Source organism: Chlorogloeopsis sp. ULAP01 (assembly GCF_030381805.1).
Taxonomy (GTDB): Bacteria; Cyanobacteriota; Cyanobacteriia; order Cyanobacteriales; family Nostocaceae; genus Chlorogloeopsis.
In genome coordinates this window covers 346029-447457 of record NZ_JAUDRH010000007.1, presented here as the reverse complement: position 1 = coordinate 447457, position 101429 = coordinate 346029, and the positions used below count along the sequence as shown (strand labels likewise).

Genomic DNA, 101429 nt, shown 5'->3' with positions numbered 1-101429 from the left:
TGCGGTGGTGAACCAGCACTCTTGGCGGGTTTCCAACGGACAGTTCCTACAACGGGGGAGAACCTCCGAAGTCGCCACCCTACGGGAAGCCGCCCTCCGGGCGTCTACAACGGGGGGCTTTGGGGCCCCCACGGAGTGGGGTTGGGGGAAAACCCCCGCACGGCGCTTCTGTTGGCAACGGACTGTCCTCCGCCGCAGGTGACTGGTGTAGACACGTAGACGGACGTAGTCCGGCTTCTCGCAGAGTAGTGGATAAGCGAAAGTAAGGGTTTCCCGGCATAAAGGGCGTAAGCGCCCTAGCGGGTTAAGCGCGTCGAGTGCGACTGGCGTCAAGTGGCGTCACCTGCCGTGGACTTAGATAGATTTTTTCTGGTTCCCCCCTTTTTTCAAGGGGGGTTAGGGGGGATCGAATTCTATGCAGCCTCATAAAGAATTGGTATTAGCTTGCTTACGTTTCAGGTGGTGGCTTTTTTAAGGTTATCTGTGAAAATCAAGAATTATAAGATTGTTTAATCACTACTAAGCGCTGCATAAAAATGTCCACTTTCAGCAGCACTACCAGAATTAGGCTGGTTTAATAGCATTGCGCGTGTTCGGGTTCTGGCTATACTTAGTCTGTATGAAAGCGCCTCGGAGGGATGCGAAGATTGTTTACAGTGGCTCAAGCAAACCGTTATGTTTCCTTAAATTGTTCGATAGGCTTGTCCATAGCTGATATCTTAAGTAACCAGAATAATTGAAGTAGAAGCATGAAAATACTGGTTACAGGCAACTTAGGAATGATTGGAGTAGCCGTTGAAAAAGTTTTACGCGATGATGGGCATGAAATCATCGGCTTTGATATCAAGAACGGGCAAGATATTCTTAATCAACAGCAAATTCGAGATTACATTCAAGGTTGCGAAGTAGTTGTACATCTAGCAGCATTGCTTGGGTATTCGGAGGATAGTGCCAACGATATCATGGCTGTCAATCTTCTAGGTACCTGGAATATTCTTACAGCCGCATTGGAGGCAAAAACTAAACGTATTGTATTCTTCAGTAGTGTGGATGCATTGGGAGTATTTAAAGGCGAAAAAAAACCAGACTATCTTCCACTTGATGATGCCCATCCTTGCTATCCAATGACTCCTTACGCCATCTCCAAAAGGCTTGGTGAAGAAATGTGCCGATTCTTCACAAATAGTACAGGTATTCCGACGATTTGTCTGAGACCTCCCGGTGTGTTTGACGCAGAGACTTATGAATTTATCATTTCTAACAGATCTGCTAATCCTGACTTTGAGTGGAACCCATTTTGGGAGTATGGTGCATTTCTAGATGTGCGGGATGCAGCAGAAGCGGCAAAATGTGCGTTAGAGTGTCCCAACCCTGGCCATGTTACTTTGCTGCTGTGCGCAGACGATATTTCTTCAGCGTCTCGGACAAGTCGGGAAATGGCTCAATCAATTCATCCAGATGTGGAATGGCGAGGTGGACAAGAATATGAAGAGCAGCCTTACAAAGCTCTTGTTGATACTAAACTTGCTAAAGAAGTGTTGCATTGGATTCCACGTTACAAATGGCGTTCTGATGAAGCATCACCCTTTACTGTAGAGATGGAAAGCAACAGCAGCATCAAAAGTCGATGAGGCGGACAATTGGAAAATATTGGCGAGGTTGCCAAAGTTTTCTTCTACCACTTATTTTAGCCGTTATCAAGAGTTTACCAAAACTAGGCGATCGCTTAACAAATGGAGGTCATATGATTACCGATATTCTTGATCTGGGTGAGCAAACGAAACTGCGGGGGCAGGTAGTTGTACTCGGCTCAGGGATCGCGGGTGCCGAGGTGGCAACTTACCTCGCGCGTCATGGTCGAGAGGTGGTAGTTGTGGAAAGTGGGCGCGATCAATTCGATCCATCGATTCAGGCATTGAACGATGTGATCTTTGTTGGCAAACGCCATCGCGAACTAGATCCAGATTCTTACTACCATCGATATTTGCCACCCGAACTACGCGGAGTCAGCCGCGTGCGTCAGTTTGGTGGCACAAGTAACGTCTGGACAGGTAAGTGGAAATACTTACAACCCTCAGATTTTGATGGTAGACTTTGGGTTGCCAATAGTGGCTGGCCAATAAGCTTCGCCGATCTCTTGGAGCACTACCGTTCGGCGGCAAAAGATTACGGCTTCGGTGATTTAGAGGCAGAAGCCATACGTCCTGAAATTGCGGCTCTCAGAGCAAAGCTCGCGGCAGGCGGTTTGAAGATGAGTAGCTTTTATTGGGAGAAGACACCCACGCGCACGGCGGTACGATTTGGTGAAGAGATGCGCCGCTCAAAAAACTTGCACGTGATACTGGGTGCGACCGCAACTGAGTTAAGACTCGACGATTCCTGTCAACGTGTAACCACAGTTGTTTGCCGCTCACTCGAAGGTCGAGAACTTATAGTCGAGGGTGAAGTAGTTATCCTTGCAACTGGAGCGTTTGAAACTGTGCGTCTTCTACTAGCCTCAAACCGTCAACTCCCCAATGGAATCGGTAATGAGCACGATTTAGTTGGTCGCTTTTATACTGACCATCCTAAGCACCATACCGGAACACTACAGCCAGGTTCCTTAACTCGACAGTATGCCCATGAACTTCAATATGCGCCAAAACCACGTTTCTGCATATGTTTTGCCTTGGACGACGCAACTCAGCAAGAGCAAGAACTGCTTGAGCATGTTTTATACCTGAAACCAATCTACGAAAAGCCAATGGATCGCCTGTGGCGAACCTTACGGGGTTATCCTGCTTGCCGGGACGGTAATGGTCGGGTCACCACCTACCGAGTCAAGTTTGTGACCGAGCAGGTGCCACATCAGGGCAGTCGCGTTAAGCTGGGAACAGAATACGACGCACTAGGTCAAAGAAAGCTGGAGGTAAACTGGTGCTTTACCGATCAGGATCGGCGTTCGATGGCAAAGACGCTGCAACTGTTGACACAGAGGTTTGCAGAACTGGGACTTGGAACCTTTGACTTTGGCAACGATCCACCGTGTTTGGAAACCATGACCGATGCAGCCCACCAAATGGGTACCACTCGTATGGCCAGCCGACCCGAAGAGGGTGTCGTTGACACTAATTGTCGAGTGTTCGGTACCGATAATCTCTATGTAGCCAGTTCGGCGGTGTTTCCGACTGGGCCATCGTACTCACCCACCTTCACAATCCTGGCACTCGCGCGCCGCCTCGGTCAGCATCTGCTTAAGACAACACCAATATCAACAACAAAACTTCATGTGTAACTACTGAGTTTGTAGTTCCATTGAATTTTAAGCTAGGGAAGAGACGTTGCCAAGAACGGCAATCAGAAAGGTGCCGGACTGCTGTCTTGGCCAAAATTAGCTCCTGCAAAGTTCGACATGATGATGTTCAAAAATGACGGCAAGGCGAAGATGCAAACCGACCCTTGACGAGAGTGCCTCCCCTGGTGGAGCTAGAAATTTATGCCAAGCACGATCGCTCATCATCAAGTCTAATCGCTCGATTAAAAACCCTAAGCATAAGTGCAAAGAATGCGATCGCTTCCAACTTAAATCCACCATGACAACCTTGAAACATAGCGAGTAGTTTTTGCTCGTATTGCATTCAATTTCTCGTCCCAAACCGATATTTAAAAACTCTTGATCTAGAAACACGTGTTGTATAAAAAATCGGTATTTGTTGAGAAGCAGTTATTTTTTTCTTAACTATCAAATGAGTTAAAGAAGCTTCAACCTCATCTATACCCATATCTTTTAAATAAAGCTTATTTTTGAAAAAATACAACATCTTGTTCAACCAATATAAGTTTCATCCGGATTATAGGAATAATATTTGAGGCGAATTAAATTTTGAAATACTTTCATCAACTTCTTCGCACATCTCTGCATAAATTAAGATTTAGAAAAAGTTTGTATATTTCCTTAATACAGAATGATAGGCGGAAAGTTTCTATATATTTATGTCAATTCAGGTAAATCAGTTGAACGTTTTTGTATATTTTTAATATTCCAATAATAATTTTATATCATGACTTATCAGTTCTACATTTCAATTACTGGAACACTTAGCAATTTTATATGTAGAAACTGTTAATACAATCAATATTCTGATAGTAAGAGGAGAACTTTTAATAATGGTTAGTCAAAAAACGATTGAAATAGTTAAAGCAACTGCACCGATTATTAAAGAAAAAGGTGAAGAGATTACTAGGCGGATGTATCAAATTGCATTTGAAGAGCGACCTGATTACAAACGCAGCTTTGAAACTACTTGGATGCAGCATCTAGACGGTTGTGGGCAAGCACACAAGTTAGCTGCGGCTGTTTATGCCTATGCTACCCATATTGACCGCTTAGATGAGTTAGCTGTGGCGGTAGAGACAATTGCCCATCGTCATGTAGAGACTCGCATACTTCCTGAGCAGTATCCGCTGATAGGTGAAAAGCTTTTGCAAGCTATGAAAGATGTTTTGCAAGATGCCGCAACTGATGAAGTTATCTTGGCGTGGGCTGAAGCCTATGATGCTTTAGCAAACATCTTTATTCAAAAAGAGAAGGTGATCTACAAACAAGAAGATCAAGAACTAACTGAGCGATTGGCAAGAGCTAACAACCTTGGTGCATCGGACTGACCGAAGCATACTAGCAAACTGCCTGTAATACCAATTCACTATTGGGAGCAGAAGCACAGGGTGGGGCAATGCAATATACTTGCTGGATATTCGTCTCCCACCCTATTGCCCAATCTAAAGTTGAGTTTATTCCAGCTTCAATTAACCTTTCATTAGCCAGGTATGCAAACCTGCGGGTGCTTGCACTTTGGCTAAACTTTGTTGCAACTCATCGCCTTCTAGCACTTCTTTCTCTAACAAGATTTGGGTCGTAGACTCTAGCAAGTCAAGGTTGAGTTGCAGAATTTTCAAAGCCATATCATGAGCTTTATCGATGTTCTGCTTAACTTGACGATCAATCTCTGCCGCAACTTCTGCACTAATTGAGCGTCGAGAACTGCTGCCTTGCAGGAATTGTGCTGAATTCTTTTCAAAGGCAATTGGCCCAAGGGTATTGCTCATGCCATATTGAGTGACGGCACGCTCGGCTAGATCCGTCGCTTTTTGAATGTCGTCGCTGGCTCCTGTAGAGACTTTACCGAAGACAATTTCCTCTGCCGCTCGTCCGCCAAGTAAGGTCGCAAGCTGCCCACGTAATTCATCTTCTAGCAGCAAGAAGCGATCGCCCTCTGGCATTTGCAAGGTATAGCCCAATGCTCCCAATCCACGAGGCACGATCGAAATTTTGGAGACCTTAGCGCCACTGGGCATAAGTGCGCCAACAAGAGCATGCCCAACCTCGTGATACGCTACTGTCTGCCGTTCTAGGGGAGTGAGAATCCGCGATCGCCTTTCCAATCCTGCAATCACCCGTTCGATCGCCTCTTGGAAATCACTCATGAAAACTACCTGATGATTTTTGCGGGCTGCCATCAGCGCCGCTTCATTGACAAGGTTGGCTAAATCTGCACCAGCGAAACCGGGAGTTTGGGCAGCGATCACCTCTAGCTCCACATCTTTACTAAGGGACACTGATCGCGTATGCACCCGCAGAATTTCTAATCTGCCGCTTTTGTCGGGGCGATCAACCAAAACCTGGCGGTCAAAGCGACCAGGGCGAAGTAGGGCAGGGTCAAGGATTTCAGGACGGTTCGTGGCTGCAATTACAATTACGCCATTATTACCATCAAAGCCATCCATTTCCGTCAGCAATTGGTTCAAAGTTTGTTCCCGCTCATCATTGCCACCAATAGGATTGTTGCCACGAGTTTTGCCGATCGCATCCAGTTCATCAATAAAAATAATGCAGGGAGCCTGGCGCTTTGCTTGGTTAAACAAATCACGTACCCGCGATGCACCCACACCTACGAAGACTTCAACAAATTCCGATCCAGACATACTTAGGAAAGGAACCCCCGCTTCGCCAGCAACGGCTTTTGCCAACAGAGTCTTACCTGTTCCGGGAGGCCCAACCAACAGCACACCTTTGGGGATTTTCGCCCCAATCTTGCGGTACTTTTCGCCATTGGACAGAAAGTCAACAACCTCTTGAAGTTCTTGCTTGGCTTCATCTGCACCCGCCACATCTGCAAAGGTCGTACCTGTCTTGCCCCGACTGTAAACCCGTGCATTACTTTTACCCATGCCCATGCCAACGCCTACACCACCACCTGCATTGGTGAATTTTAAAAGCCATGCAAAAATACCCACGAGCATCCCGGTAGAAAGGAGTAAGCCGATGATGCCTGCGGCGTTCGCAGAATTATCAGGGATGGTAGCAAATTCTACATTATAGCTGTGCAAAAGTCTGGAGAGATCCTCAATTTGTCCAGAGAATTCAGTGTAGTAGCGCTGGCTGCCAAATTCAGGTTTGAGAGTGTATTCAATGCGATCAGGCTTTATGGCAACCCATTGTACCTGAGAAGATTTGACCTGCTCAATAAATTTATTGTAAGCCGATTGTGAACTGGTTTCCGTCTTCATAGAACCGATTCCTAGTGGGGATGAGGAGAACATTAAGAAGTCGGAAATCTAGATTTATTTCACATTCGGACTTCTTACTATCTTGATTTTGCTGCAACTGCTTTAGAGGCAACAGATGGGATTACTCCACTGTTTTTAGGGTTTTCCGAATGCCACAAGAAAATTGTTTTTTCGCGATCGCCCAATTGAAAACCTTCACTAGTGAGAAGAATGCGATCGCCTCAGATTTCCAATCTGATCAAGATTTGAGATGTAGTTAAACGTTGTATTATGCATGAAAGTAGTTTGTAAGTCTTTACAGCAATGGAAAAAGTCCTGATTGTTACAGGCGGTAGTCGTGGTATTGGTGCTGCTACTGCCTGTCTTGCTGCCGAGCGAGGTTATGCTGTTTGCATCAATTATCTTCGCAATCAAGAGGCTGCAAATCAGATTGTCGATTCTATTAAGCACAGTGGAGGTAGAGCGATCGCAATAGCTGCTGATGTTGCTTCCGAGACGAATGTGATTCATCTATTTAATCAGGTGGATCAACAGTTAGGAAAAGTGACTGCACTTGTCAATAATGCTGGAATTCTGGAGCCGCAAACAAGAGTAGAGAATATGGATGCTGCTCGCTTGCAGCGAATTTTGACAACAAATATCATCGGAAGTTTTCTGTGTGCAAGAGAAGCCATTAAACGGATGTCTACCAAACATGGTGGTAGAGGAGGAGCAATTGTTAATGTCTCCTCAGCAGCTTCTCGTCTCGGTTCTCCTGGTGAGTATGTAGACTATGCTGCTTCCAAAGGAGCAATTGATACAATGACGATTGGGTTAGCAAAGGAAGTTGCCGATGAGGGTATTCGTGTGAATGCTGTACGTCCGGGTTTTATTTACACTGATATTCATGCAAGCGGTGGTGAACCAAATCGTGTGGAGCGAGTCAAAGAATTTGTCCCCATGAAGAGAGGTGGGCAAGCAATTGAAGTTGCAAAAGCAATTTTGTGGTTGCTTTCGGATGAGGCTTCGTACACAACAGCTTCTTTTATAGACATTAGTGGGGGTAAGTAACCGCAGCCTACAGTCCCCATGCACGCGACTAGCCGCCTTCTCATCGGTATAACGAACTTACCGATGCTGCTGGGAGAAATTCAATTAATTCGCCACCTGATTAAATATTGTTTTGAAGCCAGCGCCGAGAGGTTGTCTGCATCGGCTCAACTGCACGACGTTTAATTCGCTCTATAGGCTTTTGGTGTCATGCCTGTAAATTGCCGAAACTGTTTGCTCAAATGGCTGTGGCTGTTGAATCCACACTCTAAGGCAATGTCCATAATTGATAGATTAGTTTGTTTCAACAACTGCTTTGCGCGTTCTATCCGTTGCTGGATTAGGTATTGGTAGGGAGCCGTACCGAGCGATCGCTTAAACAGATGGCTGAAATGAAATTGGCTAATGTTCAGTAACTGAGCTAAATCTACAAGCTTAATGTCTTGATTGAGATGTTCGTTGATATATTCCAAGACTTGCAGTAGTTGGCGCTCAGATAACCCACCCTCGTATGTTTGAATATAAGGTTTAGCGGCAACATATTGTCTGAGCAGATGCACTGCCAGAACATTTGCCAGTGATTCAATGTAGAGCCTCCCGCCTAGATTTTCCTGTTGCAGTTCACACAGAAACATCATGGCGATCGCCTCGATCTGAGAATCACGAATCCGAAATTCGGGCAGTAATTCCAGCTGCTCTGGATTCATTGCTAGAGCTTCTGTGGCAACGCTCTGGATAAAACGAGACGCAATCCGAATCTGCAAGTAGTGATCATCTTTTTCCCAACGTGCAAAAAGTGGCGTCTTTGCAGGTGTTACAGAAATATCACCTTTCGTGTACAATCCTGTGTGGGTTTTGTCCCCTTGAATTTGCAGCAAGCGAATGGGATGGGGAGCAAGAGACAGATAAATCGTATGTTCATCGCTGTAATGACACCTCGCCTCACCTGGAGGTTGTTGAAATTCCTCGACGAGAATATTTTCCCAGCCCTGAGCCTGGCTAGACAAGATGGGCAAGTAGGTTGTTTCTGTCTGATCGGTGGCTGGATTTGTCATGATGCAAAACCCAATTTAGCTAATTTGAGAATAGGGGCTAGGGGCTAGAGACATGAGATTTTCACTGATTTATTGTGGGTCAAATCACATGGGTGTTTGATTTAATTGTATTTACTTTGGGAGAAATTCTGAGCTTACAGACTGAAAACTAGTAGCAAGATTTTGATAGTTGCACAGGAATTAGATAGCCCATGACAGGTAATTTATCTAAGCTGAAATAGTGATTGTTCGTGAGGAACTATGGGATATTTATTACACATTAATTCTAGTTTGCGTAGTGAGAGTTGGCGAAGTTACTTGAAACGAGAATCACGCTCTTAAAAGACTCACAAGAGAATTTATTGAGGCTTGGAAGTTGTCTAATATCATCACTTATCGAGTTCGGCAGCTTATAAAGTAGAGGGAGCAAAGAATATGAAGCTACTTATTTTTGGAGCAACAGGCAGCATAGGGCGCCAGCTTGTTAAGCAAGCTCTTGAGCAGGAATACACTGTCACGGCATTTACCCGCGATCCTGCAAAGCTCGACATCAAACACCCAAACCTGAAGATTGTTCAGGGTGATGTCATGGATCTTGCATCTGTAGAGAAGGCATTACAAGGTCAAGATGCAGTCTTATGTGCGATCGGAGCAGGTAAGAATGGGACAATCAGATCACAAGGGACACGACATATTATCCACGCCATGGAGAAAGCTGGCGTTCAGCGTTTGATCTGCCAAACGACTCTTGGGATTGGGGATAGTTGGGATAATCTCAACTTTTTTTGGAAGTACATCATGTTTGGGGTTTTCCTGCGTCAAGCATATGCAGATCATGTGAAGCAAGAGAACTACATCAAGCAAAGCCACTTGAACTGGACAATCGTTCGTCCGGGAGCCTTCATAGATGGGAATCGCACCGACACGTATCGGCATGGTTTTCCAGGCACCGACAAGACATCAAAACTCAAAATCTCTCGCGCCGATGTCGCCGATTTCATGTTAAAGCAATTGACGGATGATTCATACCTTCACAAGACGCCTAGTGTATCGTATTAAATGCTTTTGTGATGACTTTTTCTAGCCCGTCGATAGGTATTCAAAAGTCAAGTAAACTAAAGTTATCATCAGCAGGTACGATATCCATCGCGAGCCAATATGAATATTCAAGCTGCATACGATAGTTGGTCGGCTACATACGATGCTGATGAAAACCTGACGCGCGATCTGGATCAAGTAGTCACCAGAGAAACCTTAATGGGTTTAAGGTATAAATCAGTGGTTGAAATTGGCTGTGGTACAGGTAAAAATACACTTCTACTTTCACAAATAGCTGAAAAAGTCTATGCAATCGATTTTTCGGCACCAATGCTCGAAAAGGCAAAAGAGAAAATCACCTCATCCAACGTGATATTTGTTACAGGAGATATCACGAAGTCATGGGCTTGTAGCAATGAGTCTGCTGATTTGATTACCTGTAATCTCGTTCTAGAACATATCGAAGACCTCTCATTTATATTTTCAGAAGCATTTCGTGTATTAGTAAAAGGAGGATATTTCTTCATTTGTGAACTCCATCCGTTCAGACAATATCGAGGAACACAAGCTAATTTTCAAAGAAATCAAGAAGTGATTAAAATTCCAACATTTGTGCATCATATCTCAGATTTTTTTAACACAGCAAAAAATCATAATTTCATGCTAGAGGACTTCAGAGAGTGGTGGCATAAACAGGGGCAAAATAAACTACCCAGACTCGCATCATTTTTGTTCAGAAAGTGAAGGCGCTATCGAACAGTATGCACTCCAAAGCTAAATGCTTGTTGAAACTCAGACTAGACGTTTGCGCGATCACCTCATTAATTTAGCAGTTATAATTTTTGAAGTGAAAATTCATATCGAATTAATGAGGACAGTGAATGGAAGTTTTCTTAGCTAGTATTCAACATCTTGAGAGTTTGTCGATACTGTTTGATCGATATCGTGTTTTTTATCAGCAGACATCAGATGTTGAAGCTGCCAAGAAGTTTTTACAAGAGCGTTTCAATAATAATGACTCGGTTGTGTTTGCAGTTGCTAATAATGGGGAAATAGTTGGATTTACTCAGCTTTATCCTAGCTTTTCTTCGGTATCCATGAAACGGATATGGATATTAAACGATTTGTATGTGGAAGAGTCGCATCGCAGGAAAGGAATCGCAAATTTACTGATGAATGCTGTCGAAAAGTATGCAAAGGAGAGCGGTGCAGTTCGAGTCATTTTAGCTACTCAAATTTCTAATACAAATGCACAACAACTCTACGAATCGCGGGGGTACACTAAGAATAAAGAATTTTACCATTACGCTTTGCAGTTGCAGTAGTAGCAATACAACCCTGTTTTTGTAGCACTTTGTAGAAAATAGTTATAGAGTTTTATGGAGATTAAAAGACTCCAAGAAAATGATTATCCACTACTATCGTCTGCTATCCAACTTTTGATACCAGAAGTGAATCGGGTTGGTAGTATAGCTAGCAATGCGCATTTGATGCGAGCCTTGGCAGATAAAAATTGCTATTTTATTGTTTGTTTGATTGACTCATCTCCAGTTGGATATTTAAGCGCCTTTCGTTTTCCTGCTATAGAAAACGATGTATTTTACGTCTACCTTTACGACATCAGCGTAGATGAAAAACTCAGAAACAAAGGGCTAGGTTCACGAATGATAGCAGAACTAAAGAAGTATTGTAAGGAAGATGGGGTTGAGCACATATGGGTTGGAACATCATTAGAGAATGAGGCTGCACGGAAAACTTTTGAGAACACAGGCGCACAGAAAGTCAGTGAAACCTACATTGAATACATCTACAGGATTAACATCGAGGTGTGATTCACACTAGTAAAAGAATATTTACAACGCTCTGCGAGATGATGGTGTTTATCTGATGCAGGATATCCAACCCCACGATTTCATGAACGACTATTACATCATCAAAAAATAAAACAACCGTTTATGTGCAAACTCTACGCGATCGCATCACTTTCCCAAATCCGAAGCAACCGCAATTTATTACGCTCTAATAGCCAATCTCTCTCTGGCTGGGGAATACTTACTCCTCAACACGATTGCTTTGAACAGTGATTTGGATTAGATGCTCAAGCATTCACACTAAATCGAGAGGATCTCAACCAAAAACAACTCTACTTAACTATGGTGTGATCGCCAAGCAAGAATTCCCGATTATAAGATTCAGCGATTGCTAATTTTACCTGTCACAACTAGCAGTACTCATTCGTCTCATCTATGAAAGCCTATTTTATAAAGAGGTTGCCGAGATGCAGAGCCGAATGGAGCTGGGAAAAACCAATGCAGCCGCTTATCAAGCGATGTTGCACCTGGAACGGTATGTTCGAGCCAGCAGCATCGAGCCAACACTGCTGGAACTAATTAAAATTAGAGCATCACAAATTAACAGTTGTGCATTTTGCATCGATATGCACACTAAAGATGCCAGAGTTAATGGGGAAACTGAACAACGGATTTATGCTCTCAATGCGTGGCGGGAGACTCCATTTTTTACCCCAAAAGAACGGGCAGTTCTTGCCTTTACAGAAGCCGTTACTTTGATTGCAACTGACCATGTTTCAGATGAAATCTACAATGAAGTGAGCCATTATTTTGCTCAAGATGAAATAGCAAACCTGTTGATGGCGATCGTCACGATTAACGGCTGGAATCGGATTGCAATTACCACTCGTATGCTTCCTGGCAGCTATGAGCCGCAACCATTACAGGAGAGAAAAACGGCTCTTGAAACACTTTCTGCGTAAGTAACCTGGGGGAGTGAAAACCTTTTTCATTCTCCTAAAACTATTCAGTCATATCAATACACGCTCAGGGAGTAGTAAAGATGCAACGCATGATTCGATATGCCACTATCGCTGTCATTATTCATGCTATTGTCGTAGTCTTGCATGGTTTAGCCCACAAGAAAATACCCGTTCCTTTATCTGCGCTGCAAAGTCTATTTGTCGTTTCTATCATTGTGTTAGCTCCGATCGCTGCCATGATTTTACTTTGGACATCATTTCAGCAGGTTGGTAGCTGGTTGTTGCTGAGTTCAATGGTTGGAGCATTTCTATTTGGTCTCTACAATCATTTCGTTGCGATCAGTCCCGATCATATCTCCCAAATTCCATTTACTGGTTGGGGTGTCCTCTTCCATATCACTGCTATTCTTCTATTCTTGACAGAAGGACTTGGATGTGCATTAGGCGCATGGTCATTGAGTACTCTACAGCAAACAGAGCAGGTTTTATGAGTCATCTCGAAACCTTCAACCAGCATCGTCCTCTTTTATTTGGGATTGCCTACCGGATGTTGGGAACGGCTACTGATGCTGAAGACATGGTACAAGAAACCTTCCTGCGCTGGCAGCAAACAGCAGAAGACACGGTGAAATCTGCTAAAACTTATTTGTCAACAATTATCACCCGCCTGTGCATTGACCATCTGCGCTCTGCCCGTGTGCAACGAGAGCAGTACGTAGGGTCGTGGCTACCTGAACCGATTATAACTCAACAATCCGATGATCCAGCTGCTCTGTTAGAGTTGGCAGATTCCCTTTCGATGGCGTTTTTAGTGATTCTAGAACGCTTATCACCCATCGAACGAGCCGTATTTCTGCTGCGGGAAGTTTTTGAGTATGACTACGACGAAATTGCTCAGATGGTAGGGAAAAGTCCAGCCAACTGCCGCCAAATTCTGCGGCGATCGCGCCAGCATATCACTGCTCAACGTCTTCGCTTTCCGGTTTCCCATCAACAACAGGAGCAAATTACAACAAAATTCCTAGAAGCTTCAACCCAGGGTAATTTGCAAAGTTTGCTGGCACTTCTAGCAAAAGATGTCACTTATTGGTCGGATGGCGGAGGACAGGTTGCTGCTGCCTTAAAACCGCTACAGGGATCAATGAAAGTCGCCCGGTTTTTGCTGGCGATTCGCAGCAAATGGCTTGCTGAGGCGGTTAATCACATCATCGACATTAATGGACAGTCTGGCATAATCACGTTCGTTAATGGTTGCATTCACAGCGTAACGACATTTGAAATTGTGGATGGCTATATTCAATCTGTCTACACTGTCAGGAATCCAGAGAAGTTGAAGCGAATTATGGCAAATTCACCTTCATGAAACTTTACTCATAAAGTTTAAGGTTATGAGAGGCTATAGCCCCCGCCTTTTTAAAAAAGTCGGGGAGATGAACAGTACTACATTCACCGGACACGAGATGGAATTAATTATTTGGGTGCGACTGGTTGTGATTTGCTAATCGGTTCAAATTCGTAAATGCCGCCGTCTGCCATCAGCGACAAAAATAGATGACTATCCTTGATGACATACGATCGCACAAACGGCCAGTCCTTGACGATGCGATCGTGGAGAGAATCTGGTGGACACTTAGCGCGTGTGAGTGCGAGCACACCAAACTGAAGCTGATTAGCTCCTGATGATTTCCAGGTGCTGCGTCCTCGATTGCAGTCAATTCGCACACTTACACCACCGTCGGTTGCAAAGGCGATTGTGTACTTACTCTTGTCCTTTGGTGTTAGTGTTGTCCCATCACCGCTTTGAAACTTCACCAACTGCCAGGAAGCACCTACGAGACTGGTTTGATTTCCAGACGATGCAGCCCTGGCATCCATTTCCCGCTCCACCAGGGCGAGACGCTCCCGCCAAGGGTCAGGCTGCATCTTCGCCTGACCATCCATGTTGAACATCATCAGGTCAAACTTTGCAGGATCGAATTTTGGCCAAGACGGCAATCCAGCACCATTCGGATCGCCGTTCTTGGCAAAGTTCACAAAATACTGATGGAAGGTTTTTGCGATCGCGCGGTCTCGGTTGGTGAGTTCAGAGCTATAGCGTTTGTCCATCTGGTCGAACATGAAACTCAACTCACCCGCGTGAGGGGCGCTAGTCACCTTCGGGCGCAGGGAATCGACAACATAGTCGAAGCGATACAACCAAGACGGCGTTCCCCTAGCGGTCATCTGCCTAGCAACGAAGCGTGCTGGCTCGTGCATGGTCATATCAATTGCGATTCGGAATGCCAACTGGTCTGTCGGCAGCTTGCCTTCTGGATCGTAGAGTCGGCGGGCACGTTCGGCATCAGATCCAAAGAAATTGAGCGGCCGCGTTCTGTCCGGTGGATAATCTGCCGCAAGGTCATCGCCGGTGGTGCCGATCATCAGTGGCACCTTCGCAATGTTGCCGCGCAGGATATTCTGCTCTGGCTGCGCAGTTACGACATCGCCGTCGTTCACAGGGCCGCCAGCATAACTCGGCGGTAACTTCAGGAGGGCTTCCATGCTCATCTCACCGTTGACCTTCTCAGCAGGTAGCGCGCGCAGTGCTTTGAGTCCAGCCGCGCCCGTATCGCTGATGCCGACACTCTTTGCGAACTCAATACCGCTTTCTTCGGCAGACGGCAACGAACTGATCGCTTCTTTGAGCTTGCGGTGCTGAACGATGTAACTTCTGCCGCCACCCGACAGCACTGCCGCACGATGGAATAATCCGCGCGCCGCAGGCCAGGTGAGTAGGTGTACCACCGATATGCCGCCAGCCGATTCGCCAGCGATAGTCACCTGATTCGGATCGCCGCCAAAAGCCTCAATGTTTTTCTGAACCCATTTCAACGCCGCAAGCTGATCGAGTAGGGCGTAGTTGGCGAGCGGTCGATGGTTTTCGGCGCTCAACGCAGGATGTGCAAAGAAGCCCATCCGCCCAAGTCGGTAATTGATACCCACCAGTATCACACCCTGACGCGCGAACTGACTGCCGTCGAAGAACGGAACCGATGCCGCGCCATTCAGAAAGCCGCCACCGTGAATCCATACCATCACTGGAAGTTTCTGCCCAGACTTGATATTTGCTGGACGCCAAACGTTCAGAACCAGACAATCCTCACCCCGCGTCGAACCGCTAGCACCAGCATCACCGGGAATGGGCTGCTGCACGCAATCGTTGCCATATTGTATTGCCTTACGCACACCTTTCCAAGGCTGCACGGGCTGGGGCGATCGCCAACGCAGGTTCGCCACTGGGGGTGCTGCGTAGGGAATGCCCTTGAAGGAGAGGACATCACCTGATACCGCTCCCTCGATTACGCCAGGCTCAATTTTCACCCTCTTGCCGTCCATCTGAGCATTACTACCGCTACTCAAGAAGAACGACGAGGTTAATAGGGCGATCGCTGCTATTTGTATGCGGTTGTTTGACATAATATAATCTCTTTAGTTTATGCATATGTCATGGGAGGAACAAGACGAAAGCGGCTAGTCATTAAAAAATAGGTTGGTATAACCAACCACTCTTAGTTGCACTTACTTACAGCAGAAATTAGGCGGTTAATTTATATATAAGTCACCGCACTACCAAATGCTCTGAACACAGAAAATCTTAATGGTTTGATGCATATATGAATTAGTATCGATTCCCAGTAATATGCAACAATTACGACCACCCTATCGATAAATTCCTGGGCGATCGCTTGAGAATGTATGCGGATTTAACTTAACAAACAAGTAAGCTGCATTAAATGCATTAAGTATTTAGCGATCGCATTTTTCCCACTAGTGCTTAGGGTTGTCAATTGAGCGATCGCTATTCAAAGCAGGCAATTTTACCTGCCAGCCCTCAACACCTGTTCAGCCGTCAGCTTTAAATCTGGAAAAGTTGGAGAGGCAATCGCCTGATTGCCCCGAAGTTGCTGAATTTCATACTCTCCATCCACTAGCTTACAGATAGAGAGGGTGGGTTGTTTGGGCTTTCCAATGTGTCGAGTTCCACCCAAGCCTGCGTAGTCTGCAATCCAATATTCTGGAATTCCTAGAACTGCGTAGTCCTCATCCTTACGAGCATAATCATTTTGCCAGTTGCTGCTCACAACTTCTGCTACAAACTTAATTGAACTACCTAACGTCAGAATCGATGGCTCAGACCAAAGTGGTTCTTGGATAAGTTCGTCTTGATCGATAACTGCAACATCAGGTCGAAATGCTGTCATACCAGTGTTAGAAGGGCGTAACAGCCCACGCTGAAGAACAAACCAGGGTAAGTCTGTAGTGTCGATTTGGACACAGATCTCTGTGGTAATAAAAGCTGCAACCTCTTCATGCAGACCTGTAGGTTCCAAGTCGAACACCTCTCCATCAATCAGTTCGTAGCGGTTATCGCTACCGTAACGGGCAAGAAACTCTTCAAAGTTGAGCGGCTGCTGTTGTATTGGTTGGTTGATCGCAATAGTCATAAGTCAACTTAGCCCAATCAATGCCTTCAGTATTGTTGTAATTATATTTCATCAAACTGGTGCAAGCGAATCGCTGTGTTATGCTACGCCAAACGCTTCAGAAGATTTTCGACACTCGCCTTCCACTCACTGCTGCCTGAATCTTCCCAAACACTTTGCAGCTCAGAATCAACCAAAACTCGATTGACAGCACTTCTAGCTTTATTAACAACTGCGGAATGCATCTCACCTTGTCTTTCAACCCACTCCATAACTTCATCGGGAAGTGATGTTGCCGCTCTACCCATTAATGCCACAACTACTTCAGCAGCAGCGATCACATTTTTCTCATTAGTGCTTAGGTTTTAAAATCGGGCGATCGCTTCCTAGACAGTTTTCACCTCTTGTTCTTTTAAATAAATTCAACACGTCCACACATTTCTTCCACATCTAACCACTCCCAAATTAAAATCAAGCTGCGTATGATCTCACCAATTGAGCGACTACCCTGACTACAGTAGACAATGCCAGCATGATTAACACCTGCTTGATGGAAGCGGAGAAAATCTGCATCTTGAGTGAAAATTACTCTACTCTCAGCCAGTGTAAACGCTAGTTGTTGTTCATCTGAGACAGATATTAATCCTTGTTCTGGGGTAGTTGTAACATCAGTACCACGACGGCGTAATCCGTCTGCAATGACGTTACTAACATTTTCATCTAGGTGAAATCTAATCGTCCTAGACATCTCGATTGTCTAGTTTTTGCAACAAAAGCGAAGGAGTTTGCGCCTGCAACTGTTTAGCAAACTCTTCATCTTCTAGAATTTGTTGCCTTATTTCCTCAAGATGATCGTGATAATATGCCAACGCCGCATACACATCAGCCAAGGTGATACTGGGATACTGCGATACTATCTCATCTGGTGAAAGTCCTAATCGTTCGTGCCAGATGACAATATCCTGCACTCGAATCCGATGTCCAGCAATACGCGGTTTACCACCACATACACCAAGCGTGATTTCGATGTGTTCAGAAATAACTGACTCCATAAAAAAACCCGCCTTTTAGCCACGACACTTTACAAATACTCCTATTATGGCTTTTTTGGGGTGTTTATAAGGGTCGTGTGATTGAAAATTATCTCGACGCAGAATGACATGGCTACTTTCCCTTCGCTTCTGGTAAAAACCCACCTTTTTCAACGCTTTGATGCATTCTTGCCCTGAAATTCTAGGTATTCTACTCACACAACCACCAGAAACGTTTCAAACTTCTCTTCTGGAACAGTTAAGCCATCCTCCTCCAAAGCTGCAACGTAGCCTAAAATTCCTCCCTGATATTTGAAAGAGCTTCCTCCTTTGTCCTACCTTGGCTGATACACCCCTTAAGGCTTGGATACTCTACCACCCAATAGCCATCTTCGTCTTTGTAGAGAATTACTTGCCTCATTCTCTGGTTCATGCTGACAAACTATGCACAATTACTTTTAATTCTAAGTTACAAAAAAATTTCTAATGAGAGCAAAGTTGATTCCTTAGCCATGCACTGTTTTTCTGTAGTATTGTGTTCAGTCTAACGGTTGAACTCACCGGATGGGGATAATCTTTGCAACTCAACCATACTAAAACGTTCTGGTGCAGCGCGATTGTTAGATTTCAGCATTTAGCATCTATGCCTGCTTGACAATGCTAATCGATTAATCCTTCTGTTGCATATTAATTTCTCCGATGTTCACCGCATTTGAAAGCTTTAGAATCCACTCAATTGCAGAAATGATATCTGTAAGAGGGATCGGAACTTGCTGCTCAAATCTACCTTCTTCAATATCTGCCATTACTTCTTCTGTAGCGACATTTCCAGGGTTAATAACTGTAACACCAATCTTGTAATCACGTAGAGCTATCTTTAAAGCTTGTGCTGCGCCTCGCAATCCGAATTTTGATGCTGTATTAGCTACCTCGATCGATGCAGCATTATCTAGACCAGATAATGAGCCGATAAATATAGCTCTTGGATTATTCGATCTAACAAGATTTTTGGTGAGTTGTTTAGTTAGTTCAATAGGAGCAATCGTATTTACAGCTATCACATAACGAGTTTCTCGATCAGGACTTTGCATGAAGTTGTATCGCTCCGTAAACGCACCTTCTTCCCACACTCCACCCATAAATAACAGTGCATCCAAGCGAGATTCACCAACACTATCAATAACTGATCGTATCCCTTCTGCTGTGGAAATATCTGCTTGAATCCACTCTCCTGCAACAGGCTGGCTCCTTGAAACAGAAAGCACATACTCACCTTTTTGAGCAAAATGTTGAGCAACAGCTGCACCAATGCCTCGACTGGCTCCTACAACAAGAATTTGCTTTTTCTCTAATTCCATTTCGATATTTCGTAATGATGCTTTGATTAACATCTAACGGCATAGTTGAGCGGCGACCGACCAACGTGAAACGAAGAAGAAGGCTTTGTTCGCTGCTCCAACTTCAATGATCGGGTTTAGTATGGCTAAAATCGCTTCAGCGTCATCGAGTTGAGCGTCTCGAATTAGCAGATCCACTCAATCACCTCCTTGATTAAGAAAGCTTTCTTCGTCAGGAAACATGCTAAACCAAAAATCCTAAACCTTACCAATACCTCTCTGGAACAAGATATTATCGATGCTCTGAAAATCCCGTCTCCACCAACAATGCAACCTAACGACCCGGTTGAGCGGCAGCAGATCAACCTGAACGAAGACGAAAAGACTCTCAACTGTCCGCTCCAACCGGATTGTTGGGCGGCTGCTACCTACAATGAGACTACAACTTTTTTAGTTGGTTTTCGATGGCATCACAGGCTACACCCACCCCATTTTCTGCCTGCACAATTCGCCCAATTTCCGCTGCTTTGGCTGCATAACTCGGATTCTCAAGCAATTCGCTCAATTCCTTTACAACTCGTGAAGCGGAGTATTGTTCGCGGGAAATGGTACGAGATGTTCCTAATCGTTGAACTCTTGCTGCATTGTCAGGCTGATCATGACCGTACGGCATGATTAAAGTTGGACGACCTGCCCGTAATGCCTGTGCTGTCGTACCAACGCCGCCCTGGTGCACGATCGCACAAGCATCAGGAAAAATTTGAGAATATGGCGCATAGTTGACTGCTAAAACATTGGCTGGAAGGTTCTCCAGTCGCAAGTGGTTGCCAATGAGAAAAACAGCGCGACGATTGAGTTGTTTGACGGCTTGAAGACTTTCTTGGTAGAAATTTCCCGCATTCATCACCGCAGCAGAGCCAAGCGTGAAGACAATCGGAGGGTCGCCCACTTCTAAAAACTGCTTCAGTTCTGGGGCCAGTTCTGCGCCTTCCTGCGTTCCATCGTAGAAGGTGAAGCCTGCAACGATGGTGTTGTCTGCCCAGTCGGGTTGAGGTTGCCCGAACACCGAAGAAAATAAAGCAACGACTAGGTAAGGCGAAAATCGATTCTCAAGAAAGGGATTATAGTCAATCGGGGATAAGCCAAGTTCTCGGCGCAGTTGTCGAATCGGATCTGCCCAAGAGTTACTGACAATTTTGGCAAAATTAAGCACGCCTCGACTCACTAATGGTCCCAGTTTGTATAGCTTTGCTAAAGCCGGGAACGGCGCTAAAACCGGAGGATCATAGATTGAGAAAAATGAGAGGGGAACCATTGCGCTAGAAGCCCATCGCATTCCGAGTTTTTCTGCCACAAGCGGCGTTGCCATCACGCCTTCACCCGAAAAGATGAAGTCTGCACTTTTGGCAACATCGAGTATATCCGTATACATTTCGCGTAAATTCGGGTTCGCCCACTGACGCACCATGTATTCTTGTCCGGTCTTTAAATCCATCATCCGCGCCATTTCCTGCGGGTCTTTCATCGCTGTGAAATCCGGGCGCATGGCGTGAAACTCAAAGCCTAAAGCTTGCAGCTTCGATTGATACACTTCATGCGTGACAAACCCAACATCATGTCCTCGCTGCCGTAGCTCTAGCGCAATCGCGATCATGGGATGGAGATCGCCAAGCGTTCCCAGGGTTGTGACAACAATTCGACTCACTTTCTTCCCCCTCAATCAGCAGCGCTTCCGTAAATAGGACTGCTCAATCTTAACCCTTTAAGTCGCCCCACCAACAATCTCAAGATATCTGCCACCACAAGTAACTAAAAGCAGCCCAACTATTAATTATGCGGAAACTTTCCGTATATCACACTCAGGACTTAGGTAGAGAAAGGATTACAAGCATATTAGTAATAATATCAAGAAATTTTCTGGATATCGTCAATATCCAACTAGATATACAGAATTTTTCCGTATAACCACCTTATTTAGGGTGAATATCTAGAAATTTTCACCGATATTATCCTTTTTCGGATCATAGATGGAAAGATTCCGTATATTCACCTGATTTTGTACGTAAATACAGGCTTTTCAATATATTACTTGCTGATATCCAGAATTTTTCTGGTATTTCATCCTAAATTCCCCCTCTCTGTTTGCAAAGAGGGGTTAAGAGATTACGCGCTAAAGTACTTCGCTACAGGGTGATAAGCAATAATCGCAGTTGTAGACTGTTCCGGATAAAGCTGCTCACTTTCATCCATATACAAATTAATCCTGCCAGTTCCCAACAACTCCAACTGCTTGTACTGATCCTGAATATTCGGACAAGCCGGATATCCAAAACTATACCTTGAGCCACGATATCGCTGTGCCAAAATATCCCGAATATTATCGGGTTCCTCAGCACCAAAACCCAATTCTCGCCGAATTCTAGCGTGTGTCCACTCAGCCAACGCTTCCGCCACCTGCACGGCTAAACCGTGGAAATACAGATAATCTGTGTATCTATTATCTGCAAACAGCTTCTGCGCGTACTCCGTGGCAATATGTCCCACCGTCACAGCTTGCATCGGGAAGACATCAATAATTCCCGACTCCTTCGGTGTAAAGAAATCTGCAATACATAGTCTTCTCAAAGACTTCTGTCTGGGAAACTCAAACTTTGCTACTTCCTTCACGTTCTTTGCGTCTTTGTGGTTCGTTTCATAAATATACAGCGAATTCCCCTCAGCCTGACAAGGGAAATACCCGTAAATCACCTGTGGATGCAGCAACTTCTCCTCAATAATTCGCTGCTTCCACTCCTCCAAAATTGGATAAACTTTCTCATTCAAGAAAGCCTGATACTCTTCCTTAGATTGCTCCTTCGGCTTGCGGAATTGCCACTGCCCCGCAACCAGAGCTTGCAAATCCAAATACCAAAATACTTCCTCTAAAGAAATATCACTAGGCTGTAACAGTTTTGTTCCCCAGAAAGGCGGTGTGGGACGTTCTATATCTACCGCTACTGCTTCCGAACGGCGAGTATCTGCTTCCTTGGTTTCGGTAGGTGCTTTTTCCTCAACAGTTTCTGCTTCTGCCACAGGCTTTTTATGTCCATTTTCGGAAATTCCATCCTCGGCAAATTCATCCAAAAAGCCCTTGAAATCATCCCACTTACCAGAATACTTCGCTGGCATTAATTTATCCATGAAGTGTAAATCTGAGAAAGCATCTTTGCCGTATACTACCTTACCTTTGTAGGTATTTTGACAATCCTCGTGGACAAATTTGGGAGTTAGCGCCGCACCGCCCAAAATTACGGGAACGGTGATTCCCTTTTCGTTAAACACCTCCAAATTCTCTTTCATGAAGGCGGTGGACTTCACGAGCAAGCCACTCATCGCGATACAATCAGCTTTATGCTTTTCGTATGCATCAATGATGTTTTCCACTGGCTGCTTAATCCCCAGATTTATTACCTTATAGCCGTTGTTGGACAAGATAATATCCACAAGGTTTTTGCCAATATCGTGAACATCACCTTTGACTGTGGCAATTATTACTGTACCCTTAGCGTTATTACCAGCTTCAGATTTTTCCATGAACGGTTCCAAGTAAGCAACCGCCGCTTTCATAGTTTCTGCTGACTGTAACACAAATGGTAGCTGCATTTGCCCTGAACCGAACAATTCACCCACTACTTTCATTCCATCCAGCAGAAAGGTGTTGATAATGTCTAGCGGTTTGTATTTTTCTAGGGCTTTTTCCAGGTGTTTTTCTAAACCAATGCGCTCGCCGTCGATGATGTGACGTTTGAGCATTTCTTCAATGGGGAGATTTTCATCAACGCCTTTGTCGCGCTTGGTTGTCACCCCTTCAAACATTGTTGTCAGTTCCCCTAAGGGATCGTAAACGCAGACATCACCCTCAAATTTCCGTTCATCGTAAATTAGCTGACGACAAACTTCTTGGTGTTGGGGTTCTATTTTCGATAGCGGTAAAATTTTGCTGGCACTGACAATAGCTGCATCCATTCCCGCCGCGATCGCTTCATGCAAAAACATCGAATTCAATACGATTCGCGCTGCTGGGTTCAAGCCGAAGGAAACGTTGGAAACACCAAGAATAATATGGCATCCGGGCAATTCTTGGTGAATGCGGCGGATTGCTTCAATCGTAGCTTTGCCATTAGCGCGGTCTTCTTCAATACCCGTAGAAATAGGTAGTGCCAATGGATCGAAAAAGATTTCACGGGCTGAAATGCCAGATTCTAGAGCCTGGCGATAGGCGCGTTGGGCAATTTGAAATTTCTTTTCGGCTGTCCGTGCCATTCCGTCTTCGTCAATGGTGCCAACGACTACACCCGCACCGTACTTCTTCGCTAACTCCAACACTTTGAGGAAACGTGGTTCTCCATCTTCGTAGTTGGTGGAGTTCAGAATACACTTACCTCCAGCGACTTTTAAACCCGCCTCCATCTTTTCCCATTCTGTAGAGTCGAGCATCAAAGGTAGTGTGACATTATTAACTAGACGCGAGACTACTTCGTGCATATCCCGCACGCCGTCACGCCCCACATAATCCACGTTGACATCGAGAATGTGCGCGCCTTCTTTGACTTGCGATCGCGCCATCGAAACCAGTCCATCCCAGTCTTCGGCGTTGAGCAACTCCCGGCATTTTTTAGAACCACTGGCGTTTAATCGTTCGCCAATAATTAAAAAGGAGTTATCTTGCTCGTAAGGCTGAATGCTGTAAATTGACGCTGCGGCTGCTTCTATTTGCGGCTGTCTGATTTTTGGCTTTAGCTCTCTAGCAATTTCTGCTAATTGTTGAATATGTTCTGGACGTGTCCCACAGCAACCCCCTATCACTTGGACACCCAAATCTTCAACAAAGTGCATTAACGCCATTCGCAATTCCATTGGTGTCAGGCGGTAGTGTGCTTGTCCGCCGACATTTTCAGGCAAACCCGCATTCGGAATACAGGAAACCACGAAGGGAGAATGTTGAGAAAGATACTTAATGTGTGGTTTCATTAAGTCTGGGCCAGTGGCACAGTTTAGACCGAGAATGTCTATTGGATAAGGTTCTAAAATTGTTAGTACGGCGCTAATTTCCGTACCAACTAACATCGTTCCCATTGTTTCCATTGTTACAGAAACCATCAAGGGACGACGCTGACCTTTTTTAGCAAAGACTTCTTCAATGCCATTTAGTGCTGCTTTAATTTGCAGTACATCCTGGCAAGTCTCGACAATGAATAAATCAACACCGCCATCCCAAAGTGCCTCTGCTTGCTCGGCAAACGCATCTTTGATTGTATCAAAATCTATGTGTCCCAAGGTTGGCAGTTTGGTTGTTGGCCCCATCGAACCAGCAACAAACCGAGGTTTCTCAGGAGTGGAGTATTGCGCTGCAACGCGTTTTGCTAGTTCTGCGGCTGTTTTACTGAGGTAGTAGGCTTGATCTGCTAAGTCGTATTCTGCTAGAACTATCGATGTACCGCCAAAAGTATCAGTTTCAATGACATCGGCACCCGCAGCGAGAAAATCACTGTGAACCTTTGCTACAGCTTCGGGTTTAGTATGAACTAAGTACTCGTTGCAACCTTCATATTCAGCGCCACCGAAATCGTCAGCAGTAAGATTTTGCCTTTGCAGGTTGGTTCCCATCGCGCCATCGAAGACAAGAACTGGGCGATCGGGACTATGCAGGCGTTCTAAAAAGGGATGAGTCATATTTTCCAAGCAAATTGGGTAGTCTTGCGAGCTTTGACTTAATTTATTATTTTCCAAAATTTCTAGACTTTCGGACGACTTTAGTAAAAACTAAACTGTAGTAAATTTTTTAGATCGTTTGATTCCTCGCTTTTAGGCAGGCTTAATGAATTTATCTCACTCAGTTAGTGTGTGACAATCTCAATACCGATCGCGTCGCCTCACCCGAAGAAGCTTTTCCTGCTCATGTTGCCCATCGATTAGCTCGCAACTGAGAGATTTACTATACCTCTGGTAAAGATAGTTGGTTAGCCCGCATACCATTGATTGATATAGGTTTTTAACAAGACACTCCTGAAACTCTGGTATTCAGTATCCACGGTTAAATATTTAGCCATTTTTCAACATGATTTCGCTATATTCTTTCCTGTTCCCTCAACCCTGTTAAGAGTTCCCTTCTAGATAATTTATTTTGCACGACTACTTAGGTTGCAGGAGAGCCAGTGCAGTGGTTCAACAGGCTCTTTGTAACCTGGGGAAGCTAAAGAAGTCACATCTACATTTTAGGAAGACTCTTCGCAACTATTTAGGTTAGACGTAACATCACTAGGCGATCGCAATAATTGAGAGGATATGCACTTGTAGTCAGGGCTTAAAGTCTAAGAGAATCAGAACTAGCCGTAACGCACCCTACAATTTAAGATTTACTTTATAAATACTCTCTTCAAATCAGTCAAGCTATTAAACTACTATTTAATGTTTCTACTGTAAATCATATCTAATCTTTAAAGTGGAAATATTATTTTCTCCTTATAGTATTCTTACTTTTTTACGCTACTTTCTATTTTAATTGATGTATTTCACAAAAATCTAACCTGTAAAATTGCCATCATTAATGTAATCTGAGTTTCCCTGATATCCAAACTGCTAATTAGAGCCCAGCCACGTGTTGTAACTTTATCAAATAGCCTTAGTTAAGCCTATTTCAGAATTTCATCATATCAGTAACGATGAAAGTTTCAACTTTACAAGATTAGTCATATAAAGAGAAATAGGAATTACGAAACTCAAGATTTAGGGAAAACTTTAAGGTTATTTTTTGACAGTTTTTAAGTTAGATTGAAACATTTGAAATCAGGTTTTACAAGATGCTTCGTCAACAAATATCGCTGGCATCAGTATCAACCATATTAGCTTTGAGTACTGTTTCTTCTTCCTCAGCAGTCTCTTCTATTATTCGTCCTGTACTTGCCCAATCATCGGGTATTAGTACTTCTTTTCCTGTTCCACAATCTGTTCCTAATGGTACACAAGTGCAGATCAATGGCACACCCAGTATGGAAAAGATTAATCAGGCACTTGCACAACAATTTCAAGCTAAGTTTCCAGGTACAGAGGTCAATATTGGTTACGATGGAACAGATGCTTCTGTACAAGCGTTAAGAGATGGAAAGATTGATTTGGCTGCGATTGGTCGTTCGCTAACCCAAACAGAACAAGCGCGAGGACTTGCAACTGTTCCTATTACCCGTAATAAAATTGCTGTAATTATTGGAAAAGACAATCCGTTTAATAGTAGCCTAACTTCTGAACAGTTCGCCAGAATCTTTCGGGGTGAAATTACCAATTGGTCGCAAGTTGGGGGATCTCCCCAAGCAATCCGCTTGATTGATCGCCCAGAAAATAGTGACTTACGGCAAGCACTTCAAAATTATCCCGTTTTTCAGAAAGCTCCATTTCAAACGGGTGCAAATGCCGTCAAACTTACACAAGATACTACCGAAGCGGTTATCAAACAATTAGGAGTAGATGGCATTGGATATGCGATCGTCGATCAGGCTATAAACAACCCCAATGTCCAAGTTGTGCCGCTACACAATGTTCCTCCCACCGATCCCCGCTATCCATTCTCTCAACCTTTGGGATATGCTTACCAAAAAGTCGATCCTAGTCCTGCCGCTACTGCATTTTTAGGCTATGCAACTGCCCCTGAAAATCAGCAAATCATTGAACAAGCTAGAACTGGAAATTTAATCGCCGCTCCCGAAACAACTGCTTCACCTACAACTGAGGTAACTCCTTCACCTACTCCTGAAGCAACTGTTTCACCTGCAAATACCCCCGTCACCACAGCGACAACAGAATCTCAAGGTGAGTTTCCCTGGTGGTGGTTATTGCTAATTCCATTATTGGGTTTAGGTGGATTGTTGTGGTGGCTAAGTCGGCGCACCACTGCTGCTGCCACCCATACACCAGTGGCAGCACCTGTTCCTGCTGCTCCAGTCAGTCTTCCTGAGAGCCGGATAATTTTGACGCCCCGAAATTGCACAAATGCGTATGCTTACTGGGAAATTCCCAATCAGGTGAAAGCAGATTTGCAACAGCAAGGTAAACATCAATTGAAACTGCGTCTATACGATGTCACTGATATTGATATGGATCGGCAAACACCACATAGCACAAAGGAGTTTGATTGCGAGCTACAGGCGCAAGATTTGCACATACCGATTGCAACAGACAACCGTGATTATGTTGCTGAATTGGGTTATGTCACCCACAGCAATCGCTGGCTGAAAATTGCTCGTTCGGCTCCAGTGCGAGTTCCTGCCTGTAAACCTGTTGTTGGCATCCCTACTGTGGCAGCAGCTAATTCTTTAGTGAGCGATCGCCCGGTAACAACAGATGAAAGTCGTTTGATCATGGTGCCTCGCAACTCCACAGATGCTTATGCCTACTGGGAAGTTCCAGAAGCTCGCAAGGCGGAACTGCGGCAACAAGGTGGACAACAACTGGCGCTTCGTGTCTATGACACTACAGGCATAGATCTAGAACAACAGCCTGCTCATAGAGTTCGGGAAATAGAATGTGATGAACAAGCATCAGACTTGCATATCCCTATTGCTGAGAGCGATCGCGACTATGTTGCAGAATTAGGCTATGTCACCGCCGATGCACGTTGGCTAAAACTTGCTCGTTCAGCTCCTGTAAAAGTTCCATATAATTTCTCACAAGACAGTACAGCCAGATTTTCCAACGATGGAGCTATCTCTGAACGGGTTGAGAATATATCCAAAGCAACGACTAACATAGCTGGAGATATAGCGAATCAAGTCGGTGGAACAATTGCAGGAGGTACTGCCGCAGTCGCAGGCATCACAGGAGCCGCTCGATCATTTGTGGATAGAGAACAATCTAATCGTGGTGACGATGTTTGGCAACAAGCATCAGTTAATCTACGCACAGATGATGCTCAATCAGCAATGAAGAGCGACTGCCGAATTATCTTAGTTCCTCGTAACTCTAGAGATGCCTATGCCTATTGGGAAATCTCGGATGAGTATAAAGAAGCTGCGCGACAGCAGGGTGGACGCAGGTTGATGTTGCGAGTTCACGATGTGACAAATCTTGATATTGACAATCAGCAACCCCACAGCACTCAAGAGTATGAATGCGATGAGCGCGATCAAGACAAGCATATTTCTATTCCTGTTGGCGATCGCGACTACATTGCAGAAGTAGGTTACTACACTGATGACAATCGCTGGTTAAGGATTATTCGCTCCTTCCACGTTCATGTGCCATCAGAACAATAGGTGATAGGAGACAGGTGACAGGGAACAGTAAACAGTGAACAGTGAAGAATAACTGCTCACTGATAACTGCTAACTGATTATCAATCTTAAAGTGAGGAGATTAAATATGGGACTTTTCTTTGATGTTCTCAGTGCAATTAACAATCCCAATCAACAGGGAAGCGTTAGTCAACTAGAGTCAATCATAAACTCAATTCAGCAATTGGCAACAAATCGAGGTATCCAGCCATCTCAAATCCAAAGTGCGATGACAGTTTTGGGCAATATACTTCGCCCTACACTACAAAAACAGCAATCCGCTTTGGGTAGCACTCAATTACAAAATCTCATTAACCAAGCTGTCAGTGCTAATACAAGCGCATCTGGGCAACAATCTCTGCTCTCGCCTCAGTTACAGCAGCAAATAGTTCAAGCAGTTTCTCAAAAAACAGGATTAAGTCCCAATATGATTCAAGCTGCTCTGCCAAGTCTAATTTCGGCAGTATTAGGTTTTTTGAACATGGGTGCTACTAAACCTGGCATTCAAGGCTCAAATCCGATTTTGAATACTTTTCTAGATAGCGATCGCGATGGTGACACAGATTTAGGCGATGTTCTGAGATTTGCCAATCGTTTTATTAATCCACCAGCCGTTTCCTAATTGGAGGATATAACTCAGCAGACATCGTTAAATTTAAAATGTGAATTTGTAGACCGTAGACAAAAAACAGTCTTTTACCCTTTGTCAGTAAATAGGGACTAGGGATTAGGAACCGGGGAGTAGGAATGAATTTCAATCCCAAATTCTAATCCCCTTTTTTGGTGTATATGTATATTGAGTTTTAGCGGTCGCTTTTACTTTCTTCGTATAATATCGCCAAAAATATGGCGTTCTGCCTTAATTGTTAGTGTGATTTTGCCCATGTAGGCGATCGCTTGTTTCAACTTATTTAGAAGCTACTACCCTTTCTGAGCAATACATACAAAGAAGATAAGCTTTTGATTATAAAAATTTATGTAGAGTTCAACAGGTTGATCAAACACTCTGTGATAAGATTTCTTGTTAAGGCTAGGCTAACGATAATTACTTTTTCTACAAAATTTCTCCTACAATTTTAACCACCAAACTGGTGAAAAAATAGGGTTTGCTTTCAAGCAAATAGTAAAAGATGCTGAAAAAGTAGCAGAAATTAAGGGATTTTAGACACTAAGTGAATTATTCGCGAACTCAAAGTTAATAAAAAACTATTGCCAAAGTAGGTAGAGATTTATTGTGCCTTTTTGAAGAGGTATATATGAATCTTTTCATTTCTACATCTGTCTCACCAGAATTTGCTGATTTTCCACTTGAGAAATAGAAATCAACTCACATTCCTCAAGGTAAAAACTATTAAATGCAGAAAAATCTAGAAATTAAACATTTCAGAGGTTAGTAGACTAAAGTGGAAATAAAAATAAAAATTGTGGAACTTATTATAAGCATGGGTTAAATTACAGCTATTGTCTGCAATTACACTCACAATCTCCAAATGTAAATTTAAAAATGATAAAAAATCTGATGTGTTTTTTTCATTTTTAATGAGATTGCATTACAGGTAAAAGACCATACAAATATAAAAAAAAGGATTAAATATAGAGTTCAATCAGTGTCAACTAACTTAAATTTCCAGGTGAAGATAGTAAATAAAAACAACATTTCAGTGAGGTCATAATTTTGTTGCGAACTGAAGTAGCTTGAATTGTTTGTAGTTTACTCATGCCAGCCTAACTTTTCGGAGTAACTTCTTTACAAAGGCTGACTCATTTTCTACAATTTTTACTTTTATTGGTTCTCAGCTTACTCAACTTCTCTGTTGCACAACGAACGAGATTTGAAGTAATTGAGGTGTGTCTTTTACTCAATTATCAGCTGAGTTTTTGGATTGCGAATTCAGTGAATGGAGACAGTTAACCAAGTGCGACAGACGTTGTAATTAGAAGTCTGAATTTGTTAACTGTTAGTTTTTAGTGCAGCGTTGGCAAACATAGCAATTGTCATCACAGGAGATAAGCCAATGAAAAAGGTTTTATTAGTAATATCCGAATGGGGTTACTGGGGAGAAGAACTGATTGGGCCGTTGGAGGCATGCGATGCCGCCGGATATGACATAACGTTCTTGACTCCAACTGGAAAAAAACCGACTCCACTTTCGGTTAGTTATGCGCCTGGCTATACCGATCCACCTTTAGGGCGATCGGTCACATCAGAACAAATGGCAGAAAAAACACGCAAAGTCGATCAATCCAACCGACTAGATCATCCTAAGAGCCTAGCTCATTGGTTTCCACAGCGAGCCTATCCCAGTTCTGCAACTTATCTTAGAGATATGGAAGCCTATTACAAGAAAATTGACCAGATTGTCGCTGAAGAGCTATTGGAATACGACGCCTTGGTGATTGTCGGTGGCAGTGGAGCAATGATTGATTTGGCGAATAATTATCGATTGCATGAACTTATTATCGGCTTTTATAAACTCAACAAACCGATCGCAGCTGAGTGCTACGGTGTTGCCTGCCTGGCATTTGCAAGGGACTTCAGAGAGAAAAAGAGCCTGATTTGGGGCAAGCACGTCACTGGTCATCCAATTGACTATGACTACATGGATGGTACAGGATTTGAAGGCCCCCATGCGATTGATGGTACGAACAAGGGATTTGGTGATGGATACATCAATTTTGGCCCTCCATTTTACCCACTAGAATTCATTCTTCGCGATGCAGTTGGGCCTGAAGGAGCTTACATCGGCAGAGTCGGTCATGAGACTTCTGTAATGGTGGACTATCCCTTTATTACCAGCCGTTCCACAGCTTCTTCTGTAGAGTGCGGTCGCGTTTTGGTCACAGTTCTGGAAAAAGGAATGACACGCTATGGGTGGTAGCCGCTAAAAAAATACTAGAACAGCCATAATACCAAATTGGCACACGAGAGTCTTGTTTCAAAATTCTGGACTAGCCTATTAATCAATAGTTTTAATCCAAAATCCAAAATTGGTATAAGCCCCGTATGAGGCAATCAATAATGAACAAAACTGGGCGCTTTGCAATTCTGGAGCAATTTCTTGCAGATGGCATCCGTTATATATTTGGTAATCCTGGTACAGTTGAGCAGGGTTTTCTTGATGCCCTCTGGAATTACCCAGAACTTAAGTACATTCTGACGTTACAAGAGACAGTTGCAGTCATGGCAGCCGATGGCTATGCCAGAGCAACTCGCAAGCCAGCAGTAGTGCAAATACACAGCACCCCTGGTTTAGGGAATGCGATCGGTGCTCTTTATCAAGCAAAACGGGGTCACTCGCCACTGGTCGTCATCGGTGGAGATGCTGGAATTAAGTATCAGGCGATGGATGCTCAGATGGCGGGTGATTTAGTCGCTTTTGCTGAACCTGTTACCAAATGGTCAACGATGGTAATGGAGCCATCTTCTCTTTTGCGTGTTTTGCGACGAGCCATCAAAATTGCTGCTACTCCCCCAACAGGGCCAGTATATGTTTGCTTGCCCCAAGATATTTTGGACGCTCCTATAACTGAGGAAGTGAGACCAACTTCTTTCCCCTCTACCAAAGTAGTGCCAGAGGAAGAGTTGCTCAAATCCGCAGCAACTATGTTGGCAGCCGCTCAAAAGCCGATGTTTTTTGTGGGTGATGGAGTGGCTTTTTCTGGCGCGCAAGATGAATTAGTACGCGTTGCCGAAATATTGGGTGCAGAGGTATGGGAAGCAGATGCTGGTGAATTGAATATGAGCCATGTTCATCCTTTGTACCAAGGTGCGACAGGGCATATGTTTGGTTATCAAAGCCTGCCTATCACCTCTAAAGGAGATGTCAACTTAGTTTGTGGTAGCTACCTTTTACCAGAGGTTTTCCCTGAATTAGGTAATATTTTTGCTCCAGAGGCAAAAGTTATTCATATCGATTTAAATGCCTATGAAATTGCGAAAAATCATCCAGTCGATTTGGGAATAGTAAGTGATCCGAAACTCACCCTTGGCAAACTGGCAACTGCCCTAGAAAGCGTCATGACACAAGAGCAGAAGCACACAGCCCAAGCAAGAGCAACTGAAATTGCGCAAGCAAAAGCAGCCAAGCACGAGAGCGAGTTAGAGCGCGATCGCACTGATTGGGATGCTGTACCTCTGCATTTATCTCGTTTTATGGCAGAACTGGCACTGCAATTACCGGAGGATGCCATTATCTTCGATGAAGCTTTGACAAACTCTCCAGCAGTGACACGCTACAAACCGACAACTAAACCAGGACACTACTTTCTCACCCGTGGCGGCTCCTTGGGTGTGGGGATACCAGGAGCGATCGGTGCCAAAATTGCCAATCCCGACAAGACTGTGATTGGCTTTACTGGTGATGGCGGGGCGATGTACACCATTCAAGCTCTGTGGACAGCGGCTCGCCACAATGTAGATGCTAAGTTTGTTGTCTGCAATAACAGGTCTTATCGAATATTGCAGTTAAACATCCAAGCTTATTGGAAAGAACAGGGTATTCCAGAGCATGATTTTCCTCTAAGTTTTGACTTGTCCAAACCAGCAATTCGCTTTGACGAGATTGCTCGTTCGATGGGTGTTGAATCCATCCGGGTTGAAAAACCTGAAGAAATTGCTCCAGCAATTAAGCAGGCATTGTCACACAACGGGCCATTTTTAATTGACCTGGTTTTAGAGGGTAATGTTCACCCAGAAATGATTGGGATCAGGTGTGGGCAATAGTAAGGAACAACGCGATGTATCAAGACTCTAATTACCAGGGTGGGCAACAAAAAAAAGTGACGCGGCGAAGAATGTTGCTGCTTGGTGGAAGTGGACTCTCAGCATTGTTTGTTAGTGGTATTCGTCCCTCTCAAATCTTTGCTCACAGCCCTAAAGCTTCACATTCACCCAAGGATATCCCTATGCTTCCCTTTAGACTGTTTTATGTCAGTATATCAACCCCAAACATTGATAGAGCTGTCCAATGGTATCAACAGAAGCTTGGATATCAGATATTTACAAGAAAAGATTTTCCAGATTTTGGCACCCGAATTGCCGTTTTAGAGTTAGATGACTTCAGACTTGAACTCATCGAGCAAAACGGCTCAGTTCCAATATCACCACCGCGTAATGATCCCCCTGCTCACACCAACATTCATGGTATTTCGCAATTTGCTCTTTTGGTAGATAATCTTGATGCCAAGATAGCAGAACTTAAAAGCAAAGGGATTGAAACAGTCTGGGTAAAACGAGTAGATTACGATCTCAAGTTAAGTTTCCAATTTATTAAAGACTGTGATGGCAATCTGATTCAGTTTGTCGAATTGATGCCTGAAGCTATAGAACATCTAAATGAAATCAGGCGAAGGCATTAAAAGCTAAGGTTACCAAGATATTTGGTACTACCATTATCGCTTTTAAAAAGCAGGAGCAAAACTTCATTACTAACCCACCTGTGGGATCAAAAGTATTTGAGGTTATAAAGGTTATTAATCATCATGCTCCTTGCAAGTATCATAAAAGCCTTAAAGATATCAACGACGAAAAAATCCAGAAATATGCCGCTATCATTTCAAAAAATCTTGTTTATACTTGGCATTTCACAATCTTCATCAAAAAAGAATGTGATTTATCAAAACTCTAATAACCAAATTAAGCAACTAAGAAAAACAACACGGCGAAGAATATTACTTCTAGCTGGATTTGCACTCTCAATCATAGTTTTAATCAGTTTTCATCCCCTGCAAATCTCTGCCCAGTCACCTAAAAAATCACTGCCACCCAGGGATATCCTTGCAATTGGGCAGCTCAATAGCGACTATTTCTATGCCCTTGACGGTCTTTTAGAGGGTTACAACGCTGCCAAATGGGCAGATACATTCACACCTGATGGCACATTCATCCTGAAGAACGCGGATGGGACAGTTATAACCCAGGCAACAGGAACGCAGGAGTTAATCGACGTTTATAACACCTTTCCTGATGTACAAACTACTCGGCACTGGAACAATAACCTGACAATTGAACCGGATTTTGGAGGTGCGAAAGGAGGATGTTATATCATCGCTATGGATATTGGCAATATTCCCGCCTCAATCATCAGAACTGGATTATACGAAGATAGGTTAGTGAAAATTGGTGATACTTGGAAATACCAAAGCCGGAGCCTCATCCTCGATCCCAACGTTCCACCGCCAAATATGAACAATTAGTTAATCATTTTTGAAAAAAGCAGCTTTAATCATTGCAAAAACTAGTGTAAAGCTAATAAATTCATGAGGTTTTTATGATCCATCAACATATATTTGCCCATCCTAAACCAGGTATGAGTGAGAAGGAATTCCAGAATTACTGGGTCAATTTTCATGCAGTTTACTATGCCAGTAAAATTCCTCAGATTAAGCGTTACTTGATTGATACTCGTATCCCATTTGGTCAGGAACCAGAAGATCCACTTTTTAGTGGTGTAGCGGAAATATGGCTAGAGAATGAGGAAGAGCAATTAGCATCTCTTCAGTCGAAGGAACTTTTAGCAGGAGCAAGGCTAGATGAACCTAATTGGGCAGCTTTCTGGCGCACTGTAGTATTAGATACAACAGCTCATGTCCTGATGGAAGGTGAACCTTTAAAAAAAGATTCAAATATGGTTAAAGTTTTTGCTCTAGTCAAGCGTAAAGCTGGAATGCCGCTAGAGGAATTTCGCAAGTACAGTTTGGAAGTTCACGCACAAAAGGATCTAAAACTTCCAGGTCTGCGACGTTATCTTCAGTGTCATGTACGTGATAGTTTCTATGCCATTGGGGAATCAATTCTTGACTGTGTTTCCCAGCTTTGGTTTGATGACCTCCAATCACTTGAAAAAGCTCTAAATTCACCACAAGGCAAAGAAGCTGAACAGGATTTAGCTAATTTTATCGAACCCAAATATGTCCATACTTTTGTTGCAACCGAACATTGGATTATAGGGCCAGAGCCGCGTTAAGAGCATTCAGAAGGAAAACAACTATGAATGTACAAGCAATTGTAATTGGTAGCGGCTTTGGTGGGGCTGTAGCCGCATTGCGTTTAGGTGAAGCTGGAATTGAAACAGTGCTGTTAGAAAGAGGGCGTCGTTGGACAATTGAAGATCCGACTAAAAATGCTACTTTTGCAACGTTTAGAAATCCAGATGGGCGAGCAGAGTGGCTAAATACAGTCACTAAAACTCCAGGTTATGAGGGAATTGCGATCGAGAAATATACAGGAGTCCTGGAAATACTTGAAAGAGGAAATTATAAGTTTCTTGTAGGTTGTGGTGTTGGTGGTGGCTCGCTGGCTTATGGAGGTATTTTGATTCAGCCACCACGGGAACTATTTGAGCAGGTACTTCCTAGCTCGATTAGCTACGATGAGATGGATTCTGTCTATTTTCCACGAGTTCACTCTGTAATTGGCTCTGCACCTATCCCCGATGATGTTCTAGAGAGTGAATATTATCTGGGATTAAAGGTATTAGAACAACACGCACTCAAAGCAGGATTTCCCTATGTTGAGTCAACAAACACTGGCTTAACTAACGGCATTAATCGATTTCCAATGGGGGTAGATTGGGATATTGTCCGTGAGGAAATAGCTGGAAAAAGAGTCCCTTCTGTCATTGCAGCTGAGTTTTGGTTTGGCAATAACAGTGGTGGCAAGAAAACTCTGGATCAAAACTATCTGAAGTTGGCTGAACAAACGGGTTCAGTTGAAATTCGCACTCACCACGTTGTGACCAAAGTTGCTGAAAAACTAGAAGGAGGTTACGAAGTTTCGGTAGACATAATTAACGATCGCGGCGAAGTTATTGACCAGCAAACATTGACCTGCCAATACTTATTTATGGCTGCTGGTGTGATGGGAACTTGCGAACTCCTGATGAAAGCGAAAGCAAAAGGAGATTTACCGAGAATCAATGATACTCTCGGTCAGGGATTTGGCAACGATGGCGATACCTATGCCTTTCGCACCAATCTCTCAGAAAAGACTAATCCGCATTTAGGCGGCCCAGGAGCGATCGTTGTTCTCAATTATGAGAATCCCATCTATCCCTGTGTGATGATGCGAGCGCCATTACCTAGATTTGAAACGGATTTTCCCAATCATAATGTTATCGGTAGCTTTGTCTTTGCGATGACTCCTCATCGGGGTAACTTTAGTTACGATCCAGCTTCGGATACAGTTCAATTAAATTTTGAAAGTGACCCGAAAGCGAAAGAAGCCGCTAAGTATTTAGCCGAATTACTTAGTCAAAAAAATGGAGGTGACGTTCCTCCGATCGCAGCTCAAGTCACAGGTCACCAGTTGGGAGGAGCCTGCATGGGTAAAGTTTGCGATGACTACGGTCGTGTAGCTGGACATCCAAACCTGTACATTGTCGATGGGTCTTTAATTCCAGGCTCTAGTACCTGTGTTAATCCAGCATTAACAATTGCCGCGATCGCCGAGCGGTGTTTGGATCGGATTTTGGACGAGGATATCAAACCTTCATAGATTTTTTCTTTTTTCGCATTCAGGTTAACCGCCATTGAGTTATTAAGTACTGAGGTGAGCCATGAGCCAGGAAGAAACACAGAAAGTTGCCGAAAAGTGGTTTCAAGCTCTAGATCGAGCTGACTATGAAACTGCGATGAGTTGTCTGGCAGACGATATCGAGTGGGTTAATCTACAACCTGTCAAGGGCGTCAGCGATATTATTCCTTGGATTGGCACATCCCACGGTGTGGCTGAGGTGACTCAATCCTTTCAAGCCCGCGATCGCATTGCTGATGTGAAGGTTTTTAAACCACTTGATTTGGTCGTCCAAGGCGATCAGGCATTTGGCACAGTGCATGATATCACAACAGTCAAAGCGACTGGACTCACCTTTGATATCACTTTTGCCACTTGGATGCAGATTCACAATGGCAAGATTGTCAAATGGAAATCCTACTGCGATCCCTCCCCAATTATTGCTGCATTGCGGGGAGATTCAAGAGCGCGTTTGATCGAAGCTGTAGAAAATGATCATATTGAAGCAGCCGAGAGTTTGCTGCAACAGGGTGCAGATCCTAATACCCGCAATCCAGAAAATGGATTAACAGTATTAATGACCGCAGCCTGTCATGGCAATGCTGAAATGGTGAAATTGTTGTTAGATGCTGGTGCAGATGTTCTGACTGTTGATAGCAAAACCGGGGCGACTCCTTTGCACAAAGCTTGTCAGGGTGGTAGTGTCGAAGTTGCAAAGCTGCTACTCGATGCTGGAGCATTTTTTGATGCTGTTACCCCCACAATGGGGCATACCCCAATTATGGATGCTCTGTGGTACAAGTGGCCAGAATTGGTGAGGCTAATCGTTGAACGGGGAGCAAATCTGCGTTTGAGTACCCACTATGGCTTTACTTTAGACGATCATCTCAACTTTGAACTCAATGTTAACCAAGGGGAAGAAAAACAAAAATTTATCACCATTAAAGAAATCATTGACGCGGGCAGAAAAGCTGCCCAAGAAAGCATTGAGTCTCAAAAAGTCATGGCAGCAACCAATCAGGGTGATTTTGAGACAGTTAAGCAGCTAATAGAGAATAAATCTGATGTTAATACTGTTTATCCTCATATCAATTCTTTTTTAGATGGGCATACTCCCCTTTTAGTTGCCGCCCGTGATGGACACACAGAAATTGTCAGAGAACTTCTCAAGGCTGGTGCTAAAGTCAGAGTCGAAGATTGGGTGTTTAAAGGCGCTCCGATTCATAAAGCAACTTATAACGGTAATCCGGAAATTTTGAAAATGCTGGTCGAACACCCCGATATCGATTTGGATGTTCAGGGGCCAATCAACGGTTACACCCCCCTTCACGATGCGCTTTGGCATGGATATAGCGAATGTGCAGAGATCCTGATTAAAGGCGGTGCCAGATTAGATTTGAAAGGACATGACGGTAAAACACCTTGGGATATTGCTGTTGACGTATTTGGTTCAGAAGGTGAGATTCCAAAACTGATTCACTCTAAAACGACGGGAAATTCTTAAGTTCCAAATAAGGAGATTTGATAGTGTCTGTTGAAGACTACAAAACTATTGTCCGCGATCGCTTTTATCGGGATGCTGTGGATGGGGGCAATTTAGATTTAGTTGATGAACTATTTTTCCCTAATTGCACTTTCTATGCTGCCGGGAGTTCCGAGCCAGTAAATCGCGATGTATTCAAACAATATCTCGGTATGTTCCGCACTGCTTTCGGTTTCCAACACACTATTGACGATCAAATTGTTGAAGGAGAGAAAGTTGTTGCTCGCTGGACTGTACATGGAACACATCAACAGGAGTTTCGAGGCATTACACCTACTGGCAAACCGTTAACCTATTCGGGAATCTCCATCTTTCGCTTTGCTAACAGCAAAATCCAGGAAGTGTGGACTAGCATGGACGAATTGGGTTTGCTCAAACAACTCGACGCGATCGCAACAAAAACGCAGGTGTCGTAATTACAAAAGTCATTGGTAGAGCGGAGCAGTCAACCAAAGACAACTTTAAGACTGTAGGAAATAGACTATGTTAGTTTCTCATTTAGATAAATCGGGAACTCAGCATCACTTAAAGGGTGTACCTAAAAGCCAGGAAGAAACAGCAACACTGAAAGGGAAAAAAATTGGCATCCTAATTGAGAGTGACTTTTACGAACACGAAATTTGGTACTACCATTACCGCTTTGCAGAAGAAGGTGCTGAAGCTCATCTTCTCACCCGCTTGTGGGGTCAGCAGTCTATAACTTTCAAGGGACATGAATATCATGCACCGCTTGATTGTAATGAAAGCTTTGAAAATATAGATGATGACGAACTCAATACCTATGCTGCCATAATTGTACCGTCTGCTTTTGTGTCTGATCGCCTCAGGTACACAGACGATTTGAGTAAACTCCCACCAGCAACAGGATTTATTAAACAAGCTTTTGCTAATAAAAATATTCTTAAAGGCATAATTTGTCATGGGATGTGGCTAGTTGCACCTGTACCAGAACTGGTGCGTGGTCGTCACGTCACCTGCCATAACAATTTGCATGGCGATGTTGTGAATATGGGTGCAATCTACACCGATGAAGATGTGGTTGTGGATGGGGATTTAGTCACAGGACGCACCGGTGCTCATTGTCATTTGTTTGCCAAAAAGATTATTGAAATGCTGGCTTCATAAATATCAGATTACAGAGGAAGTGGGTTATGACGTTGATAGTAGATGCACCTAAAACTACATATATAACAGAGAAGGGACGGCCACATCCTCTAGGTGCAACACCGGATCGAGAAGGGGTGAACTTTGCGGTTTTTTCACAACATGCTACAGAAGTACAACTTTTGTTATTTGATAAGCATGATGCTATCGAACCAATACAGGTTATTGAGTTAGATCCGAAAGTGAATAAAACCTTTCACTTCTGGCACGTTTATGTGAGGGGTTTGAAACCAGGAATTCACTATGCTTATCGTGTAGACGGGCCGCATGACATTAATGCCGGACACCGCTTTAATAAGAACAAAGTTCTGATTGATCCTTACGCGAAAGGAAATACTGCCGATCTGTGGAACCGGGCTGATGCTTGTGGAGAGGGAGATAATCTGGCTACCTCAGCGCGAAGTGTAGTCATCGACATCTCAGATTATGACTGGGAAGGCGATCGCCCAATTAATCGCCCGATGAGTGAGACGATCGTGTATGAAATGCACGTCAGGGGATTTACCCAGTCGCCTAGCTCAGGTTGCCAACAACCTGGTACTTTTTTGGCAGTAATTGAGAAAATCCCTTATCTCAAGGAATTGGGCATCACCGCCGTGGAACTGCTGCCAATTTTTGGGTTCGATTACAAGCAAGTACTGCGGGAAGTTAATGGCAAGCCACTAACAAACTACTGGGGATATAGTACAGTTAGCTTTTTCGCCCCCCACAGTCACTATTGTGTTTATCCAGAGGTTGGCAACCAGATTCGAGAATTCCGGGATATGGTTAAGGCGCTACACAAAGCGGGCATTGAAGTAATTTTAGATGTTGTCTTCAATCACACCGATGAAGGTAATCATTTAGGGCCGACCATCAACTTCAAAGGCTTTGATAACAGTATCTATTACCATCTCGTTTCTGGAGACAAACAGTACTACATGGACTATACAGGTTGTGGTAACACGTTTAACTGCAACCATCCGATCGCAGATAAGTTCATTTTAGAATGTTTGGAATTTTGGGTGCGAGAAATGCACGTAGACGGCTTCCGGTTTGATGAAGGGTCAATACTTTCTCGCGGTGAAGACGGTGCGCCGATGGCATACCCTCCTGTGGTGTGGAATATTGAACTATCTGAAACTTTAGCCGACACAAAAATCATTGCTGAAGCCTGGGATGCTGCGGGGCTATATCAGATTGGCTACTATCCTGGATATCGGTGGGCGGAATGGAACGGGCGTTATCGGGATGATATTCGCCGCTTCCTCAAAGGAGATCCAGGGCTGGTTGGTGCCGTTGCCTCACGCATTGGTGGCAGTGCTGATATCTACCAATCAAGCGGGCATTTACCGATTAACAGTATTAATTTCATTACCTGTCACGATGGCTTCACGCTAAATGATTTAGTCTCCTACAACTATAAACACAATGAAGCCAATGGCGAAGATAATCGTGATGGCATCAATGATAATTTGAGTTGGAATTGTGGGGTTGAGGGTGAAACGGATGATCGCTGGGTTGAAGACTTGCGCGATCGCCAAGTCAAGAATTTTGCCGCTATTCTCTTACTATCCCAAGGCGTGCCGATGATCTTGGCGGGTGATGAGGTGAGGCACTCCCAACAAGGAAATAATAACGCTTACTGCCAAGATAGCGAGATTAGCTGGTTTAATTGGCAGCAGTTGCAGAAATATCCCCATATCTATCGGTTTTTTAAACTGATGATTGACTTTCGCAAGCACCATTCTATTCTGCACCGACCGCGTTTCTTTAGTGGGGAGATGAATGAGCGCGGATTAGCAGATATTTCCTGGCATGGTTGCCAACTATATAGCCCAGGTTGGAACGATCCTGAAGCTCGTGTTTTAGCCTTTACCTTGGGGGGCTTCAACGAGGAGGTAGATATTCACGTCATGCTGAATATGTACTGGGAAGGGCTTGATTTTGAAATTCCTACCGTTGCAGGCAGACAGTGGTATAGAACGGTAGACACTTCCCAGCCATCCCCCTTAGACATTGCAGAACAAGGTAAGGAAACTCTTGTCACAACTAAGACTTACTGGGTTCAGAGTCGCAGTGTTGTGGTGCTGATTTCTAAATAGTTTTGTGAATTTCTCTGTTTTTCTTTAGTTTTTACAAGTAAATCCAATGAATAAAATAGAATTTTCCTTCTCAGACTTAATTGCTGGGTATGTTACCCAATTCGACAAGACTAAAGACGCCTTTGGTTTAAAAACCTCCGATAATCGAGAGTTTTTAGTCCAATTAACCCCCACTGTCTTTGCCGAACTCATACGTAACTTGGGAGAGGCGTATCGCGATGCCACTGCCCAGATGCGAGAAATGCTGGTGCCAGGACGATTTGTATTTGTCTACGGCGTCTTCTACCCAGATGCGGAAAACAGCGAGCAAAATTTTGAAGCCAAGCACATTGTTTTTTTAGGCCGTACCGAGAACGAGTATTTATTTGAAAAGCAAAACTGGTGGATAAAACAGGTGCGGGAGTTAGCCGAATTCTACATTAAAGCCGAGTTTGGCGACGGCGAAATTGACTACTCCCAATACCGTACCAACTTGACGATCACAGGAGATAAGCAAAAATCTGGGCGTCAAGAAACGGATACGATCTCTCGTTTAGTTTATGGCTTTGCTTCTGCTTATTTACTGACTGGGGATGACCATTTCTTAGAAGCTGCCGAAAAAGGCACGAAATATTTGCGCGAACATATGCGCTTTCGTGACGAAAGCGAAGGTATTTGCTACTGGTATCATGCCGTTGACATTAAGGAGGACGGCAGCGAGCAAAAAATCTTTGCCTCTGAGTTTGGTGATGATTACGATGCTATTCCTTGCTACGAGCAGATTTACGCTTTGGCTGGCCCTACTCAAACTTACCGGATTACAGGCGATTCCCGGATAATACGTGATATTAAGGCAACAGTCAACTTATTTCACCGCTTTTTCAAAGACAAAACTCAAAAAGGTGGTTACTACTCTCACATCGATCCAATTACCCTTAGTCCCTATAGCGAGTCTTTAGGACGAAATCGGGCTAAAAAGAATTGGAACTCTGTTGGTGATCATGCTCCTGCCTATTTGATTAATCTCTGGCTTGCCACTGGCGAACAAGAATACGCTGACTTTTTGGAATATACCTTTGACACGATCGCAACTTACTTCCCCGACTATAGCAATAGTCCTTTTGTGCAAGAGAAGTTCAATGATGACTGGTCAAAAGATTACCAGACAGTACAGCAAAATCGAGCAATTGTAGGACACAACCTAAAAATTGCCTGGAATTTGACACGGATGCATAGCCTCAAGGCAAAAGAAACATATAAAGATTTTGCTGAAAAAATTGGTCATATTATCCCTAGCGTGGGTTGCGATCGCCAGCGCGGTGGTTGGTATGACATGGTAGAACGGGTATTAGCTCCAGGTCAAAAATTTCATCGCCTTGTCTGGCACGATCGCAAGGCTTGGTGGCAACAAGAGCAAGGAATTCTAGCCTACTACATCATGGCTGGTGTTTATAAAGATCCTAATTTCATCCAGTTTGCTAGAGAAGGTGCTGCTTTTTATAACGCGTACTTCTTGGATACTGATTCTGGTGGTGTCTATTTCAACGTTTTGGCCAATGGACAACCCTACGCACTTGGTACTGAACGCGGTAAGGGCAGTCACTCAATGGCAGGTTATCACTCTTTTGAGTTGTGCTACCTGGCTGCTATTTATACCAACTTGCTGATTAATAAGGAACCAATGGATTTCTTCTTCAAGCCCCAGCCCGGAGGTTTTCCAGACAATATCTTGCGTGTACAGCCAGATATTCTGCCACCCGGTAGTATTCGGATTGATGAAGTATGGATTAACGGACATAAATATATTGATTTTGATGCCGAAGCATTGACAATCAAATTACCAACCGATCAGACGGAAATAAAAATTAGGGTGCGGATAATACCTGCCGATATTGATTTCGATGCCGATCTGATGGAAGTAACTGATGGGGTTGCGAAGATTAACATGGCTGGCTCTCTAGAGCCAAGTATGTTGAAGTATCTCAAAGAAGAACTGGAAAAAGCTCATGGAGTTACAGGTGTTGTCTTAAATATGGAAGATCTCAAGTCAATTTCTGATGAGAGTTTGCGATATCTTGCTTTTTATAAACAAAAAGCAGGTGGTAATTTTAGCATTACAATTTCAGGCGCTCAAGGAGCAGTGAAAGAAGCGATCGAGCAAAGTGAACTGAATGAAGAAGTCAGTTTAGTTTGATAGTTTATTTGCCTGATTAAATACCCATAATTTCTTGTTACCATTTTTCTCGTCACCATGCTCTGCATGGTAATGAAAACTGTGAAGCTCCGTCTCCTCTTCATGAGGCGGAGCCTCAATCAATACTTTCCCAGGTTGGAGCCTGGGAGAGAGAAAAAAGAGAATTTGGAGTAATTAAATCATTTTGTGTATACACATTAGCCTTAAAAAGGGGAGTAGGGAGGCTCATTGTTTTCTAAACACTTCTAGACAATTTTAAGTTTCCTAATAAATTTCTTAATTATGGAAAAAATTTGAGTTAAAATCTATCAGTCAATCAAAATGATTATGCGTAAAAAGTCAATTGTTCTATTATCTTTGCTTTCTCTTTGTCTATCTTTGAATGTACCAAAACTAAAGGCGCAAGAACCTCCAGAAGAAACTACACGTCAAATTACCACAAGTCGTCCTGACACCAATAATCCTACTCAAGTTGCTGTAGGTGTATATCTGGTCGATTTTGATGATTTTGATGAAAAAGAAGAAGCTTTTACATTGGATGCTTACTTACTTTTAACTTGGAAAGATAAACGTTTGGTATTTAAACCAACCCAAAATGGTGTAAATTATAAAACTTACCAAATAGGAGAAATCTGGTTACCTAATGTCAAATTTTTAAATATTGAGCGCGAGCGAGAAACCGTTTATACAGAATTAAAAGTTAAACCTGATGGTACTGTATATTATAAAGAACGATTTACAGGTCGATTTAATGATGAAATCAATTTGAAAAAATTCTCTTTTGATTCTCAAAGACTAAGATTAATTCTCACAGCTCCTTTATATAATACTAAAGACATAAATTTTATTGTTGATAAGCGTACAACTGGTAAATCTCCAAACGCTTTTTTGACAGGATGGACAATTGGAGAATATAACGCATTAGTCGGCTCAAAAAAGTCGGAGTTTGAAGAAGTGTCTTATCCTGAGTTTATATATGAAATCAATATTTCGCGTTATTCTGTACCATATATTTTAAATATAATTCTGCCATTATTATTTATAATTGCTATTTCGTGGACAGTATTTTGGTCTCGCTCTTTTGAATCAAATACTGTTATAGCTACTAGTTCTTTATTATCAGCGATCGCATTTAATATTGTTATTGCAGAAGACTTGCCAAAAGTTGCTTATGTAACTTACCTTAATGGATTTATTCTAGTAGTTTATATTTTTATCACTTTAGTAATTATCTATACTGTAGTAAAACATCGGATTAATTTAGAAACACATAAAGAGCTATCATCAAAAATTGATCGCACGGCTCGTTGGCTTGTTCCATTTGCGTTTGGACTAACCAACATTGTATTGATAGGAATCTTTTTACTTTAAACTCATAATTTAATTAGCGATCGCTTCTTCTGCTAATGCCATATTTATTATCGTCATCAATCCCCTCAATGTGATGAGTTATATCATGTCTGTGAAAATGACCATAATAAAATAACCTCACACGCCTACGACACCCTCTCCTTAGTAAGGAGAGGCTTGGGGTGAGGTAACACAGCAATTAAGGGTAATTTAGCGGACATCATATTATTGAGCTTTGTAAGCAAAAGAATGATCAGGCGATCGCATTATTAGGTATAACAATCTTGTTAAAATAAGCACGTATTGAGTATTGTTTTGATATTAATACAAGAATAAATATATATTTTTGTGGGATCTCAAAGATTTTCTTGAGATTCTTTCAGTGTTTTTACGCCAGTGATTAAGTTTTCAAAAAATTATACTAGTACTTAGAAATATAAAGATTAAGTCTGATAGCCCTATATAAGTTTGAGGCTATACAGACAAAACCCGCATTGGTGGGTTGCAAAGCCTTGATTTTTTTACTGGATTACTAAATATGACATCAAAAAATACTAGTGTAAAAGCTAAAGAAGCTCAAACTCAAACTCGTCTTCTGTTAGCTTTATGGGATTTGGGAGGAACGAAGCAGGAGATTAAAAAAGGCGAACTTACTAAGCGAGTTGTACAAAAGGGCAAGAAGGCAGCAGATTATCAAGGCATCTTTAAGAACTTGGAGAAAAAAGGAGCTATTTCTATCTCAAAGAAAGGATACTCTTTGGTATCTCCTAATGGTTTAGATATATTGAGTGAAGGCTTGAAAAGCTCTGATTTTAAGTTTGAAGGGACTATTGTAGGAACTTGGGCTGCAAATGCGCTGTTGAAGTGGATAAGTCAGGTGAATGGCACGGTAGTTGGTGCAGCTGCATCGGTTAACGGTGTAAAAAGTACTGTGAAATCTTATCAGGAGTTTGAGAAAGTCACATTGGGAGTCTATGACAGATTAAACAGTGACTACAACCTGAATCATCTAGTGCCGATATATCGAATTCGTCGGGAAATAGGCGATCGTGTTAGTCGTTCCGATTTTAACGAATGGCTACTGGAAATGCAGGCTAACGATATTTGTCAGCTAATGGCAGGAGAAATGCGAGACATCACCCCAGATAAACGGGATGACTCAATTACTATCCCTGGAGGAGGATTACGTTATTATGCCAAGCGTTTAAATTCCTAAATTTCTTTGACTCCTTATGTAGTTCTTTACCTCAAATAAAATAGCTATGGACACTTCAGCAGTTTCTCCAATAGAAGCCCTTAACGCCGCTGTCAAAAGTCACAATCCATTTCTTAACGCTGGGATAGTCAAAGAACAGGATATCTGGGGTCAAGGATTCCCCGATGTGCCAACGCTAAATGCCCACGCTTCTGATGCAGTTTTTCAGGCAATTGAACTGGTGCTTACTAGTTCATCTACTCAAGAGAAGTGACATCAATTGCTATAACTGCTCAACAAGGAGTAGGTAAAACTCACATACTTAGTCGCATTCGTCATCGGTTGAAAGTCAATGGAAGTGCTTTATTTGTATATGCAGGTGTTAATAACTACACAGATTTAAATCTGGTTAAATACCAATTTCAACAAACTTTAGCTGATAGTCTCAGCAATACTGGTAGTCAAGGGGTGATGCAGTGGCAAGAAGTGGCGGCAGCGATGGCAAATGAAGGCTTTAAAGCCATCGATTCCAACTTTTCAAGTCTTTCTCCCCAACGACTGATTGAAAGATTTGATAAAGTATATACAAGTTGGTCAGCTAGGAACAAGAATTTGATGGACAGGCTGACCAAAGAAGTTCTCAAAACAAAACCAAATACAGATCCCTACATTGTTAGGGCTATTTTGTGGACGCTTTCAGAAACTCAGGTGTCTTTTGCAATTAAATGGTTATCTGGGGATGAGTTAGCAAATTCTAATGCTGATATTCTAGGATTACCTAATACTAGAAAAGAAGCTCAAGATAGAGAATCCGAAGCCCTTAAAATTGTTCAGCAAATACTAAATTTAGTAAGTTACTATAATTCTGTTGTTATTTGTTTTGACGAAATAGATGTAGAAAATAATTGTAGTAATGATGGCTTAACAACTCCACAAATAATTGCTGATTTAGTAAAGCGTCTACATGATACTCTTGAACAGTCTGAACTTGGTAAAGGTATTGTTATTCTCACAGTCATGCTACCTGATACATGGACAAATAAGGTTAATTTAATGCCTGGTGGTACGCCTGACAGAATTTCAAAATATACGCAAAGAAAACCGATAGATTTAAAAACTCTTGATGGTAATTCTATGCTTGGATTAGTCACCCTGTGGTTGAAAGATTTTTATGAGACAAGAGATTTAAAATCTCATGACCCACTCTATCCGTTTCAAGAAAGTGAACTAAGAAAATATGGTAAACATGGACTAACCGTGAGAGAAGCTTTGAAATGGTGTGCTGAGAACTTTAAGGTTGATGATGAGATACTACCAGAAGAACCATTGGAACGATTTTATCTAGCTTTAGAAAGGGAGAGTAAGGTAGACACTGGAAATTATCTAGATGAAAAATATAATTCCCTGATTGCTGATGCTTTGTCTTTTGGTTTCCAGAGCTTGAAAGGACAGAAATTAGGGGGTAAAACTTCTACAGGCGAGAAATTAGAACAAGTCACAATTGAAGATGTTGTTGATATTGAACCAAAGTCACAAAATCAAGGTTGGATAAACTTTAAAGTAATTGGTAAGGAGAAAGATAAGATTTTCAAAATAGGTGTTGCTGTTCTCCAATATTCACATGGAAGAGCGGTAGGAACTGGGATGTGGCGTTTAATTGAATATCAGACATTCGATATAACACGAGGTTGCTTAGTTCGTTCTAAAACCAATGAAAAAAGGATTCGTAAAAATTGGGATTCTTACATTTATCTCAAAAAACTTGTAGAAGAATTGGGTGGAGAACATGTGGATCTGAAAGTAGAGGAAATCCAAGAGCTGATTCACCTTTATTCTGTTTATCAAAAATGTGAGTACTATAAACTAAATGAAAAACAAGTTTTAGAGTTTTCTCAGCAATTAACTTGCGAAAATCCTTTGTTACTCGAAATTTTAAGCAATCCTTCTGGTCATATAGATGAAGAAGCTATAGAGAGAGAAGAACTATTAAAGGATTTCCTTAATCCTTCTAGTATTGAAGATGCAGATAACTTAGATGATTTAAGTGAGTTGTTGAATTAAACATGAGCGAAACTGTTTTACTTGATACTGTCTTATGTTTACCAGATGTCGATATTGAAGCATTAATAAAAGGGCGAATAATTGCTGTAATGCCAGGGAGATTCATTAATTTGGGGCGGCAATTTGCCCTTTGTCCCAATGATATATCGATTAACTCACAACCCCATGAACAGTATTATCATTCAAGTTTTTTGTCCTTTGCTCAAATAGCTTTAGCCAAATTAGACTCTGAAAAGAATTTGATTAAGGCTTGGGCTAAGTGTGAAGGTTGCAATATGTTTACTCTTGAATCCTTCGATGCCTTGTCAAAGTTGAGCATTTGGACAAAGCAAGGATTACAGCATAAACTTGGTCAGCGACCTCATATTTTTCTAGTTTACCTGCGCGTCTATTTGCTACCTAAACCAATTGAGATTTCAACGCACTCACAATATAGTTTGTTTCTACCTTTACCTGCTTCCCTAAGTGTTCCTGATACAGCACCTATTTTAAGCGATCGCATCTTTGCCCAACGCAAACATCAACTAGAAAATTTACAACCTCCACTCCATCCTGAATTAGAAGAATTACAATGTGCTTTAGCTTCCCTTGCGATTACTAATCCAACCGCTAAACTGCTAGATGAGGATATTCGAGTATTTTTAGGTTGGAGTAATAGCAAACAGATTAAACAACCTAGTACAAATTTAGCTTGGATTAATGATATTGCATTTTTAGGTAATCGTAGTAAAGAACAAGATGAAGGTAAAAGCAATTATCAAGCAGGAACAGATTTTGAAAAAATAGTTCGTAAGAGCCTAGAATATTTAGGATTTACAGTTGATGAATTTCATAGAGGTGGCGCAGGCGGTATAGATATATTTTGTTCCCAACCCTATCCTTTAGTTGGAGAATGCAAAGCGGGTAAAAAGATACCTAATGATACTGCTGTACAATTACTGAATTTAGGAACACTTCGCTTACAAAATCAAGAATTATTGAAACAAGCAATCAAATTAATTATTGGCCCTGGCGAACCGACAACGCAACTGAAAGAAGCAGCAAAAGTACACAGTATGGCTATTATTAATCCAGAAACATTAGAAAAACTTGTACAACTAGAAAGCAATTACCGTAATTCGGTAGATTTATTTAAACTCAAAACATATTTAAAAGCTGGAAGTTCCGATCAAGAAGTTGAAAAATATCTTGACCAAGTTTACAAAGAAATTAGTCTGCGATCACACTTAATTCAACTCGTGAAAAAGCATCAAGTAAATACAGGAGATGAAAATGTTGAAGTTGCTACTCTTTACGGAGCGTACGGTTATTCAAGTCCACCTCAAGCTCTCAGTCGTGAAGAAATGCACGAAATTCTCATCGAACTTTCATCACCCTTAACAGGCTACTTAGGACGAATTAAAGGTACTGATTGGAAGAGCGATCGCTTTTATTTCCTCCGCGATTTACCAATAACTAGCATTTCCTAATTTACTCCTTAAAAACTTTGGGAACATCAGTATTTGTAGCTTGAAAATATTCCTGCTTTTCAAACCCAAAAGTATTAGCTACAACCGAGTTGGGAAAACTTTGAATTTTTTGATTGTAAGCTTGCACTGCCTGGTTATAGCGCATTCGCTCTACGGCGAGGCGATTTTCAGTACCGCTTAACTCATACTGAAGATTGATAAATAATTGGCTAGATTTCAATTGGGGATTGGCAGTGGCATAATTGCGGAAGCGGTCAATAGCTTGATTAATTTGCACTGTCGCGGCGGCTTTTTCGTTGGGAGTGTCTGCTTGCAAATAAGCCTGACGCGATCGCTCTAATAAAAAGACTAATTCTTTTTCCTGTTTGGCATAAGCTTGTGTCACGTTCACAAGATTGGGGATTAAATCAGCACGGCGCTGGAGTTGATTTTCTACTTGCGCCCAAGCTGCTTCAACTCTGGAGCTACTGCTTTGGATAGAATTGTAAGTCCAACCAATCCAAACAGCCAATGCAGTTACTACTCCTGCACCAATTATCAACAATCTTTGACGCAGATGTGCTAATCGTTGTTGTTTTTCTTGCTGTTGTCGGTGCCTTGCCTGCACATCTCGGATGGCTTGCTCAATAAACTCGGCAGGAATATCCACTTCTTTTCCTGCTGCTACCAATTCAGAAGGCGAGTAACTTTGGGTGTGATTGGCATAGTAGCGCGAGGCTAACTCTAGCACTTCTGGGGCAATCTCTTCGGGAATTCTCTTTTCTTGATTATTCATAGTATTACTTACCAACTACCACCAGCACCACCGCCACCGCTACTGCCACCACCAAAACTACCACCACCGCCACCACTAAAGCCGCCGCCACTATAGCCACCCCAAGTGCTTGGAGGAGGAGGCGGAGGAGGCGGAGGCAGGCGAGGAATTATTTCCTCTTGCTGATGGTGATAAGCACAACTATGACAGTCATCAGTAATTAGTCGTCTTCCAGAATTATATTGTGTAGCTGGTCTAACAATCTGCTCAGAGCGGGTGACAGTTAATTCTTGACAGTGAGGACATTTCTTAAATCGAGAAGAATGAGACTGTTGAGCGACTATATGAAAACCACTACCAGTTAGCTTATGACTGCAATTGGGACATTTCCAACCCTCAAATCTAACACTACCTAGTTTTTGTGCTGTTTTTTCTGGTTTGCTTAAATATGATTGAACTGTGGTTTCGTCTACTTTTTCCATTGGCTTTTGGCAATCAGCACACAAAAAAGTGTAATTACCGTCAAGTTTGCGACTATGCCCTTGTGGTGCAATCAAAATTTTTTGAGGACGTCGTTTGAGATGAGCGGCACCTGCGATCGCTAATACTAATATTCCACCTCCGGCTAAAAATCCCCATAAAATCGGGGGATCTGCACTTGTTTCTACAGTTGAGCCATTTTCCCGATTTGGAGTTGTGACTTGGTTTGTGGATGATGAGCGATCGCCCTCTAAAATAAGTACTAGTGCTTTTGTTCCTGCCAGCGTACCACCTTCAAAGTCTCCTTGTTTGAAGCGGGGAATGATTTGGGTATCGATAATATTGCCCACTTTCGCATCTGGCAAAATTGCTTCCACGCCGTAACCAGTCTCAATTTCCACACGGCGATCGCCTACTGAAATCAAGAATAATACACCGTTATCTTGTCCTTTCTTGCCAATTGCCCAATCATTAAACAGTTCGGTGGCAAATTTTTTGACAGAACCACTAGGAGTTGTTTGTGGCACAGTTACCACGGCTATTTCCGTGCCATGTTTTGCTTCCAACTGAGAAATCATCTGATTAATTTCGGCTTCTGTCTGTTGGCTGAGAATTCCAGCCATATCAGTTACCCATCCACCATCCTGCTGCCGGGGATTCGGAACTTCTTTGACAGTCACAGCCAAAGTAGAAAGGGGAGAAACAAATATGGCACAGGAAAATAAACTTACCAAAAAAAAGCGTTTTGGTTTTAGTAAATTAAATTTCATTGCTTCAGCCTCCAGCCGACTAATGTCTGGAGCATATTTTGAGTGCGATCAGTGCTTGTTGTGGATTTGTCCTCTTACAGCTTTTTATATACTAAATAATTTCTCTGTATCTGACTAAGTAATCAATAAAGATTATTTCAATCTACCTCTAGTACTCCACTAAATTGATTTTGACAGATCGCAGGTGTTCAGATCCCCGACTTTTCAAAAAAGTCGGGGATCTATAACCTCACAGAGAACTCGGCAATTAAGGGCGATTTTACGTTATACAAATAGTAATGAGGAATCGTCGTCAAAAACGTAACGCCCTGCGTCAATCCCTAGCGATATTCCGCTATAGTGGGCGAGCGATCGCTTTAGTTTGGACTACTAGCCGTGTCCTAACTGTTAGTCTTGCGATTTTAACTTTAGTGGCTGGTCTTTTACCAGCAGCTGTAGCCTATATCGGCAAGTTAATTGTCGATGCAGTAATTTTCGCTTCTCAAAATCAAGTTGATAGCTATCGTCCCTTACTATATGTGGGATTGGAAGCAACTGCTGTTGCCTTACTCACAGGTAGCCAAAGAGGGCTAACAGTTTGTCAGTCACTGTTGCGGGTATTACTCGGACAACGGGTGAATGAACTTATTTTAGAAAAAGCAATGAGTCTAGAACTTACGCAGTTTGAAGACTCGGAGTTTTACGATAAAATGACCAATGCCCGGCGAGAAGCTTCCATTCGCCCTCTCTCGTTAGTAACTCGCACCTTTGGCTTGGTACAAAGCGCCCTTTCACTTCTTACCTACGGGGCTTTGTTGGTGCAATTTTCGATTTGGGCAGTAGTGGTACTAATTTTGGCAGCAATGCCCGCATTTGTTGCGGAAACAAAATTTGCGGGGGAAGCTTTTCGCTTATTTCGCTGGCGTGCGCCGGAAACTCGTCAGCAGCATTATCTAGAAACTTTGATTGCTAGAGAAGACTTCGCCAAAGAAGTTAAACTCTATCAACTCGGTGAAATGTTGCTGGAACGTTATCGCGACATCTTCTATCAACTTTATGACGAAGACCGCAATTTAACAATCCGGCGGGGGCAGTGGGGATACTTGCTGAGTTTGTTGAGTACTGCCGCTTTTTACGTAGCATATGCTTGGATTGTCATAGAAACTGTGGCGGGAAGAATTTCTTTGGGAGATATGACGATGTATCTCACCGTGTTTCGCCAAGGGCAAACTACTTTTTCTGGTATGCTGACTTCCATTGGCGGAATGTATGAGGACAATCTCTATCTTTCCAATCTCTACGAATTTCTAGAAGAGGAAGTACCAAAACCACAGGGGAAAGCAACCAAAGGCATCAATCCCAAAGATGGTATTCGCTTTGAGAATGTCACATTTACTTATCCGGGAAGTTTGCAACCTGCCTTGAAAAATATTTCTTTCCACCTCAAACGCGGAGATAAATTAGCCATTGTTGGCGAAAACGGTTCTGGTAAGACTACTTTAATTAAACTCTTGACTAGACTTTACAATCCTGATTCCGGACGCATCCGCTTTGAGGGTTTGGATTTGCAAGAATGGGATGTGGATGTATTGCGGCGTCGTATCGGTGTAATTTTCCAGAACTTTGTCCGTTACCAATTTACGGTAGGGGAGAATATCGGTGTGGGCGATGTGGAACACGTCGAAGAAAAGGATCTGTGGGAAATTGCTGCCGAAAAGGGTATGGCACAACCTTTTATTGAAAAATTGCCCGCAGGTTTTAGCACTCAGTTAGGTAAATGGTTCAAAGGAGGGCAGGAACTTTCGGGAGGACAATGGCAGAAAATTGCCTTGGCTCGTGCTTTTATGCGGACTAACGCAGATATCTTGGTTTTGGATGAACCGACATCAGCGATGGATGCGCAAGCTGAGTATGAGATTTTCAATCACTTTCGGACTTTAACGAAAAATCAGATGGTGATTTTAATTTCTCACCGTTTTTCTACAGTGCGGATGGCTGACAAAATTTTGGTGATTGAAGCTGGGGAAGTCGTAGAAGAGGGAACTCATGAGGAGTTGTTGCAGGCTAAAGGTAGGTATGCCAGGCTGTTTTATTTGCAAGCGGCGGGATATCAGTAATCATTCCAGAAACTTACTGTTTGGGCTGACGCGGAGACGGAGAGACACGGGGACACGGAGAGATTTTAATGATAAGTAGTAGGGTGGGTTAGGCACACGATAAAACTCGATTTTTAAATGCTGAAACGATGTTTGTGCCGTAACCCACCACTTCTTGTAGATGCGTTACACTACGTCGGTTGCGACAGGATAGATAATTTTCTCGTAGAAGGAGAGTAAATACTCGTTAGCGAGATTCTGATACTCATCGATGAGGTTCAAGTGCTCGTTCATCTATCTCAGATACTCGTCAGCGAAGCTCAAATACTCGCTAGCGAAGCTCAAATACTCGTCAGCGAGGCTCAAATACTCGTTCATCTATCTCAGATACTCGTCAGCGAAGCTCAAATACTCGTTCACGAGATTTTGAGACTCCTTAATAAAGCTTAAATACCCATCATAAATGACAAATTATTTGGTTGCCAGCGCACAGAAACCTTGATCTGTCTCTACCAAATGTGCCTCAGTAAAACCAGCCGTTGTGAGCATTTCGGTTAATCCTGTACTCGATTGCCCAGAATGAGAAGTAAACCCAAGTGCAATCTTGCCACCACCCTTCATCACCCGCCATATTTCCCGCAGTCCAACCATCACATCTGGCCAAACTTGCATAGAATTGATCGCTAAAGCTTTATCAAATGTGTCATCTGCAAACGGTAGTTTTTCAACTGAACCATACTCAAGTTCGACTACGCCTGTCTCAATCGCTTTTGCATTCCGCACTCTGGCTTGCTTAACCATTTCTTTTGAATAGTCAACGCCCGCAATATACCCTCTTGAAACCGTAGCTGCTAGAATCTCAATCCCCACCCCAGGGCCAAATCCAACTTCTAGCACTTTGTCATCCGGCTGAACTTCAAGGAGATTAATTGCCCACTCAGTGAAATCACGCTTTGTGTGAGCTAAAATGAAACCTCCTAACCGACCTAGTATACCTTTGGGTCGTCCAAACATTTGCATCAAAAGACTGTCTACAATACTTAAATGCTGGTGTTGCTGCTGGTTATTTTGCATAGTCTTGAGTGTCTCCTTCAATAAATTTTGTGAGCGATCATCAGTTTTTTTTGACGTAGTGCGGTGACGATCGCTAACAGCTATTGATTTTGTTCGTCTCTATCGTGATCGGGATGCGAATCAGGCTCCACTACCTTTTGATAGAGCTTGTTGATAAAGGCTAGTTCTTCTCCACACGCTTGATCACAGCAAGCGATCGCTACATTCTCTAAGTAAGGTGGGTATTACCTAACTTTCTTCAAACCCTTATTTTGACGTTGTGGACAGTTGCCCACCCTACAAAAATTGCTTATGATTACTCCATCAAATTCGGAGGGAATACTGTAACTATGGTGATTTTTTAGCAGAGCAATTAATGAGAATTGTAGCGCAAACTAGTAGTAGACTAGCAATGAAGCACTTACCAATAGGTCATTGGTGGCAAGGAGGTTTAATTCTCACCTTGGGCTTAGTTGGTATAGTTATCGGAACATTTTATACACCTATTTCAGCTAGCTTGAAATGCGATCGCCTTTCTCCTAGTCAAATTAACTGCGAACTGCGGCGATTTTATGTGCTTAGAGGTGTGGAAAAGCTGAGAATTTACGATCCTCAACAGGCAAATGTCATTACCACTGCTGGCAGTAGGCGAGGTAGAACATATAAGATAGTGATTGTAAATGAAATCAAAGAATTTGAGTTTCTACCATCTAGTAGCAGTTATAAAAATAATCAAGAAGTCGCTTCTCAAATTAATAATTTTATCTACTCTCAGCAACAATCTCTCTTCTTAAGTCAACACCAATGGCATGATTACTCGTTCTTTGTTGTCATCATTATTTTTTTTCTAGGGTTTGGTATTTTCTTAGTAACGACACCTATAGTTGACTGCACTTTCTATAAAAGTCTCAATAAAGTAATTATAGAGAGGAAAGGTTTACGTACAAGACAACTCATTGAATATCCCTTAATAAATATTTCTCGGATTGATATCCAAGAAAAAAAAGTGCGTTATGGCAAAATTTATCGCCCGATACTAGTTTTAATATCTCTCGAACAAATACCAATTCACGAAGATTATACTAACGAAAAAAATACTCAAAATTCTATTAATAGTATATGTAACTTTCTCGCTCAAGGATAAAGAGACTGAGGACGCAGATCCCCGACTTCTATGAGAAGTCGGGGATCTTGTTTTTCACGAATGATTTAGGACTGCTATCTAAGCTGCTTATTTTCATGCTTTTAGTAACAAAATTTTTGAAATTTAAAGTTTATATCTTAACATAGCATATACGAAAACAAATTTTATAAACTCATATTTTGCATCTGTGCTCTTGTCCGCCAATAAATAAATTTCAAGGGCTAAAAGCTAAAGTCAGTTTTAACTGACTAGGTAAGATTTTCAGTTCGTTTTAACAGACTTCAGCTATAAGCCTGGTAGACGCCTCCGGGTGGCTTCCCGTAGGGTACTTCAGTTCTAGGCTTTTAGGAGCGAGGTCAAGATGTGAATTACTTCTCTCTGAAGGAGTATTTATTATATTTGCATCAAGAGATTAAGACTTAATTATTGAGTATTATTACTCTCAGAATTTTAGTAAAAATACACTGCAAATTTTTATACAAATTTGCTTATACTCTGCTAAAGTAGAGACGCTAAATTTTGTGTCTCTCATTTGCCGATTTGGTTGAAAATTTGACTCAATCTTAAGGTTGTCTTAATAAAAATGATACCTCAAACACTGATCCCCGCGTAAACATATAAAAAGAAAAAATACTACTTCCAAAACATCACTATTCAGGGTAAATAGCATCCTTAAAATTGAACTTTTTCCTGAAGTAAATTTGCAACAACTTCGCTAAAGGAGGTGAGTTTAAATGCTTTGTGACGACTGTCAGCGCAAGAAAATTTGTCCGCCTGCATTAATTGCAAAAAATGATCCGCAGTTGCAGAAGATACTTGAACGTCTACGAAGATGTGAGTTGCGTACCGTAGATCAAAACTAGGTTGAAAAAGCGATCGCTAACGTTTGCTTTGTGAATCAGTTCCTAAAAAGAGGCAATTGTTTGCTCATACCCAGAAAATTAAGATGATGTTGGGATAGCAGCAATTTCATGCAAAGCTTGTAATAATCGCTGAATTTCTTCCACTGTGTTGTAATGTACTAGCCCTATCCGCAGCAAACCGCCACTAGCTTCTACTCCTAACCTCTCAGTCAGATTGATCGCATAAAAATGGCCGTGCCAAGTAAAAATACCGCGATCGCCTAATGCTTTAGCAATGGAGTAAGGAGTTTGCCCCGCAAGTGTGATTGCCACGGTTGGCGTGCGCCAGGTAAAACGTTCTGGCTGGGTAATGCCATATAAAGTTAAGCCAGGAATCTCCAACAGTCCAGAAATTAGCTGGTTGCTCAATTCTAGTTCGTATTGTTGGATTGCACTCATCGCAGTTACTAAGGCAGCACGCCGACTGGGATAGGAAGTTGATTGAGTTGGAGGACATCGGAATGCTTCCCATTTTCCTGTATCAGCCTCTAGGAGAGTAGAAAGTAACTCGCTTCCTAGTGTGGGTGAGACATGACAACCAATTTTCGCTAGATAGTTAATTGCCGCTATCATCCCCGCTAAACCTTCGTGATTGAGGGTGCCAGTTTCCCAGCGTGATGGCACTTCATCTGATGCAGGACGTACTTTGTAAGGTTGCAGGCGGGCAAGATGCTCGCGCTTGCCGTAAAGAATACCGACATGAGAGCCAAAAAATTTATACGCCGAACAGGCGAGAAAATCGCAGTCGAGCGATCGCACGTCAATTGGGGCGTGGGGTGCATAGTGAACTGCATCAACGAAAACCAAGGCTCCGACTGTGCGAGCAAGGCGTACTACCTTTGCTATGTCGTTGATCGTGCCTACGGCGTTAGAAGCATATCCAACTGCTACTAAGCGCGTGCGGGGATTAATTTGCTGTTCTAAGTCGCTCCAATCGAGTGTGCAATCTGTAAAATTGATATCTACAAAGCGGACTGTAACACCGCGCTCCGCTAGCGCACACCAAGGAGAAACATTGGCATCATGGTCGAGTCGCGTCACAATAATTTCATCACCGGGCTGGAGCTCGCGACTGATCGCTCGACTTAAAGTGAAGGTGAGGGTAGTCATGTTCGCACCGAATACCACTTCATCGCGATCGCAACCGAGAAAATCGGCGATCGCAACACGAGCGGAGTCAATCAGCACATCTGTACGCGCACTTGTCGCAAAAGCCCCGTGAGCATTGGCATTTGATCTCACCAGATAATCACCCATTGCATCTATTACCGAGCCAGGCACTTGAGTACCCCCAGGCCCGTCAAAGAAAACTGCGGGTTGTCCGTTGATTTCTTGCGTGAGTGCAGGAAACTGAGCACGTATCCATTTAATGTCAAGAGGCGTTTTCATCTGCAAACTCCTAGCTCTTGGACTAGAAATATCTTAGTGTATTATTCACAACATGGTTTCAAAAATCATATCCTCCTCGATCAGAGGCTGGTATTCTTGACTAAAAAAAGGGCGGAAGCCATCTTTGCACTGGGCGGTTATGTTACACAGTAGCCGAAACTCCCTTCTGCCATCTGCCTTCTACTTACTACGCTGGAATTTGGTTTTCAACCTGCAAAATCCAATCGCCGGAATTACTCCTAAAATAATTGCTGTAAAGACTTGTCCAGATAAATACAATATTTTAGGGCGGTTTGGTTCTGGAATCAGAAATTGTACTTGAGAAAATAACCAAACTAAGATACTAACTGAGCAATAAGAAATTGAGGGCAAAAAATTCCACCACCAAGCACCCGTCGTATATCTTTGCAGTACTAGCCATTGCAAAAAGCCTAGCCAAATTCCCGACAATATATATGAGATGGTTGATAGAAATCCAAAAAAGACTATCTCTTGAAACGATAAAGTTTTATTGAATGATGCGGCTATTGATGAAATGTGGTTAATCCATGCTCCAGAGACGCTATTGGCAGCTAACCAACCCGTGCTGGTGGCAAATATCCACAACCAAAAAGATATATAGTGGCGCAGGGCGATTGCTTGAGCAGCAGCAAAAATTACCGCAAAAACTGTACTACTGAGAAAATGCACTTGCAAAATATTTGATGGGAGCGATCGCAAGAGAGTTTTTTCGATCAAGATACTGGCAACACCACCTACAACCCATCCAAGTAGCGTCATGAAAGTAAATTTGAGTACAAAGTTCTGTCGTTGCGATCGCGCTATAAGTAGTTTTAGTACTCCATATAACTGAGATGCTTGTTCAGATGAGGTATTTACTGGCATTTGATTTGGATGTGTTTTCATCAGAAGTCAAGTGCAAAGGCTATTTAGGGGTAAATACTAGAAAATCAAATATTTTTTAAGACAAATAGGATACAAATAATCGAAAAATAAAATTTATATTTTTCAACCGCCTTCCGACTTCTGCCCTCTGCCTTTGTTTATCACTACCTATGGCAGATTGTCGGAGGAATTGTAGTTCAGATTTAATGAGATTAGCCATATCCATATAGGTATACGGGCAATAGCTCAATGAAGCGTGACAGAAGGGGTAAATTTATCCGTAATTGGGACTCTGAGCCAAAACAGGCAGTGAATTTATCGCTGACTTCAACGGCTTGGCAAGTTCTTCAGCAGCAAGCATGCGAATATGGCATTTCTCGTTCTGAATTGGTGGAACGTTATGCTCGGAGTTTGCAATCTGATTGTGGCAATGATTTTGATGAAAACGAACAAGATGAAGAAACGCTACAATTAGGCGATCGCAATTTAGAGAATAATCTAGAGGTATTAATTGCACAAAGAGATACTCTGCAAGCACAAATCGAGCAATTACAACGAACTATTGAGGTTTTACAGCAGCAAAATCAAAATCAAATAGCACCGGGCGATCGCAAAGTTGTTGACATTATTGAAAGTATTAGCGATGCATTTATTGCATTTGATCGCGAATGGCGCTATACCTACGTCAATCAGGAAGCTGTTCGACTGCTGAAAAAGAGCAAGGAAGAACTAATCGGGCAATGCATTTGGGAATTGTTTCCTGATTTATGCGGCACCAAGATGGAGCAAATGTTAAAAAAAGCGGTGGATGAACAAACCGCTTTTGTTTTTGAAGACTATTACGCTCCCTTTGACATTTGGGGAGAAGTTCATGCTTATCCTTCGACTGATGGGCTTTCCCTGTTTGTTCGGGATATAACTGAACGTAAGCGGGCTGAAGAAGCCCAAGACAATCAACGCCAATGGCTGGAAGCAGTACTCAATTTATTACCAATTCCCCTAATATTTGTTGAGCCAGAAACGGCTCGATTTACTTTCTCAAACCAAGCGGTAAAGCAAATGGCTGGCAGGGAGATGCCAAGCGATCGCTCTGCGGGGGTGTATGATGCAGAGTTTTACTGCACTGATGCCACAGGGCAACTCATACCGCCCGATCAACTTCCGGCTATTCGGGTGGCACGAGGTGAGAGGATTGACGGAGCAGAGTTGAACTGGCATACCCCAAACGGTGTTTATTCGCTACTGGTTTATGGCGATACTTTACCCGCGATGCACAATCGTCCAACAACTGGTGTGATAGTGTTTCAGGATATTCGCGATCGCAAGCAGGTGGAGTCACAACTGCAACAAAGCCACCGCTTTATTCAACAAGTCGCTGATGCCACACCTGGGCTTTTGTATGTTTATGACTTGATTGAGCAGCGTAATGTCTACGTAAATTGCCAGATTACAGAAGTATTAGGTTACACTCCAACACAAGTTCAAGCAATGGGCAGCGAGTTATTTGCCCAATTAATGCATCCAGATGATTTTGCGATTCTTCCTGCTCAAATCGAACGTTTAAATCAAGCACAAGACGGAGAAATTATCGAGCTAGAGTATCGGATGCGCCATGCCAGTGGTGAATGGCATTGGCTTTTGAGCCGGGATTTAGTTTTTACTCGTACTGATGATGGCTTACCTTCTCAAATCATAGGCATCTCCCATGATATTACTGAGCGCAAGCGAGCAGAAGCAGCCCTACGACAGGTTGAGGAACGACTGCAACTTGCTTTGTCTTCTGCCCAAATCATTGCCTGGGATGTGGATTTACAAACAAATTACGTCATGTGTTCTCCTAATGCTCTTGATGCTTGGGGGTTGCAAGAGGCTACAACAGAGGAGCTTTTGGCTATTCTCCACCCAGAGGATAAGCAAAGTGTGATCGAAGCCTATGAACGTGCGCTCTCTGGGGAAGAATCTTTTACCCAGGAATACCGAGTCATTAGTCCAGATGGGGCTGTACGATGGTTCCACGATTTAGGACGAGTTTATCTCAATGCCGATGGACAAGCAGTACGCATAGTAGGAGTATCGGTAGATATCACCGCTCGCAAGCAAGCAGAGGTTGCCCTACATCTAACTCAAGAACGCTATCGCTCATTGGCAGAATCCTTGCCGCAACTCGTGTGTACAGCACGTATTGATGGAAAGGCAGATTACTGCAACCAAAGTTGGATTGAATACACAGGGCTAGAACTAACTCAAACTCAAGGATTGGGATGGCTCCAGGCTATTCATGTTGAGGATCGCTCTTTAGCTGTGACTCAATCGATGCAAGCATTCAAAACTGGCAAGCCCCACTCTATCGAACTTCGGTTGAGACGAGTGGATGGTGTTTACCGATGGCATTTAGTGAGAATTGTCACCATCAAATCTGAGGATGGCAATTTTATTGGTTGGTTGGGAACGGCAACGGATATTAACGATCAAAAACACATTGAGCAAACTCAACGTTTTCTAGCTCAAGCATCGCAAACCTTTGTCGCAGCAAGCTTAGATTTACAAACCATTTTAGATACTATCACTCGACTAGTCAGTGAATTTACAGGCGATGTTTGTACTTTAAGTTTAGTTTCAGAAGATGGGCAATGGCTTAATCCTGTCTCTTTTTACCATATTGATTCGCAAGTCCGAGAACTCTTTGGCGAACTGCTAAAAAATTATCCTCGCCGTGCAGATCAAGGTATGGGGGGACAAGTTATGCAAACGGGAGAAGCAATACTATTAACAGCAGCATCCCCACAAGAGTTGAGTGCCGCAATCAAACCAGATTACCAAGTTGAGTTTGAGCGTTTTAGAGTTTGCAGTATATTACTTGTACCACTGAAGGTGCAAGGACAAGCAATCGGAATATTAAGCCTAAGCCGCCACTATCCAGGACAACCCCACAATCATGATGACCAAACTTTAATGCAAGACTTGGCAGATCGGGCGGCAATGGCGATCGCTAATGCTCGACTATACGAAGCCCAACAACGAGCTAGAGCCGAAGCTGAAGCTGCAAATCGTACCAAAGATGAATTTCTCGCTGTTCTCTCCCACGAATTGCGAACTCCCCTCAACCCCATTTTGGGTTGGACAAAATTACTACGCAGGGGCAAAATTGATGCCAGCAAAACAGCATTAGCCTTAGAGACAATCGAGCGTAACGCCAAGTTACAAGTCCAACTGATTGAAGATTTGCTCGATATCTCCCGTATCCTGCAAGGCAAGTTAATTTTAAATTCTTGTCAGGTGGATCTGGTATCAACAATCAATGCCGCGATTGAGACAGTACATTTGGCAGCCGAAGCCAAAACAATTCACATTGAAACTAACTTTGCCGCAGATGCGGGCAATGTTTTAGGCGATGCCGGGCGTTTGCAGCAAGTCTTCTGGAATTTGCTCTCAAATGCAGTCAAGTTTACACCTACAGGTGGTCGAGTTGAAATTCGATTAAATAGATCTGGTTCGCAAGCGCAAGTTCAAGTGCAAGACACCGGCAGAGGTATTAATCCTGAATTCTTGCCTTACGTCTTCGATTATTTTCGCCAAAGTGATAGCAGTATCACTCGCACTTTTGGCGGTTTAGGATTAGGGCTGGCGATCGCCCGTCATATTGTAGAATTGCATGGGGGTACCATCACCGCAGCCAGCTCAGGAATGGGACAAGGAGCAACGTTCACTGTTAGTTTGCCTTTGATGCTAACACCAACTCCAATAGCTGAGGAAGTAGCATTAACATCAGGCTCCCTTAGCTTACAAGGAATTCAAGTTCTAGCAGTCGATGACGAAGCAGACAATCTGGAATTAATCGCCTTTGTTCTCAAACAAGCTGGTGCTACAGTCATCTGTGCTGCTTCAGCACCAGAGGCACTGCAAATCCTGAATCAAACCCAGCCCGATATTTTGCTGAGTGATATTGGTATGCCGCAAATGGATGGCTATACATTGCTACGCCAAATTAGAGCTATGCCTTCACAGGGAGCGCAAATTCCAGCAATTGCCCTGACAGCCTATGCAGGAGAAAGCGATCAACAGCAGATACTTGCAGCTGGATTTAGGTTACACATTCCCAAACCAGTCGATCCAGAAGTATTAGTGAAGGCGATCGCTCAGGTTGTTCGTCCAAACGAATAATTCATACCAATTTAAAAAGTGATTAAGGGCAGATGGATTCATCAAACCCCGATCCAGGTTGATTATCAACCACTATCCCCTATACATTCATCATTTGTTTATTTTTATTTGCTGCGTAATACCCGATCGCTTCTTTACCTGTAATCAACCTAGCACCACGTTTGCGAGTGAAATAATTCCAACCCCACTGAATCATCACTACTAACTTGTTATCAAATTCAATTAAGAAGTAAATGTGAATCAGTAACCAAACTAGCCACGCCACAAAACCTGTCAACTTCATAAAACCCAAGTCAACTACGGCAGAGTTTTGCCCAATAACAGCTAAACTACCTCGATCAACATAATAAAATCTTGGCACTGTTTTACCTTGGAGCCGTTGTTTAACTAGAGAGGCAACGTATTCTCCCTGTTGCATCGCCACTGGTGCAACTCCAGGTAATGGTTTACCATTTTGATGAGCAAAATGTGCTAAGTCACCTATAACAAAAATATTCGGATAATCTTTAACACTTAAATCAGGTTCAACAATAACTCGCCCGGCGCGATCGCACTCTACATTTATTCTTTGGGCTAATACTTTCCCCAAAGGTGAAGCTTTCACACCTGCTGCCCACAATACCGTCTTCGCGTGAATCTGCGTTATTTCATCATCTTGTTTGATCGTAACAATATCATCTTCAATATTCGTTACTAATGTTTTTGTCTGTACTGTCACACCCAAATTTTGCAGGGATGCTTCTGCTTGTGCTGATAACTCCGGTGCAAAAGGAGGCAGAAGCCGATCCAAACCTTCCAAAAGCAAAACTTGTGCTTCTGTTGTATCAATATTGCGGAAATCTTCTTTCATAGTGTGATACGCTAATTCTGCGATCGCACCTGCTAATTCCACACCAGTAGGGCCACCACCTACAACTACAAAAGTTAACCAAGCTCGACGCAGTTGGGGATCAGTTTCCTTTTCTGCGGCTTCAAACGCCATAAAGATGCGGCGACGCATTTCTATTGCATCTTCAACGGTTTTCAAACCAGGAGCAAATGTTTCCCAATCGTCTTTCCCAAAATAGGAATGCTTGGCGCCTGTCGCGATAATTAAAGTATCGTAGGGTATTGTTTCGCTACCCATAAAGACTTTTTGGGCTTGGGGATCGATGTCATAAACTTCTCCCAACAAGACTTTTGTATTCTTACTTTTACTAAGTACTGAACGCAACGGTGAAGAAATATCAGCAGGGGATAGCGTACCTGTCGCAACTTGGTACAAAAGCGGTTGAAATAAATGAAAGTTACGTTTATCTATAAGAGTTACATTTATATTATCGCTATTCAGTGCTTTCGCGGTATAAAGTCCACCAAAGCCACCGCCGACAATGACTACTTGATGGGGTGGTTGATTTTCAACTTCGTTCACCATAAGATTTGTTTCCTTGTGTTGAGAGAGCTTTCATCATTGTTAACAAATTTTTACCAAAATCGTCAGATGGTTCTGTTTACTATTCACAGATGAAGTTTTGTAAAAGTAGTAAATGGTACAAATATAAGGTAAATTTAATTACATTTAAGGCAGAGGGCAGAGGGTAGAGGGCAATCCCAATGAAACAAGTTTCACAAGCCTTGCATGAAAGTGTTTCTCTCCCCCAGCTTCCCCAGCTCCCCCTGCTCTTTCAAGTCAGGGGGCAGAAGGGAAAGAAAAAGTTTTAATGTTCAACTGAGGTTAATAAATAAAGCCCATACAAATGGGCTTCAGTGATGAATACATTTTCTTGTGCAGCTATTTCCGAATCAGTTTGCCTGCAACTGCGAGAATAGTTCTACTTGAGCCTCTGCATCCATACACTGCCAAGCTCGATTAACTGCACTCAAAATCGCCAGCAACGAGGCTGTGACAATGTTGGGGTGAATGCCGACTCCATATAACGAGCCTGGAATCAAATCACCTGCAATCTCAATGTAGGCGATCGCATCGGCACTGCTGCCAGAATTACGCGATCGCTCTTCATAATGGTGGATTCGCACACCTAAACCAAGAGCATTGACAAAAGCATCAATCGGCCCGTTACCTGTGCCACAAACTGCGATAATTTTCTCATGCAGTTGCAATCTTGCCGTCAGGTTGTAAAAACCACTGGCGTATTCAGTTTCAATTAGCTGGTGAGTTATGTACTTCAGTGGTGTAGAAATCTGTAAATACTCTTGTTCAAACAACAGCCAAAGATCCTGGGAAGACAATTCTTTACCAGTGGCATCCATTACCCTTTGTACAATTTTGCTCAACTCAATCTGCAAGCGTCGGGGCAACACCAAATCGTAGTCTCGTTCCAACAAGAAGGCAATTCCTCCTTTCCCTGACTGACTGTTCACGCGCACCACAGATTCATAATTACGCCCAACATCTGCGGGATCTAGTGGCAGGTATGGAACTTCCCAAATTGCATCTGGTTTTTGCACGGCAAAGCCTTTTTTGATTGCATCCTGATGAGATCCCGAAAAAGCAGTGAATACTAAATCGCCGACGTAGGGATGGCGGGGATGAATAGGTAGTTGCGTACAATCTTCAATTATTCTTGCTACTTCGTTAATGTCAGAAAAATCCAAGCCGGGATGGATACCTTGGGTGTAGAGGTTTAAAGCCAGCGTCACTAAATCAACATTACCAGTACGCTCACCATTACCAAACAAACAGCCCTCAACCCTGTCTGCTCCTGCCATTTGGGCAAATTCTGCTGCGGCTACTCCACAACCGCGATCATTATGCGGATGCACGCTGAGAATTACGCTATCTCGTCTTGCTAAATTGTGGTGCATCCACTCTACTTGATCGGCAAATATATTAGGTGTTGCTACCTCTACAGTTGCAGGCAAATTGATAATGGCTTTGTATTGGGGCGTAGGTTGCCAAACATCCAAAACTGCATCGCAGATTTCTTTCGCAAAATCAAGTTCCGTCGCTGTAAAAGTTTCGGGCGAATATTGAAATTGCCATTGCGTGTCTGGTTGCTCTTTTGCCAACTCAGTCAAAAGTTTCGCTGCCGAGACTGCCAGATTAATTGTTCCTTGGCGATCCAAACCAAAAACCGTGCGACGAAATACAGGAGAAGTTGCATTATACAAATGCACGATCGCTCGCTTTGCTCCTTGTAAAGCTGCAAAGGTGCGGCGAATCAAATCTTCTCTTGCTTGTGTCAAAACTTGAATAGTGACATCATCAGGAATTAATTGCTGCTCAATCAAGTGTCGAACAAAATCGAAGTCAGTTTGTGAAGCGGATGGAAAAGCGACTTCAATTTCTTTGAAACCAATATTTATCAACAGATTGAACAAATTTAACTTGCGTTGAACATTCATCGGTTCAATCAACGCCTGGTTGCCATCTCGTAAATCGGTACTCAACCAAATGGGCGGATGAATAATTGTTTGATTTGGCCAAGTGCGATGAGTTAAATTAATGGGTGCAAACTGGCGATATTTTTTAGCAGGATTCTTCAACACGCTCGTCTCTTCCTTTGTTGCTGATGTTTATAAGGCGTAGTGGCGAAAAGTATTACAGGGATTGGGCTGCCAGGTTGCCAAATTCTCCAAGCCTGACAACCCACAAAAAGTCGTAGTAACGCCTCAAGTGCTAGATGTAGTTGCATAAGAACCTCCAAGTTAGTGTTTCAATAACCTGCCAGTAGTTAAAATTCCTGGCTTAATATATTCGGTTAAAACCGACTATTAACAAGCTATAAATTCCGTTTTTCTCGTTACCAGGTTGAACCTGGTAACGAGGGTAACGAGGGTAGCGATGAAGCCCGTTTTAACGGGCTTGGGCTATTAGCCCGGAAATTAATTTTCGAGCTGTTTGCGTCGCCAATGAAACAGCCTAGATTTAGTGACTAATACTATTTCACGAAAAGGCTGATATGGATGTACCCCACCGCCTACGGCACCTCCCCTTATTAAGGGGAGGTTGGGAGGGGTTGAATATGAATCACTCAAAAAGTGAAATGGTATAAGAACTATCTGCATCATTAGACAAAGCTAAACTGCTTTCAGGATTCAGAAGCTTATTTAACTCAGTACAAATCCATTTAGTGTATCTAAAATCTATTTGCGCCCAAGGCGCAGTAGCAGCCCCAGCCTTAATAAAAGGCTGGAAAGTAGTTGTAGAGATAGCTGCTTGGCGAACATAGTTTTTTGACTTTCAATAAACCTATACATAATGATATTAAACCTAGACAATCCACAGGTCAACTGATATCTTGCATCATTTGATTGAAAGAGCCAGATTGCTCCAGTTCTCGTTACCAGGTTGAACCTGGTAACGAGAGTTTGTGGGCTGCCGCCTCCAGACTGTCGGAACTGGTGTAAGATGTGAATCAAGCAAACGCTGAAAGAATTTTCAGTTCATGAGCCAACACAGCTTTTCTGAATTAAACCATATTGAGCCATAAACTTCACTTGTTGGGTACGTGTTAACCTAAGTGCAGCAATATGCCAATTGATTGAGATTAGAACTATACGTTAATATAATAATACTGATAAGTTTTTCAAAGATAATCTATCGGTAGTTTGTCGATCCGAGTCTCATCTTCCAGCACATAGTTACCTTGATTTAAAGTTCGTAAGTTGCTCCTGAGTAATAGCTCTTTAATTTAAATTTTGAATTTTAAATTTTGAATAAAAATTTATCTGTTATGCAACCTCCTTTGCCTCTTGCTGGTTTGAATATTTTGGTAGTTGAGGATGATGATGATACTCGCTTTTTCGTCACTACCGTGCTAGAAGCAGATGGAGCGATTGTTACAGCAGTTCCATGTGCAGCCCCAGCACTAGAAGTGTTACCTCAATTGCAACCCGATGTCCTAATTAGTGATATAGGTATGCCTGGTGAAGATGGCTACGCTTTAATCCGCAAAATACGTGCTCTCAAGCCTGATATTGGTGGGCGAGTTCCAGCTATTGCCTTAACAGCCTATGGTGATAGTGATAGTTGTGTGCGTGCCTTAGAAGCTGGTTTTCAAACTCATGTCTCTAAACCAGTTGCTCCAGAAGAACTTGTCGAAATTGTTGCTAATTTAGTCGCTTCTTGTCATTGGTAATTTATAGACACGAGAATTACTAATAAATGCTTTGTGTATTTTCTGCTTTAGATGAAAAATTTTTCACTACTTGATTTGGATATATATGACTGCCAACCCCTATAAAAGTTCCATCCGCAATTTGCACACCAGGGCCAATATAGGAACCTGCCCCTAAGAAGACATTACTACCAATTTTTACCCTTTTAACATATAACATCAAGTCTTGTTTTTTAGGTTTAATGATATGAGAACAAATCCCAATTTTATGGCCAAAAACTACATTATTACCTATTTCTAATAAAGCGCGATCGCTTATTTCTAAATGTGGTGTCCAATAAACGCCTTTACCAACTTTTGCTCCCCACAACCTTAGCCATAAAGAAAATGCTCCAGGGATGAGGCGCAATCCTGCTTCTAATGCTGGAAAGGTAATATATATAACTTGTATTTGATGACTACCCCACCAAGGAGAGTAGTTCTTACCAACTAAGTAGCTGATTCCTTCTTGGAGAGGGTAAAATTTCTCATGTAATTTATATATTAATAAAGGAAAGATATATAAAGAAAAAAGGAAAGCGGCAACACACAAAATACTTGGTTGAATGCAAATAAAGATAAAAGATGTGAATACCATTAATATAACTAAGGCAGGGAAAAAAGAGAGTAAAGTACTTAATATAGTCATAATTTTGATGTTTACCTTGTCTTATTTTGGTTGGTAATTAGCATTTTTAATCTCCTGATTTTTTAAATATGAATACTTCAGATTTAGGATTAAAACGGACTCAATAATTTCTGAATTAAGGAAAAATTAGATTGAATACCTAAAGAACATGGTGCTTGTTCAGATGTATGATAAGTCCCATGTAATCTGTCCCAAATTTTCAAGTTTGCCCCATAGTTAACATGAACACTCTCACTACCATGATGCCAAGCATGATCTGAAGGCAAAATTAGCCAGGGCGATAACCATTGATACAAAAATGATTGTGGTTGTGGTGAAAATTTGCTATGACGCCATAAATCCAAAGCTGAAGTCAAACTTATACCCAAAATATACCAGCTAGGATCTTGCAATAAATAAATAAATAGTGAGTGAATCCATAAGTAAATAATAAAAAAACTCGTCCACAAAGTATTGCGAGAAGTTCCCAAAACATCCATTGAGGTTATTGTATGATGAACTTGATGAATAGACCATAACCACTTGCTATGAAATAGGCGGTGATTCCAGTAATATAGATAATCTACACAAACAAAGCTGATCACAAACCCAACAAGAAAATGCGGTTTTAATATATCCTGAAAATTTGGTAGTAAAAATTTATATAATTGATAAACTAAAGTAATTTGAAAAACAGGAATAATTATTCCTTGAAACCACAAACCAACAATATCTAAAATCCAATCTTCACGATTCTTGATTAAAAAAATAGTGAGTCTTTTATCATTCGCTACAGTCAGCGTCAACAAAATTACGAAGACAGTAAAAACTAACATATAAGTTAATAAGTGTTACTTTATACTATTTGAATATTTTATGCCCGTTATACTATCTTTCAGGTTCTACCTGGGAATTACTTAGAAGTGGCTCTGCCACTTCTTTTTCTGAAGTTTAAGAAAGATTTTGGTTCGTCTGCTATACCCAAAATTTCACATCTACAGACTTATCTGGTAGGGTTCTTGGATCTTCTCCAGCAGCAATTTTGTTGCGGATAGATTCAACAAAAACGTGAATGGTATCAGCAGGGGTGTTAGAAAACTGTCTGCCGTACTTGTTGATCGCCTCCCATTGAATACCTAAAGCTTTCACATCTTGATGAATAATATATTGAGCAGTCCAATGGACAAAGAGTTTTGCAAATTTGTTCCAAACACCATAATTAAAAGTGACATCAGTGTAAACCAAAGTAGAGTCTTCTGCTTCGGGAACTGATTGGCTGGTGATAAATAGCCGTCTGTGTGGTTTCATGTCATACTCAACACTAGTGATATTCGGCATATGGAAGCTATCGGTATGGCGAATCTTGTAACCTGTATTGTTGAGAAAGCGGGTAAACCAACCAAGATTATTAGTTTCGTTACGGTATTGCGCAATTACACAACCACTGCGTCTTTCTACAGTCATTTCTAACTGTTGTTGGCGGGGTGTGCGAAAAACTCCAGGATGAACGCTGGCGGTATGAGGAATATCAATGAAGTTTTCGACACAGTTGGTAACGTTATTGCAGAAGCGATTAATTACCCGCACTGTCTCCCATCCCGGTTGTTGATAGAAAGGCATGGGGAAAGGTTCAAATTCCTCAGTAGGGTTTTGTGCCAAACGTACGTAAATATATCCATCTTGTTCTCTGGTATCATATCGCAAAGCCCGGCGCGCTTCCGTTACTTGGAAATTTTCTCCTTCACAGGGTACAGCTATCACTTTGCCAGTTTTGTCGTATACCCAGCCGTGGTAAGGACATTGGATTTTGCCTTGACAGACGTTACCTTGAGAAAGACGACTATTTCTGTGGATGCAGCGATCGCGTAATGCAACAGGTTTACCATCATCCCCGCGAAAAATCACTAACCACTCATCTAAAACTGTACGTTGCAAAACTGTATTTGATTTTAACTGTTTACTCAAAGCAACAACGTACCAAAAATTCTCAAATTTCACTTTTGTTCCCCACAATGCCTAATCTCGATGTCGCTTGTCAATTCTATTTGACAGGCAAGCCTTGCTTGTTTATTTGTCGATGCGAATATATCTAAAATTTCTTTTTCTTCTTCACTAGGCGGTGGAATATCACCAGCTATCATGACAAGGCAGGTACCACAAATTCCAGTACGACAACCAAATAAAACTGGAGAATTTTCTATAGTTAGATGTTCAGAAATTTGCTGATGTTTTTCTAAAATGATTGGTTGATAATCTGTCTCTGGAAAGGAAATAATACAGTATTGCTTATTCATAAATTATAAATTAATAAATTTGGAGGCTTAGAGGATGTTTGCAAAGTCCTCTTGTTGGTAGCAAAAAGTTTTAGATCCTCCTAAATCCTCCTTAATTAGATCCCCCTAAATCCCCCTTAAAAAGGGGGGAACTAGAATCAAAGTCCCCCTTAACAAGAAAGCTAGGGGGAATCCATAAGTGCCGAAAATCACAACAAATTACTTTTTAAACAACCTCTTAGAACCCCGGCTTCTTAAAGAAGTCAGGGTTCTGAGTATCAAATTTGTTTGACCAGATAGATGCTTCTAAACTATTTACATAATTCATATATTTAATCAATGGTTGGTCGATGCTAATAATCACATTGGGATTATAGCGAATATTATCATAAATTATGCCATCTTCATCACGCAAAAAATAATAAGCTAGTTTGGTGAACAAGAGCAATATTCGACTAACAATCCAACCCAAAATACCTGTTCTTTTTTCAGTCATATAAATAGGTTGAATTCGAGTTTTACCATCTTTGATAGGAGTGTAAGCGTAAATTATGTGTAATGGTGGCATTAACCGCACATTTTTCATGATAGTTAAAAGCCCAATACAACCATCGGCATATCTCATCGTGTATTCGTAAGTATTTCCAAGAATTTTCCGTCCTAGTCTTTCTCTAGGTGTAGTATTAGGAAATTGCCCTCTGAGGGTAAAATCAATAATTTGATTAGATTCATTTTGTTGTAAAAATAAATCCATTTTGATATTTAATTTATGTACTGTTTGTAGATGTTGAGTATCGATACCATTCATCATGCAAATATGGTGATGACAATTCCTTTCAAAGGCTTTGTCGTGAATTGTCAAAAGTAATTTACCTTTTAGTTCATCAAATTCAGCAATACCATGAGGAGGATTATTATCTGGGTAAATCCAAATAAAATCATATTTTTCCTCAGTGGCATAAGCTTGGATTTTAGCTTTTTCGGGAATATCTGATTGACAAGGAATATGCTGGCATTTCCCCTCGCCATCAAATGCCCAATGATGGAAAAAGCAGCGAATAAAATTACCCTCAACTCGTCCAATTCCCAAATCAGTTCCTAAATGCGGACAATAGGCATCCAAAGCTCTAACTTTGCCGTCTTCTCCACGAAAGATAACAATTCTTTGCTCATAGATATCTACAGATTTTACCTTACCTATTGGCAATTCTCGACTAGGACAAGCAATGTACCAGCCTTTAGCAACAACATCCCAATTGTTGAAGATTTTCATCTTTGATAGGGGTTGTGTATTTTGATTTTGAAACTGGTTCATTTTGCCCTAGCCCCGACAAAATTTTACAACTGTGTTTCAACTTGTTCAGAAAGTTTAACTGCTGTCACTGTATTCATGCCAGATGACAAGATTAAGCCTGCAATGAAAAAAAAGTCAATTACTAGCCCTAAAAAAACGGGTGGTCGTCCCGGTGTATTCCAAATTATAATTAAACCTGCATAATTCACTAATGTAATTGCAGGTATACCAATTGCCGGAATAGCCAAACGCGCCCAATTTTCTCCCTTTTTAAAGGGGATAAATAATAATACTGCCAAGGCAGCAGCAACAGATAAATATCCTCCACCGGATACTTTCATCAAAGATAAAAATTGCATTTGAAAACCATGTTCAATTTCTGACCAATTTACACCAACTGCTTGTTCTTGATAAGGTAATAACTGAGGTGTAAATAGGTAAGTTAGGGCAATACAAGCAATACTAAGAATAGCTACTAAATAACAGCTAAAAGCGATTTTTATTTTTGTGTTCATTATGCCCCCGACTTATTCTTCAGGTTTAGGGTTAAAAACGTAAAAAATTAGCAAAAGCCTGCTTTTGAATTCCCAGATATTTGGGAATAGAATTAGCTGCCATGATAGACATTTGTCGGTTATTTTCCCAAAGATAGTCAAGCTTCTCAAGGTAGACTTTATAAGATTCCCTTGCTTCAGTGTGGGTTTTGTAGCTACGGTGCAGCCCTTCAGTTTCTTGTGTAAAGCACTCGCGCATCATGTCTTTGGCTTCAGCATCGCTCATATCAAAAACAGGCGATCGCAAAACCTGATAAACTGCTGAATATAGTGCAGGGTCATACCAAAAAATCCCGTTAATAGCCACAGAAAAGTGATAATGGTCTTGTTGACAACCGCGTATACCCAGGTTCGCTACTAATTTCTCAAATGCTGTCGGTGGCTTTAAGCAGTGAATCACATCGTGGGAGATAATCGTCGAACTATTGAAATGAAAGCTTTCATCCATGAAATGATAGTAGGAAATCTTGGCAGGAATCGGAGCAGTTTCCTGGTTGGGATGCTTTTGATAGTAGTTGCTGAGTTTGTGCTGTACTAATTTCCCGTTGAGTGTCCGTACTCCTCGTACAGTGAAGTATTGGCAAGCTAAAAAGGTGTTATCAGATGATAAAAGTCCGAAGGCTTGCAATTGCAGTTTTTTCCAGCGACGCCTCCAAGTATTAGTATCGGCAAATACCATTGTTTCAGTAAATGGGCTGCGCATCGTGTAGTGAAAGACACGTTTACCAAACAAAGCCATTTCTACCTGATTGGCGACTGTCCGAAAAGCGTTGATATGAGCGCGTTCTTGGGAGGATTCTAAATCGAGCGTATCGCATACCAAGCGGAAATCTTCTTGGGCATAAAGCCCAGCAGCGCTAGTTTGATTAAAGTAGATCGTGGCAATTTCAGCAGAGATAATCTGTGAATAATAAGCTACCCAGTAAAGCTGGTTTAGGATAATTCTTTGAGTTGGACTAGCTTGTTCCCACAGAGGAGTGGCATAAAGTAGCGAGAATTCCTCCGGGTTCCAATATTCATCCTTGCAATCTTCATAACGAAAACTCGCAGCAGCTTCATCTAGCAATTTAGTATGATCTTGCTGTTTGTTGCGGGTGTGGTTAATTTGGAGTTTTTTATAAATATTTTGATTTTCTAAAAGTGTGTTTTGTTTAGTTTTGTTGATTGTTGCAATCATATTTTTAGTGGTAGAAGCAACTAATATAGCAGTCTTGTTTGAGAAGGGAAAATATTGTAAACACCGAACCGAAATTAATTAGCTTGCTCATGACTAAAAATCTCATTAAACTTCCCTTGCATTTCCACTCTACCTGCTTTCAATACAATCACTTGGTCAGCGCGACGCAATACTGAAGGGCGATGAGAAACCACAAGACAAGTTGGTGTCCAAGGATCTTGCTGTGGTTGTGTGCTGTTAACAAATATCCGCGACCATAATGCCAATTCTGTCTCCACATCCAAAGCACTGGAAAGGTCATCAAACACAAGTAATTCTGGTTGACGGATAAACATCCGCGCTGCTGCTACACGCTGGATTTGTCCACCAGAAAGTCGCACACCCTTGGAACCAACTAAAGTTTCTAGACTTTCATTCATAGTTGCTAAATCTTGCTCAAACACAGCCATGTTTAAAGCTGTGACGATATCATGCTCATCTTTAGCCAAGCCAAGTAAAATATTGTCTCGCAGAGTATAGCTAAAAAGTTGCGGAATTTGAGGAGTATAAGCACTGCGAGGCGGAACAAAGAAATTAGCAGGATCTTCAACCATCTTCCTATTCCAGTAAATTTCCCCGCTTTGCTTGGGTAGTAATCCTAATAATACTCGCAGCAATGTAGTCTTGCCAGAACCAATCTGACCAGTAATTACAGTCAAACTACCGCGCTGAAGTTCGAAACTGATATCTGTGATTCCCTGACAATTACCAGGATAATGGTAAGTTAAATGAGAAACTTGCAATAATTGTAGACTATCCTTCTGATTTTTCAATGGTTGTTCTAATGCTGGCAAAGGTTTCTGGCTACCATTCAGGTCTTTGAGATAAAGTTGATTGGGAGCTACTATAGTATCTGGCGATACACCAGATAGTAAAGCAGCCATCCGTTCAAAAGAAACTTCTGTATGCTTATAAAAAGCTACGAAGCCACCGAAAAAATTAAAAAAGTCAGTGACAAAAGAAAGGTTATACACGAATAAAGCAAAGTCCCCCACTGTCAACTTACCAACATCACTCTGCATTAATTGAGAAGCAAGCAACAGAGTTATCCCTATTCCCAGACTCACCATATTTTGAAAGGAAGAATTGAGAATAGCGTTAAATAAGCTATCCTGAATCATCTTTTGGCGGCGTTGGTCATTGAGATTGCGGAAATAATTCAACACATTATTTTCTGCTCCAGCTACCTTAATTGCTTGTACTGAACTAAAGATTTCTCCTAAAATCCCCGTCACTTTTTCGGTAGCTTGACGACTAGCTTGGCGATACTTTTTAATCCGAGTTTCTGCTCGTTGAACAATCACCATCATCCCCACCAATGGCAAAAAAACAAAAAGTGTCATTCGCACATTGATAGTTAATAAAATTACTAAAGAAAAAACAGCAAATATTGATTGCGCTAATACTTCTGATATCCATGCCAGATAATCTTCTATTTGTTGCGTATCATCACGAAAGTAGCTAATTATTTCTCCCTGAGACACAGTTGTTTCAGTTTCTTGATTAACAACCATTGGCTGGACTATAGGATTTGTGAACAGACGATCTAACAAATTATGTTGTAGTAATGACTTTGTAATGAAGCGATGCTGAGTTTTGGTAATACGTCCCACAAATATAACTACGATATGGCCTAAATTTAGAGCAAGTAATAATGCAATTAAAGCCAGAGGTGATAATCCGAATTGTGCCTTATCTGTGAGGCTATTGAAAAACTCTCGGATAATTAACCCTGGAAGGGCAGGCAACCCCATGATGAAAATCCATAGACAATTATCAATTAGGTATAGTTTCGGTTTATAGCAAATCAGTTGCCATAATAATTTCCAAGTTTTGAGCTTTTTTGTTAATACCATAATGATTCGTAGGTCGTAGAACCTCACCCCAACCCTCTCCTTACTAAGGAGAGGGAGCAAGAATATTTTTTTGAAAATGACATACTCGCATCAATCAATGATTTTAATCATTGTTAATCATTTTTGAAATAACTTCTTAGGTTAATAAATTGGTTAGACCAGTTTGTAATAATTGAGCAAAACGTGAGTGAGGATTTTTTATTAATTCTTCTCGTTTACCGTATTCAATAATTTGACCTTGTTCCAAAATTAAGATTTGATTGGCTCTTTCTACAGTTGCTAAACGATGGGCAATAATAATGCCTGTACGTCCAGTTAATAAATTGTCTACAGCTTTTTCAATGAGTTTCTCTGTAATGGGATCGAGGCGAGAAGAGGCTTCATCTAGAATCACTAAACCGGGATCTTTGAGAAACACTCGCGTAAATGCTAGTAACTGTGCTTGTCCCGCAGATAAACCGCTGCTATCTGGCCCCAAGTTTGTATCTAAGCCTTGGGGTAATGAGTGCAACCATGTTGATAATCCCAATATTTCTAAGGTTTCATAGATGCGTTCGTCGCTAATGTTCTGGTTAAAAAAGGTGAGATTATTCCGAACTGTAGTTTGAAATAGTTGTACATCCTGAGTGACTAATCCCACTTTTTGAGGTAAATCTATTAAGGGAGTTTGGTCAATAAGTACACCTCCCAACCGAATTACGCCTGATTGAGGGTCATATAGCCTCAGTAATAACCGCGCTAGGGAAGATTTACCGCTACCTGTACGCCCCAGTAAACCCAATAGATGCCCAGCAGGTAAATTAAAGGATATATCTTGCAGTACTAAATCCTCAGTTCCCGATTCCCGCTCATTGTAGCTAAAGGAGACGTTCTCAAAAGTTACGGAAAGTGCGCCACCAGGAAGTTGCTTTTCACCTCCTGCACCGAGTTGAGATTTAACTTGAAATAAATCTTGAATGCGGTAAATACTGGCTTCTGCTTGTTGCAGGTCTTCGATTTGGTCGCGAATTTGCTGAATTGGTTCGCTCAAAAGAGTGGTGTAATAATACAGTAGATATACTGAACCGATAGTAATAATCTTTTGAGTCCAAAGGTAAGAACCTACACCCAAAGCGATCGCCTGACCTAAAGCAAAGATACCTACAGTTGTTGTCCACAGAGTTGTATCGGCGAAGCGTGCTTGTTGATAATTAGGCAACCAGCCTTGCAAAATTTTGTGGAAGCGTTGCATGACATAACTTCTAGCCCCATTGGCTCGAATATCCTCCATCCCCGCGAGTTGTTCACCGATGAAACCAAAAAACTCGGCACTGATTTGGCGATAAGTTCGCCAATAAGGAACAGCTATCGAACGCAGGCGAATTAAGATAAATAGCCCTGTCAAGGCAAACAATGCGATCGCTAAACCTGCTCGCCAATCTTCTGCAAACAGGACGATGACTATACCCAATATCAACAGCAAATTGCCCAAGATTTGAATGGTAAATTTCGAGAAAAATTGGGAAAGAGTGTGAACGTCTCCGTCTACTCGTTCTAGTAACTCACCGGGTGTAGAGAGTTTATGAAAGGATAAATCTAGTCTCAAACAATGCTCAACTAAATCAGCACGCAAGGCGTTAGTGGCTCTCCAAGCAACGTTTTCGCCGTAGTATGTGGCAGCAATTGTGATGACTTGAGTGATTAAAGCTACACCTATAAATAATAAGGCGGCGAGGAGTAAGTTTTGTCCAGAACCACCAGCTACGGCTGTGTCAATGAAATAGCGCAGAATTTGGGGGTTGACTAATTGTAATCCGATGCTAACCAGGAGGGCGATCGCAAACTTGAAAACCCTTCCCTTTTGAGGTTTGAGATAATCTACGAGTAATTTCCAGTATTGCTGTAGTCCAATTTTCATCATGCCAATTTCACTAGACTACTGACGCGATACTGCTTGACTTCCTCTAAAGATGGCTGTTGTGCTGAGTTCCAGGCTGTGATTACAGAGCCTTTGACCTCTACCCTCGCTTCATAAGCACTGCTGATACTTCCATCCACCGTAGTGAAATCAATGCGAACATCAGCCCATTCTTTGTTAATTTCATCACTTGCTAAAACTTGACCTGCTTTATGATATTCGAGCCACCTCCAGCCTTCTTGCATCCAAATCTCTCGTTCGGCAATTTGTTCAAATTTAGATAAACCACCCCATCCCCGGTAGTATGGGTAAAGTTCTCTCACGGAACCATTACGTCGTACTAATAAATCTAAAATTTCTGGCTGCAAATGTCCCCAGTATTGTCCTTGGGGTAAATCAACTAAGGTAGGGGCAAACTGGTGTCCACCAAAATGACTGCATCGCCAAACACGCAGGTTACTGTTTGCAGCAGCGTATTCAGAACGCAATTTTTGATAAATTGGATAACCAAATCTGCTACAAGCCGCATCAACATTGCCATGGGTGCAAACGAGTAACTCTCGAATGTGGTTTGTTTGTTGGCGATACTGTATAAAATTTGGTAGTTCTTCTGGTTGTTTGAGTAAAGCTAATGCCAAAGAGCCAACTAAAGCATGAGGTACGATAAACTCGTGCTTCTCAAATTGGGCAAAAAATTTGGCTGGTCGGCGATAGTATAATACACGAGTGTAATCTGGATGAGAGTATTCTTTGTCTGGTGCGATCGCTAGTTGTCGAATTTTTCCACCACACTGCCAAACAAAATTCAATGCTTCTAATACACCCTGCGGCATGGGGTTAGGCTCAATCCAAATGTTAATTGGCCAGGGTTGTGCAGCTTCAATAATTAAGTATTGTTCTACAACTATGGCTGAACCGATGGGATTTTCACCATTTGCTTGGGATATCTCGGAACAGAAATGGCAATTGTTGCGAGTCTTGTTGATAGAGATATTCATGATTACTTCACTAGATACTTAAATAAATCATCAATAACGGCATTCGCTGCGATCGGGCCATCACCAAACCAGTATTCTGGCACTTCGTAAACTTGATTTTGTTGCACTGCTTTGAGGGTAGACCAAAGCGGATCGGCTTTGAGTTTTTCCTTTTGCGCTTGTGACTGTTGAGCGATCGCATTCTGATGGCCGTAAGACCAGAGGAAAATCACATCTCCATCAGCACTTTGTAATTTTTCTCGGCTAATTGTGTACTGAATTTCAGTTCCAAATAAAGTTTTAGCTTCCTCTGCGTTGAGATTCTGGGAGGAGGCACGAGATAACCCCGCATCGGCGACGATAGTGCCACAAAAAGAATCTTTGAGATAGAGACTTACCTGGTTTGGATAGACTCGAACAATTGAGACTTTGAGTTGGTTTGCCTGATTGCCTATTTGTTGCTTGAATTCCTCCAGTCGCGCATAGTAATCGTTCATGACTTGCTCTGATTCTGCTGTTTTTCCCAACACTTGTGCATAGCGTCTGAAGAATTGTTTCCAATCACCACTATGTTTAAATGGAATCAAAATTGTTGGCGCAATACTTGACAGAACACTGTAGCTACCATCAAGAAAGTCTCCACCTAAAATGAGATCCGGCTTTAATGCCAAAATTTTTTCTAGACTCGGTGCATTAATTGCCCCAATATTCTCGATCCCTGCAATTTTGTCCTTTAGATAAGCTTTGTTATCTATTCCATCGCTACCAATGGGCTTTACTCCCAGACTCAGGGCATAATCCAAACTGCCAAGTACAACAGTACGTTGCGGGTTAATGGAAACGCAAGTTTTCCCCATTGCATATTTGATAACACGACAGTTTGCCGTAGAAAAGGAACTATCAAACTTAGTTACAGTATCAGCAGTTTGGTTGTTGCAGGCAGAAACCATAAAAACAATTAGGGTGCCAAGCAAAGATAGTAAAACTACGTGATAGAGTTTTTTGCACATTTCCGGCTCATCTCTCTTTTGCCATTTTCGGGAGAGAAAAATAGGGAGTAATTTCACAAGCAAGAGTAAAACTGACTAGTTTCACGCAGACTATCCTTTTAAAACTCTACTGCTACTGTACCAATGACGGTAAAAGGCTCACCAGGAATAATGGCTGACCTAAAGCTGTCAGTCGTGCGGATGTACTGAACATCGAAAAGGTTTTTGAAATTAAGAGCAGCTCTCCAATTATCTGTACGGAAAAAAATAGATGCGTCTGTACGGACATAGCTAGGTACTTGGAATGTATTTTCCAGATCGCCTTCGCGCTCTCCCACAAAAAATACCCCAACTCCAAACCCTAATCCTTGAAGATTTCCTGTTTGAATTTCATAGGTAGTCCAAAGGCTAGCTGCATTGTAAGGAACGTTACTCAATCTATTGCCCTCAAGTCCCGCATTACTTTTGGTAACTTTGGCATCAGTATAGGCATAGGAAGCGATAATATTCCATCCAGGAAGAATCTCTCCGGCAACATCAAACTCGATTCCCCTACTTCTCTGTTCCCCTACAGCAACACTGAATCCTGGGTTAGCTAGATCTGTAGTAGCAACATTGGACTTAGTGATTTCATAGGCTGCTATATTAGTTACCAGTTTGCTATTAAGGAATTCACCTCGAATACCCACTTCGTACTGCTGACCACGCTCTGGTTCTAGGAAAGAACCATCAAATCTAGTGGCAAAATTTGGTTGAAATGATTGGCTGTAGCTAGCGTAGAGCGAGATTTCCTGAATTGGTTGGTATACCATACCAACACGGGGAGTAAAAGCTTCATCGTATTGGTTGGATGTAGTATTACTTAGATTATTTTTGCTCTCTTGGTCTACAATATCAAACCGTCCACCAACTACCAATTTCAAATTGTTCGTCAGCGCCATCTGATCTTGCAAAAAGATACCTAACAAATTTGTACTATTGTTGTTATCACGCACTACATTTGTCAGTTCTGAAAGATTGGGTCTTGGTATTTGGTTGTAAACAGGGTTAAAAATATTGATGCTTGGGGTCAAACCTGCTGGTAATCGTTTTTGTGTTCCTTCAAAAGTAGTTCTAGACAAATCAACGCCAAATAGAAGAGTATGTTCTACAAAACCAGTTTTGAACTTACCAGTTAAATCGGTTTGCATCCCATATCTTTTGGCAATATCATCATTAGATCTGAAATTTCTTTGTAATTCTCCCGTTTCCTCATCCAGGATAACTGGCTCGGCACGGTAGTCAAAAGTATCAGTTGACAGGAATCGAAATGCGTTACGGAGTTTCCAATTTTCGTTGAAACGATGCTCTAACTGATAGTTAGCATTAACTTCTTCTAGCCTAATAACATCATCTGGTTCACCCAAAAGACGGTGATAGGGGATATCAGCAACTCCATTACCAATAGCTATCAAACCACGGTCAAAAGGTCGTTCATCGTTCAAGTAACTAAATCCCAGAGTTAAATCTGTTTGCTTGCCGATTTGCCAGCTAACTACAGGTGTAATAAAGGTGCGCTGAATACGTTGATCAAAATCGCGGAAAGAACCTGAGTTTTGGTAAACCGTATTCAGTCGATAGCGTAAAGTTTTGTCAGGATTTAAAGGATCTGATATATCTAATGCACCTCGATAGAACGAGTAGTTTCCTATTTCCACCTCAGCTGAATAAAACGGCTCAAACAAAGGTTTTTTAGTAACCAGATTAATCACTCCTCCTGGTTCGAGATTGCCGTACAAAACTGAAGCTGGGCCCTTGAGGACTTCTACTCGCTCCAAATTGGCAGTTTCGTTGAACCCACCAACATTTGTAATACCAAAACCATCTTGTAAAATGTTTCTAAAAAAACCAGAGAAACCGCGAATGTTAAAGCCGTCTCTCGTATTAGCAAAACTTCCATCAGGGACAACTCCACTCACGTTACGAACCGCTTCATCTAATCTGATAACTTTCTGGTCTTGCAACACCTGTTCGGGAACTACCTGAATTGATTGGGGGATGTCACGTAGCGGTGTATTAGTTCTGGTGGCAGTTGTAGCATCAATTACGGTGTATGTGTCTTGCTCACCCGTTACTACCAATTCAATCGGTTCATCCTGCTGCGCTGATGGCTCTTCTAACCCCTCCCCTTCCCCTCCCCTTGGTAAGGGGAGGGGTGCCGTAGGTGGGGTGGGGTTTTGCATTGCAGTTGCCGCAGGTATAAAACCTAAAATCAAACCTTCATCAGTGTCAAACAACTCAACTGTTGGCAACCCTGTTTTACCCGTGACTGTCACCCTGATAGTATTGGCATCAAAGTTTGTAACCTTTATCTCAGTAATTCCCTCAACTGGGTTTTGGGAACTGAATGTGAAAGCATTACCACTGAGTAAACGTAGTTGAGCATTAGGAATATCTGCAATAAAGTTATTTTCGGCACTGCGATTTGTGATTTGCAACTGTTCTCCTTGAGAAGTTTGTAAAATTACCTCCACACCTTTGTCAGTGGGATTCACCTTGACTCCCGTCACCTGAATTTGTAATTGAGCATTGGGAACTGAAGATTGGGAAATGTTTTGTATGGGAGTAGGCGTTTGTCCCTCTTGTGCTCTTGCTGTGTGAATCATCAACCCCCAAACAATACCCGTCGTCAAAACCAGTCTTTGCAGTCGATGCGACATAACTCCACGTACCAAAGTGGCAAAAATGATAAAAATTCCTATACAAAATAGTCTGTAACCTACAAAACTTCTTTGCACAGATGAAATAAATAGCACCTCTACTAGCAGTTATGAGAAGCAACAAACTATTGACAGTTAAGAATCTTTATTAAAAAGCTTATAGAAATCTCTTTGGCTATGGAACTAGACAAGGTTATTCAAACGGAATTTTTTGTCACGTAAACGGAATTTTTTACTATTGCCCACAATCGCTAGGACTGATCCCAAATTTTCGTTTAAATGCAGTAGCAAAACTTTTGCTGTTAGTGTATCCTATTGCTTTTGCAACTTCAGTGACATTCATCCTGTCTTCCTGTAATAACAGCCGCGCTTGTTCCATCCGTAAGTCATAGAGATAGCCAAATACTGTTGTGCCAAAGACTAACTTAAATCCCTGTTTTAGCGTACAGTCATTCAAACCGACTAGCCGTGCTAATTCCATCAAAGAAGGGGGATTATTCAAATTTTTGTGTAAAATTTCCTTAGCGTACTGAATACACTCAACTTTATCGGGTTTTAACGATAAATCTTCTTTGCTACTGTCTTGTAATTCTAGTTCTTGCTCTAATAGCAACGCCATCAACTCTAAAGCTTTCCCTTCAAAATACATTCTTTTTACAGCACCTTGATATGGACAATTTAAAATTTGGTGCAGTACAGCTTGCATTGCTGGAGTTTTTGTGCCAGTTCGGGTATAGCACTCATAAATGGGCTTTTTAATCAAGTGGTGTAATTTTTGTGATATTTCTCCTGACTCATCCCCTGCTAATACACGAAATATATTTGGGTTTATATGTACATTAATCTCCAAAAATCTTTGCTCATTTGACTGTTGACAGCTTCCTTGTGGATATGTACCACTACCACAAAGGCTATATTGCCCAGGCATCAAACTAGTCTCTTCACTGCTCCAACTTCCTGAGAACAAAAAGCTATATTGTACTGGATGGGGGCGATCTGGTAGTTGCATGATGAGGTTATCTCGTAACTGATAGCTAGATATCTCTAACTCCAAACCCTGTTGCAATTTAATTGCACGAAGATACCCTTCACCAAGTTCTTGAGGATACTTCCAAATCACATCAAACTTATCTGCTGGGTCAAAATTTTGTCTAGTCTCATCAACTTCCCTAAACAGTTCCCAGAATGCTTGATACGAGATGCTGATAGTCATTATGTATATGTACTTGACTTTACAGTTGTTTATATACAATCAGCATACATTATCTTGAAGCTTAAAGATAATATTTCTCATTTATCAGAAACAACTATCTTTAGAGGGCGCTCGAATACAACTAACTGCTAACTCCTGAAAATACACATTTATTTGCTGGAAAAGGCTGGAATGCTCCCCGCACCTCTAGTTCTTCGACTATTACTTCTGCATTTGGAGAACGCATAAGCGATCGCAAAAGTTGCAAACGAGTCCCACTATGAATTTCTGTATCTAATTCTTCAAAAATCTTGACTTTCTGTGCTGGGGAGAGATATCCTTTCACTTTTTCAATTGCTGCAACCACACTTTGAGGCCCCACTTGCACCATCTGTAAAAATAATGCTAGCGTTTCAATCATCGTTTGTTGGCTGGATTTAGTCACAGCTACCCGATCAAACAAAGTCACGCCCGTACTGTGATGGCGACTCTCGTCTTGCAGAAACCCCCACAACACCGCACTTAAATCTGAACTGTGACAGTCTTTGGCAAGACTGCGGTAATGGCTTAAACCCCATCCTTCTAGTACAACTTGCAGTATAAACAACAGCACTGATTTATCAGGGTTTTCAACTAAATCACCAAGCAAGCGCAAGAATGGATCATCCGTTCCTACAAGTTCTGAAGTATCTATAAATTGACTAATCTGCGCCAGATGGGTAACTTCATCACCACTGAAAAGAGCGTACAGCATTCGCTCCTCAGTAGTTTCTGCCAGCGTTACCATTTTTGCCATGTATCCCACACCAGCTTGTTCAATAAAGTAAGCTTCTTCTAGCAGTCCCAAATTACAAAGCTGTAGAATTTCTATCTGTTCCTCTACACAGGCTTCTCTAAAAATTTTGACTCTATTTAAACCAAAATGTTTAGCATCCCAATAAGAGGACAAAGGGACAAGGGGACAACCAGACAAGGAGAAAAACTTTCCACTCTGCCTTGTTGCTCCCCTGCTCCCCTGCTCCCCTGCTCCCACTCTTATTACCTTCCCTAATCTACTTTCGAGTGCTGAAGATAGCACGCGATGCAACTTGTCTTGTGTATGTGCATGGGGTAAATCAAATCCGGCAATTTTATGATTAGTCATTGGTTATTAGTCAATTAGTCATTGGTTAGTGGTTAGTGGTTAGTGGTTGGCTCTCCCCAGCCTCAAGAACTCCCCCAGCTCCCCCAGCTTCCCCATCTCCCACTCTCTTTGTCTCCTTGTCCCCGTGTCCTCTTCCCCGTTCCCTGCTCCCTACTCAATCATTCATCTCCCTTACTTTTCCTTGTCTCCAAGTCTCCCCATCACCCCATCTCGCCATTACTAGCTGCCAGTTTCCCCAAGCAAGGGCTTTCTGTTTCTCAACGTGTTGGATAAACTGAAGAATGGATAAGTCTGCCTTAATAGGGGTTTTTAAGTCAAACTTAATTGTTTGGAAAATTCTGGTGTCACCCTTGGCGAAGTAGTTGCCTACTAAATTAGTTAGCCAAAGCACAATTCGATTCAACAACCAACCGTGAATACCCTGGCGCTTCTTGGTAATTAGTATAGTTTGACCTTCAGTTTTTCCCCCTTCTAAAAGGCGCAGGGCAAACATGATGTGGAAATGCAAAAAATCGGGGCCTACAGTTACCGTACCAGTGCTGCCATACCAATAGCACATACTATAGGTAACAGCATTTTTGTAGAAAGGACGAATTAGCTTTAAGAATAAAGAATTATCACCTCCGCGTGTGGTGTTGTTAAAAATAACGGCGTTTTCGTTCACCTCATGTTTCTCAAAAACTATATCTACTGGGAAGTTATGAACTGTATTGAAGTGATGGGCATCAATAGCGTTAATCATCACGACGTTGGGGTGACAGTTTTTAACAAAACGCGCACTAAAGGCGGTATCGCATTCTGCGTCTGCCAATTCTGGAACAAAGGGCAGGGGTTGTTGTGGAGTTTTGCCAGTCCAAATCCAAATCATTCCATACTTTTCGGCAGTAGGCCAAGTTTTTAGCTTGATGGGAAGTGTTTCTCCCAAACAAGGGACATCAACACAACTGCCATCAGCATCAAATTTCCAGTTGTGGAAAAAGCAACGGAGTCCATTATCCTCGACTTTGCCTTCAGCCAGGTGAGCGCCCATATGTGGACAGTAGGCATCAAAAGTAACTACTTTGCCGTCTTTGCCACGGTAAATAGCTAATTCTCTGCCTAAAAGAGTCAGAGGTTTTACCTGGTTCACACGCAGCTTGTGGGAAGGAATAGCCCAGTACCATCCCTCGATAAAACGCTCTGGATTATTAAAATTTTTGGTTTGGCGATTCGAGTTAACAGGCTGCGAGTTAACGTTCATTTTAATAGTTTTACTAGGGCGGAATCGGCTGATTATATAATTCTCAATTACAAAAAAGTGTTCCGTTAAATAATGATTAGGAAACTATAGAAGCTAATCTGGGTTTATCTTTACATATTTCTGTTGCTGAATAAGCTGCAAACCACATTCGTCTACCGGCACGGGTAAGGTTCTGTTCACTAATTTCTGTTAGACAAACCAACTCATCTCCTTGAAGATGATTGGGGTTACGCATCTGGAAGAACTGGATGTGGGGATCTTGCAGTCTTTCTGGGGGAATGCCTTGCAGTGACTCACGCAGAATTTGCGGATGGGGAAAGCGAACTACTCCAGCTTGTTGATCGTAGTACCTACCGAAGCGATCGCACGCCAAAAACTCTAGCAAGCGTGAAGTATATTCCGGTGTTGGTGTATCGTATCTAGGGTAAAATTCCTGCCAAAAAATCGGCAAAAAACGATAGGTACGATAGCCACTCGATATCAGCAGCCAGTAGAGTTTTCCTTGACAATAGTCACAACGAAGCTGGTTGACTGAGGTGATCCAAGCACGAGACAGTATTGAACTTGACCAGGCACTAGGATCTATAATCGTATCTCCGGAGTAAACAACGCTGAGACTTTCACCCTCAAATTTAGTTTCATAGATTAAAAGCGTAGAAAAACCTTGCATTTTTTCTACTTTTTCATCTTTGAAAAGAATAACCCAGTTTTTATTTGTTAAATCTGCATCAAAAATATTTCGCTTCACACCCCTAAAGTGAGTGCTAAGAAGCAAGTACATATCCTCCGTATCTTCTTTGGATAAATCTTTAGTGCTAATTAAGTAGCTCTTCATCACTTTTTTCTAACAAATTATGCCGTTCCATTATATGAACTGTAATATTTGTTTTGATAGAGCTATAAAGTTTTGTGTCAGAAAAATAACTGTCTTAGGGACTAGGAATGCTTGAAGAGGAGGGTGGAGAGGTGGGGAAAATATTTCTGCGTTTCCTCTTCTTCCCAATCCCCAGTACCTAGTACCCAATCACTAATCTTACTGATAGCGATGGAGTTTATAAGTGGACACCATGCATCCATTTAAGGAAACTTACTCTATTCACATTACTAACCTAAAAAACCGGAAGATTTCTGGAAAGATACAATTATAATCGGCGGTTTGATCAGAAATTTTTTTGATACAACAAAACTGTTAGAAGTGTATCTGAAAAAGGAGTTTTATCATGCATCAATAAATATCACTTTAATATTAGAAAAACTATGCGATCAAGAATTTGGGTTTCTGGCTTTTTCCTAGCTTTTTCCTGGTTAATATCTCCAGCGATCGCTGGTGTAACAGTCGATATTCCTGAGAAATGGGCGAGCAACACCACACCATCCTCTCCTGCTAGCACTACAAAACCGATTACTGTCACCAAAGCTGAGTTTGGGGTTCTCAGGCAAGAAAAGAGTGGAAAAGTTACATTGATCCCAACAAAGAAAATACCACTCCAAGAAGGAGTTAAATATGGTTGGCGTCTTCACCTCAAAGACTACAAAGGCGAAGTAACATGGCGAGAAGTACTGCAATTACCAGAACCCCCCCAAACCTGGGGTACAACCAGCACTGAAAACTTTTCATTATCAGCAGATGGCACCGCAGCACAGACAAAACGCAAAGATTCCGCGAAAGATGGTGTGATTAAAAATTCTTGGACGATCGCTTCTGGTGATCCATTAGGTAAACATACTATAGAGGTTTATATTGGCGATCGCAACGTTGCTACTTTTGAATTTGAAGTAGTTCCACCAAAGCGAGAGAAACCAGCTACCAATAGTTGATAAGCTTTGAAAAGTTATGTCGTCATTTGATTTTGAATTTTGGATTAGCTCCACAGATCAACTTGGGGGCTTGTACCTTCAAAAAAGTATCAGTCAGATTGAGGGATTTTTTGTTGGCCTCATTAACTTTTGTAAAACAAGATAGTTAGCTTGATTTTGAGAGAATTATGAAAACAAGCAAAGGTAATTTCCGAAAAACTTTGTTGAGTATTTTTGGTGTGGGTAGTCTTTTTGCTTTATCTGCTTGCAGTCAACCGACGGCAGATAATACAACTACTCCTTCGATTAGCTCACCCATCGCTGGAGCTTCTCCAGCTAACACTACACCCATAAAGGAAACTCCTGCTGGTACAACTGCAAACCAAACTTTTGCAGAACTTGCACAGTCACCAGCCAGCCAAGGATCTTTTAAGACTTTAACAAAAGCAGTAGCAGCAGCTGGCTTAACCGAGCAATTGTCTGCAAAAGGCCCTTATACTGTATTTGCACCTACTGATGCTGCTTTTAACGCTCTACCAAAAGGTACTGTAGAAAATCTTCTCAAACCAGAAAATAAGCAACAGTTAGTCAGGCTTCTTACTTACCATGTTGTACCAGGGCAAGTCACCTCCAGTCAATTTACATCTGGAGACGTAAAAACAGTTGAGGGTTCTCCTGTCAAAGTCAAAGTAAACAGTACTAATAACGCAATCACTGTAAACGATGCCAGAGTAACTCAGGCAGACATTCTAGCTAAAAATGGTGTTATTCACATCGTTGACAAAGTAATTCTGCCTCCGAAATCATAAGTAAGTCTCGACTCTCATCAAGCCGCACCATTGGATGAAGAGAGCCACCGGCTCTATTTTCGTTACCAGGTTGAACCTGGTAACGAGGGTTTCGAGGCTTTGCTTGGTGGCTGTTGAGACTGCTGCAAGATATGAATTTACTAAGTTTGTATAGGTAGGTGATTCTTAATGACTGTAATATATTCAATTTAATGTAAAAATAAATTATAAAATTCCAACTGTTTACATTCCATAGCTAAAGATTTATGTTGATTGTACTGTACTCAATTGAAATTTACTCAATCTTTTAATCTGAGGTTTTATTCTTTTATATCCCCTATTGTTAGAGAATCGGGGGATATATATTTTGTTTATGTCAAAAGCAGAAAAAACTCTCCAAGGGCTAGACTCGAAGAGTTCAATAATGGGTAAATGTTAAGGGAAATCAGTAAGTGAACCAACCAGAGAAGACTACAATAACTCTCATGTCACTCAGCTACTAAATACAATTATCTTCAATATTACGAAAATTGAGCATCAATATTAATAATGGAATCATGTTGATTCATAGTCTCTTACAGTAAGAGAATATAGACAGAATTTGAAGCTAGAGTGAACAAGAGCTTTCGCGCAAGCGTAAAGATATTAATAATATCTAGTTATGTAGTAATCCTAAATGATTCATGAACAAAAATATTCAATGGCTAATAGCTAATAGCCTTTTGACTATTAACTATTGATGGTCAATAAACTAGTATCAATATCTTGTAATTTTGCACAACCACTTAATGCCATTGCCACATCTAGTTCATCGCGTAAAATTTCAATAACATCAGCTACACCCGCCTCTCCTGCCAAAGCTAATCCCCACAAGACTGGACGACCTATTAGTACAGCTTTCGCTCCCAATGCGATCGCTTTCATGACATCAGTACCTCTACGGATACCACCGTCTAAAAGCACTTCAGCACGTCCATCTACAGCCGCTACCACTTCAGCCAACGCATCCAAAGAAGCGATCGCTCCGTCTAATTGACGCCCACCGTGATTGGAAACTATTATCGCCTTGGCACCGCACTCAACAGCACGGGCAGCATCATCACCCCGTAAAATTCCTTTAATTACCAATGGCAGGGGGCATAAAGATTGCAACCATTCCAAATCGCGCCAAGTTACCGCTGCATCTAACTGCCGAGCAAAATAAGTAAATAATCCAGATTCTCCCTGCTCAATAGGAATATTGAGTTCCGATAGATTAGTAAGGTTACCAAGTTGCAAACCTGGTGGTAAAGTAAATTGGTTGCGTGTATCTCGTTCCCGACGTCCGAGTACAGGTGCATCCACAGTTACACATAGAGCATTGTAACCTGCCGCATAAGCACGCTCTACCAAAGCACGAGTCAGTTCGCGATCGCGATGAATATATAATTGAAACCACAAGGGTGCTGTAGGATTTAGCGGGTGATAAGCATCTGCCACATCTTCCATACTTTGAGTTGACAGCGTACTCAACACCATGCCTACACCTGCCTTTGATGCAGTAGTTGCTGTTGCTAATTCTCCCTCTCGATGGGCAAGGCACTGAAATGCCATCGGAGCAATCAACAGTGGTATTTGTAGGGGTTGATTCAACACTGTGGTTGCCAAAAGGCGATCGCTCACATCTACCATTATACGCGGACGCAGTTTAATTCTGTTAAAAGCAGCTCGGTTATCTCGCAATGTGATTTCATCCCAAGCACCACTTGAGTAGTAATCCCAAGTCATCTGAGATAGACACTTCTTCGCTTGCTTTTCGTACTCAAATAAATTCAGCAGTTTGTTTATCTCTCCCATCTCCCTAGCCTGCCACTGTAACAATTTTAAAGAGAGATGGTGTTATGTAGCGACTGTCGATAATTTTTTTGACATAAGGAAATTTCAATCCAGAACTCTGTTCCTTTCCCTAATTCTGACTCACACCGCAGCACGCCTGCGTGTTTTTCCACAATAATTTTATAGCTAATTGATAAACCTAACCCTGTTCCTTGACCTACAGGTTTAGTAGTAAAAAATGGATCGAACAGCTTGCGCTTTACCTCTGGAGTCATACCTGAACCATTGTCAGCAATTAGCACCACCACTCTGTTATTATTCACAAGCTCGGTACGAATTGTAATTTTGCTAGGGTTATTGCTAATCTCCTGTTGGGAGCGCTTCTGATTGTAACTATCCAAAGCATCAATAGCATTACTAATAATATTCATAAACACCTGATTCAATTGCCCTGGATAGCACTCTACTAAAGGTAAGTTGCCATACTCCTTAATAATTTCAATCGCTGAATGTTCTGATCTAGCTTTGAGACGATTTTGTAAAATCAGTAGAGTACTGTCTATACCTTCGTGAATATCGACTGCTTTCATCTCTGCCTCATCTAGGCGGGAGAAGTTGCGTAAAGACAGGACAATATCCTTAATTCGTTGAGTTCCCATTTTCATAGAACTGAGTATTTTGGGCATATCTTCAACAAGAAACTCTAACTCGATATCCTCAGCCTTCTGCTGAATTTTCTGTTTTGGATTGGGGTACTCTTGTTGGTAAAGGTATAATATTTCTAGCAAGCCCTTAGTATATTCATTTACGTGAGCAATATTACCGTGAATAAAGTTAACGGGATTGTTAATTTCATGTGCTACCCCTGCTACAAGTTGACCAAGGCTAGACATTTTCTCGGTTTGAATCAGTTGAGATTGAGTTTTCTGGAGTTCGTGTAAGGCTTGCTGGAGTTCTGCCTCTGCCTCTTTTCGTTCAGTAATTTCGGTTTCTAAGCTGTCATTAAGTTTACTCAATTCCTGACTGCGCTCAACCAAGACATTGTAGGATTCAGCAAGTTTGTCTGCCATACGGTTAAATTCGTTAGAAACTTGCTCAATTTCATCACCACTTTGAATGTTCAGACGGTATTCTAAATCACCAGCACCAATTGCTGTAGCTCCCGCCTGTAATTTGTGCAAGGATTGGATTACCGGACGCAAGATGAAGAAAAACTTACTAACAAAAATAGCCAGGATAAGAAATACAATCCCATAGGAAAAAAAATGTGAAATTTGCTGAACTTGTTGTAATTCTTGTTTAGCCAAGTGCATTTGCTTGCGGGAATTTTCAATCAACTCATCTAAAAAGAAGTCAATATCTCTATCAAAAGCATTAATGGCGCGAAAATCTTGTTGAGAATCTGCCAAAGATGTTTCTGATTTGACAGTTGCCAAATTTGTCAGTTGTGTTCCCAAGTGAACAAGAAATTCATGACGGCGACGAACGTTCTCTATTTCAGGAGACTGGGGCAATAGTTTTTCCAACTCCTCAAGATCTTCAAACCAATTTTGTTGATGCTTTTGTATGTCTGAGTGTTGACTTTTGAGGAACACATAGTCTTTCAGTGCTTGGACTTCATATGCTACATCTGCCTCTAATTTCCAAGCTAATTCAATAGTACGGCTGGCTTGCTCCAACTTCTTGTGAGCAGAAGTTTCCATTTGGTTACGCCAGATTGTACTCCCACCCAAGACAACAGCAATCAGCCCGACAAAAAAAGCAGAAGCACCTATAAATTTAGTAGAAATATTCATTTTGCCCCCTGAGAATTGAGATGAAGTTGTACCCGCAGTTGCTCAATCGGTGCATAATCTGATGCCACAACCAAGGTGTAACCAGCTGCTTGAGTACCGACGATGTCTTCCATGCCTGCGGGAGTGTTAAGGAATGCTCGTTTTAACTCTTTAATCAGTTCTGGGGGTAATTTTTTGGAAACTAGCATGGGTGAATGAGGAACAGGAGCAGACTCCCAAAGGATTCTGGAGTTTTCGGGAGTCAGCTTGCCAATTTTCTGCCGTTTGATGTAAGAAGGAATGTTAGTAGCAACTGCATCGACAAGCCCATCTTCGAGCATTGCTTCGGTTTTGGCGTGAGTTCCAGGAAAGATAACTTGGGCAAAGTCACGCTCAGGTTTAATCCCTTGCTTTGTCAAGGCTGCAAGTGGCATGAGATAGCCAGATGTAGACGATTTACTGACAAATGCAACTCGCTTACCCTTCAAGTCTTGTAGCGTCTGAATCGGACTATTTTTGTTGACGATAATTGCAGCTCTATACCAAGGTCTTCCTGTATATTTATCAATGGGAGCAACTAAAGGTTCAACCTCTGCACCCCGCTCCAGTGCTTCAAAGTAAGACACGGCTCCTACATAAGCCATATCTATTTTCTCTTCTACCAACCAATCAACTACTTCTTTGTAATCCTTGGCAATTTGGAAATCTACCTGTTGTCTCAGTTCTTTTTCTAGATATTCATCCAACGGTTTAATCATCCGTTGTTGTTCTGCCTGACTTTGAGTTGGTAACACTCCTATTTTGAGTTTTTGCTTGTTGTCTTTACTATCTAAACTTTCTTGCTCGCTTGTAGCTGTGTTAGATTCTGGAACAGTACAGCTCGGAGCTAAGAAAGCAAACATGACAGCTAATACAAGAAATATTTTATTAGAAACTTTTGGTAATGATAAATGCATTTTTCAAATACTATTAGATTTCAGTAATTTAATATCTCGTTCTCTCTTGATGGAGGATTAATGTTATGTTTCCCAAACTAACTACACAATTCACAATTTTGATATTTTGTAATGATTGAGGAAATCTTTTAAACTTTTATGTCCACTGTAATCTGCATTCCTCGATAGAAATGCAGGTGGTAAGGCCACAGTTACACATAGAGAAGTTATAGTGTCAGTAATAAAGTCTTATGCACAAAAGATTATTATTGCTTAGTAACTCAACTAACCTTGGTGAAGATTATCTTTTGTATGCCCGCCAAGAAATTCAGAAATTTTTAGGAGCATCTGTTAAAAAAGTTTTGTTTATACCCTTTGCAGGTGTGACTTTAACTTTTGATGCATATACCGAAAAAGTTGGCAAAGTCTTTAAAGATATAGGTTATGAGATTGAAGCTATTCATCTAGCTGATAATGATTATCAAGTAATTAAACAAGCAGAAGCTATAGTTATTGGTGGTGGTAATACTTTTCACCTAGCTCACTGGCTACACAAAACCCAAGTTATCGAAATAATCAAAGAAATAATAAATAATGGAATACCTTATATTGGCTGGAGTGCAGGCTCAAATATCGCTTGTCCGACAATCAAAACCACCAACGATATGCCAATCATTGAGCCGATAAGTTTTAACGGATTAAATATAGTTCCTTTTCAGATCAATCCTCACTATACGGATGCAGTTATTCCCAATCACAACGGAGAAACAAGGGAAGCGAGAATAAGAGAATTTTTAGTTGTCAATCCTGATATTTATGTTGTGGGTTTAAAAGAAGGAACTATGTTAAAAGTTGAAAGTTCATCAATGAAATTAGTTGGCAATAAAACAATGCGTTTATTCAAGTTTGGAGAACCAATTGTTGAATATGATGTTAATTCCAATCTTGATTTTCTTTTAGACTCTCAACTTGCACCTCGCCCCTAAATCGCCAGGAACTTAAGTTCCTGGCTTAGAGCTACTGTCAGTTAAAACTGACTGAAAATATTATCTAGTCTGATTAATCAGACTTTAGCTTTTAGCCAAGAAATTTATTTCTTGGCTAGCAAGAGCGTAGATGCAAGATATAAAATAATAAATCGAGATAAATGGTGCGTTGCGCTTCGCTATAACGCACCCTACTGGCCTGTCTAGGCTAAAATAGTGCATTAAACCTCTTGCACTCATTCTATTTTCAAATAATTCGACCACGGATGCACACAGATGGACACAGATTTTATCCGTGTTTATCGGTGTCCATCCGTGGTTGTAATTAACCGAGATTGCGATCGCTGCAAGAAGTCCATAATATAGGTAGTCAACTTCTGTTCAGACAGCGCTACTACAAATTCTTAAAAATTGGGGTTCTGATTCTATTTATCTCTTAATTCTTCTAGCATTTGAAATATAGCTTTTAGTTGCGGTGCTGCAAATTTCTGATTAGCTGATGCAAAAAATTCAAATAAATTAGCTAATCCTTGATGTTCGTAGACGCTTGCTTGTAAAATCATCTCTAGTCGGTCAATTTGCCGAATAAATTGTGCTTCAATAGTCTCTCCCTGCTCGTATTCTTCCCATAAAGCAATCCATTCTAATCCTTTGTTAAGTTTACCTAATACTTGCAATATCGACTGTTTTTCTAGTTGATATTTTTGAGCTAATTCAATTCCATCATGTGGTGTAAAATCACCAGCATAGATTTCTCCCAAATCATGGATTAAAGCGATACGAATTACTTTTGTTTTATCTAATTCCAATGAGTACTCCTCAGCTAAAAATAAAGCTAACAAAGCAACACTAAATGAGTGTTCGGCAACACTCTCACAATACTTTGGTTCTATACCGTGTCTGAGCCAACCCTGACGATAAAGTTGTTTGAGGTGATTAAACTCAAAATAAGCTTCGATAATAGGCAGAGTTTTCTTGCCTTCTAAAAGAGCAATAGGTAAAGGAGCTTTTGTATGCATTATTCCTATTCTTCTTAATTAAATCTCGCAGCTAAATCACTCATTAACTGAGCGGTGTTTTCTGCCAACCAATTTTCTAGCACCAGCATTCTCGCTACTCCATCTAATACACTTTGGTAAGTCACTTTTCTCTCAAGTAACCACCCTGTCCAATAAACGATACAACTTGCCTGCTGCAAGCGCCAAACTAATGTTAGTGCTTCTACTTCCAATTGTGAAAGAGAAATATATTCGGCATAGCCAGTACTAAAAGCTTTGATAAATTCCCAACGAGGTGCCTCCTGCCCAGGCGATCGCGTAAAGTGATCGACTGCCGCAATATAGTCTATTAACCGTAAGTCTGAAGTAGCAAACTCGAAGTCCAAAATCCCAACTACACGGTTGTTTGCTAGCAAAACATTGGGAGACAGAAAATCTGCATGAGTTGTCTGAACTGGAAGCATTTTGTATAGGCTAGGTGCAGCCTCCAGAACTTCAGTTAAAATTTTGATAACTCGTTGTTGCTGTGTTAGTGGTAATTCAAGTAACCGTGGTACTTCAAATGGATCTGGCACTAATGGATGAATGTGATATAGATCCCCCCACGCAGGTAACTGAGCCATCTGCCCCTCTATATCAAACCCAGCCAAGACATGATGCAGTTCTCCCAACGCCTTACCAACAGCGTAGGTGTGAGTAAGATTGGTGCGATCGCTCTTATTTCCTAAAATCAATGGCAGCAGAGCAACTCGCAACGAGCAGTCATCTCGATTAACCACAAGCAGTGTTTCACCCGATGCGGTTGGGATTGGAGCCGGAACAGCAAACGACAAATTCAATTTTTTCAGATGGGTTAGTAACAAGTGTTCGTACTGAATTTGAGCAGTGGTTGTGGAATCGTTATACAACTTGAAGACAAAATTGCCTGCCTGCGTCTTCACAAAATAAGTTGTGTTAACTGTACCTTCATTTGTTGGTTGCACTATCACACCATCAACAAATAACCATGCATCAAGTAGTGCGATCGCATCTTGCTTCGACAACCGCGAGTTTTGAGAATTTTCCATTACTAGGTAACACAGGTTGAATATTTCCGGGCTAATTCTTGTGCAAGATTCTCATCAGCAGAGTTCATAAAAAATTTTTCTTATTCCTTCTGTCATTTTCCAGTTGAGATACATAATTTACTCTTTGGCAGTTGTATCTATATTTAACAAGCTGTTCAGAGCAAGACAATGCGAATCTACTGGAAGCCAATTATTATTGAAGTACTATTAGAAGTTCTGCTGGAACTCGCTCCTGGCAGCTTGGGAGTTTTGGCAACTTTCACCGAGTATTTAGTTGAATCTACTTGGGAAACTAGTAAGGCTTCTATTCAACTAGTTTTGGATCAGATCAATTACCAAGTTGATTGGAAATTACCTTATATTTCCCAAGTAGTTGCATCTCCAGCTATTTCTTAATCAAAGCTCCCCATGACTCACTCTTCAAGCTGATTTTTAAATCTTTCGCATATTTTTGCTCATTGGATCAAATCCCCAAGAAAATTTGGTGCTGTCGTCGTAGCAAGCTCCTGTTAAATTCGCTTCAAATAGCTTAGTATAATGTAACCTTGCTCCGCGCAGATTCGCGTCTACTAACTTTGCACCACTGAGGTTAGTTCTAGTTAAATTTGCTTTCGCCAGGTTAGCTCCACTCAAATTTGCTCCCCATAGTTTAGCTTTAGCTAGGTTAGCACCACTCAAATCTGCTGCATACAAATTGATGCCAACTAAATTTGCTCCAATTAACTTGGCATTAGCTAAATTGACTGCGGTGAAATCTCTTTCTCCTGCGGCATAACGCCGAATTAATTCATTGGCATCCATAATTCTTCTACCTTCATCAGCAAATTAGAAGCAATTTCCTCCCATTCTCGATCTAGCCCGGCGTAAAATTCTGGTTTGCCACAGCGTCTTTACCAATAGCGGGCATTACTCAAATCTCCTTCTTTTCTGTGCAGATAGGCATGAACCCAAGCACTATCAGCATCATTAGCATTTTGGACTATTTCATGAGCTTTGTCCCAGTTACCTTTGTAGTCATACCACAGAGCTTGCAGTGGTTTGGGCAGCGATTGAGGGGGTTTTTGCTGTTTTTCGATTAATTGTTGAAATTCTTTTGCTATCATCATCTTTCCCTAATGAATAAGCTCAAAATTGTATAACTTGTATTGTTAATTTTCATCAAACCCTGGGTGCAGGTTTTGCAACCCACTTTTAAGACACAAGTTATATATGCGAAGCCAATAGAGCTTCTATTCATCACTTTATCAACGACTACAGATGATTAGATGCAAAAGTAAGACAATATAATTTTTGATACTCTAATCCGGCAGGCGATCGCTCAAATTTTCCTGCGTTTCTTTGTTAACCATAATAAATAATAAACCAATAGGAAAAGGAAGACAAGGAGGATGAACATAGCAGTATATGTCCTCTTTCCTTGCCTTCCCACAGAGCATGAGAAAAATAAAGGGTGATATTATCAGGAAAAAGTCTGATTTCCTTACTCACACGCCATATGTAATGCACCCATAATTGAAGTGTGCAATTGAGTATCAGCAATTGCATTTGACTTTTCAATAGCATATTGCCAGCTTATATTTTCTTTATAGGGCTTATTTATCTTGAGTTGTCCTAAATCATGGATGACTTGCTGCCGCTCTACACCAATTTTTTTGAGAAAACTATTTGTAGTCTGTCCGTTTGACATAGCTGTAACAACTGCACAGACTTCCTCACGACTGGGCGAAGTCATCTGCTGTGCATCTACAAGTAATAATGCAACTAGGGGAGTGACAATTGTAATTGCAGACATCATAAAATCATTGGAGTTCATCACACCACAGCTCCAATCTCAAGTTTGAATTGTTAAGTCATGATCTGAGGTTGGCACTTTTGTACCAGGATTCTCATACAATCCGTCCTCATTAACGAAAATCGCCGATAAAACCAGCGCAATTGTTCATGTGCAGATTCTCAAAATTAATTTTTCAGTCAGCCAATCTGGATCAATCATTCAGATTAGAAAGTACTTTGTCCTTTAAATGATTAAGACTAGATCAAAGAAATAAGAAATTTATAAAAGTTGCTTGGAATTACCATAATCCTTGAATAACATTATTATCATCAGATTCAGAAGAGTTCTCCCCAGGATTTTGCATAGATAAGTAGGCAGTTTCCACCCAACCTTCTCCACCCAGTTCACCAATGATTTTTGCCCAGTCACCTTTTTGCTCGACAATTTCCACGCGATCGCCCTCTCTGAGAATAAAAATTGAACGATATTCTGTACCTGGGCCAGTGCGTATATTTAGGTGACGTGAGGTTACAACACCAGTCTCGCCAGCCATAATAGCAGACCATGAACCTACACCAAATATAAATCCTGCAATACAGGCAGTAACTAAATTTTTGAGTTGCATATTCTTCAATTACCCAACAAACTTGAATCCTAAAGTTTGAAACATTCCGAAAGATTATTGATAACTTTTATATTCTTCTTAGGAAAATTCGCTCTTAAATTTGATTTAAATAGATTTAGTAGTACTTCCATCCCATTATTTTAGATAGCAGTCATGCTAGTGTATTGTTGTTTCAAATCTAGCAATAATAAATAAGAAATTTATAATTATTTTCTAACAAATTTATAAATCAAAAGTAAAAAATATATGTAGACGACAAGAATGTCAGTGATAATGATAACTTCCATCCTTGTCTCAAGTCTCACCTGCATATCATAGCTATATCTTCACCTCTTGAGAAAAAATAAAAAAGTTATAAGCTCAATGTAAAACTAACTATAATTTATATAACAGCAGCATAATCTTGATTCGGTCAATATGATAGAAAGCATGAAAATGCAACAGCTAAAAGCTTATAAAAGTTACTTTAGCTGACTATATAAAAATGAAACTCTCCTACTATTTTTATGAAGCTTCAATGTTTTATTGTTTAAGAATGAGAAAAGAACATCTGAGTTCTCAATTGACTACAATGCACTAATCACTATTAGATACTAAAGTTGCTATCAAGATTTGACTTTCTGCTAAATGTATAAAATATTAGCATCTTAGCCCAATGCTTATACGAATATTTCCATCTTAGCTTCTAAGGTTGTATTCACTGGTGTAGAAGGTTTTTTTTTACGTTTTAAGTTCATCTGCTGTAGTATACGTCCCATAGTGGAACGACTGACTTTTACTTGTATTTTTTGATATAGAAGTTCGCACAACTCATCTAAAGTAGCATCCTTGTTTTCAGTTACTAATTGTCTTAGTTCCTCTATCTGTGTTGAAGTCAACAGTCTTGGTTTGCCTCCACCATGCGGTTTTTTAGCTACCGTTCCTTCTTTTCGATAGCGTCTAAGCAGCGATTGCACGAAGCTTTTGCTAACACCAAAGCGTTTAGCCAACTGACGTTGTGAAATCTTCTCTTTTTTGTAGATTTCAAGAATTTTTTGCCGTAAATCTAATGAGTAAGCTTTCATTTTTAGACTTGGAACAAATAGTCTTACGCTATATTGAAAATCTTGTCATTTGCCAAACTTCAAGCTTATAGTTATGTGATATCTAACCTAACCATCTGTCTAAAAACAGTAGTTAATCAGGTTAAAATGTACAATAACTAGTAAAAAAAGCGATTCAGGCTATTTTGCCAATCAAAACACTACATTAGACAGAAAGTAGTGCAAATAAGTAAGAAGTTTATAAGAAGAAAATATTTAAACTATTGCATTGGACTTAATCAATTAGGAAGCATTAACCTAATCAATTTTTACTAATTTTGTGTTCGGTAGCTAATTTTGTGTTAAATATTGATAAGGATTTGATTGATACTTGAAGAAAGTAACCTCTAGCTTAAAAATTTCCTCTGCTACGTTCAATAAAAACAAACTGTGTAAGCTTTTGTATGTTGCAATATGAAGTGGTTAAAGTCTGTAAGTACAGATTTCGCCTATTTACCATAGTGTGAACTTTTTCTGGCTTCACGCAAAGACCGCAAAAAATTGAGGCTTATCGGTGAAAAACCATGTATGCCTCAATCGAGGATTCCTGTTTTTCAATACTTGGTAATACTTTCTCTTGTTTGACACTAACAATCTGAACAATTCTCGCAAAAATGTCAATGATGATAATTGGCTAAAAATTTATATGTAAAATTTAGTCAACTAACAAATGTAACAGTATGACAACTGCCAAAACTATTGTCTTATGTCTTGCTGAGTTTTTCGTCTTGAAAATATTATTCACCTCATAACAGCAATAGTTAATTACGCAGAATTAGGGTAGAGCATTAGGAAGACAAAAATGAAGAGAGTGAGAGTATTAAATATCGAAATTAGCAATCTAACATTACAGGAAGTATTGCAAAGTCTAAAATCTGGTATTGTGTTTACACCTAATGTAGACCATTTAATTAGGTTGCAACATGATTGTGAGTTTTTTAATGTTTATAACATTGCTGACTATAAATTATGTGATAGTAAGATTCTAATTTATGCATCTCGTTTTTTAGGT

85 protein-coding genes and 3 pseudogenes (1 of these 88 only partly in view) are annotated in these 101429 nt (G+C 41.6%); 41 read left to right on the top strand and 47 right to left on the bottom strand.

What is annotated here, in order from left to right; genetic code table 11:
• From QUB80_RS16785 to QUB80_RS16775, 3 genes are all read left to right on the top strand, one after another.
• On the top strand, window positions 1-219 hold a 219-nt coding region (locus QUB80_RS16785; protein WP_289790650.1), incomplete at its 5' end, for a hypothetical protein.
• Between the two features lie 530 nt (window positions 220-749).
• Window positions 750-1631, top strand: a complete 882-nt coding sequence (locus QUB80_RS16780) for an NAD-dependent epimerase/dehydratase family protein (RefSeq protein WP_289790649.1) — start codon at window positions 750-752, stop codon at window positions 1629-1631.
• Window positions 1628-3274, top strand: a complete 1647-nt coding sequence (locus QUB80_RS16775) for a GMC oxidoreductase (protein ID WP_289790648.1) — start codon at window positions 1628-1630, stop codon at window positions 3272-3274. The genes QUB80_RS16780 and QUB80_RS16775 overlap by 4 nt, the downstream gene beginning before the upstream one ends.
• 96 nt (window positions 3275-3370) lie before the next feature.
• Here QUB80_RS16775 and QUB80_RS16770 read toward each other — a convergent pair whose 3' ends face one another.
• Window positions 3371-3667: a hypothetical protein gene (locus tag QUB80_RS16770; protein WP_289790647.1), complete on the bottom strand. Its 297-nt coding sequence runs from the start codon at window positions 3665-3667 to the stop codon at window positions 3371-3373.
• A 479-nt stretch (window positions 3668-4146) separates the two neighbouring features.
• On the opposite strand from QUB80_RS16770, the gene QUB80_RS16765 reads away from it, so the two are divergent.
• The gene (locus QUB80_RS16765; RefSeq protein WP_289790646.1) at window positions 4147-4644 is read left to right on the top strand and encodes a globin domain-containing protein; all 498 of its coding nucleotides are present in this window, start codon (window positions 4147-4149) and stop codon (window positions 4642-4644) included.
• Between the two features lie 141 nt (window positions 4645-4785).
• On the opposite strand, the gene ftsH is transcribed toward QUB80_RS16765, so the two are convergent.
• Complete coding sequence (gene ftsH / locus QUB80_RS16760; protein ID WP_289790645.1) at window positions 4786-6546, bottom strand: ATP-dependent zinc metalloprotease FtsH; 1761 nt, start codon at window positions 6544-6546, stop codon at window positions 4786-4788.
• Between the two features lie 303 nt (window positions 6547-6849).
• Here ftsH and QUB80_RS16755 point away from each other — a divergent pair, with 303 nt between their 5' ends.
• Together QUB80_RS16755 and QUB80_RS16750 are read left to right on the top strand one after the other, a co-directional pair.
• Window positions 6850-7596, top strand: a complete 747-nt coding sequence (locus QUB80_RS16755; protein ID WP_289790644.1) for an SDR family oxidoreductase — start codon at window positions 6850-6852, stop codon at window positions 7594-7596.
• 18 nt (window positions 7597-7614) lie between these two features.
• A complete protein-coding gene (locus tag QUB80_RS16750) occupies window positions 7615-7761 on the top strand; it encodes a hypothetical protein (RefSeq protein WP_289790643.1) in 147 nt (48 codons plus the stop codon).
• Here QUB80_RS16750 and QUB80_RS16745 read toward each other — a convergent pair.
• A complete protein-coding gene (locus tag QUB80_RS16745) occupies window positions 7758-8630 on the bottom strand; it encodes a helix-turn-helix domain-containing protein (protein WP_289790642.1) in 873 nt (290 codons plus the stop codon). The two genes, QUB80_RS16750 and QUB80_RS16745, sit on opposite strands and share 4 nt — an antisense overlap.
• 414 nt (window positions 8631-9044) lie before the next feature.
• On the opposite strand from QUB80_RS16745, the gene QUB80_RS16740 reads away from it, so the two are divergent.
• The 8 genes from QUB80_RS16740 to QUB80_RS16705 all read left to right on the top strand — a co-directional run bounded on the left by QUB80_RS16740 (window position 9045) and on the right by QUB80_RS16705 (window position 13783).
• The gene (locus QUB80_RS16740) at window positions 9045-9668 is read left to right on the top strand and encodes an NAD(P)-dependent oxidoreductase (RefSeq protein ID WP_289790641.1); all 624 of its coding nucleotides are present in this window, start codon (window positions 9045-9047) and stop codon (window positions 9666-9668) included.
• Between the two features lie 99 nt (window positions 9669-9767).
• Window positions 9768-10391, top strand: coding sequence for a class I SAM-dependent methyltransferase (locus QUB80_RS16735; protein ID WP_289790640.1), 624 nt, complete (start codon window positions 9768-9770; stop codon window positions 10389-10391).
• Between the two features lie 137 nt (window positions 10392-10528).
• On the top strand, window positions 10529-10972 hold the full coding sequence (locus tag QUB80_RS16730; protein WP_289790639.1) for a GNAT family N-acetyltransferase: 444 nt from the start codon (window positions 10529-10531) through the stop codon (window positions 10970-10972).
• A gap of 54 nt (window positions 10973-11026) precedes the next feature.
• Window positions 11027-11479 carry a GNAT family N-acetyltransferase gene (locus QUB80_RS16725; RefSeq protein WP_289790638.1) on the top strand — a complete coding sequence of 151 codons (453 nt, stop codon included), beginning with the start codon at window positions 11027-11029 and terminating at the stop codon, window positions 11477-11479.
• Window positions 11480-11602: 123 nt separating this feature from the next.
• Window positions 11603-11731 carry a hypothetical protein gene (locus QUB80_RS16720; protein ID WP_289790637.1) on the top strand — a complete coding sequence of 43 codons (129 nt, stop codon included), beginning with the start codon at window positions 11603-11605 and terminating at the stop codon, window positions 11729-11731.
• Window positions 11732-11925: 194 nt separating this feature from the next.
• A complete protein-coding gene (locus tag QUB80_RS16715) occupies window positions 11926-12420 on the top strand; it encodes a carboxymuconolactone decarboxylase family protein (RefSeq protein WP_289790636.1) in 495 nt (164 codons plus the stop codon).
• A gap of 80 nt (window positions 12421-12500) precedes the next feature.
• Entirely contained in the window at window positions 12501-12911 is a 411-nt protein-coding gene (locus QUB80_RS16710) for a hypothetical protein (protein ID WP_289790635.1), read from the top strand.
• Window positions 12908-13783: an RNA polymerase sigma-70 factor gene (locus tag QUB80_RS16705; protein WP_289790634.1), complete on the top strand. Its 876-nt coding sequence runs from the start codon at window positions 12908-12910 to the stop codon at window positions 13781-13783. The genes QUB80_RS16710 and QUB80_RS16705 overlap by 4 nt, the downstream gene beginning before the upstream one ends.
• Before the next feature lie 107 nt (window positions 13784-13890).
• On the opposite strand, the gene QUB80_RS16700 is transcribed toward QUB80_RS16705, so the two are convergent.
• The 11 genes and pseudogenes from QUB80_RS16700 to metH all read right to left on the bottom strand — a co-directional run bounded on the left by QUB80_RS16700 (window position 13891) and on the right by metH (window position 24963).
• The gene (locus QUB80_RS16700) at window positions 13891-15876 is read right to left on the bottom strand and encodes a carboxylesterase family protein (RefSeq protein ID WP_289790633.1); all 1986 of its coding nucleotides are present in this window, start codon (window positions 15874-15876) and stop codon (window positions 13891-13893) included.
• A 401-nt stretch (window positions 15877-16277) separates the two neighbouring features.
• On the bottom strand, window positions 16278-16904 hold the full coding sequence (locus tag QUB80_RS16695) for a Uma2 family endonuclease (protein WP_289790632.1): 627 nt from the start codon (window positions 16902-16904) through the stop codon (window positions 16278-16280).
• Between the two features lie 83 nt (window positions 16905-16987).
• Window positions 16988-17224, bottom strand: a complete 237-nt coding sequence (locus tag QUB80_RS16690) for a DUF4259 domain-containing protein (RefSeq protein WP_289790631.1) — start codon at window positions 17222-17224, stop codon at window positions 16988-16990.
• 71 nt (window positions 17225-17295) lie between these two features.
• A complete protein-coding gene (locus QUB80_RS16685; protein WP_289790630.1) occupies window positions 17296-17631 on the bottom strand; it encodes a DUF5615 family PIN-like protein in 336 nt (111 codons plus the stop codon).
• Complete coding sequence (locus QUB80_RS16680) at window positions 17624-17935, bottom strand: DUF433 domain-containing protein (protein ID WP_289790629.1); 312 nt, start codon at window positions 17933-17935, stop codon at window positions 17624-17626. Before QUB80_RS16680 ends, QUB80_RS16685 begins: the two co-directional genes overlap by 8 nt.
• A 15-nt stretch (window positions 17936-17950) precedes the next feature.
• Entirely contained in the window at window positions 17951-18133 is a 183-nt protein-coding gene (locus QUB80_RS16675) for a type II toxin-antitoxin system HicA family toxin (RefSeq protein ID WP_289790628.1), read from the bottom strand.
• Window positions 18130-18347 (bottom strand): annotated as a pseudogene (locus QUB80_RS16670) (type II toxin-antitoxin system HicB family antitoxin). The gene QUB80_RS16675 and the pseudogene QUB80_RS16670 overlap by 4 nt, the downstream one beginning before the upstream one ends.
• A 235-nt stretch (window positions 18348-18582) precedes the next feature.
• Window positions 18583-19272, bottom strand: a complete 690-nt coding sequence (locus tag QUB80_RS16665) for an SDR family NAD(P)-dependent oxidoreductase (protein WP_289790627.1) — start codon at window positions 19270-19272, stop codon at window positions 18583-18585.
• Between the two features lie 418 nt (window positions 19273-19690).
• Entirely contained in the window at window positions 19691-20683 is a 993-nt protein-coding gene (locus tag QUB80_RS16660) for a glycosyltransferase (RefSeq protein WP_502875302.1), read from the bottom strand.
• Between the two features lie 114 nt (window positions 20684-20797).
• Window positions 20798-20956 (bottom strand): annotated as a pseudogene (locus tag QUB80_RS35240) (glycosyltransferase); the annotation flags it as partial.
• Between the two features lie 458 nt (window positions 20957-21414).
• On the bottom strand, window positions 21415-24963 hold the full coding sequence (gene metH / locus QUB80_RS16655) for a methionine synthase (protein WP_289790625.1): 3549 nt from the start codon (window positions 24961-24963) through the stop codon (window positions 21415-21417).
• Window positions 24964-26090: 1127 nt separating this feature from the next.
• Between metH and QUB80_RS16650 the strand changes: the two genes are divergently transcribed.
• The 18 genes from QUB80_RS16650 to QUB80_RS16565 all read left to right on the top strand — a co-directional run bounded on the left by QUB80_RS16650 (window position 26091) and on the right by QUB80_RS16565 (window position 50104).
• Window positions 26091-28535 (top strand): DUF4912 domain-containing protein, encoded by a 2445-nt coding sequence (locus QUB80_RS16650; RefSeq protein ID WP_289790624.1) that lies wholly within the window; start codon window positions 26091-26093, stop codon window positions 28533-28535.
• Between the two features lie 106 nt (window positions 28536-28641).
• Window positions 28642-29175, top strand: a complete 534-nt coding sequence (locus tag QUB80_RS16645; protein ID WP_289790623.1) for a DUF937 domain-containing protein — start codon at window positions 28642-28644, stop codon at window positions 29173-29175.
• Between the two features lie 1393 nt (window positions 29176-30568).
• Complete coding sequence (locus QUB80_RS16640; RefSeq protein WP_289790622.1) at window positions 30569-31432, top strand: type 1 glutamine amidotransferase domain-containing protein; 864 nt, start codon at window positions 30569-30571, stop codon at window positions 31430-31432.
• Between the two features lie 140 nt (window positions 31433-31572).
• Window positions 31573-33276 carry a thiamine pyrophosphate-binding protein gene (locus QUB80_RS16635; RefSeq protein ID WP_289790621.1) on the top strand — a complete coding sequence of 568 codons (1704 nt, stop codon included), beginning with the start codon at window positions 31573-31575 and terminating at the stop codon, window positions 33274-33276.
• Window positions 33277-33290: 14 nt separating this feature from the next.
• Entirely contained in the window at window positions 33291-33911 is a 621-nt protein-coding gene (locus QUB80_RS16630) for a VOC family protein (protein WP_289790620.1), read from the top strand.
• A 249-nt stretch (window positions 33912-34160) separates the two neighbouring features.
• On the top strand, window positions 34161-34748 hold the full coding sequence (locus QUB80_RS16625; protein ID WP_289790619.1) for a nuclear transport factor 2 family protein: 588 nt from the start codon (window positions 34161-34163) through the stop codon (window positions 34746-34748).
• A gap of 74 nt (window positions 34749-34822) precedes the next feature.
• Entirely contained in the window at window positions 34823-35518 is a 696-nt protein-coding gene (locus QUB80_RS16620) for an EthD domain-containing protein (RefSeq protein ID WP_289790618.1), read from the top strand.
• A 23-nt stretch (window positions 35519-35541) separates the two neighbouring features.
• Window positions 35542-37047, top strand: a complete 1506-nt coding sequence (locus QUB80_RS16615; protein ID WP_289790617.1) for a GMC oxidoreductase — start codon at window positions 35542-35544, stop codon at window positions 37045-37047.
• A gap of 61 nt (window positions 37048-37108) precedes the next feature.
• Window positions 37109-38569: an ankyrin repeat domain-containing protein gene (locus tag QUB80_RS16610; protein ID WP_289790616.1), complete on the top strand. Its 1461-nt coding sequence runs from the start codon at window positions 37109-37111 to the stop codon at window positions 38567-38569.
• A gap of 23 nt (window positions 38570-38592) precedes the next feature.
• Complete coding sequence (locus tag QUB80_RS16605) at window positions 38593-39024, top strand: ester cyclase (RefSeq protein WP_289790615.1); 432 nt, start codon at window positions 38593-38595, stop codon at window positions 39022-39024.
• Window positions 39025-39091: 67 nt separating this feature from the next.
• Window positions 39092-39733, top strand: coding sequence for a DJ-1/PfpI family protein (locus tag QUB80_RS16600; RefSeq protein ID WP_289790614.1), 642 nt, complete (start codon window positions 39092-39094; stop codon window positions 39731-39733).
• Between the two features lie 26 nt (window positions 39734-39759).
• Window positions 39760-41856, top strand: coding sequence for a glycogen debranching protein GlgX (gene glgX / locus QUB80_RS16595; protein WP_289790613.1), 2097 nt, complete (start codon window positions 39760-39762; stop codon window positions 41854-41856).
• Between the two features lie 46 nt (window positions 41857-41902).
• On the top strand, window positions 41903-44029 hold the full coding sequence (locus QUB80_RS16590) for an N-acyl-D-glucosamine 2-epimerase (protein ID WP_289790612.1): 2127 nt from the start codon (window positions 41903-41905) through the stop codon (window positions 44027-44029).
• Window positions 44030-44356: 327 nt separating this feature from the next.
• Window positions 44357-45400 carry a ligand-gated ion channel gene (locus tag QUB80_RS16585; RefSeq protein WP_289790611.1) on the top strand — a complete coding sequence of 348 codons (1044 nt, stop codon included), beginning with the start codon at window positions 44357-44359 and terminating at the stop codon, window positions 45398-45400.
• 517 nt (window positions 45401-45917) lie between these two features.
• Window positions 45918-46595: a hypothetical protein gene (locus tag QUB80_RS16580; RefSeq protein ID WP_289790610.1), complete on the top strand. Its 678-nt coding sequence runs from the start codon at window positions 45918-45920 to the stop codon at window positions 46593-46595.
• 46 nt (window positions 46596-46641) lie between these two features.
• A complete protein-coding gene (locus tag QUB80_RS16575; RefSeq protein ID WP_289790609.1) occupies window positions 46642-46848 on the top strand; it encodes a hypothetical protein in 207 nt (68 codons plus the stop codon).
• Window positions 46845-48635, top strand: a complete 1791-nt coding sequence (locus QUB80_RS16570) for a P-loop NTPase fold protein (protein WP_289790608.1) — start codon at window positions 46845-46847, stop codon at window positions 48633-48635. Before QUB80_RS16575 ends, QUB80_RS16570 begins: the two co-directional genes overlap by 4 nt.
• 2 nt (window positions 48636-48637) lie before the next feature.
• Window positions 48638-50104 carry a DUF1802 family protein gene (locus QUB80_RS16565; RefSeq protein ID WP_289790607.1) on the top strand — a complete coding sequence of 489 codons (1467 nt, stop codon included), beginning with the start codon at window positions 48638-48640 and terminating at the stop codon, window positions 50102-50104.
• 1 nt (window position 50105) lies between these two features.
• Here the strand turns inward: QUB80_RS16565 and QUB80_RS16560 are convergent, their stop codons facing one another.
• Window positions 50106-50879, bottom strand: coding sequence for a LemA family protein (locus QUB80_RS16560; RefSeq protein ID WP_289790606.1), 774 nt, complete (start codon window positions 50877-50879; stop codon window positions 50106-50108).
• A gap of 8 nt (window positions 50880-50887) precedes the next feature.
• The gene (locus QUB80_RS16555; RefSeq protein ID WP_289790605.1) at window positions 50888-52108 is read right to left on the bottom strand and encodes a TPM domain-containing protein; all 1221 of its coding nucleotides are present in this window, start codon (window positions 52106-52108) and stop codon (window positions 50888-50890) included.
• A 278-nt stretch (window positions 52109-52386) separates the two neighbouring features.
• On the opposite strand from QUB80_RS16555, the gene QUB80_RS16550 reads away from it, so the two are divergent.
• Window positions 52387-54204 (top strand): ABC transporter ATP-binding protein, encoded by a 1818-nt coding sequence (locus tag QUB80_RS16550; protein ID WP_289790604.1) that lies wholly within the window; start codon window positions 52387-52389, stop codon window positions 54202-54204.
• Window positions 54205-54654: 450 nt separating this feature from the next.
• Here QUB80_RS16550 and QUB80_RS16545 read toward each other — a convergent pair whose 3' ends face one another.
• Window positions 54655-55257 (bottom strand): class I SAM-dependent methyltransferase, encoded by a 603-nt coding sequence (locus QUB80_RS16545; RefSeq protein WP_289790603.1) that lies wholly within the window; start codon window positions 55255-55257, stop codon window positions 54655-54657.
• Between the two features lie 391 nt (window positions 55258-55648).
• Between QUB80_RS16545 and QUB80_RS16540 the strand changes: the two genes are divergently transcribed.
• Window positions 55649-56380 carry a hypothetical protein gene (locus QUB80_RS16540; RefSeq protein WP_289790602.1) on the top strand — a complete coding sequence of 244 codons (732 nt, stop codon included), beginning with the start codon at window positions 55649-55651 and terminating at the stop codon, window positions 56378-56380.
• Window positions 56381-57321: 941 nt separating this feature from the next.
• Here the strand turns inward: QUB80_RS16540 and QUB80_RS16535 are convergent.
• Window positions 57322-58671 (bottom strand): cysteine desulfurase-like protein, encoded by a 1350-nt coding sequence (locus QUB80_RS16535; protein ID WP_289790601.1) that lies wholly within the window; start codon window positions 58669-58671, stop codon window positions 57322-57324.
• Between the two features lie 180 nt (window positions 58672-58851).
• Window positions 58852-59451, bottom strand: coding sequence for a hypothetical protein (locus QUB80_RS16530; protein WP_289790668.1), 600 nt, complete (start codon window positions 59449-59451; stop codon window positions 58852-58854).
• Window positions 59452-59805: 354 nt separating this feature from the next.
• Between QUB80_RS16530 and QUB80_RS16525 the strand changes: the two genes are divergently transcribed.
• Window positions 59806-63717, top strand: coding sequence for a PAS domain S-box protein (locus QUB80_RS16525; protein WP_289790600.1), 3912 nt, complete (start codon window positions 59806-59808; stop codon window positions 63715-63717).
• 79 nt (window positions 63718-63796) lie between these two features.
• On the opposite strand, the gene QUB80_RS16520 is transcribed toward QUB80_RS16525, so the two are convergent.
• Together QUB80_RS16520 and leuA are read right to left on the bottom strand one after the other, a co-directional pair.
• Window positions 63797-65131: an NAD(P)/FAD-dependent oxidoreductase gene (locus QUB80_RS16520; protein ID WP_289790599.1), complete on the bottom strand. Its 1335-nt coding sequence runs from the start codon at window positions 65129-65131 to the stop codon at window positions 63797-63799.
• Between the two features lie 368 nt (window positions 65132-65499).
• Window positions 65500-67206 (bottom strand): 2-isopropylmalate synthase, encoded by a 1707-nt coding sequence (gene leuA, locus QUB80_RS16515; RefSeq protein WP_289790598.1) that lies wholly within the window; start codon window positions 67204-67206, stop codon window positions 65500-65502.
• Between the two features lie 1187 nt (window positions 67207-68393).
• Here leuA and QUB80_RS16510 point away from each other — a divergent pair.
• Window positions 68394-68798, top strand: coding sequence for a response regulator (locus QUB80_RS16510; RefSeq protein WP_289790667.1), 405 nt, complete (start codon window positions 68394-68396; stop codon window positions 68796-68798).
• A 19-nt stretch (window positions 68799-68817) separates the two neighbouring features.
• Here the strand turns inward: QUB80_RS16510 and QUB80_RS16505 are convergent, their stop codons facing one another.
• The 16 genes from QUB80_RS16505 to QUB80_RS16430 all read right to left on the bottom strand — a co-directional run bounded on the left by QUB80_RS16505 (window position 68818) and on the right by QUB80_RS16430 (window position 87610).
• Window positions 68818-69465, bottom strand: coding sequence for an acyl transferase (locus QUB80_RS16505; RefSeq protein ID WP_289790597.1), 648 nt, complete (start codon window positions 69463-69465; stop codon window positions 68818-68820).
• Between the two features lie 89 nt (window positions 69466-69554).
• Window positions 69555-70280, bottom strand: a complete 726-nt coding sequence (locus QUB80_RS16500) for a sterol desaturase family protein (protein ID WP_289790596.1) — start codon at window positions 70278-70280, stop codon at window positions 69555-69557.
• 139 nt (window positions 70281-70419) lie between these two features.
• Window positions 70420-71442: an aromatic ring-hydroxylating dioxygenase subunit alpha gene (locus QUB80_RS16495; protein WP_289790595.1), complete on the bottom strand. Its 1023-nt coding sequence runs from the start codon at window positions 71440-71442 to the stop codon at window positions 70420-70422.
• On the bottom strand, window positions 71439-71738 hold the full coding sequence (locus QUB80_RS16490; protein WP_289790594.1) for a 2Fe-2S iron-sulfur cluster binding domain-containing protein: 300 nt from the start codon (window positions 71736-71738) through the stop codon (window positions 71439-71441). The genes QUB80_RS16495 and QUB80_RS16490 overlap by 4 nt, the downstream gene beginning before the upstream one ends.
• Before the next feature lie 217 nt (window positions 71739-71955).
• Window positions 71956-73032: a Rieske 2Fe-2S domain-containing protein gene (locus QUB80_RS16485; protein ID WP_289790593.1), complete on the bottom strand. Its 1077-nt coding sequence runs from the start codon at window positions 73030-73032 to the stop codon at window positions 71956-71958.
• Window positions 73033-73055: 23 nt separating this feature from the next.
• On the bottom strand, window positions 73056-73526 hold the full coding sequence (locus QUB80_RS16480) for a hypothetical protein (RefSeq protein WP_289790592.1): 471 nt from the start codon (window positions 73524-73526) through the stop codon (window positions 73056-73058).
• A 31-nt stretch (window positions 73527-73557) separates the two neighbouring features.
• On the bottom strand, window positions 73558-74742 hold the full coding sequence (locus QUB80_RS16475) for a P-aminobenzoate N-oxygenase AurF (RefSeq protein ID WP_289790591.1): 1185 nt from the start codon (window positions 74740-74742) through the stop codon (window positions 73558-73560).
• Between the two features lie 74 nt (window positions 74743-74816).
• Complete coding sequence (locus QUB80_RS16470) at window positions 74817-76637, bottom strand: ATP-binding cassette domain-containing protein (RefSeq protein ID WP_289790590.1); 1821 nt, start codon at window positions 76635-76637, stop codon at window positions 74817-74819.
• Window positions 76638-76773: 136 nt separating this feature from the next.
• A complete protein-coding gene (locus QUB80_RS16465; protein WP_336622326.1) occupies window positions 76774-78534 on the bottom strand; it encodes an ABC transporter ATP-binding protein in 1761 nt (586 codons plus the stop codon).
• Window positions 78534-79526 carry a ferredoxin family protein gene (locus tag QUB80_RS16460; RefSeq protein WP_502875301.1) on the bottom strand — a complete coding sequence of 331 codons (993 nt, stop codon included), beginning with the start codon at window positions 79524-79526 and terminating at the stop codon, window positions 78534-78536. Before QUB80_RS16460 ends, QUB80_RS16465 begins: the two co-directional genes overlap by 1 nt.
• An 8-nt stretch (window positions 79527-79534) precedes the next feature.
• Entirely contained in the window at window positions 79535-80578 is a 1044-nt protein-coding gene (locus QUB80_RS16455; protein ID WP_289790587.1) for an iron-siderophore ABC transporter substrate-binding protein, read from the bottom strand.
• Window positions 80579-80619: 41 nt separating this feature from the next.
• Window positions 80620-83199, bottom strand: coding sequence for a TonB-dependent receptor (locus QUB80_RS16450; RefSeq protein ID WP_289790586.1), 2580 nt, complete (start codon window positions 83197-83199; stop codon window positions 80620-80622).
• A 235-nt stretch (window positions 83200-83434) separates the two neighbouring features.
• Window positions 83435-84412, bottom strand: coding sequence for a helix-turn-helix transcriptional regulator (locus tag QUB80_RS16445; protein WP_289790585.1), 978 nt, complete (start codon window positions 84410-84412; stop codon window positions 83435-83437).
• Window positions 84413-84533: 121 nt separating this feature from the next.
• Window positions 84534-85535, bottom strand: a complete 1002-nt coding sequence (locus QUB80_RS16440) for a ferritin-like domain-containing protein (RefSeq protein WP_289790584.1) — start codon at window positions 85533-85535, stop codon at window positions 84534-84536.
• Window positions 85536-85689: 154 nt separating this feature from the next.
• Window positions 85690-86775: an aromatic ring-hydroxylating dioxygenase subunit alpha gene (locus QUB80_RS16435; protein ID WP_289790583.1), complete on the bottom strand. Its 1086-nt coding sequence runs from the start codon at window positions 86773-86775 to the stop codon at window positions 85690-85692.
• A 76-nt stretch (window positions 86776-86851) separates the two neighbouring features.
• Window positions 86852-87610 carry a hypothetical protein gene (locus tag QUB80_RS16430; protein ID WP_289790582.1) on the bottom strand — a complete coding sequence of 253 codons (759 nt, stop codon included), beginning with the start codon at window positions 87608-87610 and terminating at the stop codon, window positions 86852-86854.
• Window positions 87611-88032: 422 nt separating this feature from the next.
• Here QUB80_RS16430 and QUB80_RS16425 point away from each other — a divergent pair, with 422 nt between their 5' ends.
• Together QUB80_RS16425 and QUB80_RS16420 are read left to right on the top strand one after the other, a co-directional pair.
• On the top strand, window positions 88033-88593 hold the full coding sequence (locus QUB80_RS16425) for a PM0630 family protein (RefSeq protein ID WP_289790581.1): 561 nt from the start codon (window positions 88033-88035) through the stop codon (window positions 88591-88593).
• 167 nt (window positions 88594-88760) lie between these two features.
• The gene (locus QUB80_RS16420; protein WP_289790580.1) at window positions 88761-89381 is read left to right on the top strand and encodes a fasciclin domain-containing protein; all 621 of its coding nucleotides are present in this window, start codon (window positions 88761-88763) and stop codon (window positions 89379-89381) included.
• Between the two features lie 708 nt (window positions 89382-90089).
• Here QUB80_RS16420 and QUB80_RS16415 read toward each other — a convergent pair.
• From QUB80_RS16415 to phnD, 3 genes are read right to left on the bottom strand one after another with little or no spacing between them, the layout of a single operon-like run.
• Window positions 90090-91196, bottom strand: coding sequence for a glycolate oxidase (locus tag QUB80_RS16415; RefSeq protein ID WP_289790579.1), 1107 nt, complete (start codon window positions 91194-91196; stop codon window positions 90090-90092).
• Between the two features lie 26 nt (window positions 91197-91222).
• Window positions 91223-92971: a sensor histidine kinase gene (locus QUB80_RS16410; protein ID WP_289790578.1), complete on the bottom strand. Its 1749-nt coding sequence runs from the start codon at window positions 92969-92971 to the stop codon at window positions 91223-91225.
• The gene (phnD, locus tag QUB80_RS16405; protein ID WP_289790577.1) at window positions 92968-93906 is read right to left on the bottom strand and encodes a phosphate/phosphite/phosphonate ABC transporter substrate-binding protein; all 939 of its coding nucleotides are present in this window, start codon (window positions 93904-93906) and stop codon (window positions 92968-92970) included. Before phnD ends, QUB80_RS16410 begins: the two co-directional genes overlap by 4 nt.
• A 230-nt stretch (window positions 93907-94136) precedes the next feature.
• On the opposite strand from phnD, the gene pepE reads away from it, so the two are divergent.
• Window positions 94137-94871 (top strand): dipeptidase PepE, encoded by a 735-nt coding sequence (gene pepE, locus QUB80_RS16400; RefSeq protein ID WP_289790576.1) that lies wholly within the window; start codon window positions 94137-94139, stop codon window positions 94869-94871.
• 425 nt (window positions 94872-95296) lie between these two features.
• On the opposite strand, the gene QUB80_RS16395 is transcribed toward pepE, so the two are convergent.
• Together QUB80_RS16395 and QUB80_RS16390 are read right to left on the bottom strand one after the other, a co-directional pair.
• Entirely contained in the window at window positions 95297-95890 is a 594-nt protein-coding gene (locus QUB80_RS16395; protein WP_289790575.1) for an HD domain-containing protein, read from the bottom strand.
• A 14-nt stretch (window positions 95891-95904) separates the two neighbouring features.
• On the bottom strand, window positions 95905-96936 hold the full coding sequence (locus QUB80_RS16390; RefSeq protein WP_289790574.1) for a phosphotransferase: 1032 nt from the start codon (window positions 96934-96936) through the stop codon (window positions 95905-95907).
• A 168-nt stretch (window positions 96937-97104) separates the two neighbouring features.
• Between QUB80_RS16390 and QUB80_RS16385 the strand changes: the two genes are divergently transcribed.
• Entirely contained in the window at window positions 97105-97332 is a 228-nt protein-coding gene (locus QUB80_RS16385) for a hypothetical protein (RefSeq protein ID WP_289790573.1), read from the top strand.
• 36 nt (window positions 97333-97368) lie between these two features.
• Here QUB80_RS16385 and QUB80_RS16380 read toward each other — a convergent pair whose 3' ends face one another.
• The 5 genes and pseudogenes from QUB80_RS16380 to QUB80_RS16360 all read right to left on the bottom strand — a co-directional run bounded on the left by QUB80_RS16380 (window position 97369) and on the right by QUB80_RS16360 (window position 100399).
• Window positions 97369-97737, bottom strand: a complete 369-nt coding sequence (locus QUB80_RS16380) for a pentapeptide repeat-containing protein (RefSeq protein WP_289790572.1) — start codon at window positions 97735-97737, stop codon at window positions 97369-97371.
• A pseudogene (locus QUB80_RS16375) lies at window positions 97719-98039 on the bottom strand (hypothetical protein). Before QUB80_RS16375 ends, QUB80_RS16380 begins: the two are co-directional and overlap by 19 nt.
• 377 nt (window positions 98040-98416) lie before the next feature.
• Window positions 98417-98749, bottom strand: coding sequence for a hypothetical protein (locus QUB80_RS16370; protein ID WP_289790571.1), 333 nt, complete (start codon window positions 98747-98749; stop codon window positions 98417-98419).
• A 259-nt stretch (window positions 98750-99008) separates the two neighbouring features.
• The gene (locus QUB80_RS16365) at window positions 99009-99335 is read right to left on the bottom strand and encodes an SH3 domain-containing protein (RefSeq protein WP_289790570.1); all 327 of its coding nucleotides are present in this window, start codon (window positions 99333-99335) and stop codon (window positions 99009-99011) included.
• A gap of 659 nt (window positions 99336-99994) precedes the next feature.
• The gene (locus QUB80_RS16360; RefSeq protein ID WP_289790569.1) at window positions 99995-100399 is read right to left on the bottom strand and encodes a helix-turn-helix domain-containing protein; all 405 of its coding nucleotides are present in this window, start codon (window positions 100397-100399) and stop codon (window positions 99995-99997) included.
• A gap of 820 nt (window positions 100400-101219) precedes the next feature.
• Between QUB80_RS16360 and QUB80_RS16355 the strand changes: the two genes are divergently transcribed.
• Window positions 101220-101429: the 5' end (the start) of a WecB/TagA/CpsF family glycosyltransferase gene (locus QUB80_RS16355; protein ID WP_289790568.1), read on the top strand. 573 nt of this gene lie beyond the right edge of the window; 210 of the gene's 783 nt are visible here — the first part of the coding sequence; the start codon lies at window positions 101220-101222; the stop codon falls past the right edge of the window.

Coding starts and splice junctions, on each gene's coding strand:
- QUB80_RS16440 (WP_289790584.1), bottom strand. CDS start 85,535: ATGACTAATCATAAAATTGCCGGATTTGATTTACCCCATGCACATACA.
- QUB80_RS16365 (WP_289790570.1), bottom strand. CDS start 99,335: ATGCAACTCAAAAATTTAGTTACTGCCTGTATTGCAGGATTTATATTT.
- QUB80_RS16585 (WP_289790611.1), top strand. CDS start 44,357: ATGCGTAAAAAGTCAATTGTTCTATTATCTTTGCTTTCTCTTTGTCTA.
- QUB80_RS16500 (WP_289790596.1), bottom strand. CDS start 70,280: ATGTTAGTTTTTACTGTCTTCGTAATTTTGTTGACGCTGACTGTAGCG.
- QUB80_RS16540 (WP_289790602.1), top strand. CDS start 55,649: ATGAAGCACTTACCAATAGGTCATTGGTGGCAAGGAGGTTTAATTCTC.
- QUB80_RS16530 (WP_289790668.1), bottom strand. CDS start 59,451: ATGACGCTACTTGGATGGGTTGTAGGTGGTGTTGCCAGTATCTTGATC.
- QUB80_RS16575 (WP_289790609.1), top strand. CDS start 46,642: ATGGACACTTCAGCAGTTTCTCCAATAGAAGCCCTTAACGCCGCTGTC.
- ftsH (WP_289790645.1), bottom strand. CDS start 6,546: ATGAAGACGGAAACCAGTTCACAATCGGCTTACAATAAATTTATTGAG.
- QUB80_RS16450 (WP_289790586.1), bottom strand. CDS start 83,199: ATGTCGCATCGACTGCAAAGACTGGTTTTGACGACGGGTATTGTTTGG.
- QUB80_RS16425 (WP_289790581.1), top strand. CDS start 88,033: ATGCGATCAAGAATTTGGGTTTCTGGCTTTTTCCTAGCTTTTTCCTGG.
- QUB80_RS16730 (WP_289790639.1), top strand. CDS start 10,529: ATGGAAGTTTTCTTAGCTAGTATTCAACATCTTGAGAGTTTGTCGATA.
- QUB80_RS16685 (WP_289790630.1), bottom strand. CDS start 17,631: ATGTCTAGGACGATTAGATTTCACCTAGATGAAAATGTTAGTAACGTC.
- QUB80_RS16765 (WP_289790646.1), top strand. CDS start 4,147: ATGGTTAGTCAAAAAACGATTGAAATAGTTAAAGCAACTGCACCGATT.
- QUB80_RS16755 (WP_289790644.1), top strand. CDS start 6,850: ATGGAAAAAGTCCTGATTGTTACAGGCGGTAGTCGTGGTATTGGTGCT.
- QUB80_RS16465 (WP_336622326.1), bottom strand. CDS start 78,534: ATGAAAATTGGACTACAGCAATACTGGAAATTACTCGTAGATTATCTC.
- QUB80_RS16635 (WP_289790621.1), top strand. CDS start 31,573: ATGAACAAAACTGGGCGCTTTGCAATTCTGGAGCAATTTCTTGCAGAT.
- QUB80_RS16520 (WP_289790599.1), bottom strand. CDS start 65,131: ATGGTGAACGAAGTTGAAAATCAACCACCCCATCAAGTAGTCATTGTC.
- QUB80_RS16545 (WP_289790603.1), bottom strand. CDS start 55,257: ATGCAAAATAACCAGCAGCAACACCAGCATTTAAGTATTGTAGACAGT.
- QUB80_RS16535 (WP_289790601.1), bottom strand. CDS start 58,671: ATGAAAACGCCTCTTGACATTAAATGGATACGTGCTCAGTTTCCTGCA.
- QUB80_RS16475 (WP_289790591.1), bottom strand. CDS start 74,742: ATGATTGCAACAATCAACAAAACTAAACAAAACACACTTTTAGAAAAT.
- QUB80_RS16395 (WP_289790575.1), bottom strand. CDS start 95,890: ATGCATACAAAAGCTCCTTTACCTATTGCTCTTTTAGAAGGCAAGAAA.
- QUB80_RS16705 (WP_289790634.1), top strand. CDS start 12,908: ATGAGTCATCTCGAAACCTTCAACCAGCATCGTCCTCTTTTATTTGGG.
- QUB80_RS16650 (WP_289790624.1), top strand. CDS start 26,091: ATGCTTCGTCAACAAATATCGCTGGCATCAGTATCAACCATATTAGCT.
- QUB80_RS16600 (WP_289790614.1), top strand. CDS start 39,092: ATGTTAGTTTCTCATTTAGATAAATCGGGAACTCAGCATCACTTAAAG.
- glgX (WP_289790613.1), top strand. CDS start 39,760: ATGACGTTGATAGTAGATGCACCTAAAACTACATATATAACAGAGAAG.
- QUB80_RS16430 (WP_289790582.1), bottom strand. CDS start 87,610: ATGAAGAGCTACTTAATTAGCACTAAAGATTTATCCAAAGAAGATACG.
- QUB80_RS16750 (WP_289790643.1), top strand. CDS start 7,615: ATGCACGCGACTAGCCGCCTTCTCATCGGTATAACGAACTTACCGATG.
- QUB80_RS16610 (WP_289790616.1), top strand. CDS start 37,109: ATGAGCCAGGAAGAAACACAGAAAGTTGCCGAAAAGTGGTTTCAAGCT.
- QUB80_RS16680 (WP_289790629.1), bottom strand. CDS start 17,935: ATGGAGTCAGTTATTTCTGAACACATCGAAATCACGCTTGGTGTATGT.
- QUB80_RS16480 (WP_289790592.1), bottom strand. CDS start 73,526: ATGAACACAAAAATAAAAATCGCTTTTAGCTGTTATTTAGTAGCTATT.
- QUB80_RS16385 (WP_289790573.1), top strand. CDS start 97,105: ATGCGAATCTACTGGAAGCCAATTATTATTGAAGTACTATTAGAAGTT.
- QUB80_RS16410 (WP_289790578.1), bottom strand. CDS start 92,971: ATGAATATTTCTACTAAATTTATAGGTGCTTCTGCTTTTTTTGTCGGG.
- QUB80_RS16445 (WP_289790585.1), bottom strand. CDS start 84,412: ATGACTATCAGCATCTCGTATCAAGCATTCTGGGAACTGTTTAGGGAA.
- QUB80_RS16660 (WP_502875302.1), bottom strand. CDS start 20,683: ATGTATACGGATATACTCGATGTTGCCAAAAGTGCAGACTTCATCTTT.
- QUB80_RS16565 (WP_289790607.1), top strand. CDS start 48,638: ATGAGCGAAACTGTTTTACTTGATACTGTCTTATGTTTACCAGATGTC.
- QUB80_RS16630 (WP_289790620.1), top strand. CDS start 33,291: ATGTATCAAGACTCTAATTACCAGGGTGGGCAACAAAAAAAAGTGACG.
- metH (WP_289790625.1), bottom strand. CDS start 24,963: ATGACTCATCCCTTTTTAGAACGCCTGCATAGTCCCGATCGCCCAGTT.
- phnD (WP_289790577.1), bottom strand. CDS start 93,906: ATGCATTTATCATTACCAAAAGTTTCTAATAAAATATTTCTTGTATTA.
- QUB80_RS16740 (WP_289790641.1), top strand. CDS start 9,045: ATGAAGCTACTTATTTTTGGAGCAACAGGCAGCATAGGGCGCCAGCTT.
- QUB80_RS16490 (WP_289790594.1), bottom strand. CDS start 71,738: ATGAATAAGCAATACTGTATTATTTCCTTTCCAGAGACAGATTATCAA.
- QUB80_RS16390 (WP_289790574.1), bottom strand. CDS start 96,936: ATGGAAAATTCTCAAAACTCGCGGTTGTCGAAGCAAGATGCGATCGCA.
- QUB80_RS16715 (WP_289790636.1), top strand. CDS start 11,926: ATGCAGAGCCGAATGGAGCTGGGAAAAACCAATGCAGCCGCTTATCAA.
- QUB80_RS16415 (WP_289790579.1), bottom strand. CDS start 91,196: ATGGGAGAGATAAACAAACTGCTGAATTTATTTGAGTACGAAAAGCAA.
- QUB80_RS16735 (WP_289790640.1), top strand. CDS start 9,768: ATGAATATTCAAGCTGCATACGATAGTTGGTCGGCTACATACGATGCT.
- QUB80_RS16370 (WP_289790571.1), bottom strand. CDS start 98,749: ATGAACTCCAATGATTTTATGATGTCTGCAATTACAATTGTCACTCCC.
- QUB80_RS16665 (WP_289790627.1), bottom strand. CDS start 19,272: ATGGAATTAGAGAAAAAGCAAATTCTTGTTGTAGGAGCCAGTCGAGGC.
- QUB80_RS16725 (WP_289790638.1), top strand. CDS start 11,027: ATGGAGATTAAAAGACTCCAAGAAAATGATTATCCACTACTATCGTCT.
- QUB80_RS16615 (WP_289790617.1), top strand. CDS start 35,542: ATGAATGTACAAGCAATTGTAATTGGTAGCGGCTTTGGTGGGGCTGTA.
- QUB80_RS16580 (WP_289790610.1), top strand. CDS start 45,918: ATGACATCAAAAAATACTAGTGTAAAAGCTAAAGAAGCTCAAACTCAA.
- QUB80_RS16510 (WP_289790667.1), top strand. CDS start 68,394: ATGCAACCTCCTTTGCCTCTTGCTGGTTTGAATATTTTGGTAGTTGAG.
- QUB80_RS16590 (WP_289790612.1), top strand. CDS start 41,903: ATGAATAAAATAGAATTTTCCTTCTCAGACTTAATTGCTGGGTATGTT.
- pepE (WP_289790576.1), top strand. CDS start 94,137: ATGCACAAAAGATTATTATTGCTTAGTAACTCAACTAACCTTGGTGAA.
- QUB80_RS16780 (WP_289790649.1), top strand. CDS start 750: ATGAAAATACTGGTTACAGGCAACTTAGGAATGATTGGAGTAGCCGTT.
- QUB80_RS16380 (WP_289790572.1), bottom strand. CDS start 97,737: ATGGATGCCAATGAATTAATTCGGCGTTATGCCGCAGGAGAAAGAGAT.
- QUB80_RS16360 (WP_289790569.1), bottom strand. CDS start 100,399: ATGAAAGCTTACTCATTAGATTTACGGCAAAAAATTCTTGAAATCTAC.
- QUB80_RS16720 (WP_289790637.1), top strand. CDS start 11,603: ATGTGCAAACTCTACGCGATCGCATCACTTTCCCAAATCCGAAGCAAC.
- QUB80_RS16710 (WP_289790635.1), top strand. CDS start 12,501: ATGCAACGCATGATTCGATATGCCACTATCGCTGTCATTATTCATGCT.
- QUB80_RS16645 (WP_289790623.1), top strand. CDS start 28,642: ATGGGACTTTTCTTTGATGTTCTCAGTGCAATTAACAATCCCAATCAA.
- QUB80_RS16560 (WP_289790606.1), bottom strand. CDS start 50,879: ATGAATAATCAAGAAAAGAGAATTCCCGAAGAGATTGCCCCAGAAGTG.
- QUB80_RS16640 (WP_289790622.1), top strand. CDS start 30,569: ATGAAAAAGGTTTTATTAGTAATATCCGAATGGGGTTACTGGGGAGAA.
- QUB80_RS16470 (WP_289790590.1), bottom strand. CDS start 76,637: ATGGTATTAACAAAAAAGCTCAAAACTTGGAAATTATTATGGCAACTG.
- QUB80_RS16555 (WP_289790605.1), bottom strand. CDS start 52,108: ATGAAATTTAATTTACTAAAACCAAAACGCTTTTTTTTGGTAAGTTTA.
- QUB80_RS16620 (WP_289790618.1), top strand. CDS start 34,823: ATGATCCATCAACATATATTTGCCCATCCTAAACCAGGTATGAGTGAG.
- QUB80_RS16745 (WP_289790642.1), bottom strand. CDS start 8,630: ATGACAAATCCAGCCACCGATCAGACAGAAACAACCTACTTGCCCATC.
- QUB80_RS16700 (WP_289790633.1), bottom strand. CDS start 15,876: ATGTCAAACAACCGCATACAAATAGCAGCGATCGCCCTATTAACCTCG.
- QUB80_RS16505 (WP_289790597.1), bottom strand. CDS start 69,465: ATGACTATATTAAGTACTTTACTCTCTTTTTTCCCTGCCTTAGTTATA.
- QUB80_RS16775 (WP_289790648.1), top strand. CDS start 1,628: ATGAGGCGGACAATTGGAAAATATTGGCGAGGTTGCCAAAGTTTTCTT.
- QUB80_RS16435 (WP_289790583.1), bottom strand. CDS start 86,775: ATGAACGTTAACTCGCAGCCTGTTAACTCGAATCGCCAAACCAAAAAT.
- QUB80_RS16420 (WP_289790580.1), top strand. CDS start 88,761: ATGAAAACAAGCAAAGGTAATTTCCGAAAAACTTTGTTGAGTATTTTT.
- QUB80_RS16485 (WP_289790593.1), bottom strand. CDS start 73,032: ATGAACCAGTTTCAAAATCAAAATACACAACCCCTATCAAAGATGAAA.
- QUB80_RS16525 (WP_289790600.1), top strand. CDS start 59,806: ATGAAGCGTGACAGAAGGGGTAAATTTATCCGTAATTGGGACTCTGAG.
- QUB80_RS16550 (WP_289790604.1), top strand. CDS start 52,387: ATGAGGAATCGTCGTCAAAAACGTAACGCCCTGCGTCAATCCCTAGCG.
- QUB80_RS16695 (WP_289790632.1), bottom strand. CDS start 16,904: ATGACTATTGCGATCAACCAACCAATACAACAGCAGCCGCTCAACTTT.